Annotated in this window: 103 protein-coding genes and 5 pseudogenes (1 of these 108 cut by a window edge); 56 read left to right on the top strand and 52 right to left on the bottom strand. The window is 68.4% G+C overall.

Translation table 11 applies throughout. The annotated features are described in order from the left end of the window. Positions 1-23 (top strand): annotated as a pseudogene (locus ACPUER_RS01690) (PLP-dependent transferase); its annotated part reaches 139 nt to the left of the window's first position; the annotation flags it as partial. An 18-nt stretch (positions 24-41) separates the two neighbouring features. Here the strand turns inward: ACPUER_RS01690 and ACPUER_RS01685 are convergent. From ACPUER_RS01685 to ACPUER_RS01675, 3 genes are all read right to left on the bottom strand, one after another. Continuing rightward, positions 42-545 (bottom strand): hypothetical protein, encoded by a 504-nt coding sequence (locus ACPUER_RS01685; RefSeq protein ID WP_425130195.1) that lies wholly within the window; start codon positions 543-545, stop codon positions 42-44. 66 nt (positions 546-611) lie between these two features. Continuing rightward, positions 612-887, bottom strand: a complete 276-nt coding sequence (locus tag ACPUER_RS01680) for a DUF4148 domain-containing protein (protein WP_425130194.1) — start codon at positions 885-887, stop codon at positions 612-614. Between the two features lie 433 nt (positions 888-1320). Then, complete coding sequence (locus tag ACPUER_RS01675; RefSeq protein WP_425130193.1) at positions 1321-1755, bottom strand: hypothetical protein; 435 nt, start codon at positions 1753-1755, stop codon at positions 1321-1323. A 102-nt stretch (positions 1756-1857) separates the two neighbouring features. Here ACPUER_RS01675 and ACPUER_RS01670 point away from each other — a divergent pair, with 102 nt between their 5' ends. Continuing rightward, entirely contained in the window at positions 1858-2142 is a 285-nt protein-coding gene (locus ACPUER_RS01670) for a DUF4148 domain-containing protein (RefSeq protein ID WP_175960594.1), read from the top strand. An 82-nt stretch (positions 2143-2224) separates the two neighbouring features. Here the strand turns inward: ACPUER_RS01670 and ACPUER_RS01665 are convergent, their stop codons facing one another. The 5 genes from ACPUER_RS01665 to ACPUER_RS01645 all read right to left on the bottom strand — a co-directional run bounded on the left by ACPUER_RS01665 (position 2225) and on the right by ACPUER_RS01645 (position 10532). Beyond that, a complete protein-coding gene (locus ACPUER_RS01665; protein WP_425130192.1) occupies positions 2225-3649 on the bottom strand; it encodes a heavy metal sensor histidine kinase in 1425 nt (474 codons plus the stop codon). Next, a complete protein-coding gene (gene irlR, locus ACPUER_RS01660; RefSeq protein WP_175960597.1) occupies positions 3646-4329 on the bottom strand; it encodes a heavy metal response regulator transcription factor IrlR in 684 nt (227 codons plus the stop codon). Before irlR ends, ACPUER_RS01665 begins: the two co-directional genes overlap by 4 nt. After that, positions 4329-7553 carry an efflux RND transporter permease subunit gene (locus ACPUER_RS01655; RefSeq protein WP_425130191.1) on the bottom strand — a complete coding sequence of 1075 codons (3225 nt, stop codon included), beginning with the start codon at positions 7551-7553 and terminating at the stop codon, positions 4329-4331. The genes irlR and ACPUER_RS01655 overlap by 1 nt, the downstream gene beginning before the upstream one ends. A 137-nt stretch (positions 7554-7690) precedes the next feature. Beyond that, positions 7691-9166, bottom strand: a complete 1476-nt coding sequence (locus ACPUER_RS01650; RefSeq protein WP_425130190.1) for an efflux RND transporter periplasmic adaptor subunit — start codon at positions 9164-9166, stop codon at positions 7691-7693. A gap of 34 nt (positions 9167-9200) precedes the next feature. After that, positions 9201-10532: a TolC family protein gene (locus ACPUER_RS01645; protein ID WP_425130189.1), complete on the bottom strand. Its 1332-nt coding sequence runs from the start codon at positions 10530-10532 to the stop codon at positions 9201-9203. Positions 10533-10993: 461 nt separating this feature from the next. Between ACPUER_RS01645 and ACPUER_RS01640 the strand changes: the two genes are divergently transcribed. Together ACPUER_RS01640 and ACPUER_RS01635 are read left to right on the top strand one after the other, a co-directional pair. Beyond that, entirely contained in the window at positions 10994-11278 is a 285-nt protein-coding gene (locus ACPUER_RS01640; RefSeq protein WP_425130188.1) for a M35 family metallo-endopeptidase, read from the top strand. A 15-nt stretch (positions 11279-11293) separates the two neighbouring features. Beyond that, complete coding sequence (locus ACPUER_RS01635) at positions 11294-11743, top strand: hypothetical protein (RefSeq protein WP_425130187.1); 450 nt, start codon at positions 11294-11296, stop codon at positions 11741-11743. Between the two features lie 174 nt (positions 11744-11917). Here ACPUER_RS01635 and ACPUER_RS01630 read toward each other — a convergent pair whose 3' ends face one another. The 6 genes from ACPUER_RS01630 to ACPUER_RS01605 all read right to left on the bottom strand — a co-directional run bounded on the left by ACPUER_RS01630 (position 11918) and on the right by ACPUER_RS01605 (position 19763). Then, positions 11918-13108, bottom strand: a complete 1191-nt coding sequence (locus ACPUER_RS01630) for a phosphotransferase enzyme family protein (protein WP_425130186.1) — start codon at positions 13106-13108, stop codon at positions 11918-11920. Between the two features lie 36 nt (positions 13109-13144). After that, positions 13145-13777, bottom strand: coding sequence for a nicotinamide riboside transporter PnuC (pnuC, locus tag ACPUER_RS01625; protein WP_425130185.1), 633 nt, complete (start codon positions 13775-13777; stop codon positions 13145-13147). Positions 13778-13836: 59 nt separating this feature from the next. Next, complete coding sequence (locus ACPUER_RS01620) at positions 13837-16068, bottom strand: TonB-dependent siderophore receptor (RefSeq protein ID WP_425130184.1); 2232 nt, start codon at positions 16066-16068, stop codon at positions 13837-13839. Positions 16069-16670: 602 nt separating this feature from the next. Beyond that, complete coding sequence (locus ACPUER_RS01615) at positions 16671-16874, bottom strand: DUF2970 domain-containing protein (RefSeq protein WP_034182111.1); 204 nt, start codon at positions 16872-16874, stop codon at positions 16671-16673. Positions 16875-16995: 121 nt separating this feature from the next. Next, positions 16996-19068, bottom strand: a complete 2073-nt coding sequence (locus ACPUER_RS01610) for a pyridoxamine 5'-phosphate oxidase family protein (RefSeq protein ID WP_425130183.1) — start codon at positions 19066-19068, stop codon at positions 16996-16998. A 35-nt stretch (positions 19069-19103) separates the two neighbouring features. Then, positions 19104-19763, bottom strand: coding sequence for a glutathione S-transferase family protein (locus ACPUER_RS01605; protein WP_425130182.1), 660 nt, complete (start codon positions 19761-19763; stop codon positions 19104-19106). A gap of 126 nt (positions 19764-19889) precedes the next feature. On the opposite strand from ACPUER_RS01605, the gene ACPUER_RS01600 reads away from it, so the two are divergent. Both ACPUER_RS01600 and ACPUER_RS01595 read left to right on the top strand, forming a co-directional pair. Beyond that, on the top strand, positions 19890-20843 hold the full coding sequence (locus ACPUER_RS01600; protein WP_175960614.1) for a LysR family transcriptional regulator: 954 nt from the start codon (positions 19890-19892) through the stop codon (positions 20841-20843). A gap of 209 nt (positions 20844-21052) precedes the next feature. Continuing rightward, positions 21053-21316 carry a fucose-binding lectin protein gene (locus tag ACPUER_RS01595; RefSeq protein ID WP_175960616.1) on the top strand — a complete coding sequence of 88 codons (264 nt, stop codon included), beginning with the start codon at positions 21053-21055 and terminating at the stop codon, positions 21314-21316. Between the two features lie 314 nt (positions 21317-21630). Here the strand turns inward: ACPUER_RS01595 and ACPUER_RS01590 are convergent, their stop codons facing one another. Beyond that, positions 21631-22287 carry a TetR/AcrR family transcriptional regulator gene (locus ACPUER_RS01590; protein ID WP_175960618.1) on the bottom strand — a complete coding sequence of 219 codons (657 nt, stop codon included), beginning with the start codon at positions 22285-22287 and terminating at the stop codon, positions 21631-21633. Positions 22288-22375: 88 nt separating this feature from the next. Between ACPUER_RS01590 and ACPUER_RS01585 the strand changes: the two are divergent. The 3 genes and pseudogenes from ACPUER_RS01585 to ACPUER_RS01575 all read left to right on the top strand — a co-directional run. After that, positions 22376-22477: pseudogene (locus ACPUER_RS01585) on the top strand (short-chain dehydrogenase); the annotation flags it as partial. 134 nt (positions 22478-22611) lie between these two features. Next, entirely contained in the window at positions 22612-24195 is a 1584-nt protein-coding gene (locus ACPUER_RS01580) for a flavin-containing monooxygenase (RefSeq protein ID WP_425130181.1), read from the top strand. A gap of 7 nt (positions 24196-24202) precedes the next feature. Then, a complete protein-coding gene (locus ACPUER_RS01575; RefSeq protein WP_425130180.1) occupies positions 24203-25189 on the top strand; it encodes an alpha/beta fold hydrolase in 987 nt (328 codons plus the stop codon). 54 nt (positions 25190-25243) lie between these two features. Here ACPUER_RS01575 and ACPUER_RS01570 read toward each other — a convergent pair whose 3' ends face one another. Both ACPUER_RS01570 and ACPUER_RS01565 read right to left on the bottom strand, forming a co-directional pair. Further along, positions 25244-25642, bottom strand: a complete 399-nt coding sequence (locus ACPUER_RS01570; protein WP_175960624.1) for a carboxymuconolactone decarboxylase family protein — start codon at positions 25640-25642, stop codon at positions 25244-25246. 372 nt (positions 25643-26014) lie between these two features. Next, complete coding sequence (locus ACPUER_RS01565) at positions 26015-26821, bottom strand: hypothetical protein (RefSeq protein WP_425130179.1); 807 nt, start codon at positions 26819-26821, stop codon at positions 26015-26017. Between ACPUER_RS01565 and ACPUER_RS01560 the strand changes: the two genes are divergently transcribed. Next, positions 26805-28094, top strand: coding sequence for a collagen-like triple helix repeat-containing protein (locus ACPUER_RS01560; protein ID WP_425130178.1), 1290 nt, complete (start codon positions 26805-26807; stop codon positions 28092-28094). The genes ACPUER_RS01565 and ACPUER_RS01560 overlap by 17 nt on opposite strands. A gap of 127 nt (positions 28095-28221) precedes the next feature. After that, complete coding sequence (locus tag ACPUER_RS01555) at positions 28222-29505, top strand: isoprenylcysteine carboxylmethyltransferase family protein (RefSeq protein ID WP_425130177.1); 1284 nt, start codon at positions 28222-28224, stop codon at positions 29503-29505. Between the two features lie 357 nt (positions 29506-29862). Here the strand turns inward: ACPUER_RS01555 and ACPUER_RS01550 are convergent, their stop codons facing one another. Next, positions 29863-30111: a hypothetical protein gene (locus ACPUER_RS01550; RefSeq protein WP_425130176.1), complete on the bottom strand. Its 249-nt coding sequence runs from the start codon at positions 30109-30111 to the stop codon at positions 29863-29865. Between ACPUER_RS01550 and ACPUER_RS01545 the strand changes: the two are divergent. Then, positions 30110-30735 (top strand): annotated as a pseudogene (locus ACPUER_RS01545) (histone acetyltransferase); the annotation flags it as partial. The gene ACPUER_RS01550 and the pseudogene ACPUER_RS01545 overlap by 2 nt on opposite strands. A gap of 113 nt (positions 30736-30848) precedes the next feature. Further along, complete coding sequence (locus tag ACPUER_RS01540) at positions 30849-31421, top strand: NADPH-dependent FMN reductase (RefSeq protein ID WP_425130175.1); 573 nt, start codon at positions 30849-30851, stop codon at positions 31419-31421. 79 nt (positions 31422-31500) lie between these two features. Here ACPUER_RS01540 and ACPUER_RS01535 read toward each other — a convergent pair whose 3' ends face one another. Then, positions 31501-31806 (bottom strand): DUF4148 domain-containing protein, encoded by a 306-nt coding sequence (locus tag ACPUER_RS01535; protein ID WP_175960639.1) that lies wholly within the window; start codon positions 31804-31806, stop codon positions 31501-31503. Between the two features lie 249 nt (positions 31807-32055). Between ACPUER_RS01535 and ACPUER_RS01530 the strand changes: the two genes are divergently transcribed. Further along, positions 32056-32559 carry a DM13 domain-containing protein gene (locus ACPUER_RS01530; RefSeq protein WP_425130174.1) on the top strand — a complete coding sequence of 168 codons (504 nt, stop codon included), beginning with the start codon at positions 32056-32058 and terminating at the stop codon, positions 32557-32559. A gap of 33 nt (positions 32560-32592) precedes the next feature. On the opposite strand, the gene ACPUER_RS01525 is transcribed toward ACPUER_RS01530, so the two are convergent. The 5 genes from ACPUER_RS01525 to ACPUER_RS01505 all read right to left on the bottom strand — a co-directional run bounded on the left by ACPUER_RS01525 (position 32593) and on the right by ACPUER_RS01505 (position 38654). Continuing rightward, on the bottom strand, positions 32593-33210 hold the full coding sequence (locus tag ACPUER_RS01525; RefSeq protein WP_425130173.1) for a DUF2894 domain-containing protein: 618 nt from the start codon (positions 33208-33210) through the stop codon (positions 32593-32595). Beyond that, a complete protein-coding gene (locus ACPUER_RS01520) occupies positions 33207-33851 on the bottom strand; it encodes an OmpA family protein (RefSeq protein ID WP_174383067.1) in 645 nt (214 codons plus the stop codon). Before ACPUER_RS01520 ends, ACPUER_RS01525 begins: the two co-directional genes overlap by 4 nt. Before the next feature lie 3 nt (positions 33852-33854). After that, positions 33855-36902, bottom strand: a complete 3048-nt coding sequence (locus ACPUER_RS01515) for a DUF802 domain-containing protein (protein ID WP_425130172.1) — start codon at positions 36900-36902, stop codon at positions 33855-33857. Positions 36903-36914: 12 nt separating this feature from the next. Then, positions 36915-37688, bottom strand: coding sequence for a DUF3348 domain-containing protein (locus ACPUER_RS01510; RefSeq protein WP_175960644.1), 774 nt, complete (start codon positions 37686-37688; stop codon positions 36915-36917). 327 nt (positions 37689-38015) lie between these two features. Further along, positions 38016-38654, bottom strand: coding sequence for a LysE family translocator (locus ACPUER_RS01505; protein ID WP_072442127.1), 639 nt, complete (start codon positions 38652-38654; stop codon positions 38016-38018). Between the two features lie 152 nt (positions 38655-38806). Here ACPUER_RS01505 and ACPUER_RS01500 point away from each other — a divergent pair, with 152 nt between their 5' ends. Beyond that, a complete protein-coding gene (locus ACPUER_RS01500) occupies positions 38807-39481 on the top strand; it encodes a hypothetical protein (RefSeq protein ID WP_425130171.1) in 675 nt (224 codons plus the stop codon). Positions 39482-39716: 235 nt separating this feature from the next. Continuing rightward, positions 39717-41096 (top strand): FAD-containing oxidoreductase, encoded by a 1380-nt coding sequence (locus ACPUER_RS01495; RefSeq protein ID WP_425130170.1) that lies wholly within the window; start codon positions 39717-39719, stop codon positions 41094-41096. An 83-nt stretch (positions 41097-41179) separates the two neighbouring features. Here ACPUER_RS01495 and ACPUER_RS01490 read toward each other — a convergent pair whose 3' ends face one another. Next, positions 41180-42073, bottom strand: coding sequence for an SDR family oxidoreductase (locus tag ACPUER_RS01490; protein WP_425130169.1), 894 nt, complete (start codon positions 42071-42073; stop codon positions 41180-41182). Between the two features lie 95 nt (positions 42074-42168). On the opposite strand from ACPUER_RS01490, the gene ACPUER_RS01485 reads away from it, so the two are divergent. The 5 genes from ACPUER_RS01485 to ACPUER_RS01465 all read left to right on the top strand — a co-directional run bounded on the left by ACPUER_RS01485 (position 42169) and on the right by ACPUER_RS01465 (position 45087). Next, positions 42169-43068, top strand: coding sequence for a helix-turn-helix transcriptional regulator (locus ACPUER_RS01485; protein ID WP_425130168.1), 900 nt, complete (start codon positions 42169-42171; stop codon positions 43066-43068). 85 nt (positions 43069-43153) lie between these two features. Next, a complete protein-coding gene (locus ACPUER_RS01480) occupies positions 43154-43534 on the top strand; it encodes a DUF2946 domain-containing protein (protein ID WP_310131275.1) in 381 nt (126 codons plus the stop codon). A gap of 103 nt (positions 43535-43637) precedes the next feature. Beyond that, positions 43638-44573, top strand: a complete 936-nt coding sequence (locus ACPUER_RS01475) for a hypothetical protein (RefSeq protein ID WP_175960649.1) — start codon at positions 43638-43640, stop codon at positions 44571-44573. Between the two features lie 2 nt (positions 44574-44575). Then, positions 44576-44950 (top strand): copper resistance CopC family protein, encoded by a 375-nt coding sequence (locus tag ACPUER_RS01470; RefSeq protein ID WP_425130167.1) that lies wholly within the window; start codon positions 44576-44578, stop codon positions 44948-44950. Beyond that, positions 44950-45087 carry a hypothetical protein gene (locus ACPUER_RS01465; RefSeq protein ID WP_425130166.1) on the top strand — a complete coding sequence of 46 codons (138 nt, stop codon included), beginning with the start codon at positions 44950-44952 and terminating at the stop codon, positions 45085-45087. The genes ACPUER_RS01470 and ACPUER_RS01465 overlap by 1 nt, the downstream gene beginning before the upstream one ends. Positions 45088-45543: 456 nt before the next feature. On the opposite strand, the gene ACPUER_RS01460 is transcribed toward ACPUER_RS01465, so the two are convergent. Next, positions 45544-47805, bottom strand: a complete 2262-nt coding sequence (locus tag ACPUER_RS01460) for an EAL domain-containing protein (RefSeq protein ID WP_425130165.1) — start codon at positions 47803-47805, stop codon at positions 45544-45546. An 880-nt stretch (positions 47806-48685) separates the two neighbouring features. After that, a complete protein-coding gene (locus ACPUER_RS01455) occupies positions 48686-49048 on the bottom strand; it encodes a winged helix-turn-helix transcriptional regulator (RefSeq protein ID WP_279610703.1) in 363 nt (120 codons plus the stop codon). 89 nt (positions 49049-49137) lie between these two features. Between ACPUER_RS01455 and ACPUER_RS01450 the strand changes: the two genes are divergently transcribed. The 3 genes from ACPUER_RS01450 to ACPUER_RS01440 all read left to right on the top strand — a co-directional run bounded on the left by ACPUER_RS01450 (position 49138) and on the right by ACPUER_RS01440 (position 51208). Further along, complete coding sequence (locus ACPUER_RS01450) at positions 49138-49464, top strand: nuclear transport factor 2 family protein (protein ID WP_425130164.1); 327 nt, start codon at positions 49138-49140, stop codon at positions 49462-49464. Continuing rightward, positions 49464-50243, top strand: coding sequence for an SDR family oxidoreductase (locus ACPUER_RS01445; protein ID WP_425130163.1), 780 nt, complete (start codon positions 49464-49466; stop codon positions 50241-50243). Before ACPUER_RS01450 ends, ACPUER_RS01445 begins: the two co-directional genes overlap by 1 nt. A gap of 506 nt (positions 50244-50749) precedes the next feature. Continuing rightward, positions 50750-51208, top strand: a complete 459-nt coding sequence (locus ACPUER_RS01440; RefSeq protein WP_425130162.1) for a hypothetical protein — start codon at positions 50750-50752, stop codon at positions 51206-51208. Positions 51209-51377: 169 nt separating this feature from the next. Here ACPUER_RS01440 and ACPUER_RS01435 read toward each other — a convergent pair whose 3' ends face one another. From ACPUER_RS01435 to ACPUER_RS01425, 3 genes are read right to left on the bottom strand one after another with little or no spacing between them, the layout of a single operon-like run. Next, on the bottom strand, positions 51378-51761 hold the full coding sequence (locus ACPUER_RS01435) for a hypothetical protein (protein WP_175960659.1): 384 nt from the start codon (positions 51759-51761) through the stop codon (positions 51378-51380). Continuing rightward, the gene (locus tag ACPUER_RS01430; protein ID WP_244137288.1) at positions 51736-52074 is read right to left on the bottom strand and encodes an amidohydrolase family protein; all 339 of its coding nucleotides are present in this window, start codon (positions 52072-52074) and stop codon (positions 51736-51738) included. Before ACPUER_RS01430 ends, ACPUER_RS01435 begins: the two co-directional genes overlap by 26 nt. 31 nt (positions 52075-52105) lie before the next feature. Continuing rightward, on the bottom strand, positions 52106-52996 hold the full coding sequence (locus ACPUER_RS01425; RefSeq protein ID WP_425130161.1) for an IclR family transcriptional regulator: 891 nt from the start codon (positions 52994-52996) through the stop codon (positions 52106-52108). A gap of 294 nt (positions 52997-53290) precedes the next feature. Between ACPUER_RS01425 and ACPUER_RS01420 the strand changes: the two genes are divergently transcribed. Genes ACPUER_RS01420 through ACPUER_RS01390 form a run of 7 tightly spaced genes read left to right on the top strand, consistent with a single transcriptional unit; the run spans position 53291 to position 60079 of the window. After that, entirely contained in the window at positions 53291-54373 is a 1083-nt protein-coding gene (locus tag ACPUER_RS01420) for an ABC transporter ATP-binding protein (RefSeq protein ID WP_175960663.1), read from the top strand. Then, positions 54374-55324: an ABC transporter permease gene (locus ACPUER_RS01415; protein ID WP_425130160.1), complete on the top strand. Its 951-nt coding sequence runs from the start codon at positions 54374-54376 to the stop codon at positions 55322-55324. Next, positions 55321-56115, top strand: coding sequence for an ABC transporter permease (locus tag ACPUER_RS01410; RefSeq protein WP_310131251.1), 795 nt, complete (start codon positions 55321-55323; stop codon positions 56113-56115). Before ACPUER_RS01415 ends, ACPUER_RS01410 begins: the two co-directional genes overlap by 4 nt. Next, complete coding sequence (locus ACPUER_RS01405) at positions 56115-56462, top strand: (2Fe-2S)-binding protein (protein ID WP_175960668.1); 348 nt, start codon at positions 56115-56117, stop codon at positions 56460-56462. Before ACPUER_RS01410 ends, ACPUER_RS01405 begins: the two co-directional genes overlap by 1 nt. Further along, positions 56459-57892: an FAD-dependent oxidoreductase gene (locus ACPUER_RS01400; protein ID WP_425130159.1), complete on the top strand. Its 1434-nt coding sequence runs from the start codon at positions 56459-56461 to the stop codon at positions 57890-57892. Before ACPUER_RS01405 ends, ACPUER_RS01400 begins: the two co-directional genes overlap by 4 nt. Continuing rightward, the gene (locus ACPUER_RS01395) at positions 57885-59036 is read left to right on the top strand and encodes an NAD(P)/FAD-dependent oxidoreductase (protein ID WP_425130158.1); all 1152 of its coding nucleotides are present in this window, start codon (positions 57885-57887) and stop codon (positions 59034-59036) included. The genes ACPUER_RS01400 and ACPUER_RS01395 overlap by 8 nt, the downstream gene beginning before the upstream one ends. Continuing rightward, positions 59033-60079 (top strand): ABC transporter substrate-binding protein, encoded by a 1047-nt coding sequence (locus tag ACPUER_RS01390; protein ID WP_425130157.1) that lies wholly within the window; start codon positions 59033-59035, stop codon positions 60077-60079. Before ACPUER_RS01395 ends, ACPUER_RS01390 begins: the two co-directional genes overlap by 4 nt. A gap of 11 nt (positions 60080-60090) precedes the next feature. Here ACPUER_RS01390 and ACPUER_RS01385 read toward each other — a convergent pair whose 3' ends face one another. Further along, entirely contained in the window at positions 60091-61341 is a 1251-nt protein-coding gene (locus ACPUER_RS01385; RefSeq protein WP_425130156.1) for a YbfB/YjiJ family MFS transporter, read from the bottom strand. Between the two features lie 481 nt (positions 61342-61822). Here ACPUER_RS01385 and ACPUER_RS01380 point away from each other — a divergent pair, with 481 nt between their 5' ends. Both ACPUER_RS01380 and ACPUER_RS01375 read left to right on the top strand, forming a co-directional pair. Next, entirely contained in the window at positions 61823-61945 is a 123-nt protein-coding gene (locus tag ACPUER_RS01380; protein WP_006479692.1) for a hypothetical protein, read from the top strand. A gap of 58 nt (positions 61946-62003) precedes the next feature. Continuing rightward, positions 62004-62957 (top strand): leucyl aminopeptidase, encoded by a 954-nt coding sequence (locus ACPUER_RS01375; protein WP_425130155.1) that lies wholly within the window; start codon positions 62004-62006, stop codon positions 62955-62957. A gap of 16 nt (positions 62958-62973) precedes the next feature. Here the strand turns inward: ACPUER_RS01375 and ACPUER_RS01370 are convergent, their stop codons facing one another. Further along, positions 62974-63483: an N-acetyltransferase family protein gene (locus ACPUER_RS01370; RefSeq protein ID WP_425130154.1), complete on the bottom strand. Its 510-nt coding sequence runs from the start codon at positions 63481-63483 to the stop codon at positions 62974-62976. 574 nt (positions 63484-64057) lie between these two features. Between ACPUER_RS01370 and ACPUER_RS01365 the strand changes: the two genes are divergently transcribed. Both ACPUER_RS01365 and ACPUER_RS01360 read left to right on the top strand, forming a co-directional pair. Beyond that, positions 64058-64390, top strand: a complete 333-nt coding sequence (locus tag ACPUER_RS01365; RefSeq protein WP_175960680.1) for a type II toxin-antitoxin system RelE/ParE family toxin — start codon at positions 64058-64060, stop codon at positions 64388-64390. After that, a complete protein-coding gene (locus ACPUER_RS01360; protein WP_175960682.1) occupies positions 64387-64716 on the top strand; it encodes a DNA-binding protein in 330 nt (109 codons plus the stop codon). Before ACPUER_RS01365 ends, ACPUER_RS01360 begins: the two co-directional genes overlap by 4 nt. Before the next feature lie 14 nt (positions 64717-64730). On the opposite strand, the gene ACPUER_RS01355 is transcribed toward ACPUER_RS01360, so the two are convergent. Together ACPUER_RS01355 and ACPUER_RS01350 are read right to left on the bottom strand one after the other, a co-directional pair. Continuing rightward, positions 64731-66749: a VTT domain-containing protein gene (locus ACPUER_RS01355; protein WP_425130153.1), complete on the bottom strand. Its 2019-nt coding sequence runs from the start codon at positions 66747-66749 to the stop codon at positions 64731-64733. A gap of 102 nt (positions 66750-66851) precedes the next feature. Further along, positions 66852-67304 (bottom strand): hypothetical protein, encoded by a 453-nt coding sequence (locus ACPUER_RS01350; RefSeq protein ID WP_175960686.1) that lies wholly within the window; start codon positions 67302-67304, stop codon positions 66852-66854. A 310-nt stretch (positions 67305-67614) separates the two neighbouring features. Here ACPUER_RS01350 and ACPUER_RS01345 point away from each other — a divergent pair, with 310 nt between their 5' ends. Both ACPUER_RS01345 and ACPUER_RS01340 read left to right on the top strand, forming a co-directional pair. Further along, the gene (locus ACPUER_RS01345) at positions 67615-68262 is read left to right on the top strand and encodes a response regulator transcription factor (protein WP_310131219.1); all 648 of its coding nucleotides are present in this window, start codon (positions 67615-67617) and stop codon (positions 68260-68262) included. Next, positions 68259-70046 carry an MASE4 domain-containing protein gene (locus ACPUER_RS01340; protein WP_425130152.1) on the top strand — a complete coding sequence of 596 codons (1788 nt, stop codon included), beginning with the start codon at positions 68259-68261 and terminating at the stop codon, positions 70044-70046. Before ACPUER_RS01345 ends, ACPUER_RS01340 begins: the two co-directional genes overlap by 4 nt. A 120-nt stretch (positions 70047-70166) precedes the next feature. On the opposite strand, the gene ACPUER_RS01335 is transcribed toward ACPUER_RS01340, so the two are convergent. From ACPUER_RS01335 to ACPUER_RS01325, 3 genes are all read right to left on the bottom strand, one after another. After that, positions 70167-70442 (bottom strand): YlcI/YnfO family protein, encoded by a 276-nt coding sequence (locus ACPUER_RS01335; RefSeq protein ID WP_175960692.1) that lies wholly within the window; start codon positions 70440-70442, stop codon positions 70167-70169. Positions 70443-70535: 93 nt separating this feature from the next. After that, entirely contained in the window at positions 70536-71846 is a 1311-nt protein-coding gene (locus ACPUER_RS01330) for an MFS transporter (RefSeq protein WP_425130151.1), read from the bottom strand. A 112-nt stretch (positions 71847-71958) separates the two neighbouring features. Further along, on the bottom strand, positions 71959-72975 hold the full coding sequence (locus ACPUER_RS01325; protein ID WP_425130150.1) for an ABC transporter substrate-binding protein: 1017 nt from the start codon (positions 72973-72975) through the stop codon (positions 71959-71961). A 238-nt stretch (positions 72976-73213) separates the two neighbouring features. On the opposite strand from ACPUER_RS01325, the gene ACPUER_RS01320 reads away from it, so the two are divergent. Continuing rightward, positions 73214-73879 (top strand): response regulator transcription factor, encoded by a 666-nt coding sequence (locus tag ACPUER_RS01320; RefSeq protein WP_072442176.1) that lies wholly within the window; start codon positions 73214-73216, stop codon positions 73877-73879. Next, a complete protein-coding gene (locus ACPUER_RS01315) occupies positions 73866-75287 on the top strand; it encodes a sensor histidine kinase (protein ID WP_425130149.1) in 1422 nt (473 codons plus the stop codon). Before ACPUER_RS01320 ends, ACPUER_RS01315 begins: the two co-directional genes overlap by 14 nt. A gap of 92 nt (positions 75288-75379) precedes the next feature. On the opposite strand, the gene ACPUER_RS01310 is transcribed toward ACPUER_RS01315, so the two are convergent. The 4 genes from ACPUER_RS01310 to ACPUER_RS01295 are packed head-to-tail and all read right to left on the bottom strand — an operon-like array spanning position 75380 to position 80053. Next, complete coding sequence (locus tag ACPUER_RS01310) at positions 75380-76144, bottom strand: ABC transporter ATP-binding protein (protein ID WP_425130148.1); 765 nt, start codon at positions 76142-76144, stop codon at positions 75380-75382. Continuing rightward, positions 76141-76998 (bottom strand): ABC transporter ATP-binding protein, encoded by an 858-nt coding sequence (locus ACPUER_RS01305; protein ID WP_425130147.1) that lies wholly within the window; start codon positions 76996-76998, stop codon positions 76141-76143. Before ACPUER_RS01305 ends, ACPUER_RS01310 begins: the two co-directional genes overlap by 4 nt. An 11-nt stretch (positions 76999-77009) precedes the next feature. Continuing rightward, complete coding sequence (locus ACPUER_RS01300) at positions 77010-78821, bottom strand: ABC transporter permease (protein ID WP_425130261.1); 1812 nt, start codon at positions 78819-78821, stop codon at positions 77010-77012. Positions 78822-78859: 38 nt separating this feature from the next. Next, positions 78860-80053, bottom strand: a complete 1194-nt coding sequence (locus ACPUER_RS01295; protein ID WP_425130146.1) for an ABC transporter substrate-binding protein — start codon at positions 80051-80053, stop codon at positions 78860-78862. Positions 80054-80176: 123 nt separating this feature from the next. Between ACPUER_RS01295 and ACPUER_RS01290 the strand changes: the two genes are divergently transcribed. Genes ACPUER_RS01290 through ACPUER_RS01270 form a run of 5 tightly spaced genes read left to right on the top strand, consistent with a single transcriptional unit; the run spans position 80177 to position 83998 of the window. Further along, a complete protein-coding gene (locus ACPUER_RS01290) occupies positions 80177-80356 on the top strand; it encodes a hypothetical protein (protein ID WP_425130145.1) in 180 nt (59 codons plus the stop codon). 53 nt (positions 80357-80409) lie between these two features. After that, complete coding sequence (locus ACPUER_RS01285; protein ID WP_425130144.1) at positions 80410-81414, top strand: LysR substrate-binding domain-containing protein; 1005 nt, start codon at positions 80410-80412, stop codon at positions 81412-81414. Continuing rightward, positions 81411-82835, top strand: a complete 1425-nt coding sequence (locus ACPUER_RS01280) for an NAD(P)-binding domain-containing protein (RefSeq protein WP_425130143.1) — start codon at positions 81411-81413, stop codon at positions 82833-82835. Before ACPUER_RS01285 ends, ACPUER_RS01280 begins: the two co-directional genes overlap by 4 nt. A gap of 45 nt (positions 82836-82880) precedes the next feature. Continuing rightward, positions 82881-83411, top strand: coding sequence for a CMD domain-containing protein (locus ACPUER_RS01275; protein WP_425130142.1), 531 nt, complete (start codon positions 82881-82883; stop codon positions 83409-83411). Then, complete coding sequence (locus tag ACPUER_RS01270) at positions 83408-83998, top strand: peroxidase-related enzyme (RefSeq protein ID WP_425130141.1); 591 nt, start codon at positions 83408-83410, stop codon at positions 83996-83998. The genes ACPUER_RS01275 and ACPUER_RS01270 overlap by 4 nt, the downstream gene beginning before the upstream one ends. A 161-nt stretch (positions 83999-84159) precedes the next feature. On the opposite strand, the gene ACPUER_RS01265 is transcribed toward ACPUER_RS01270, so the two are convergent. The 6 genes from ACPUER_RS01265 to ACPUER_RS01240 form a co-directional block, all read right to left on the bottom strand. Beyond that, positions 84160-85431, bottom strand: a complete 1272-nt coding sequence (locus ACPUER_RS01265) for an MFS transporter (RefSeq protein WP_310131184.1) — start codon at positions 85429-85431, stop codon at positions 84160-84162. Between the two features lie 11 nt (positions 85432-85442). Next, positions 85443-87578 (bottom strand): TonB-dependent receptor, encoded by a 2136-nt coding sequence (locus ACPUER_RS01260; protein ID WP_425130260.1) that lies wholly within the window; start codon positions 87576-87578, stop codon positions 85443-85445. A gap of 284 nt (positions 87579-87862) precedes the next feature. Further along, on the bottom strand, positions 87863-89653 hold the full coding sequence (locus ACPUER_RS01255) for an ABC transporter ATP-binding protein (protein WP_310131179.1): 1791 nt from the start codon (positions 89651-89653) through the stop codon (positions 87863-87865). Continuing rightward, the gene (locus ACPUER_RS01250; RefSeq protein WP_310131176.1) at positions 89650-91389 is read right to left on the bottom strand and encodes an ABC transporter ATP-binding protein; all 1740 of its coding nucleotides are present in this window, start codon (positions 91387-91389) and stop codon (positions 89650-89652) included. Before ACPUER_RS01250 ends, ACPUER_RS01255 begins: the two co-directional genes overlap by 4 nt. A gap of 74 nt (positions 91390-91463) precedes the next feature. After that, entirely contained in the window at positions 91464-94211 is a 2748-nt protein-coding gene (locus tag ACPUER_RS01245; protein ID WP_425130140.1) for an AMP-binding protein, read from the bottom strand. A gap of 9 nt (positions 94212-94220) precedes the next feature. Then, positions 94221-96143, bottom strand: a complete 1923-nt coding sequence (locus ACPUER_RS01240; RefSeq protein WP_425130139.1) for a CoA transferase — start codon at positions 96141-96143, stop codon at positions 94221-94223. A 310-nt stretch (positions 96144-96453) separates the two neighbouring features. Between ACPUER_RS01240 and ACPUER_RS01235 the strand changes: the two genes are divergently transcribed. The 8 genes from ACPUER_RS01235 to ACPUER_RS01200 are packed head-to-tail and all read left to right on the top strand — an operon-like array spanning position 96454 to position 103660. Next, positions 96454-97440, top strand: a complete 987-nt coding sequence (locus tag ACPUER_RS01235; protein ID WP_425130138.1) for a helix-turn-helix transcriptional regulator — start codon at positions 96454-96456, stop codon at positions 97438-97440. Then, the gene (locus ACPUER_RS01230) at positions 97433-98476 is read left to right on the top strand and encodes an aminotransferase class I/II-fold pyridoxal phosphate-dependent enzyme (protein ID WP_425130137.1); all 1044 of its coding nucleotides are present in this window, start codon (positions 97433-97435) and stop codon (positions 98474-98476) included. The genes ACPUER_RS01235 and ACPUER_RS01230 overlap by 8 nt, the downstream gene beginning before the upstream one ends. Positions 98477-98524: 48 nt before the next feature. Then, the gene (gene moeB, locus ACPUER_RS01225; protein ID WP_425130136.1) at positions 98525-99691 is read left to right on the top strand and encodes a molybdopterin-synthase adenylyltransferase MoeB; all 1167 of its coding nucleotides are present in this window, start codon (positions 98525-98527) and stop codon (positions 99689-99691) included. Between the two features lie 4 nt (positions 99692-99695). Next, on the top strand, positions 99696-100112 hold the full coding sequence (locus ACPUER_RS01220) for a Mov34/MPN/PAD-1 family protein (protein ID WP_425130135.1): 417 nt from the start codon (positions 99696-99698) through the stop codon (positions 100110-100112). A gap of 53 nt (positions 100113-100165) precedes the next feature. Next, entirely contained in the window at positions 100166-100441 is a 276-nt protein-coding gene (locus ACPUER_RS01215) for a MoaD family protein (protein WP_174383697.1), read from the top strand. Between the two features lie 41 nt (positions 100442-100482). Continuing rightward, the gene (locus tag ACPUER_RS01210; protein ID WP_425130134.1) at positions 100483-101322 is read left to right on the top strand and encodes a tryptophan 2,3-dioxygenase; all 840 of its coding nucleotides are present in this window, start codon (positions 100483-100485) and stop codon (positions 101320-101322) included. A gap of 29 nt (positions 101323-101351) precedes the next feature. Further along, complete coding sequence (locus ACPUER_RS01205; RefSeq protein ID WP_425130133.1) at positions 101352-102752, top strand: FAD-dependent oxidoreductase; 1401 nt, start codon at positions 101352-101354, stop codon at positions 102750-102752. Next, the gene (locus tag ACPUER_RS01200) at positions 102749-103660 is read left to right on the top strand and encodes an alpha/beta hydrolase (RefSeq protein ID WP_425130132.1); all 912 of its coding nucleotides are present in this window, start codon (positions 102749-102751) and stop codon (positions 103658-103660) included. The genes ACPUER_RS01205 and ACPUER_RS01200 overlap by 4 nt, the downstream gene beginning before the upstream one ends. Before the next feature lie 27 nt (positions 103661-103687). On the opposite strand, the gene ACPUER_RS01195 is transcribed toward ACPUER_RS01200, so the two are convergent. Next, positions 103688-104089: a GlcG/HbpS family heme-binding protein gene (locus ACPUER_RS01195; protein ID WP_425130131.1), complete on the bottom strand. Its 402-nt coding sequence runs from the start codon at positions 104087-104089 to the stop codon at positions 103688-103690. Positions 104090-104286: 197 nt separating this feature from the next. Continuing rightward, positions 104287-104385 (bottom strand): annotated as a pseudogene (locus ACPUER_RS01190) (Lrp/AsnC family transcriptional regulator); the annotation flags it as partial. On the opposite strand from ACPUER_RS01190, the pseudogene ACPUER_RS01185 reads away from it, so the two are divergent. Beyond that, positions 104384-104891, top strand: a pseudogene (locus ACPUER_RS01185) (peroxidase-related enzyme); the annotation flags it as partial. The pseudogenes ACPUER_RS01190 and ACPUER_RS01185 overlap by 2 nt on opposite strands. Positions 104892-105041: 150 nt before the next feature. Here the strand turns inward: ACPUER_RS01185 and ACPUER_RS01180 are convergent. Then, a complete protein-coding gene (locus ACPUER_RS01180; protein WP_425130130.1) occupies positions 105042-105893 on the bottom strand; it encodes an NmrA family NAD(P)-binding protein in 852 nt (283 codons plus the stop codon). A gap of 255 nt (positions 105894-106148) precedes the next feature. Between ACPUER_RS01180 and ACPUER_RS01175 the strand changes: the two genes are divergently transcribed. Then, the gene (locus tag ACPUER_RS01175) at positions 106149-107072 is read left to right on the top strand and encodes a LysR substrate-binding domain-containing protein (protein WP_425130129.1); all 924 of its coding nucleotides are present in this window, start codon (positions 106149-106151) and stop codon (positions 107070-107072) included. Positions 107073-107145: 73 nt separating this feature from the next. Here ACPUER_RS01175 and ACPUER_RS01170 read toward each other — a convergent pair whose 3' ends face one another. Beyond that, on the bottom strand, positions 107146-107577 hold the full coding sequence (locus tag ACPUER_RS01170) for an Lrp/AsnC family transcriptional regulator (protein ID WP_006753967.1): 432 nt from the start codon (positions 107575-107577) through the stop codon (positions 107146-107148). 387 nt (positions 107578-107964) lie between these two features. Here ACPUER_RS01170 and ACPUER_RS01165 point away from each other — a divergent pair, with 387 nt between their 5' ends. Together ACPUER_RS01165 and ctlX are read left to right on the top strand one after the other, a co-directional pair. Next, complete coding sequence (locus tag ACPUER_RS01165; protein WP_425130128.1) at positions 107965-109044, top strand: ornithine cyclodeaminase; 1080 nt, start codon at positions 107965-107967, stop codon at positions 109042-109044. Between the two features lie 59 nt (positions 109045-109103). After that, positions 109104-110111, top strand: coding sequence for a citrulline utilization hydrolase CtlX (gene ctlX / locus ACPUER_RS01160; RefSeq protein WP_425130127.1), 1008 nt, complete (start codon positions 109104-109106; stop codon positions 110109-110111). 154 nt (positions 110112-110265) lie between these two features. Here the strand turns inward: ctlX and ACPUER_RS01155 are convergent. Beyond that, positions 110266-112846, bottom strand: a 2581-nt coding sequence (locus ACPUER_RS01155) for an Hsp70 family protein (protein ID WP_425130126.1), incomplete at its 5' end; no start/stop codon positions are given.

Genomic DNA, 112846 nt, shown 5'->3' with positions numbered 1-112846 from the left:
ACCAGGCGCTCGCGCAGCTTTGACCGGAACGGGCGCGCCGGCTACCGCGTCGTCGCGCCCGCCGGATACGTGTCGACGATGCGCGTGCCGTTGACGGGCGTGACGCCCTCGTTGCGCAACGCGGTCCACAAGTCGATCGCGTGCTCGCGCGACTTGCGGCTGCCGTCGTCGGTCAGCATGTTCAGCGCGATCACTTCGTCGCGTGTCGTCAGTTGCAGTTGTTCCTTCAACTTGCGCGACTGATGCGACGCGCTACGAACATCGCCCAGCACGATCCGCTTCTCCGCGACATTCGGCTCGCCGCCCGTGTCGGCCGGCACGAACGTCAGCCGGCCGTTGTCGACCTCGCATTGTCCGCGCATGAATGTCGCGCTCCACTCGCCTGACGGCACGGCCGCGAATTCGCAGCGCATCCACTCGCTCGCGCGGCGGCCGGCGTCGTGCTCCGACGCATGCGACAGCGCCCGTTCCGGCCAGCCGGCCGCCATCGCGGCCGTCGACATCAAACAGACAGCCAGCATGATTCCTGTTGCGATAGTGCGCATGGCATGCTCCTTTTCATATGGAAAACCGGCCGAGCAGCGGCGTCGCAGCCGGCCGCGAATGAACGATCAACGCACCGCGAAGCGGTTGTCGTGCGCATCGACCGTCGGTGCGTTCTCGCCGCGGCGAATCGTCGATCGATGGATTTCCTGATTGCGCGCGACGGCGGCCGGGCTCGCCGGGCAGTCGTGATTCGGGCTCGGGATCACGCCGTCGTGCCGCGCGCGCATCAATTCCCGACGCACGTCCTGCCGGGTCTTCGCCTGCGCGGCCACGGTCTGCGAGAAGGCCGCGATCGACAGCGCGGCAACGGTCATCGCGATCATCGGTCGCGGATTGTTCATGTTGTTCGCTCCTTGCCGGGAATCCGTGACAGGAGCCTTCACTTTGATCCGGCGGCGGTGCGGCATCGTGATCCAGGCATGACGGTTTCGTCATGGTTCGTGCATGTACTGCGTCGCAATACGAATGAAATTCGTCTTGAACAACGGCGCAGGCGCCGATCGGCTCCTATGGCTACGGCGGAACGCGCACGCAAGGCATCGTCAATCCCGGGTTGCGCCATCGATTCTGATCGCGGCGGCGGCACGCTCGCGCCTGCGTGACAAAAATTTCATGTTCCGATCAGGGTCACGATGCGTCGTTTCGCTACGATCGGAACGGTAACGGGCCATGCCCGTTCCCATCCACGCAGCGGGTCGCTGTCGCACGGCACGATCACGCGTTAGGCCCGGACTCATCGAGTACCGGGCCTTTTTTTGATCGCGACGCAGACGATCACGGCGCTGGATTGCGTTGCGGAAACAAACACGGATGCGTCTTCACGTACAGGTTCGGATTGCCGCAGCGGTGCCCGGCATAGTCGATCTGCTCGCCGGGCATGAGGTCGGCCGGCACCGGCTTGCGCGCGGCGGCCGGCGCGGTCGTTCCGGTGTCGGAACGTGGCGATGCGCAGCCTGCGAGAAACGGGACGATCAGGACTGCGATCGACGATAGGCGAATGGCGGGACGATGCAATTTCCGGTCCGAAATGAAAGTCTTAACATGACCGCCCGCTTTCGATTCTGCTGTCGCGAACGGCGCGAATGCCGTCGGCCGCGTGGGCAATCGGCAGGCTTCATGTTCCGCTTCCCGCTCATCGCGCTCATGACGCGAACATGACGATTGCGTCACGTCGATCGAGCGCGTACGGCGCGCCACCGCGTCACGCAATCTGACGTTTTTTTCATCTCCCGATCACGGTGGCGCATGGCTGCTTTCGCATACTGGGTCCATGGTTCGCCACCCGGCGACCCCGATCAAGGAGAGAACTCAATGAAAACGGCAAAACTCGCAGCACTGTTCGTCACCGCCACGCTGTCGCTCGGCATGGCCACGCAGGCCGCATTCGCGCAAACGCAAACGCAGGGCAAGACCCGCGCACAAGTCGTCAACGAACTGAAACAGGCGCAGCACGACGGCATCGTGCCGACGAGCAAGACGCAATACCCGCCGACCAGCGAGATCGTCGCGCGCAACAAGGAGCTTCACGGGATTTCGGTGCATGGCCGCGAGAAGAAGCCACAGGCCGACAATCACGACAACCTGGCGACGCGCTGATGCCGCTCGGTCGTGCGACCGCGGGCACCGTGCCGCTCGCAAACGCCTTGCGGCGAACGTGCGGGCGTGCCCGCCCGCGATGTCAGGTGCGAATGACGGCCGGCCGCGTCGGCTCGGCCGGCCGTCGCGGAAAGCGCAGCCAGAACGTCGTGCGCCGGCCGGGATCGCTGTCGACGCCGCATTCGCCGCCGTGGTTGTCCATGATCGACCGGACGATCGCGAGGCCGAGCCCCGTCCCCGACGCCGAATTGTGCCGCGACGGATCGACGCGATAGAAGCGCTCGAAGATCCGCCCGACATGTTCCGCGGTAATGCCGGGCCCCGTATCCGACACGGCGATCGTCGTCGCACCGCCCTGCTCCACGCAGTCGATCGTGACGACGCTGCCGCGCGGCGCGTAGGCGAGCGCATTGGACAGCAGGTTGCTCAACGCGCGCTGGTACAGCGTGAGATCCGCATCGACCCACGCGTGACCGTCGACCTTCACCGACACACCCGCATCCTCCGCGAGCGGCTCGTAGTAGCCGGCGACACGCCCGGCCTCTTCCGCCGCATTCAGGCGCCGCACGTCGATCGACGTGCCGGCCTGTTCCGAGCGCGCGAGAAACAGCATGTCCTCGATCATTCGCGACAGCCGCTGATACTCGTCGATGCTCGACTCGATCACGTTCCGGTATTCATCCGCGCTGCGCGGCTGCGACAGCACGACCTGTGCGGCCGCCTGCAGGTTCGTGAGCGGCGTGCGCATATCGTGCGCGAGATTCGACGAGAATTGGCTCAGCCGCGTGAACGATTCGTTCAGCCGCGCGAGCATCCCGTTGAACGCATGCTCGAGTTCCTTCAGCTCGCCGGACGTATCGAGTTCCGGCAGCGGATGCGCGAGCCGGCTCGACGACATCTGCTCGGCGCGCGCCGCGAAACGCCGCAGCGGACTCAACCCGAGCGCCGCGATGCCGTACGCGATCGCGGCCGCGAGCACCACGCCGAACACCTCGATCACGACGATCGTATAAGCATGCGTGCGCAACAGCAGCACGTCGGCGCTGCGGTCGTACTGCACCGCGACGCGTACCACCGGTGCGCCCGCGCCGGCGAGCGGCACGGTCGTCACCAGATACTGGTGCCGCGCGCCGGGCGGCGCGACGCCGACCGGCACGCGCCCCGCGTCCAGCGACAGCAGCGTCGCGTACGGGCGGAATCCTGGCGTGCCGACGAGGCGCGTGCCCGACGCATCGTAGATCGCGAGATCCATGTTCGGATGGCCGTGCAGCTGGTCGATCCAGATGTCGGTGTTGCGCGCGACGTCGGCCGTCGTGCGCGCTTCGGCCAGATGCGTGCCCAGCGCGGCGGAAATGCCGGCCATCTGTTCGGCCGCCGTCGTTTCGACGCGGTTGCTCAGCGCTTCGTAAAGCGCGACGCCGCTCGACGCGAGGATCACCGACGTCGACAGGACGATCAGCGCGGTCAGGCGGCCGCGCAGCGTGCGCGGCAGCAGGCGCGCGATCATGCGGCCGCGCCGCCGCGCGCTTCGAGCACGTAGCCCATCCCGCGCACGGTGTGGATCAGCTTCGGTTCGTATGCGTCGTCGATCTTCGAACGCAGCCGCCGGATCGCCGAATCGACGACGTTCGTGTCGCTGTTGAAGTTCATGTCCCATACCTGCGATGCGATCGTCGCGCGCGGCAGGATCTCGCCCTCGCGGCGCATCAGCAGCCACAGCAGCGCGAATTCCTTCGCGGTCAGCAGGATCGTGTCGCCCTGCCGCGTGGCCTTGCGGCGCGTCAGGTCGAGTTCGAGGTCGGCCACGCGCAGCGTGTTCGAATCGCGCGGCTGGCCGCGCCGCAGGATCGACTTGATGCGCGCGGTGAGTTCGACGAAGTCGAACGGCTTCGCGAGATAGTCGTCGGCGCCGAGTTCGAGCCCCTTCACACGATCGCCAACGTCGTCGCGCGCAGTAAGGAACAGCACGGGCGTCGACTTGCTGCGCCGCAGGTTCTGCAGCAGCGTCCAGCCGTCCTGCCCCGGCAGCATCACGTCGAGCACGAGCAGGTCGTATTCCTCGGTCTCGGCCTGGTGCTGGCCCGTGATGCCGTCCTCGATCCAGTCGACGACATAACCGGCCTCCGTCAGGCCCTTGCGCAGATAGGCGCCCGTCTTCGGTTCATCCTCGACAATCAGAATTCGCATTACGCATTACCCTTGAAGAAACCCAGCCGGCGCAGCAAACCGGCGCCGACCCCGCCGCCGAAGCTGTCCAAAAGCGCGGCGCGCCACGACACCGCATGGCTGACGCGGTACAGCACAGGCAGCACCAGCAGCGTCAGCGCCGTGGACGACAGGATACCGCCGATCACGACCGTCGCAAGCGGGCGCTGCACCTCGGCGCCGGTGCCGGTCGCGAACGCCATCGGCAGGAAACCGAGCGACGCGACCAGCGCGGTCATCAGCACGGGCCGCAGCCGCGTGAGCGCGCCTTCGCGCACGGCGGCGTCGAGCGGCGCCCCTTCGTCGCGCAGGTTGCGGATGAACGAGATCATCACGAGCCCGTTGAGCACGGCGACGCCGGACAGCGCGATGAAGCCGACCGCCGCCGTGATCGACAGCGGGATCCCGCGCAGCCACAGCGACACGACGCCGCCGCTCAGCGCGAACGGAATGCCGGTGAATACGAGCAGGCCGTCCTTCACGTTGTTGAACATCACGAACAGCAGCACGAACACCATGAACAGCGCGAGCGGCACGACGAGCTTCAGGCGCTCGCTCGCGCTTTGCAGCTGCTCGAACTGGCCGCCCCACGACACCCAGTAGCCGGCCGGCACGCGCACGTCCTGCCGCAACTGCTCGCGCGCATCGGCGACGAACGAGCCGACGTCGCGGCCGCGCACGTTCGCGCTGACGACCACGCGCCGCTTGCCGTCCTCGCGGCTGATCTGGTTCGGGCCCGGCGCGACGTCGATCGTCGCGAGCTCCGCGAGCGGCACGTACGGCGCCGCCGCGAGCGGCGCGCTGGCACCGGCCGCCGGCGCGGGCAGCGCGATCGGCAGCCGCTTGATCGCCTCGATGTCCGAGCGCAGCTCGTCGGGCAGCCGCACGACGATGTCGAAGCGGCGGTCGCCCTGGAACAGCGTGCCGGCCTTCTGCCCGCCGACGGCCGCGGCCACCGTGTCCTGCAGGTCGGCGACGCTCACGCCGTAGCGCGCGAGCTTGTCGCGGTCGAGGTTGACGGTCAGCACGGGCAGGCCCGTCGTCTGCTCGACCTTCACCTCCGATGCGCCCGGTACCTTCTGCAGCGCGGCCGCGATCTGCTCGCCGGTCTGGTTCAGCACGGCCATGTCGTCGCCGAAGATCTTCACGGCCACGTCGCTGCGCACGCCCGAGATCAGCTCGTTGAAGCGCAGCTGGATCGGCTGCGAGAACTCGTACGCGTTGCCCGGCAACTCGGCGAGCGCTTCCTCGATCTCGCGCACGAGCGTGTCGCGCGGCTTCTTCGGGTCGGGCCACCTGTCCGTCGGCTTCAGCATGATGTAACCGTCCGACAGGTTCGGCGGCATCGGGTCGGCCGCGATCTCGGCCGTGCCGGTGCGCGCGAACACGCGCTCGATCTCGGGGAAACGCGCCTTCAGCGTCTTCTCGATCGACTTCTGCATCTCGACCGACTGCGACAGGCTCGTGCCGGGAATCCGCAGCGCGGCGACCGCCAGATCGCCTTCGTCGAGGCTCGGGATGAATTCGCTGCCGAGCCGCGTCGCGAGCCCGAGCGTGACGAGCACGATCGCACCCGCGCCGAGCATCACGCGCACCGGGCGCGTCATGAACGCGGCGAGCACCGGTTCGTACGCGCGCCGCGCCCAGCCCATCAGCCGGTTCTCCTGCTCCTCGACCCGCTCGCCGATGAACAGCGCGACGGCCGCCGGAATGAACGTGACAGTCAGCACCATCGCGGCCGCGAGCGCCATCACGACGGTAATGGCCATCGGGTGGAACATCTTGCCTTCGACGCCGGTCAGCGCAAAGATCGGCAGGTACACGACCATGATGATCAGTTGTCCGAAGATCAGCGCGCGGCGCGCTTCCTGCGACGCGCCGAACACTTCGGCGAAGCGCTCGTCGCGCGTGAGCGGCCGCCCGGCCGCCGCCTGCGCATGCGCGAGCCGCCGCACGCAGTTCTCGACGATCACCACCGCGCCGTCGACGATGATCCCGAAGTCGAGCGCGCCGAGGCTCATCAGGTTCGCGCTCACCTTCGCGTTGACCATGCCGGTGAAGGTCATCAGCATCGACAGCGGAATCACGAGCGCGGTGATCAGCGCCGCGCGGATGTTGCCGAGGAACAGGAACAGCACGGCGATCACGAGGATCGCGCCTTCGAGCAGGTTCTTCTTCACCGTCGCGACGGCCTTCTCGACGAGCACCGTGCGGTCGTACACGGGAATCGCCTTCACGCCGGCAGGCAGCGTGCGGTTCACGTCCTCCATCTTTGCCGCGACGGCCTTCGCGACCGTCCGGCTGTTCTCGCCCATCAGCATGAAGACCGTGCCGAGCACGACCTCCTCGCCGTCCGACGTCGCGGCGCCGGTGCGCAGCTCGCGGCCGATGTCGACCAGCCCGACGTCCTTCATCCGCACCGGCACGCCGCCGACGTTGGTCAGCACGATGTTCGCGATGTCGTCGACGGTGCGCGCCTGGCCCGGCACGCGCACGAGATACTGTTCGCCGCGCTTCTCGATGTAGCCGGCGCCGACGTTGTCGTTGTTGCGTTCGAGCGCGCGCACGACGTCGGCGAGCGTCAGCCCGTACGACATCAGCTTCGCCGGGTTCGGCGCGACACGGTATTCCTTCACGTAGCCGCCGATCGAGTTGACCTCGGTCACGCCGCGCACGTTCCTGAGCTGCGGCCGCACGACCCAGTCCTGCAGTTCGCGCAGGTCGGCCGCCGTATAGCGCGTGCCGTCGGGCTTGCGCGCGGCCGCGTCGGCTTCGACGGTCCACAGGTAGATTTCGCCGAGGCCTGTCGACGTCGGCCCCATCGCGGGCGCGATGCCGGCCGGCAGCTTGTCCTTCGCCTCCTGGATGCGCTCGTTGACGAGCTGCCGCGCGAAATAAATATCGGTGCCGTCCTTGAAGATCACGGTGACCTGCGACAGCCCGTAGCGCGAGATCGAGCGCGTCTGCTCGAGGCCCGGCAGCCCGGCCATCACGGTCTCGATCGGGTAGGTGATGCGCTGCTCGGCCTCGAGCGGCGAATAACCGGGCACGGCCGTGTTGATCTGGACCTGCACGTTCGTGATGTCGGGCACAGCGTCGATCGGCAGCTTCTGGTAGCTGAAGACGCCCAGCGCGGCCACGGCCGCGATCGCCAGCATCACGAGCCAGCGGTGCGCAATCGCAAAGCGGATCAGGCGCTCAAACATGGCGGGATTCCTTGAAACGGGGAACGGTCGCCTTCACCGGACGAGCCGCGCGACCGGTCACTCGACGGGTCGCAAATCGAGCCGCATATCGGGCCGCATAGCGGGTCGAAAATCGTGCAATGGCACGCGCGTGACGCTCATTCATGTTCCGCGCTCCCCTTGCCGAGCTCGGCCTTCAGCACGAAGCTGTTCGACGCCGCGTATTCCTGCCCGGGCTTGAGCCCCTTCAGCACTTCGGTCGCGCGTTCGTCGCGCCGCCCTGTTTCGACCGCCTGCGCGACGAACCCCTTCGGCGAGCGCACGAACACGGAAGGTGCGCCGTCGACATCCTGCAGCGCGTCGCTCGCGACCGCGAGCGGCACGCCCTGCCTGCCCGCGTCGACCGACACGTTCACGAACATGCCCGGCCGCCACACGCCGTCCGGGTTCGGCAGCACGACGCGCGCCGGCGCGGTGCGCGTCTGTTCGCCGAGCAGCGAGCCCACATACGCGATCGGGCCGCTCGAACGCGATTCGAACGCGGTCGCGCTGACGGTCGCATCGCTGCCCACGCGCACATCGTTCAGCCGCTGCGCCGGCACGGCCATCTCGGCCCAGACCGTCGACAGGTCGGAGATCACGAACATGCTCGCATCGGCGGCGATCGCCTCGCCGGGCGTCGCATGCTTCTCGACGATCGTGCCCGCGAACGGTGCGCGCAGCTCGTAGCGGTTCAGCGCGCCCGCGCCCGCCGGCGCGTTCAGCGCGGCGAGTTTCTGCCGCGCGTTCTGCACGGCGATCTCGGCCTCGCGCAACTGCACCTGTGCCTGCTGGTAGTCCTGTTCCGCCGAGATGCGCTCCTGCCACAGCGTGCGTTCGCGCTCGTAGGTTGCGCGCGCACCCGACAGCCGGCGCTCGGCCGTCAGCAGTTCGCTGCGCCGGTCCGCGAGATCGGTGCTCGCGATCACGGCCAGCACCTGCCCCTTCGCGACGTTCTGCCCGAGCGACACCGATACCTGCTCGACGATGCCGGCCACGCGCGGCACGACGTGCGCGGTGCGATCCTCGTTGAACTTGATCTCGCCCGGCAACTGGAACGGCGTCGCGATCTGCGCGGGGCCGGCCTTCGCGAGCGCGATCTTCGAGGTCGCCAGTTGCGCGTCGGTCAGCGCGATCGCGCCGTCGGCGCGCGCGAACGGGAACGACGCCGCGTCGCTGCCCGCCTTGACGTCGATGGTCGCATCGAACACGTGCGGCTTGGCGATCGACTGCGCGGACACGAACTTCTGGCCGGCAGCGTCGAAACGCATCGGTTCGTGGGTGCGGTCGTACCGGACCAGCGTGCCGGACACGGTCACGCCCTTGTCGGCCGGCTTGCCGTCGACGAACGGATAGACGACGAGCCGCGCGTCGCCGGGCTTTTCCGTCATGACGATCTCGACGGACAGCCTGCCGCGCTTCAGCACGACACCGCCGCGCTCGCCGACAGCTTCGGCGGATGAAGCGGTTTCGGCAGCGGCCGACGCGGCCGCGCCGTTGCCGCCGTTGTTGCGCGTGACGCCGAGTGCGCCGATGACGATTCCGGCACTGCCGAGCACGACCGCCGCGATGATCAGGATTCTGCTGCGTGACATGGTGATCCTTCCGGTAAAAGAGGCGTCTGTTGCGCTATTGCGTGACCGGCTCGGGCAGTGCAAGCGGCGCGAGCGGCGTACCGACGAGCCGGCCGATGTCGGCGCGGGCCGTATGGGCATCGGCGAGCGCGCGCACGTATTGCGACTGGCCCTGGAACAGCGTGCGCTGCGCGTCGAGCACGTCGAGGAAGCTGAACTTCCCGAGCTCGTAGCCGCGCGACATCGCATCGAGCGCGAGGCGCGCGGCGGGCAGGATGTCGGCCTTCAACCGCTGCGCTTCCTGCGCAGCGGCTTCGAAACTCGTGTACGCCTGCGTGAGGTCAAGCCGCAAGCGCGTGCGCTCGCGATCGAGATCGGCGTTCGCCCGCTCGGCCTTGTGCGTCGCCTCGAGCAGCGCGCCCTTGTTCGTGTTGAACAGCGGAATCGGGATCGACACGCCGACCACCGCCTGGTTGTCCGGCACGCCGCCCGTGGTCACGTGCTTCACGCCGGCACTGATCGTCACGTCCGGAATGCGCCGCGCGCGTTCGAGCGACACGGCCGCGTTCGAGCGCAGCATCTCGGCGCGCGCGATCCGCGCGAGCGGCGCGTCGTCGAGCTGCGCGGTCAGCGCGGACAGCGGCTCGACCGGCGGCACGGTTTCGAGATCGCCGAGCACCGCAAGCCGGCCGTCGCGCGCTTCGCCCATCACCGCGTTCAGCTTCTCGCGCGCGACCTCGACACGGCCGCGCGCGGTCACGACTTCGATCTGCACGCCGGCCGCCGCCACGTGTGCCTTGGTCGCCTCGACCGGCGACACCTTGCCGGCCTGTGCACGGCGGCTCGCGAGATCCGCGGAGCGCGCGGCGATCGCGGCCGATTCCTCGGTCACCTGAAACTGGCGCTGCGCGGCGAGCAGCCCGTAGAACGCGGCAATCACGTCGGCGCGCACGACGGCGCCCTGCTCGTCGAGCGATGCATTGGCCGCTTCCCTGCCGTACGACGCGACATCGAGCCGCGCGCTTCGCTTGCCGCCGAGTTCGATCGTCTGGTTGATCATCGCGGTCGACGTGCGTTCGGCGCGACGAAACCCCTCCTGCAGGAACGACACTTCGGGATTGGGGCGCGCGCCGGCCTGCATCAGCGCGCCGGCCGACGCATCGACGTCCGCGCGCGCGCCGCGCAGCGCCGGATTGTTCCGGGCCGCGACCGACAGCGCGTCGGAAAGCGTCAACGAGGTGGAAGGGAGGGCGTCGGGTGCCGGTGCGCCGATCGGCGCGGCGCTGCCGGAGGCAGCCGGGGCCGGCCCCGGCGACAGCGACGGCTGCGCATGAGCCGTCGCAGCCATCGCGAAGACGACGGCCACGGCGAGGTTGAGCTTGAGCATGTTCGGTTCTGCGGTAACGGTTCGCGACCGATGCTACGGTCCGGCCGCAGTGCGAACATGAGGCGAAGATGATATTTCCGTCATGTTCGGCGCGTGGTACTCGCGGAATCAACGGGCAAATCTGCCCAGATAGCCACCTGCACACAACGTCTAAACGCTCGCGTGCGATCCGATGATGTCGTCACATTTCATCGGACTCGTCGCGTCGCTTTCGAACATTCAATTCGGTCCCGTCAGAATCACAAAAAATAATTTTTCATTCCAAAATTTCGAACAAGTTCTATGGACATCTTCACTTGAAAAGATGACCGTTCAAGGTTGCGGGAACGCGAACGTAATCATGCCGCTTCATGACCCCAGGTTGGGCGGCACCCTTGAAAATCCACCTGGCGATCATTTAAGGCAATGAACAATTTCACGGATCACAACGCGTACGAATTTGAGTCTGACGAAGACAATGAATGGTTTCTCGTTCACTCCGGGGCCGTCACCAACACGAATCCGGGATCGATGGTTCATGTTTTTGCACCGGTTTGCGCGATCAGAATATGTTCGGAGATTCTCGCCTATCCACGCTCATTCACGAAGTAACACATTTCGTCGACACCTTCGGCAGCAGCGACCCTCGTTACGGGCTCGACCCTACAGCGACCGCATGGGCAAGAGCCAATCCTGACCTCGCATTGAGAAATGCGGATACACTCACCGGATTCGTGATCTACGGTGAAGATTTATTTGCAGAGTAAGGAGCCGAATTCAGCATGAACATCTCGATTTCGGCATCACCGTCTATTTTTGCAGTTCTATTCCTTTTCTCCACAAATTCCATAGCAGAATGCCAGGGGTCACAAAATTTGCCATCTCGACAATTTTTTGTGCCTTTTTCACCCAACAGTCACGAAATCAGTGAATCCGAGAAAATACGAATCGAACAATGGGTGTCGGAAATCAACTCCAAGCACCCAATTCAAAAATGGATCGATGTAATTGGCAGCGCGTCCGAAAATGAGAGCACCCCCGATCAACTTGCAACGAAACGTGCCTCCGTGGTGGCAAAGGCCGTCATAGACGATGGCCTGATAAACGCACCATTTCAGATAAAAACGCAAATTTATCCAGCCAGCAGCACAACCGAATCAACATCGGAAACCCGTGAGGTCACCGTTCAGGTAAGTCCCGGCTGCCTCAACAACTGCTGTACGGGCCGTTGATATGAAGTTGGCTCATTTATCGCCGCCGCGCTTACGTTGAGCTGCCCATCTCCAACGCTCGCGTGCGACGGTCCATCGAATCTATCCGGACGACATTTCGATGTTCGATTCAATAATGATTCGAGCGACATATCAACCGCCGCGCGGGTGAAGCTATCAGGGTGCTCTCAAGACTCAAACGATCCCGTGCTTCGCGCGCCGGCGCTGCACGAGCCAGTCGAGCAATTGCCGCCCGTCGCGTTCGCCGAACCACCGCGCGTGCCCGATCAGGTAGCCGTCGTATGCGATGTCGACGATGGCCGGCGCATCGATGATGCAGCCGAAATACGCGACTTCCGACAGCGCGAACTCCGTATGCACGATCGGCAGCAGCGCGACCAGCGCCGCATAGGCGTCGTCGCTCAGCGGTTCGAGCGATTCGTAGCCGTCGAGCAGCGCGTCGATCTGCGCGTATTCGACGCGCCGCGCGTCGGCCGGCGCCATCCAGTCGACCGTATTGCGCTCGATCGCGAGCGCGAGGTCCATCACCGCGCAGGTGCGATCCGACAGCCCGAAATCGAGCACCGTCCGCACCTGCGCACCGGGCCCCGCATCGGTCCACAGCAGGTTCGACGCATGCCAGTCGCCGTGCGTCCACAGCGGCGGCAACGCGGGCAGCAGCGGCACGAGGCGCGCGTGATACGGGCCGATCGCGTCGGCGACGTCGCCGCGCCAGTCGCGCGCGCCGAGCGCGCGCGCGAGCAGTGGCTGCGCCTCGACCCAGCGTTCGAGCGCGCCCGCCAGATCGGCGGACGACAGCACGCGGAAACTCGACAGCAGCGTGCGGACAGGCCGCGCGGGCGCGTCGTAGCCGGCCGACGCGCGATGCAGTTCGGCCAGCGCGCGGCCGGCCGCGTATGCATGCGACGGATGCGCGAACGGCTGCCACGACATCACGCCGCGATACGGGTCGACGCCGGGCGCGAGCACATGCACCTCGTACGTCCAGTCGCCGGATGCGAACGCGGTCGCGCCGTCGCGACCGGCGAGCACGTCGACCACGGGCATGCCGCGTTCGCGCAGATGCGCGATGAAGCGATGTTCTTCCTCGAGCCCCGCGACATCGCGCAGGCTCGCGTGATGACGCTTGACGAACAGCCCGCGCCCGTCCGCCATTCGCACGAGCACGGCTGCCGCGAACTGGCGCGGGCTGTGCCACGTCAGCCGGGCCGGCTCGCCGGCCCCGTCGATCCGCGCGAGCACCGCCGCCACCTCGTCGTGCGTCATCAGCGGCCAGTCGCGTTCGGCCTGCTCGCCGTCGACGCCGAATTGCGGCGGCGCGATGTCACGCGATACTGGCCCGTCCGGCTCGAGTGGGAATGACATGAACGACGTTGCTCCGTAGTTGAATCGATGCGTGAATCAGCGCGCGCCGCTGCCCGACGCGAGCGCGCCGCCGGCCGCCGCGCGCAGCGCCGCGGCCGTCCGGCTCCAGTCGCGCCAGCCGACGACGGCGAGCCCGATGAACAGCGCATAGAGTCCGGCCGTCAGGTACAGCTCCTTGAACACGAACATCCCGACGTACACGACGTTCACGACGATCCACAGCCCCCACGACGCGATGTAGCGCCGCGCGGTCCAGTATTGCGCGACGAGGCTGAACGCGGTCAGCGACGCATCGACGAACGGCAGCGCCGCATCGGTCCAGCGCGCCATCATGCCGCCGAGCAGCGCGCTGCCGACGACGGCCGCGATCAGGTCGGGCAGCATCTGCCGCGGCCGCACGCCCGTGACGGGCGCCACGTCGCCGGCCGGCGCCGCGCCGCCGTCGGCTTCGCTCGCGCGCTGCGCGAGCCAGCGCTGCCAGCCGTACACCTGCAGCACCGCGAACGCGCCCTGCAGCAGCATGTCCGAGTACAGCTTCGCGTCGAAGAAGATCCAGCCGTACAGCGCGACCGACGCGAGCCCGACCGGCCAGCACAGCATGCGCCGCTTCGCGGTCAGCCAGATCGCGAGCGCGCTGACGATCACGCCGGCGATTTCGAGTGGGGACATCGTCTGTGCTCTCCTGGGTAGCTGCCGGGGCCGCGCGTCACGCGGCCGGTTCCGGACGATCAGAAATCATAGGTCAACGACACGCGCGCGGTGCGCGGCGCACCCGGGAACAGGTACGCATCGCCCTGCTGCTCGCCCGCGTCGCGCCAGTAGAACTTGTTGAACAGATTGTCCACCGATACGCGCAGCACCGTGCGATGACCGCCGATCTTCGTCGTATAGCGTGCGCCGAGATTGAACACGAACCACGACGGCACGCGCGCGGTGCCTTCCTCGTTCGCGTTGCGGGCCGCACTGTACTCGACGCCGCCGAGCACGTTCAGGCCCGCGACGCCCGGCACCGCATAGTCCGCATACAGCGACGCGCGCAGCGCGGGCACGTTGATGATCTGGTGCCCTTCGTAAGCCGGCGAACCCGAATCGACCGCACGGGCGCGGATCGCCGCGACGCTGGCCGTCAGCGCGAGGCGCTCGGTCATGCGCCCGGCCGCGCCGAGCTCGATCCCCTGGTGCCGCTGCGTGCCGCGCTGCACGAACGTGTAGGTCGTGCCCGATGCGTCCGGGTCGGCGAACTGGAACGGCTTGCTGATCGAGAACACGGCGGCCGTGAGGCTCAGCCGGTCGAGCCAGTCGTATTTCGCGCCGACCTCGATCTGGTGCGATTCGACGGGCGGCAGGAACGCATACGCGTTGGTCGCGCGCACCGGCGCCTGGTCGCCTAGCGACAGCGCCTTGCTGTACGACGCGTACAGCGACAGCACGTTCACCGGCTTGTAGACGAGCGCGACCTGCGGCAGGAACACGGAGCGGTCGGTGCGCGTATCCGCGCCGTCGAGGCTGCTCCAGCTGCGCTGGCGCAGCAGCACTTCCTTGCCGCCCGCGAGCACCTGCCAGTGTTCGCCGATGCTGATGCGGTCGAGCCCGAACACGCCGTACTGCCACGCGTCGAGGCGCGGATATGACGGGCCCGGCGAATTCGGCGACGGCGCGAACGCCACGTCGGGCCCGTAGATGTTCTCGCTGCCCACGTAGTCGTACACGGCGTCGGCCATGTGCACGACGCGGCGCTGCACGCTCACGCCGAGCGTCAGCTCGTGCCGCAGCGGCCCCGTCGCGAACTTGCCCGTCGTGACCGCGCGCAGGTCGTCGTTGCGCCGGTATTCGCCGGGGCTGCGGAAATCGTATACGTCGTAGTCGCCGTTCGCGCCGAAGAAGAACGGCGACGTCGCGCCGGCCGCGCAGCTCGCCGCGTACGAACAGCCGTACGCGAACGCGCTGTTGTCGTCGATCATCGTGCGGCTGCGGCCCGCGGCGATGTACGCCTTCCACGCGTCGTTGAACTGGTAGTCGAAGCGCGCGTTCAGGTTCAGCGCGTCGGTCGTCACCGGTTTCGCCCATGGCTGCGTGCCGAGCGCCTTCGACGTCGTCTTGACCGACGGCACGACGGTGCCGCCGAGCAACTGGTAGCCGGGCGCGGAACGCTGGATCCACTGCTGGAATTCGGCGTTGAGCTGCAGGCTCGCACGCGGGCTGATGTCCCAGTCGGCGGCGATCGAGCCGAACATGCGCCGCCCGTTCGTGCCGTCGATATACGAGTGCATGTTCTCCTTCGCGGCATTGATCCGGAAGCCGAACTGATGGTCGGGGCCGAAGCGGCGGCCGAGATCGACGGCCGCCGACGTCGAGCCGCGGCTATCGACGCCGGCCGTCACGCTCGCGACGTTCGCGGAGCGCTTCGTCACGAAGTTAATCACGCCGCCGGGCGCGACGACACCGCTGTCGATGCCGGCAAGCCCCTTCAGGATCTCGACGCGCTCCTTGTTCTCGAGCGGCACGTTCTGCTCGCCGGACACCGTCAGCCCGTCGATCCGGATCGCGCTCGCGAGATCGACCGGAAAACCGCGGATCGCGAAGCCTTCGAAATAGCCGACCGGTGCATAGTCGTTGACGACCGATGCGTCGTTGCGCACGACGTCGCTCAGCCGCTTCGCCTGCTGGTCGTCGAGCTGCGCGCGCGTGACGACGCTCACCGACGCCGGCGTGTCGCGCAGCGGTGTGTCGTCGAGCCCCGCGACCGACGCGTTGCGCACGCGAAACGCATTGCCGCGCTCGCCGCTCACCGTGATCGCCGGCAGCGTCGCGCTGCCGGCCGCATCGGCGTCCGGTGCCGGCGCGTCGCCCTGGGCTGCGGCAGCCTGCGCCGCGAAAAGCGTGATGCCGAGACCGACGCCGAGCCCGACCTTCGCGCGCCGCCGCCGTACGGGCGACGCTGTTGTTTTATTCACCGTCATTGTTCTGGATGGAAAACTCGCCACTCGACCCTGTCGAAACACGTTACGAAGCTGCGAAGCGCACGCTCGCGGACGAATCTTCACCCGCGGCGCATCCGGCCGGCACGACATTCATCGGACGAATCGGACGAGACGGCACGCATGCGTGCCGGTCGATCGATCGGGAAGACGCAGGATGGGACATCGGATTCGGGTGACGCACCGGGAGCCGACGCAGCCGTCGACGGGTTCGTCGGGTGCCTGTCGGGCGGCCGGCGGCCTCGCGCGGTCATGTCATGCGGGGGACGCTTCGAATGCCGCGGTGCGGGCGTCGGGCAGTTGTGCGCGCCGTTCGTCGGAACGGCGGCCAACCCGTCGCACGCGACAGCGCGGCGTGGCGCGCATTTTACCCCGGGCGGGGATCAAGGCCGTGGAATCGGGCGGAACGGGAGGCGGGAAAGAACGGGAATGGGGAAACGCAATTCGTGCCACATGGCAACGGCGGCGATGTGGCAGCGATGCCCGGCGCGCACAGCAACCTCGAAGACCGGCGCGATCATGCGCCGGTCATGCGGCCGGAAACCGAAGCGGGAATGATCTCCCGCTCGCCATTCACGCGCCGCTCAGAACCCCTGCATCGTCACGGTCGGATCGACGACCAGATGCACGACGCCGTAGATGACCGCGCCGACGAGCAGCGCGAGCAGGATCGCCACGAACGGCAGCAGCGTGAAGTTGACGTTCGCGAGATCGGCTGCGTGCGCCTTGCTGTTGCGTACGCCGAAGAAACTCCACAGGACCAGCTTGATCATGCCGAGCAGTTTCATGATGCGCTCCTTTCATCGAATCGGTTGACGCTATCGTCGATCCAACCGGCATCCGAAAAAAGAAGCAGTTGCGCGCGCTTTTCGCGCAGCAGGCCGTCTGCGGCCGCATGTCGCAGGCGCGTCAGCGGTCGAGCACGAGCGATTCCGTGGCGCGTTGCGCGGGCCGCGCGACGCACAGCAGCGCGCAGCCGGGTTCGACCGCCGCATCGGGCGTTTGCTCGTAGTCGACCGCGCCGGACAGCACGCGCGTCGCGCACGTGCCGCACGAACCGGAGCGGCATTCGGACGGCACGGCGACGCGCTGCCCTTCCGCGAATTCGAGCAGCGTGCCGTCGGCGGGCGTCCATGCGGCTTCGCGCCCGGTGCGCCGGAACACGACCGGCACGCTCGCCGCCGGCGCGCCTGCCGTGCCTGCCGCTCGGGTCACGCTGCGCGCCACGCTCGACGGCCCGAACGCCTCGAAGCGGATGCGTTCGTCCGGCACGTTCAGCGCGCGCAGCCCGTCGTACAGATCGCGCATGAACGCCGACGGCCCGCACAGGTAGAAGTCGTAGTCGTCGAACGGCAGGATCCGCTTCAGTTGCGCGATGTCGATGCGGCCGGCCCGCGCTGCCATGTCGCCGTGCGGACGGCTGTCGAACCAGTGCAGCGACAGCCGTGCATCGGCCGCCGCGATGCGCGCCAGTTCCGCCGCGAACGGCCGGTCGGCGGCTTCGCGCGCACCGTGCACGAACACCACGCGGCGCGACGGCGCGGCGTCGGCCAGCGCGCGGCGCAGTATCGCGATCATCGGCGTGATGCCGATGCCGGCCGATACGAGCACGGCCGGGCGCGGGCTCGCGAGATCGAACGTGAAGCGGCCGCGCGGCATCTGCGCGTCGAGCGTCATGCCCGCCCGCGCGTGATCGTGCAGCCATGCCGACACGCGCCCTTCGCGCTTCACCGTGATCCGGTAATGCGCGCCGCCCGGTGCATCGGAAAGCGTGTAGCTGCGAATCAACGGTGCATCGCTGGACGGCAACGCAACACGCAGCGTCAAATGCTGCCCGGCGTCATATGCGGGCAACGCGCCGCCGTCCACCGATTCGAAATGGAACGAACGGATCGAGCGCGCTTCGTCGACGATCTTCGCGATGCGCAGCGATCGCCATGCGGGTGCTAATTGGTGTGCCGATGCGGACGGCACCGGCGCGACCGTCGCTGTCACCGCTCCACCCGCGGCCGCCGCCATCGCAGCGAACTGCGGCGCGCGCTCGACCGCCGACCACCGGAACGGCAGCACCGCGCGCATGCGCCGCACCTCCCGCACATGGAACCGCACGACACGCTGCGCGCCGTCGAACGACGCGACGAGCGGCCCGTCCCACACGATCTCGGCGCGCGCGGCGACATACAGCAGGTCTCCGCTGTCGAAATCGACGAACAGCAGCCCCGCGCGCGGATCGTGCTGCAGGTTGCCGAGCGTGTTGAAGAAACGGTTGCCGCTGAAATCCGGCGTCGTCAGCGTGTGCGCATCGTCGACGCGCACGAAGCCAGGCATCCCGCCGCGATGCGACACGTCCGCGCCGCGCGCGGCGCCCGCGTCCGCCGACGTGTTCGCGCTCGCGACGAAGAACGTATCGGCCTGCGCGAGCAGCGCGCGATCCGCATCGCTCAGCCGGTCCGATACGTCGGGCTCGACCGGTGCATCGCCGTCGCGCGCGACGAACGTCGGCGTGCGGCCCTGGATGTACTTCGCGCAGTTGCCGAAGCTCTGCTCGACCGCGATCGTCAGCGCATCGCCGTCGACCGCGCGCACGATGCCATTGACGCGATTGCGCCGGCGCGTATCGAATTCAATCCCGAGCCCGCCGAGCGGCGCGCCCGGCTGCCACGCGCCGTCCAGCGGATCGCCAGGCAGCGCGGGCGCCGCGATGCGCAGCGTGCGCGCATCCGGCGACGTGACGAACCCCGGTGCGCCGGCCCGCAGCGTCGCCCACGGCTGGCCGTGCGCATCGACGCCGCCGAGCACGAAGAACGGCAGCTGCGCGAAAAACGTCCGGTGCTGGTCCGGCATGAAGCGCCGGATTCCGCGCCGGCCGGCCGCGCCCGCGGCTTCCGTTACGCCCGCGCGCTGCTGCACGGCGAGTTCGCCCGCGTGAAACGGCGCGGCGTCGAGTTCCCAGCCCGGTACGGCGGCGGTCGGAGCATTCATCGCGTTCTCCTGAACAGGCGCGGCTTCGGTTGGCGTTATGCGGCGAGCAGGCCCGCGCGCGTCGTCGGCATGCCGACGAAACCCGGCAGCGCCTCGACGCGTGCCAGCCATGCGCGCACGTGCGGATACGGTTCGAGCGATACGCCGCCTTCCGGCGCGTGCGCGATGTACGTGTATGCGGCGATGTCCGCGATCGTCGGCTCGGCGCCGGCGGCGAACGGCTTGCCGGCCAGTTCGCGGTCGATCACGTCGAGCAGCTTCGCGGCCGTGCGCTTGGCCGCTTCCTGGTCGAGCGGCGCGCCGAACACGGTCACGAGCCGTGCCGCGGCAGGCCCCGTCGCGATCGGCCCGGCCGCGTACGACAGCCAGCGCTGCACGACCGCCGCGCCGGCCGGATCGTCGGGCAGCCAGTGCGCGTCGCCGTAGCGCTTAGCGAGATACACGAGGATCGCGTTCGAATCGGCGAGCACGGTGCCGCCGTCGTCGATCACCGGCACCTGCCCGAGCGGATTGAGCGCGAGGAACGCCGGTTCGCGCTGCGCGCCGGCCGCGAGGTCGACGTCGATGGTCTCGGACGGCAGGCCGAGCAGCGACAGGAACAACCGGACGCGATGCGCGTGCCCGGACAACGGGAACGAATAGACGCGAATCGGGGCGACGGGCCTACCGGTGACGGGCTTGATGGCGACGGACATGAAAACACTCCGGAATCTCGCGTCGCCGGGAATCGGCGACGAACGGCACCAGGGTAGCGCTCGCGGTTCGCAGCCAGAAGACGGATAATCGCTGAAACATTATCCGCTTTCATAGGACAATCGACGATGGCCGATCTGCGCGACGTGAACCTGAACCGGCTGGCGATCTTCGTCGCGGTGGTCGATGCCGGCTCGCTGACGGCCGCGGCCGAGCGGCTCGGCCTCGCGAAGACGGTCGTCAGCACGCACATGCAGCGCCTGGAATCCGAGGTCGGCGCGAACCTGCTGGTGCGCACGACGCGGCGGCTGAGCGTGACCGACGCCGGGCGTACGTTCTACGACGCGTGCCGCGCCATCGTGCACGCCACCGAAGCCGCGCTCGATGCGGTGTCGTCCGACGCGGGGCCGCTGCGCGGCACGCTGCGCGTGAGCGTGCCGATCGACTACGGCGCGCAGGTCGTCGCGCCGGCCGTCGTCGCGTTGCGCGACGCGCATCCGGGGCTCGACGTCGAGCTGGTCGCGAACGACCGCGTCGTCGATCTCGTCGCGGACAACCTCGACGTCGCGATCCGCATCGGCCGCCTCGCCGATTCGAACTATCGCGCGGTGCAGCTCGGCACGTACGAGAAATGGCTGGTCGCGAGCCCCGCGTTCGTCGCGCGCTACGGGCTGCCGCGCGACACGGATGCGCTTGCCGCGCTGCCGTTCGTGATGCTGTCGACGCTGCCGCGCCCGCACACGTTCGAACTCGACAACGCGCGCGGCAGCAGCATGTCGGTGCGCTGCGTCGCGCCGGTCGTGTCGAACACCGCAACGGCATGCCGTGCGATCGTGCTCGCAGGCGGCGGCTTCGGGCTGCTGACGGATTTCTCGACCGCCGACGACGTCGCGGCCGGCAGGCTCGTGCGGCTGCTGCCCGCGTGGCGCTCGGCGCCGGCCGGGATTCATGCGGTGTATCCGTCGACGCGGCTGCCTTCGCCGAAGGTGCGGGCGTTCATCGATGCGATGAAGCAAAGGATCGGCGAGACGCCGCCGGCGGCGCCGGTACGCTCGACACGATCGAAACGAGCCGCAGGCTGAATCCGGATCGCCGCGCGTTTTTGCCCCGCCTCCAATCCCCTTTCCCCGCGGCTTTCCCGCCCCGAACAAATACGCCCTTTTATTCCCCCAAAAAAATAGCGTATTGCTTTGCAAATTTTCTACTAACCTTATTCCCGGTAATACGCCAATTCGCGTTTACCGAAACGTTTCAATTCTCCGCTTTATTCAATCAAACAAGGAGTCTGGAAATGCAAACCGCCGCAATTTCATGGGGAACCACGCCGTCGATTCGTGTCTACACGGCCAACGGCAACAAGATCACCGAACGCTGCTACGACGGGTCGAACTGGTACACGGGCGCGTTCAACCAGGCGGGCGACAACGTGTCCGCCACGTGCTGGCTGGTCGGGAGCGCCGTTCACATCCGCGTGTACGCGACGAGCGGCGGCACGACGACCGAGTATTGCTGGGATGGTGACGGCTGGACCCGGGGCGGATACACGGGTTCCTGATCAATCGTGCCTGGGGCGCGAAGGATTTCGCGCCACGATCGGCGCAATGTGAGCTGTTTTTTGCGTTGCGCCGCTTTTTTATTCGCTCCACATTGCTTTCATCAATTCATCGCCGCACGAATACGGAATCAAAAACAATGACGATTTTTTGACAATCAGTAACCACCCGAAAACCGATCGCCTTTTAATTATTAAAAAGACGATTAAATCGCGAAAATCAGCACGACGCCCGGTGCGCCGTGTGATTGCCGAGTTCGTTTCATTTTCAGCCTGCAATTTGCCGGGGGTAACAGGAACGGTGCGATGCCATCCGGTTAGCCAATCTCCCGCAATGTCCCCAGCAACACCTTCCTGCAGCTCGCGACCATCTGCGCTTCCGGATCGCGATAGTCGGTGAGCAGCCACGCCGCGCCGACGTTCGTCATCGCGCCGACGAGCGCGAGCCCGATCAGCCGCTGCTCGGTGCGCTCCGCGGGCGTCGCCGCTTCGCGCGGCGCGCCGATCGCCATGATCAGCTTGCCGAAGTCGATCAGCATGCGCTGATACGTCATGTCGGTATCCGCGCTCACGCCCATCACCTCGAGCAGCAGCACGCGCGCCGCGCATGGATCGCGCAGGAACGCGAAGAACGCGGCGAGCCCCGCGTCGACGCTCTCGCGCAGATCGCCGCCGCGCGCGGCGACCGCCTGCGCGACCGCGTCATGCAGCTGCTCCGCGTGATGCAGGTAGGTGCAGCGCAGCAAATCGTCGGTGCTGTCGAACGCCGCATAGAAATAGCGATCGTTCAGCTTCGCTTCCTGGCAGATCGACCGCACGGTCGCCTTGCGGAACCCGACCGTGCCGAACACGCGCGTCGCCGCGCGGATCAGCGCGTCGCGCCGCTCGGCGGCACGCACCTCGGGCGCCACGCCGCCGTACGACCGGCCCCGTTTTTTCGTTTCGAGTGCTTTCTCCATTCCGCTATTTGACATCAGGACACCCTAAAACTAAAGTGGTGACGAACAACACCACAATAGACGCACCGCCGGCGCAGTACGAGCGGAGCGGGAGGAGCAACGGATGAACGGGTTTTCCGGCAAGGTCGCCGCGATCACGGGCGCCGGTTCGGGCATGGGTCGCAGCCTCGCGGTCGAGCTCGCGCGGCGCGGCTGCGAGGTCGCGCGGCAGATCCTCGCGGGCGTCGAGCGCCATGTGCGCCGCGCCCGTGCACGCAACCTTCGCCCGAAGCAAGCCCCCGTGGGAGAACGCGCCCACGCCCCGGCCGCATGCCCGACCACGCCGACCAAGGACCCCGCATGACCTCGACGACGACCGCCCGGCGCGACGCGCCGCCCGCCCCCGGCGCCCGCCACGACCGTGGCGACGGCAACGACCTCGACGTGCTGATCGTCGGCGCCGGCCTGTCCGGCATCGGCGCCGCGTATCACCTGAAGCAGCGCTGCCCGCATGCGAGCGTCGCGATCGTCGAGGCGCGCGACGCGATCGGCGGCACCTGGGATCTGTTCCGCTATCCGGGCGTCCGTTCGGATTCCGACATGTTCACGCTCGGCTACAGCTTCCGCCCGTGGCACAGCGACAAGGCGATCTCCGACGGCCAGACGATCCTCGACTACATCCGCGACACCGCGCGCACGTACGGGATCGACAAGACGATCCGCTACGGCCAGAAGGTCGTCGCGGCCGACTGGGACTCGAACCGCGCGCGCTGGACGGTGCGCATCGAGCGCACGCGCGACGGCGCGACCGACACGCTCGTCTACACCTGCCGCTTCCTGTTCATGTGCAGCGGCTATTACGACTACGACGCCGGCTACCTGCCCGACTGGCCCGGCATGGACACGTTCGAGGGCAAACTCGTGCATCCGCAGCACTGGCCGAAGGATCTTTCGTACGCGAACCGGCGCGTCGTCGTGATCGGCAGCGGCGCGACGGCCGTCACGCTCGTGCCGTCGATGGCGGCCGACGCGCGGCACGTGACGATGCTGCAGCGCTCGCCGACCTACATCGTGTCGCTGCCCGCGCGCGACAGGATCGCGAACGCGCTGCGCCGCGTGCTGCCGTCGCGGCTCGCGCACCGGCTCGTGCGCGTGAAGAACGTGCTGCTGACGATGTACCTGTACAACGTGTCGCGCCGCAAGCCCGACCAGACCAAAAAGTTCATCATCCGCGCGGCCAGCAGGCAGCTCGGCCCCGGCTTCGACGTCGCGAAGCACCTGACGCCGCGCTACATGCCGTGGGACCAGCGCGTGTGCCTCGTGCCGAACGGCGACCTGTTCAAGTCGATCCGCGCGGGCCGCGCGTCGATCGTCACCGACGAGATCGAGCGCTTCACGCCGACCGGCCTCCAGCTGAAGAGCGGCCAGCAGCTCGACGCGGACGTGATCGTCACCGCGACCGGGCTGAAGGTGAAGCTGCTCGGCGGCGCGCGCGTCACGGTCGACGGCCGCGCGGTCGACCTGCCGGAGACCGTGTCGTACAAGGGAATGATGTACAGCGACGTGCCGAACCTCGCGTCGTCGTTCGGCTACACGAATGCATCGTGGACGCTGAAGGCGGAGCTGATCGCGCGCTACGTGTGCCGGCTGCTCAACCACATGCGCGCGAACGGCTACGACACGTGCGTGCCGCGGCTCGGCGCCGGCGATCTCGGCGACGTGCCGGCCGTCAACCTGAGCTCGGGCTACATCCAGCGCGCGGCCGGCATCCTGCCGAAGCAGGGCCATCGCAAACCGTGGAAATTCCATCAGAACTACGTGCTCGATCTCGCATCGCTGAAGTTCAGCGCACTCGCCGATTCGGCGATGCATTTCGAACGCCGCGCGAAAACCGGCCCGGCTGCGACAGCGCCGGTTGCCGAACCCGCACTCGAAACCCGCTGAGGCCGACATGACCCCTACGCTCCATCTGATCCAGAACGTGCTGCTCGGCGTCGTCGCGGTGCTCGCCGCGCTCGCGCTGTTTTCCGGCTACGTCGCCAGCCGCGTGACGCGCGCGTTCCCGCCCGAAGGCCGCTTCGTCGACATCGGCGGCGACCGCATCCACTACGTCGAATACGGCAACGGCCCGCCGATCGTGTTCGTTCACGGGCTCGCGGGGCAACTGCGCAACTTCGCGTACCTGCCGCTCGCGCGGCTCGCGCAGCGGCATCGCGTGATCCTCATCGACCGGCCCGGCGCCGGCCGCTCGACCCGCGGCGCGGGCTCGCAGGCGAACGTGTTCGCGCAGGCGCGCACGGTCGCCGCGTTCATCGACGCGCTGCGGCTCGACAAGCCCGTGCTGGTCGGCCATTCGCTCGGCGGAGCGATCGCGCTCGCGGTCGGCCTCAACCATCCGGACCGCGTGAGCCGGCTCGCGCTGATCGCGCCGCTGTCGCACGAGCAATCCGAGCCGCCGGCGCCGTTCCGGCCGCTGATGCTGCCGTCGCCGCTGGTGCGCCGCTTCGTGTCGTGGACCTTCGCAATCCCGCTGACGATCCTGACCGGCCGCAACGCCGTGCGCCACGTGTTCGCGCCGGAAGACGTGCCGCGCGACTTCCCCACCAAGGGCGGCGGGCTGCTCGGGATGCGGCCGCATGTGTTCTACGCGACCGCGACCGACCTGCTGTCGGCGCCCGTCGACCTGCCCGCGATGGTGCGCCGCTACGCGGAGCTCGCGCTGCCGGTCGACGTGCTGTACGGCCGCGCCGATCCGATCCTGAACTGGCGCGAGCACGGCGACGCGCTCGCGAAGAAATCGGCGCGCGTGCGGCTGAAGGTCGTCGAGGGCGGACACATGCTGCCGGTCACGATTCCGGATGCGACGGCCGACTGGCTGCTCGAAGTCGCCGCCGCGCCGGCCGACGCCGTCGCACGAGCTGCGCGTATCGAGTCCTGAACGGGAACGACGCGGGGCCTGATTCAGTGCCGTGCAGCCGGTGCTGCGATGGAATCAGGCTTCGTCGTCGGGCACCGACAGCCCGAGCTCCGCGATCACCTCGCGCGCGTTGCGGAATGCCTCGACCGCGGCCGGCGCGCCCGCGTACAGCGCGCTGTGCAGCAGTACCTCGCGGATCTCGACGAGGCTCGCGCCGTTATTGAGCGCGCCGCGAATGTGACCCTTCAGTTCCGTGCCGCGGCCGAGCGCCGCCAGCATCGCGCAGGTGCACAGGCTGCGCGTCTTCAGGTCGATCCCGCCCCGGTGCCACGTGCTGCCCCAAGCGTGTTCGTTCAGCCAGTCCTGCAACGGCCGCGAAAATCCGTCGAGGTCGCGCATCGCGCGCTCGACGAACGCCTCGCCCATCACGTCGATCCGCCGCGCCTTGCCGTATTCCCTGTCCTGTTCGCTCATGTCGGTGTCCTGGGTGAAGTCGTGGTCGTGGCCGCGGCGGCGTCGCCGGCGGCCGGGAGATTTCGCGCCATGTTCACGGGGCCGGCGCGTTTCGTCAAAGATGCGGCCCTCGGTTCGCGGCTGTTCGAGGCTGTTCGCGTGACGGGCGGTCGAACGCTACGTAACATCCGGCCGCGCGTTACGGCTGCTTACGGGAACATCGCCACCGCCGCATCCATGCACGGTGCGTGCCCGTCGCGCGAAACCGCCATTCCTCCGTTTAAATCGCGTTGATATTCCCGATTCCTGCAACAAAGCGCGACGCCGTTTCGACAAATCCGTCATGGCGCGGAATTTGCAGTGGAGGCTTGGACACACTTCCAATGTCGAGGCCTACATGCACAATATCTTCAAGAAGACGACGGTAACGATGGCCGTCTCGTCGCTGCTCGCGCTGTACGGTTGTGGCTCGGTCGATGGACCGACGACCCCGCCGACGATCAAGACGAGCACGTCGGGGACGGGCGGCACTTCGGGGACATCCGGTACGTCGGGCGGCGGTTCGTCGGGGACGTCGGGTGGCGGGAGTTCGGGTACGTCCGGTAGCTCGGGCACTTCCGGTACTTCCGGTACTTCCGGGACTTCCGGCACGTCGGGCACCTCGGGCACCTCGGGCACCTCCGGCACGTCGGGCACTTCCGGTACCTCGGGCACTTCCGGTACCTCGGGGACCTCGGGCACGTCGGGCACCTCGGGCACGTCGGGCACCTCGGGCACCTCCGGCACCTCGGGTACTTCCGGTACGTCGGGTACCTCCGGCACCTCGGGCACTTCCGGCACCTCGGGCACTTCCGGCACCTCGGGTACTTCCGGTACGTCGGGTACTTCCGGTACGTCGGGCACCTCCGGCACGTCGGGTACTTCCGGTACATCGGGCACCTCCGGCACCTCGGGTACTTCCGGTACGTCGGGCACTTCCGGCACCTCGGGCACTTCGGGCACTTCGGGCACTTCGGGCACTTCGGGCACTTCGGGCACTTCGGGCACTTCGGGCACTTCGGGCACTTCGGGCACTTCCGGCACCTCGGGTACTTCGGGCACCTCGGGTACTTCCGGCACCTCGGGCACTTCCGGCACCAGCGTCACCCCGCTCGGCAATGTCCTCCAGCAATCCGGCAACCTCGTGACGGCACTCGGCACGACGGTCGCGAACGGCGGCGCTCAGATCGGCGGCGTGCAGATCCCCGGCACGAACCCGACGACGGCCACCAGCGTCGGCAACGCGGTCACGAGCCTCGGCAACGGCGTGCAGTCGCTCGGCAACGGTGTCGCTGCCGGCCTCGGCTCGATCGGCGTGTCGCCGAACCCGCTCGGCCCGACGCTCACGTCGACTACCGGCCTGCTGACCGGCGCCGGCGGCGCGGTCAACAACCTCGGCAACGCAGTGACGAGCCTCGGCACCGGTCCGCTGTCGCCGCTCGCGCCGGCGACGACCCTGGTCGGCAATCTCGTCAACACGGTCGGCACTGCGGTCAACTCGACCGCATCGGCGCTGAATACCGCGCTGAACAGCGCACCGGTCCAACAGCTCGAAACACAGCTCGGCAGCGTGATCAACCCGATCACGAACACGCTGACCGGCGGCGTCACGACGCCCGGCGCCACGCAGACGCTCGGCGGCGCAACCATGCTCGGCGCCCCGCTCAGCGGACTGCTGAGCACGCTCGGCAGCGGCCTCGGCCTCGCCGGTTCGCAGGTCGGCAGCGCGACCGGCAACCCGGTCGGCACGAGCGCCGGCAACAGCGTGTCCCAGCTCGGCAACACGGTGGCGTCGGCGGGCGGCCTGCTGTCCAGCGGCAGCTCGAGCAGCGGCACCAACCCGCTCGCCCCGATTACCGGTCTGCTCGGTACGCTGACGGGCGGGCTCGGCGGCGGCAGCAGCTCCAGCGGTACGGGTGGTACCGGCGGCACCAGCGGCACCAGCGGCGGCCCGCTTGCACCGGTCACCGGCCTGCTCGGCACCGTGACCGGCGCGCTCGGCGGCCTCGGTTCGAGCGGCACGAGCGGCACGAGCGGTACCGGCGGCACGAGCGGCACCGGTGGCTCGGGCGTCGGCGGCCTGCTGGCGCCGGTCACCAACCTCGTCAACGCGCTGACGCCGCTGGGCGCAAGCCTCACCGGCACGGTCACGACGCCGGGGGGCAACGTGACGGGCGCCGTCGGCGGCCTGCTGACGAGCGGCCCGGTCGGCACGCTGACGGGCGCGCTGACGACGCCGGCCGGCTCGGCGGGCGCCAACGGTACGGCGAGCCCCGGCGTCGCAACCGGCACGGCGACGACACCGGCCGGCAGCGGCACCGTGGCGGCCCTGACCGGCAGCTCGAACGGCGGTACCGCGGGCGGTGCAGCCAACCTGCTGTCGCCGGTCACGAACCTGCTCGGCGGTCTGCTGGGCGGCGGCACCAAGAAGTAAGCAGTAACGCTTCACGCATCAGAACCACAGGCCAATGGCCGGGCGCGCATCGATACAAAGCCCGGCCGACGGCCGGCGTCACCCGCCAAGCGGGGGCGCCGGCCGTCATCCCGACGAGGATCCGATCATGAATTCCACGCTCGACGGCATCGCCGCGGTCCAGGACCGCCCGCCCCGTTCCGCCACGCCCTTCCGCGCCGGCCTGCTCGGCATCGCGGCCGGGCTCCTCGCGCTGTGGTTCACGCGCGACCAGCCGGCCCTCGACGCCGCGACGCGCGCAATCATCGCAAGCCTCGCGATCATCGGCACGATCGCGCTGCACGAAATCCTCATCTCGCGCGTCTACCTGCGCCCGAGCGCCGGGCTGTCACGCCAGGCCGTGCGGCCGCTCGGCCTCGCGCGCGTCGCGACGCGGCTCGGCGCGCTCACGTCGATCTATGCGGGCATCGGGATGCTGTACTGGCTGCTGCCCGAATATCACGGCGATTTCTACCGGCCGTTCTGGTCGCTGCTGCGCGCGCTCGCCCCGTACGTGATCGTCGCCGCGCCGTTCTATTTCATGTGGATGGACCGCCATCAGCGCGAAACCGACGACGCGTACCTGCTGTGGGGCCGCTTCCTGTTCCGCCGCGAGCGGCCCGCAAGCTGGCAGCCGGTGCGCGAGATGCTCGCCGGCTGGGGCGTGAAGACGTTCTTCCTGCCGCTGATGACCGTCTACCTGTCGAAGGACGCCGATCATCTGACCGCGTCGCTCGCGCACGCGATGAACGCGCCGATGTCGCTCGCGACGTTCTCGTTCCTGTACGACCTGTCGTTCACGATGGACCTGATGTTCGGCACCGTCGGCTACCTGTGCACGTTCCGCATCCTCGACAGTCACGTGCGCACAGTCGAGCCGACGGCGCTCGGCTGGGGTGCCGCGCTGATCTGCTATCAACCGTTCTGGTCGCTGATCTCGAGCCACTACATCCGCTACGAAGGCTCGCTGTTCTGGGACAACTGGCTGCTGTCCGCGCCGACGCTGCGCGTGATCTGGGGCGCCGTGATCATCCTGCTGCTGATGACCTACGCGCTGTCGACGATCTCGTTCGGGCTGCGCTTCTCGAACCTCACCAACCGCGGGATCATCACGTCGGGCCCGTACCGCTTCACGAAGCATCCGGCGTACATCACGAAGAACCTGTCGTACTGGATGGTGTCGGTGCCGTTCGTCGAGCCGCTCGGCTGGCAGGTCGGGCTCATGCACTGCGCCGCGCTCGTCGCGGTCAACCTGATCTATTACCTGCGCGCTAAAACGGAAGAACGCCACCTGATGCGCGATCCGGACTATCGTGCGTACGCCGAATGGATCGCGCAGCACGGGTTGTTTGCGCGGATCAGGCGGGCGTTCGGGGTGCAGCAGCCGGCGTGACGGAGCGGCCGGCGCGACGCGTCGGCCGGCGGCCGGGGAGGCGCTGCGTTGCCGCGCCGGTCATCGAATGGACGTCGGCGTTTCACCGGTTCCGGATATACAAAGACAGTCGCCACGCACTTTCCCCAATCGCCATGCGATCCGTGTTCGCACGCATCGTTCGGCGCGAAGGCGCGCGGCCGCTTGCGGCCAATTGTCGCGAAACGCCGCGATTCCCCGCTTTTTGTCGCGTTTCTCCGCCGGTCCGATTGCCCGCCCCCGGCACCTCGCGTATGGTGCTGGCCGTGCGCGCTCGAACCGTCGCCCGGACACCCGACCGTCGTCCCGCACGACGGCCGTGCGGGCCGTGCCCGCCGCTCACCGTCTCCGCGATGCCGCCCGCCGGCACCGCGCATTGATGAGGAAAGAGGCGTGATCCACAAAGTCCTGATCCTGTTCGCACTCTGCATCGCGGGCCTCGCCGCGATCGCCGCCGGTTTCCAGCACATCCCCAGCTGATTCGCGGCCCCGGCTCGTTTCGCCGAGCCCGGGGGCCGCCCCCATTCCCTTTCCCTTGTTGCGACGAACCTCTTTCTCGAACCGCCCGGGACGGGCGACCTTTGCCATGCACATCGACGTACAGCATTCCCAGCACGACATCGACGATGAACTCGACACGCTCCACGCACGCCTCCACCAGCCGGGCCATCGCCTGCACGGCCTGCCGGCCGTGGCGCTCGGCCGCTCGGCCGCTCGGGCCTGATCGTCCGCCACCGCGAAGCGGACGGCGAATACTTCCTGTATGTCGAAGATCCGGCCGCGCGCCAGCTCGCCGGCTACACGGTGTTCAACCGCCTTCCCGAAATCCCGCGCCGCGCCGACCGCTACCTGCGCGCACCGCATACGCGGCTGCGCGGCTCGGCGCAACGCAAGGGCCTTGCGACGACGCTGTATCGCTGGGGGCTCGACGCGGGACTGTGCCTGATCAGCGGCGCGCGCCAGTCGGTCGGCGCCGCGCAGCTGTGGACGGCGCTCGCGCAGCATTACCGGCATGGCTTCGTCGATGTCGAAGGCCGCGCGCTGCGTTATCTCGGCGACACCGTTCCTGACGACGTGCACGGCGCGCTGCATACGCGGCGGCTGTTGCTCGGCAACGGGTGGGCGATGACGGGATTCGCGCGGGCGGCCGGGATGAGCGACGCCGAACCGGTTCGCTGCGATTCCGCGACCATGTTCAACGCATCGGCGCGGACCGCGTAGCGTCGGCGACACGCACCGCGCGCCACGCCGCCCGAACACCGATGCGATAATCCGTCCGGTCCGCGCAACGCGGCAGCGCACCACGCCAACCGAAACGCTCATCGATGACCACCGATCCCCGAACCGACGCCGACCGCCGCATCGACATCGTCGCCCTGTGCGGCAGCCTCCGGTCGCAGTCGTACAACGCCGCGCTGCTCGATGCAGCCGCGCTCGTCGCGCCGCGCGGCATGCGCATCGCGCGCTTCGATCGCCTCGGCGAATTCCCGCTGTTCAATCCCGATACCGAATACCCGTCGCCGGCCGCCGTGCGCGACCTGATCGATCGCCTGAACGCGGCCGACGGCGTGCTGATCGCGAGCCCGGAATACGCGCACGGCGTGACCGGCGTGATGAAGAACGCGCTGGACTGGGTCGTCGGGTGCGAGGCGGTCGTCTACATGCCGGTCGCGGTGCTGAATGCGTCGCCGCGCGCGACGCACGCGGACGCGGCGCTGCGGGAAACGCTATCGGTGATGTCGGCACGCATCGTCGAGCGCGCATCGATCGCGCTGCCGATTCTCGGAAGCCAGCTCGATGCGGCGGGCATCGCCGCGCATCCGCCGTTCGCGTCGGCGCTGGCCGATGCATTGCACGCGCTCGGCGCGGCAATTGCCGAAGGCGCGCCGCCGGGCTGACGTTGCGCATCCGCAAACGCATCGCAGTCCAGACGAATCGGACATTGCGCCCGTCGACAGGCGCAATGTCCTGCCCGGATCATCGTCCGCGATAGATCGGCCTGTCGGCGGCAATCGAGCCCGATTCGCTCGCGGTCGGCGACATCGTCCCGTATCCGCTCGTATCGGCAGCCGACGTACCCGTCGAACCGATCTTCGTCAGCGCTTCCGCCAGTTTCGCCGGATAGTGCGGGTCTTCGCCGGTCTGACGGTAGCCGGCCGCGTGCAGTGCGGCCAGTTCGGCCGTGACCTCCGCGCGCGTCACGGTGGACTGCGGCGCGGCCCAGGCGGAAACGGAAGCGGTCGCGGCAACGGTCGCGAGAACATACAGAGCAAGCTTGTTCATGTGAACTCTCCTTGGCATCGACGACGTTGTCGACAGAGAGTGAGTCGATCCGCGAGCGCAAAGATGACACCCGCCGACGGAATTTATTCGACGTCGGCCGCCATGCCGTGCCGTGCCACGACCAGGCGTCGTGCCCGATGTGAACGGCATGATCGGATGAAAACCGATCGGCTGTCAGATTTCGCCGGCTCGCGCGACTACACGCATGTGGCCATGCGCCACCGCCTGTTCTCGTTCAAAGGGTCCGACATGAAAACCAGAATCTGGATACCGATCGCGTCGCATCTCGCGACGGGTCTCGTTGCATTCGCCGCGGGCATCTACGTGCTTCCAATCCTGACGGCATCGGAGGGCGCAAACGCCGTCGAACTGCAAGTGGCCGCCGAAAACACGCGACATACCGGTCGCTTCGAACGCGATCTGCCGGGAAGCGATCCGCTGCACTGGGCAGACGGCAAGCTGACGATCACCGATTCGTCGATTGCCTTCGAAGGCGACGTCGCACCGGGGCCCGACTACAAGATCTATCTCGTGCCGGAATTCGTCGACACCAAGGCGTCGTTCCTCGCGATCAACGCGCGTGCCGCGCGCGTGGGCGACCTGAAGACATTCGGCAATTTCGTCGTGCCGCTTCCCGCCGACGTGAATCCCGCGCAATACACGTCGGTCGTGATCTGGTGCGAACGCTTTTCGAAATTCATCAGCGCGGCCCGGTATCAAAGCGCAGCGACGTCGGGCCAGGTGTCGATGTAACCGGCTCCGGCTGCAACGCTGCGTGGCCGCGTGCTACCGGCTCTTGCCGCGCGCGCCCTTCTTCACCGCCTTCGCGCGCGGCGCTTCCTTCTCGGGCTGCGCGCCGCCGCCGGCGAGATCCTCGAGCCACGCGAGCGCATCGACGTACGACAGGAACTGCTGCAGATATTCCGGCGACAGCTCGCGCATCGTCGACAGCGACCGGTGCACGAGGCTGTTCGAATTGAGCGGCCCCGCATTGCGCGGCACCTGGTCGAGCGACTGGCGGTACTGCTGTTCCGTGCGGACTTTCGACCACATCGTGCGGAAGTAGTCGACCAGCTCGGGATCGAGCCCGAGCCGGTCGGCCTGCGCATCGCGCGCGAGCCGTTCGACGAGTTCCGCAATCGCGCCGCGTACGGGCGCACCGGCCGTGGCTTGCGCATTGTCGCGCGCGGCCTTCGCTTCATCGGCCCGAGCGACGACCTCCGCGAAGCCGTCGATCAACGCTGCCAGCCGCGCGTCGAGCAGCCCGCGAGCGTCGCCGTCGAGCACGGCCGCGCGCCGTTCGAGCGCGTCGATCCGGTGAAAGCGCACGGGATCGAGCCGGTCGGCGCCCTGCTCGCGCCATGCGTCGAGCGTCGCGCGGGCGGGCGTCGCGTCGTCCGTCACTTCGCCTTCCCTCCGTTCGATGCGCTCTTGCGCGGCACTGGCGCAATCTCCACGCGGCGGTTCTTCGCGCGGCCTTCATCGTCCGCATTCGAGCTGACCGGCTGTTCGGAGCCGAACGCGGCCGCGAACACCGATGCCGCCGGCACGCCGGCGTCGATCATCGCACGCGTGACCGTCAGCGCGCGCTTGGCCGACAGTTCCCAGTTGTCCGCGAACTGACGATTGCCGGCATGCACCTGCTGGTCGTCGGCAAAGCCGCTGATCATCAGGATCTCGTCGCGTGTCTTCAGATAGGTGGCCAGCGGCGCGGCCAGCGTCTTCAGCAGGTCGCGGCCCGCGGGCTGCAACTGGTCGGAGTTCAGCGCGAACAGCACGTTGCCGCTGATGCCGATGCGCCCGTTCACGAGCGTCACGCGGCCGGCCGCGAGCGGCCCGGCGAGCGCCTGTTCGAGCGACTTGCGCTGCTGCGCTTCGAGCTGGCGCGCACGCACGGCTTCCTCGAGCTTCGACGTGAGCTGAAGCTGCATGCCGATCACGCCGACGAGGATCAGCACGAACGCGCCGAGCAGCACCGACATCAGGTCGGCGAACGCGGGCCACACCGGCGCGGATGGCGCGCCGCCGTCGATTTCGTCGTGCATGCGTTACGCTCCGACAGGCGCCCGCCGGCCGGCGAGCTGCTGCAAGTCTTCGACGATCTGCTTCTGCGACATCATGCTCAGGTCGATCACCTCGCGCGCCTGCGCGACGTAGTACTCGAGCTGCTCGTCGCTGCGCGCGAGCGATTTCTCGAGCGCGACCTCGATGCGCTGCAGATGGGTCAGCAGCTTGTCGTTCGACTCGCCGAACACCTGCACGGCCATCCCGAACGCATCGCCGAGGCTCGCGACCTCGACTGCGCCCGCGGTGACCTGCGCGGCCACCGAATCGAGCTTGCGCGTTTCGGCATCGACGGTGTCGTTGAAGCGCGCGCCGACGCGGTCGAGCAGGTCGGCCGACGTGCTGACGAGCGCATCGATCGCGGCGCGCTGTTCGGTCGACGCGTGATTGACCGCGCCGAGCAGCGTTTCGAGCGTCGCGAGCAGGCGGCTGCGTTCCTCGAGCGTCGCGGTATCGCGCACCATGCTGTCGGACAGGCGCTGGCGCAGCTCGGCGACGACGTCGGCCGCGGCCTTCGGCGCTTCCGATGCGGCCTGCACGAGGCGCGCGATCTCGTTGATCGTGTCGCTCGCATGCACCTGCGCCTGCGCGGTGATGTCGTTCGCGGCGCGGGCCAGCGTGTCGCAGATGTCCTGCTGGCGCGTCGCGGCCTGCGCGCTCGTCTGCGCCCATTCGTCGCGCAGCGCGGCCGCCATCGCGGCGAGCGAATCGTTCCATGCGGCGAGGCGCTGTTCGTCGCGTGCGGCGAGTTGCGCTTGCAGGCCTGTGTGCGAATCGCGGATCGTCGTCAGCAGTTCGTTCGAGCGTTGTTCGAACGTGGCGGCCTGCGTGGTGAGGTCGCGCGTCGTTTGTGCGAGCGCATCGCAGATTTCCTGCTGACGGCCTGCGCTGTGTACGCCTGCGCGTTGCCATTCGTCGCCGAGCTTCGTCGCCATCGCGGCCAGCGAGTCGTTCCAGGCAGACAGGCGTGCTTCGTCGCGTGCGGCGAGTTGCGATTGCAGGCCCGTGTGCGAATCGCGGATCGTCGACAGCAGTTCGTTCGAGCGTTGTTCGAACGTGGCGGCCTGCACGGTGAGATCGCGTGTCGTTTGAGCAAGCGCGTCGCAGATTTCCTGCTGACGGCCTGCGCTGTGCACGCCTGCGCGCTGCCATTCGTCGCCGAGCTTCGTCGCCATCGCGGCCAGCGAGTCGTTCCAGGCAGACAGGCGTTCTTCGTCGCGTGCGGCGAGTTGCGTTTGCAGGCCCGTGTGCGAATCGCGAATCGTCGACAACAGTTCGTTCGAGCGTTGTTCGAAGGTCGAAGCCTGCACGGTGAGATCGCGTGTCGTTTGCGCGAGCGCATCGCAGATTTCCTGCTGACGGCCTGCGCTGTGCACGCCTGCGCGCTGCCATTCGTCGCCAAGCTTCGTCGCCATCGCGGCCAGCGAGTCGTTCCACGCGGACAGGCGTTCTTCGTCGCGTGCGGCGAGTTGCGATTGCAGGCCCGTGTGCGAATCACGGATCGTCGTCAGCAGTTCGTTCGAGCGTTGTTCGAAGGTCGAAGCCTGCGTGGTGAGATCGCGCGTCGTTTGCGCAAGCGCATCGCAGATTTCCTGCTGACGGCCTGCGCTATGCACGCCCGCGCGCTGCCATTCGTCGCCGAGCTTCGCGGCCATCGCGGCCAGCGAGTCTTTCCACGCGGCGAGGCGCTGTTCGTCGCGCGCGGCCAGTTCGGTCTGCAGCCCCGCGTGCGACTCGCGCATCGCGGCGAGCGTCGCGCCCGAATGCCGCTCGAACGTCGCGGCCGCTTCGCCCAGCGCGCGCGCGTGCTGGCCGGCCAGCGTCTCGCCGACCTGCTCCTGGTGCGACAGCGCTTCGCGCCACGCGTCCGACAGGCGGCCTTCGGTCGATTCGAGGCGCGTCGCGACGCCGTCGAGCAGGTCCGTCGAACGCTGCGCGAACGTGTCGGTGAACTGGCCGAGCGTCGTCTGCAGTTGCTGCGCGACGGCGTCGCCCGCGCGGCGCTGTTCGTCGAGCGCGCGGTTCCAGACGGCCGTCACGTTGCCGGTGGTCTTCTCGAAGCCGTCGGTCAGCCCGTCGAGCTGGCGCTGCACGGCGCCCGTCACGGTGTCGCGCAGCGCGGCCATCTCCTGCGCGAGCCCCGTCATCGTCGCGGCGACGACCGGCTGCAGCGCGGCGCCGGCCACGCGCGCGCTCTCAGCGGCGCTTTCCTTCAGCGCGTCGCCGACGTTCGACGCGAGGCCCGCATACGCGCGCTCGGTCCGGTCGAAAAACGCCTGCTGGCTTTCGAGCTGGCGATCGTGCAGCGCGACGCTGCGCGCCTCGAGCGTCGTCATCATCGTCTGCAGCCGGTCGACCAGCGCCGGCATCACGTCGGCCTGGCGCTGCAGCAGCCGGAACGATTCGTCGCGCTGGTGCGCGGACGAATGCACGCGCAGCGTCGTCGCGATCTTCGCGTCGAGCTGCTGCGCTACGTCGATCCGCTCGCGGCGCACGAGCGCGGACAGCAGCCCGAGCATCGCGGACGTCGCGACACCGGCGATCGACGTGCCGAACGCGAAGCCGAGGCCCTTCACCGGCGCGATCAGCGATGCACGGATCGCGTCGAGATCGGTCGCGCTTTCGAGCGCGGCGCCCGTGCCCTTCAGCGTCACGACCATCCCGAGCAGCGTGCCGAGCATGCCGAGCAGCACCAGCAGGCCGACGAGGTAAGGCGTGAGCGCCGGGCCCGGCAGCGCGACGCGCGCGCCTTCGACACGTGCCCGCACCGCGCCGCGCAGGCCCGGGGGCAGCGTGTCGAGCCACGCGTCGAGCTTCGCCGGCGGCTCGGCCAGGCCCGCGACCGCGCGCGACAGCGTGGCGGTCGCCTGCCGGTAGCGCAGCAGTTCCCATGCGCCGGCGACGTAGCACGCGCCGATCAGCAGCGTGACGGCCGTCGCCAGCGGGTTCGACGCGACATAGCCGACGCCGATCCAGCCCACTGCGAGCAGACCGGCGACGAAGACAACGAGATCAATGCGAATTCTGGACATAGAGCGTGTTGATTAGCAGGTGCGAAGGGCCGCGAGCAGCCCGTCTACCGTTTGAAACCGGACTTCGAGTTCGGCGAGCAGGATGCTCTGCATTTCGTCTCGAAACGTGTCGAGCCATGCGCCGGGCACGATCGCCGCGACGGCCGTGCCGTCGGCAACCGCGCCGTCATCGGCCGCTTCGGCCGGGTCGGCTGCAGCAGCGGATTCGGCATCGGCCAGCGCCTGCCGTTCCGCGTCGCGCAGCCGCCCGAAGCGCGTGCCGAGCAGCGCGGGCACGGCCGACAGCAGGCTGCGCTCGCGCACGCCGAGCACGCGCTCCATGATCGTGTCGAGCGTCGCGAGCCGCGCCATCCCGGGCGAGCGCGCGGCGAGCGCGACCCGCAGGCGGCCGCGCAACTGGCCGATCGCCGTTTCCATCTCCTGCTGCAGGGACAGATAACGCTGGCGGAAGTCCGCGAAATCGGCCGTGTCGGCGGCCGGCGGCGGCATGTCGCCGGGCCGGCGCCGCGTACGCGGACGGTTGGTGGCCGTGATCGCCTGCGCGAGATCGTGGCGCACGCGCGCGCAGTCGCGCTCCGCGTCGTAGCCGCGCACGCCTGCCGCGACGCCGGGCGGGCTCGTGCTCAACGCGGACGACAGCGTGATCGCGTCGGTCCAGCCGAGCCACTGGCTCAGCCGGTCGGACAGCGTCTGCCGGGATTCCGCGACGTCGGCATCGGCCAGGCGCGCGAGCAGCCGGACGAGGGTCGGACCGCTCAATGCCGGGCGCGGAGGAGCTTGCACCATGCTGCAAACCGTCAAAAAAGGCAGCAGTTTACACGTCGTCGGGAGGTCGACCGTCAGAATCGGGGAAGCGGCGCCGGCCGGCGCACCGGGCGACACACGCTGACGCCCGTCGCGCAAGGCTCCGCGGGCGATGGCGGGTAGCGGGGACCACCGTCGTCGGCGGCTCGGCGAGCCGCTGGGATCGGGGCACCGGGCGCATCGCCCGGTGTGTCATGAGGAAGAAGAACGCGTTTCCGGAAGCGTGCCGCGCGGTTCGAGCAGTTCGCGCCGGCGGCCGACCATGGGAATGGCCGGCCGCCATGCGATGCAGAGCGGGGACGGAAGCCGTCAGATCCCCGCTTTCGGTGCATTCAGGATCAGCCGCAGCCCGAGCAGCGTGATCGCGCCGGCCGCGATGCGGTCGACCCACTTCTTCGCGCGCAGGTAGAGCTCGCGCGGCCGGCGCGTGGAAAAGCACAGCGCGACGATCGTGTACCAGCCGAATTCGACGCCGAACACGAGCGGCGGCAGCGCGAGGTAGCACCACAGCGGCGGATGCTGCGGGAGCAGCGCCGCGAAGATGCTGCCGTACCAGATCGCCGTCTTCGGGTTGCTGAGCTGGGTCGTGAGGCCCGTCCAGAACGACTTGCGCGCGCTGCCGCCGGCCACAGCCTGCGGATCGTCCATCGCGATCGGCCGGTCGGCGCCGCGCCAGATCTTCGACGCCATGTAGATCAGGTACGCGCCGCCCGCGATCTTCAGGCCCACATACAGCCATTCGACGGCCTGCAGCAGCGTATAGAGCCCGGCCAGCGCGACGCCGCCGAACACGATGCCGCCCATGCCCATGCCGAGCGCGGTGGCGAGCCCGTCGCGGCGCGACAGTCCGATCGAATTGCGGGCAACCAGCACGAAGCTCGGGCCCGGAATCATCGCGCCTAGCCACAGCGCGGCCAGGATGGCGAGTACGGCAGCCGATGCGGTCATCGAAGTCTCCTTGGTCAGCGACGCCGATGCGCCGGCGCCTGCGTGTCGTTTCCGACGGTCGAGCTGCCGATTCTGGCACGCTTCGCGCGTGACCGAAAGCGGCCGCGCGCTGCTATGCTGGCCCTCTTTCCCGTCATCCCGCGCCGACGCCCATGATCGAGATCCGTGCCGCCCGTTATCCCGACGATGCCCGTGTCGCCCTTCGCCTTCAATCCAGTGCCGGACACCGGGTTTTCCGGGCGGGATCCGCGATCGGCACGACAACACGCCGGGCCCTCGTCCCGCTGCTCGCCGCACTCTCGTTCAACGCATGGGCCGGCGACCTGCCGAAGTCGATCGCCACGCAACTGCCGCCCGGCTACCAGCCGTTCATCGCACAAGCCGGCCCGGACCTCGACAACGGGCGGCACAGCTTTCTGGTCGTCGTGCATCGCGCGGTCGATACGCGCGAGCAGCCGTCGCCGCGCCCGCTGCTGATCTACGAGGAACAGCCCGACCACGCGTTCCGGCTCGCCGCGCGCAACGACCAGGTCGTCCTGCGCGCGAACGAAGGCGGCCAGTGCGATCCGTTCGATCCCGAAGACGCCGCCGACAACGGCCTGTCGGTGAAAGGCCGCTATTTCACCGTGCAGAACTTTGTCGCGTGCGGACAGCACTGGAGCGACTACGTGACGTTCCGCTACGACTCGCGCACGCACGGCTGGGTATTTTCGAACCGGATCGTCACCGAATCGTTTCCGCTCGACGACAAGCCCGACCACGTCACCGTCACGCGCGCCGACTCGCACCGGCCGATCACGTTCGGTCAATGGAAGCGCAAGGACTGAAACTGAAGCGACCGGCGCAACGCGCTGCGACCGGTTGCGCCGCGCGCCGGCCGCCTCGTACCCGCACCGGCGCGTGGCCTGTCTGTCGCGCTCCTTGCGTCGCCCGCTCTTCCGGTTCTCGCGAGCGCACGCCAACAGGACTACCATAAGCGCTCGCCGTCGCGCGACCGTGCGCCGCCGCCGCATGCGGCTCGCCCGCACGCCTTCCCTCGTTGCACCCACGCAGGAGGACGTCATGACGCAACACTTCGATGCAATCGTCATCGGCACCGGGCAAGCCGGCCCGCCGCTCGCCGCGCGGCTGTCCGCCGCCGGGATGAAAGTCGCGATCGTCGAACGCGGCCGCTTCGGCGGCACCTGCGTGAACACCGGCTGCATTCCGACCAAGACGCTGATCGCGAGCGCATACGCCGCGCAACTCGCGCGGCGCGCCGCCGAATACGGCGTGTCGGTCGGCGGCGCCGTCACCGTCGACATGAAAGCCGTGAAGGCGCGCAAGGACCAGATCTCCGGCCGCTCGAACCATGGCGTCGAACAATGGGTGCGCGGCCTCTCGAACACGACCGTGTTTCAGGGTCATGCCCGATTCGAGCGCGCCGACGCGGTGCGCGTGGGCGACGAACTGCTCGAAGCGGAACGCATCTTCATCAACGTCGGCGGACGCGCGCAGGTGCCGGCGATGCCGGGCCTCGACTCGGTGCCATACCTCACCAACTCGACGATGATGGACGTCGACTTCCTGCCCGAGCATCTCGTGATCGTCGGCGGCAGCTACGTCGGGCTCGAATTCGGCCAGATGTACCGCCGCTTCGGGTCGAAGGTCACGATCGTCGAGAAGGGCTCGCGCCTGATCCGCCGCGAGGACGACGACGTGTCTCAAGCCGTGCGCGAGATCCTCGAAAACGAAGGCATCGACGTGCAGCTCGACGCGAACTGCCTGAGCGCGCGGCGCGACGGCGACGGCATCGCGGTCGGCCTCGACTGCGCGGGCGGCAGCCGCGAGGTCGAGGGCTCGCACCTGCTGCTCGCGGTCGGCCGCGTGCCGAACACCGACGATCTCGGGCTCGATCGCGCGGGTGTCGCGACCGACGCGCGCGGCTATATCGACGTCGACGAGCAGTTGCGCACGAACGTGCCCGGCATCTGGGCGCTCGGCGATTGCAACGGGCGCGGCGCGTTCACGCACACGGCGTACAACGACTACGAGATCGTCGCGGCCAACCTGCTCGACGGCGATCCGCGCAAGGTGTCCGACCGCATCGCGGCTTACGCGATGTATATCGATCCGCCGCTCGGCCGCGTCGGCATGACGCTCGCGGAAGCGAAGCAGACGGGCCGCAGGCTGCTCGTCGGCACGCGCCCGATGACGCGCGTCGGCCGCGCGGTCGAAAAAGGCGAAAGCCAGGGTTTCATGAAAGTGATCGTCGACGCGGACAGCCACGCGATCCTCGGCGCGTCGATCCTCGGCGTGACGGGCGACGAGGTCGTGCACGAGATGCTCGACGTGATGGCCGCGGGCGCGCCGTATACGACGATCAGCCGCGCGATGCACATCCACCCGACCGTGTCGGAACTCGTGCCGACGCTGCTGCAGGATCTGCATCCGGTCGAATGACGCGCGACCGGCGGCCGGCGGTGGGCGGCCGGCGGCGGACAGCCTCCGCGAATCGCCCGCCCACAACGGCGCGCGTCGCCCGCTCAGCTTTCGAAATACCGCGGCCGGTCGATATCGGCAAGCAGCCCCGGCTGCGTCGGCGCCCAGTCGAGCGATGCACGCGTACGCTCGCTGGTTGCGGGCGCATCCATCCCCGCGAACATCGCAAACCAGCCGAAGTGCTCGCCCGCTTCCGCCGCCGATTTCGCGACGACCGGCACGTTCAGCCGCCGGCCGATCACCGCCGCGATGTCGCGGAACGGCACCCCCGTATCGTCGACCGCGTGATAACGCGCGCCGGCCGCGCCGCGTTCGATCGCGAGCCGATAAACGCGTGCCGCGTCGAGCCGGTGCACGGCAGGCCAGCGATTGCCGCCATCGCCGAGATAGGCCGATGCGCCCTTCTCTCTCGCGATCGCGATCAGGCGCGGCACGAACGCGTGATCGCCGTCGCCGTGCACGGACGGCGGCAAGCGCACGACCGACGCATGCACGCCGCGCGCTTCGAGCGCGGCCGCAGTGGCTTCTGACATACGCGGATAGGTCGGCGACGCCGGCACGTGCGGATCGTCCTCGGTCGCCGCGCGGCCGGGCGCGACGAGCGCGAGGCCCGACGTGACGACGAGCGGTCGCGCCGAGCCCGCGAGCACCGCACCGATTGTCTCGATCGCACGTCGGTCGAGTTCGCAGTTCTGCGCGAAGCGCGAGAAGTCGTGATTGAATCCCGTGTGGATCACCGCATCGGCGACATCGGCACCGCGCGTCAGGCTGTCGAGATCCTCCAGCGACCCGCGATGGACATCGGCGCCTGCGGCCGCAACCGACGCGGCGGCCGCATCGGATCGTGCAAGCCCGAGCACCGAATGGCCGGCGGCAACGAGTTCGGCAACGACGGCGGAGCCGACGAATCCCGATGCTCCAGTGACAAAGACACGCATGTTCAGCACCTCCGGATGGAATGGAGGATTACTATCTGTCGACGGCCGCTCGCGGTGAAGACGTGACGGTTTACCGGTAAACGAACTAACAGGCTATGGCAGACGCACCCGACAACCTGCTCGGCGCGTACCTTCGGGATCGCCGCGAGAAACTCGACCCGGCCGCGCTCGGCCTGCCGGTCGCGCGCCGCCGCACACCGGGCCTGCGGCGCGAGGAAGTCGCGCAGCGCGCGCACGTGAGCGCCGCGTGGTACACGTGGCTCGAACAGGGGCGTGGCGGTGCGCCGTCGGTCGACGTGCTGGACCGGCTCGCGAATGCGCTGCTGCTGAACGACGCCGAACGCGAGCACCTGTTCCTGATCGGCGTCGGCCATCCGCCCGAAGTGCGCTACCACGCGACCGACAGCGTGACGCCGCGCCTGCAGCACGTGCTCGATTCGCTCGAAGCGAGCCCCGCGATCGTGCGTTCGGCGACATGGGACGTCGTTGCATGGAACGACGCGGCGGCCGCGACGCTGACCGACTATGCAACGCTGCCGCCGGAGCGGCGCAACATCCTGCGGCTGATCTTCGTCGACCAGCGCGTGCGCGATGCGCAGTCGAACTGGCAACAGGTCGCGCGGTTCGCGGTGGGTGCGTTTCGCGCCGATGTCGCGCGCGGCGGCGCGACACAAACCGTGCAGGCCTTCGTCGACGAGATGCGCGCGACGAGTGCCGAGTTCGACGCACTGTGGCGCGACCACGATATCCGCGCGCATGAAGAAGGCACCAAGGAGATCCGCCATCCGGCCGTCGGGCGGATCGCGCTCGAATACTCGGCGTTCGCGGTAAACGGCCGGCCCGACCTGACGCTCGTGATTTTCACGCCGGAGACGGCCACCGATCGCGCGCGCATCCGGACGCTGGTCGCGGCGCGCGAAAAAGCCGGCATGAAAAGGCAGACGCCGGGGACTAGTCCGAACAGGCGCGAAGCACCTCCCGATGCCCACACATAAGTAGGGAACTTCCCCATCTGGACCGTCCGGCAGCTATGCCATACTCCGCGCAACGTGCCGACGAGTGTGCGATTCCACCAAAATCATGTCAGCCCTGTTTCGCAGGAGGATAGGCAGCATCCTGGGATTGCTTGCAATCCTGATGGCGACGCTCGCGCCAACGATATCGCAAAGCCTTTCGTCCGAGCGGCAGTTCGACGCTGTCTCCGGGGCGTTCTGTACCGCGCAGAACGGCGCGGACGTTGCGGGTCCCGACCACGCATCGTTGCCCGAGAAGGCGGGCCACTGGCAGGCATGCGCGTATTGCGGCCTGCTTGCCGACATGCCCGCGTTGCTGGGCGGGACCTCGGGATTCGTGCCGATGGATTGGCCGATTCTTCGCACGTCGGCACCAGCGTTCCAGACACCCCATAACGTTTTCCACTTCGCTGCGGCCCAGCCGCGTGCGCCCCCGGTTTCATCCTGATCGAGTCAGCCCCGCGGCGATGCAGGTGTCATTGCATCGCCAGTCCTCGCGCGTCTTTTGACAGGCTCGCGAGCACATCAGCGCCTCTTACACGGATCGAACCATGCGCACCATCATTCCTGCACGCGGCAGCATGCCGATGCTTGCCGCCCTCATTGCTCCGGCGACTATCGCCATCCCGCTTCTGTTTCCATCGCTCGCATCGGCGCACGCGATTGCCGGCAACCGGGTTTTCCCGGCGACGATGGCGGTCGACGACCCCGGTGTCGGCGACGAAGTCAATCTCGAATTCGGCCACGTCAAATCGCTGACCGACGATGGCGACGAGCAGAACACCAACACGACGTCGCTCGAGTGGGACAAACTGATCACGCCCAGTTTCGCGCTTTCGGTGGTGGCAACCTACGTCAACGTCAACGCGCCGAATGGCGGGTCGGCCCGCGGATTCGACAACTTCGCGATCGGTGCCAAATATCGCTTCTACGTCAACGAAAAACACGAGTTCATGGCCTCCGTTGGTGCGGTCGCGGAACTGGGCGGCACCGGAGCGAGGTCGATCGCCGATCCGCACTCGGCGATCACGCCGACGCTATACGTCGGCAAGGGATTCGGCGATTTGCCGGATAGCCTGAAGTATCTGAAGCCGCTCGCGATCACCGGGACCATCGGTCCGCGCCTGACGATGAACAGCGCCGACCCGAATTCGTTGAGCTGGGGCGTCACCGTGCAATACAGCCTGCCGTATCTGCAGAATTTCGTGCAGGACGTGGGGCTCAAGGCACCGCTCAGCAACCTGATCCCGGTCGTCGAGTTCCCGATGAGCACCTGTACAGGCGGCCCCTGTTCGGGACATACGACCGGCAGCATCAATCCCGGCCTGCTCTGGCTCAACCGATGGGGCCAGTTTGGCGCCGAAGCGGTCATTCCTGTCAACCATGCAAGCGGAAAGGGCGTTGGCGTCCTGTTTCAGGCACACCTGTTTCTGGACGACGTGATGCCCCACTCGCTTGGCAAGCCATTTTTCGGCAAAGGGGAATAGCCATGCCGACACTCAAGCGACTTCGTCACGGCTTGCGCGCAGCAGCCATCGCTACAGGTATCTTGATCGCGTCGATGGCATGCGCCCATGTGTTTCCGCAAAATCAGTCACCGTCGGCGGGAGCCGAAGTAGCGGCGCCTGCACGCGTGGCGATCGCGTTCGACGGGCCGCTCGAACCCGCGTTCAGTTCGCTGAACGTCAGCAATTCGAATGGTAAACAAGTGAATACTGCAAAGGCCGAAGTCGATTCGAACGACAGGAAGTCGATACATGTCGCGCTGCCAACGTTGCCGCCCGACACATACACGGTGCATTGGGTCGCAGTCGCGTCGGACGGACATCGCACACACGGCGACTATTCGTTCAAGGTGAAGTAATGGACCTGGCGGTAAACGACCGGCCCGACCTGACGCTCGTGATTTTCACGCCGGAGACGACTGCCGATCGCGCGCGCATCCGGACGCTGGTCGCGGCGCGCGAACAAGCCGGCACGGAACGGGCGTCGGCCGCGTAACGATGCCCCCGCCACGCCCCATCGCAATCCGCACTTGCGGTGGCCGGTAGCGGCCGGCGGAAAACGGGAAGGGGGGGGGGGGCGCCCCCCCCCCCCCCCCCCCCTCCTTTTAGGCCCAACCCCCCCCCCACCAGCCAAAAAATAATCGCATACCTCCGGGGTCTCATTAAAAACCCCCAAACCCCCACCCCAAAGCCCCAGTGGGGGGGGCGGGTGGGGGCCGGGGAAAACGGGGAGGGGGCGCCGCCAACCACCGCGCGCCGCCCCTTCTTCGTTTCCGGCAATCGCGACGTCGATGCAGGAAATTCTTCGCGGATTGCCTCGGGTATCGCTTGACGACCCGAATCGGCCGAACCAGCCAGTCGGCTCCGGAACCATCGATGCGCTATGCGTGTCGGTTTTCGGTTTTCGTCAACGGGTACCCGTGCGGAACGTGCAGCCGCGACAATCGAACGCCTACCCTTCCGGACAAGGCGCCGCGCATGGCGCGATGTGGCCTTGGCGCAGGAGTTCGCTGGCGCGAGCGGCCCCCACCGCTTCGCTGAAACGGAAGCCTTGCGCACTCGTCGCCCGATTCGTCGCAGCCAGAAGCGCACGCTGTTGCTCGGTCTCCACACCTTGGGCAATGACGCCGATCCCGATACTGTGCGCAAAGGTGACGATGGCACGTATCGTCGCCGCACTCTCGGGATCGCTGGTAGACCGGTGGATGAGGGATCGCGCGATCTTGAGATGGTTCACGCGATAAGCCTTGACATACTCAAATGACGCGTAATTGCTACCGAAATCGTCAATGGCAAGCTTCGCGCCGAGCGCATGCAGCTGCGGGAGTATGTCGCTTTGTGCCCACGACAGCCTGGCCAGAGTCGCCTCGGTCACGTCGAATTCCAGATCGGAGGGAGCGAGGCGCCACTTCGCGGCCGCTTCAGCGACATCGCGCACGAACGTTTGAGCACTCCAGAGCTCGAACAGAGACAGATTGATCGCGATCATCAGCGGGGCCACCCCCTCGTCGCGCCACGCTCTCATTTGCCGGCACGCCTGATCCAGCACCCAGCGCCCAAGCGCTGCCATGGTGCCGTCCCTCTCGGCGATCGGAATGAACACACCGGGAGCAATGAGGCCCCGCGTCGGGTGATGCCAGCGAACCAGCCCTTCCATTCCGAGAATGTTTCCGGAGGACAACTCGACCTCGGGTTGGTACTGGAGTTCCAGCTCGCCGCGATCCATCGCGCCTCTCAAGTCGTCGGCGAGTGCGACACGTTCGCGTACTTCCTGGTCGAGTTCGTCAGAATGAAAGCGGTACCGGTTGCCGCCCTGATGCTTCGCGCGTTGGAGCGCCAAATCGGTCTGCATCAGCATGGCGTCTGCTCCACTGTCGCCCGGGACGTACGCACGGATGCCGATGCTCGCCGTAATCCGCACATCGTTGCCATCAAGCAGATAGGGAGCCGCCAGCGCCGCCTGGAGCTTCGCAGCCAGTGCCCCGGCGTCCACCGGCTCGACCATCTCGCCCTGCAGCACGGCAAACGCATCGCCGCCCATCCGGGCAACCAGGTCGCTTTCCTGAGCGCAATTCCCGAGCCGCTCCGCCACCTCCCGAAGCAACCGGTCGCCGATCGGATAACCCAGTCTGTCGTTGACCAGCCTGAAGCGGTCGAGCGCGACAAACAAGATCGCAAACGGCATGGTGCCATGTCGGGCTGCGGCGAAAGCCTGGCGCACCCGCGCGAGGAAGCCGGCCCGATTCGCCAATCCCGTGAGCGCATCGGTGTGAGCGAGCCGCGCGATCTTTTCCTCCGCTGCCTTGCGCTCGGCAATGTCGATGATGATCCCTTCGACTTCGATTAGCCGTCCATCCTTGTCGCGGACCGGAACATAGCGATTCTCGACACAACGGTAAGCGCCGTCGCCAGTGCGCAAGCGGAACTCGATCGAGACCCCTTCGGTGTCCTTGTCCAATACTCGCGCCAGTGCCGCATCGACTTTGGCCTGGTCGTCCGGGGCGACAAGCTCGTTGGCCCAGACTGGCGAAGCGAGCAAGGCAGCGCGGTCGTGGCCGAACCTGGCGATGTCATGCGATATGTAGATGAGCGGAAACGACGGCACGCCGCGCAGACGGTAAAGGATGACCGGACTGTTCTGGACGATGATGTTGGCTTCGGCAAGCGCATCGATTCTTTCCTCGACGACCTCTTCCAGGTCGCCCGTCTTGAAGGCCGCCTCTTTCGTCATCTGCCACTTCGTGGTCAGCACGCTGGCCGTCTGACGGACCTCGATGTTGTTCAATGGCTTCTTGAGAATGAGCAGCCGGTCGTCTGCGCCCAGGCGCCTGGCCAGGGTGCCCCAAGGGGGATCGGAATGCGGGCTGCACAGGGCAAACTGCAGCTTCGGATCCACTTGCCAGAGTCGCTCGATGGTCTGAAAGCAGTCCCAACCGTGCAGCATGTGCGTGTCGACAAAGGCCATCGCATAGGGTTTGTTCTCCGCCAGCGCACGCACGACCCGCTCCAGCGCTTCCCGGCCCTGATAGGCGGAATCGATCTGAAACGCCGCGCGACCGGCTGGAACCTCGCCGAACAACGGCGCCTGGGTTGCGGCCAGCGCAGTTTCGCCGTCCAGTGGGCGAGCGAGAATCTTGCGGAAATTCTGGTGCGCCGCAACGTTGTCGTTGATCACGAGGACGCGACGATTGACCGGATCGCTCTGCGCGCTCACGCAGGACCCTTGACGGTGCCAGTGGTGGATCCAGGGCAACGATCCCGCCTTTGCAGGCGTCGTCGCACCGTGTCTGCCGGAGCGCACGCCCCTGGGCAGCCAGTGCGGTTCCATGTAAGCCCCGGCGTGAGGCCCAGACCGTGCCTCCCCCTGTCCGTGGTGAAGCCTAGATTGAAAACGCATGCCAGGTTCTCCCCGCAATCCCGCCAACGGTTGCCGCTGAATCGAACCGATCTCGAGTTGCGCCGACAAAAAGCGCCCGAGCACGTATAGGGACGCATCGATCCCGCCCAGCGCGATCGCATTCGCATCGAACCGATCGGCGGCGTGGGGTCGGTCGAAGCCTCCACGGTGACGGGTCGGGCCGCAGATACACGATTGCTTAGGACAGTTGGACGATTCCGGCCGCTCCACGCTTGCAGCAACTTTGGTTCAATGCGTCAACGTCGACTCACCGCGGTACCCTGTATGTCGGGCCGCGTATGTGTTGGGTCAAACTCAGCCCCAAAGATTGGCCCAATTTCGTCAGACGATCGAAGTATAGTCGCGCGCATCGATCTGACAAACTTCAGTGACCGGGAATCTCATTCGCGCTTGACGGCGAATCGAGGGTCGGACGCGGCATGGTCGGACAAGATTTACCACCGTCCGCTCCGGGAGCGACATGAGACGACCGCGGATAACGCGTCGGCCCTTATCTCGTCGGCCATTACGGAAAGTGGCGGATCGCTGACGCGGTCCGACCATACCGCGACCCGGCGGTGTGACCCCGAACACGTTGGGAGAGCACCCCAAACCGATGCAGACGCGTCCGTTGACTTGGCAGGCACCTCGTCGACGACCCACAGAATTCGAATTCAGGAAAACAGGTCAGTCAGCCTTAGACACGCACGCTCGACGCAGCCGATGGAAAATCTTCACGGCGCTCCGCCCATTTCAGGATCGCGTCCAGTGCCGGGCACAGCGCCTGCCCCCAATCGGTCAGGCGGTAATCCACCTTCGGCGGCACCTGGTGATAGACCGTGCGCGTCACGATGCCGTCCTCTTCGAGGCGGCGCAGCTGCTGGGCAAGCATCTTTTGCGTGATGCCTGGGATCAGCCTCTCGAGGTCCGAAAAGCGTCGCACCTGACCACCAAAAAGGTGAAACAGGATGACCAGCTTCCAGCGTCCTTCCAGCAGCTTGAATGCGGCTTCGACGTCGATCGCAGCGGTCGTGGGAGTGTAGGCTTTTCGGTTGGGCACGGCTTACTTACTTTTTAGTGCGTTCTTGCGATGTGGTAACTATAGCGCCATCATTGGGACACACAAGCGTGACGTTCAGGAAAAGTCCGATGAACATGACCCTGCCCCCGCCACTGGATGTCTATCTGAACGCGGAAGCGACCAGTGACACCGCTCCTCTCGCGAACTGCTTCGCTGCCGATGCCGTCGTGCGCGACGAGGGCCGCACTATCGAGGGGCTCGAAGCCATCCAGGCCTGGAAGAAGGACGCCAAAGCCAGGTACCAATACAACGTCGAGCCGTTGGACGTGTCCCAGGATGGCGCCGCCGTGACGATGCGCGCCAGACTCACCGGCGCCTTCCCCGGTAGCCCGGTCGAGCTGACCTACACGTTTGTTCTGGCCGGCGGCAAGATCGTGTCTCTGGAGATTCACTGATGAGCGCCGCACTCGAACTTCAGGGCCTGCGAGCGCTTGTCACAGGCGGGACCAAAGGAGTCGGTAAAGCCGTTGTCGCGCACCTTTGCGAGGCCGGCGCGAATGTCCTTGCGACGGCACGTTCGCGTCCCGATGACCTTTCCGAAGAAAGGTTCATCGGTGCGGACATCACGACGGCCGAGGGCTGTAAAACCATTGTCGACGCCGTGCTCGAACGGCTCGGCGGCGTCGATATCATCGTGCACGTGGCGGGTGGCTCATCTGCGCCGGCGGGTGGCTTCAGGGTGCTCGACGACGACGAATGGAACAAGGCATTGAGCCTGAACCTGTTCCCGGCAGTGCGCATCGATCGCGCGCTGCTACCCTCGATGGTCGAGCAACGCTCGGGCGTCATCATCCACGTCACGTCAATCCAGCGGCAATTGCCGTTGCCGGAAGCCACGATTGCCTATGCCGCCGCCAAGGCTGCCCTGTCGAACTACAGCAAAGCCTTGTCCAAGGAAGTCGGTCCGAAAGGCGTTCGGGTCGTACGTGTCTCCCCGGGCTGGGTCGCAACGGATGCCGCCGAGAATCTCGTCGCCAGAATTGCCAAGCGGAACGGCATCGATACGGACGGCGCCCGGAAAGTCATCATGGATTCGCTCGGCGGCATTCCTCTTGGCCGGCCATGCTCTCCCCGGGAAGTGGCAGAACTCATCGGTTTCCTTGTCTCGGCACGCGCCAGCGCCATCACCGGCACCGAGTACGTCATCGACGGCGGAACCGTTCCGACTGCGTGATCTGAGCCGCTTGTCGGTGGACGTCGACGTGCTTGGCGTACGCGAAGCGCGTTTCGCAGGTAGCTGTTCGCGGTTCCCGTTCAGGCGCTGATGTGCCCGCCCAACGAACCTCTGCTTTTCTGCAGCACGGCCACCCGTGATCGGCCGGGCATTATTCACCGGCGGCGTCGCACCTGGACGTCAGGTCACACAGCAGGTCACGCTTCGTCGGCCATTCGCGATGCCCTGGAATGGCGGACGGCAAGCTCAGAGCGCGATCAGCGAGCGTCTCATGTCGAGTCGGGAGCGGTGAGCCCCGCCAACGTTGTGTATGAGCGGTCCAATACACATTGATCACCACAACGACCCGGCGAAAAAAGCAGCCCGACCGCGATACCGGTTTCCCACGACAAGCAAATGCCACGCAAGACGCAAGTGCGTGTAGATTAGAACGTCGCTGCGACCCGCCACCGTGTCTTCCAATCGGTCGCCATCCGAGTCAGTCCTGAAGTTGCACAGGAGCCGGCATGAACACGAAGCACAGCAAGAAAGGGCATCTCGAAGCCGCGGCGTCACACCACGAGCAGGCCGCGCGATATCACCGCGAGGCGTCGCGGCATTTCGAGGACGGCAAGGACTTTGCCCACGCCGCACATCAGGCGATGATGGCCCATGGTCACACGTTGCATGCGATCGATCAGGCGCACGACGCCGGCGCGCACGGCGCCAATACGCCACCCACAACGCCATCATCGATCGGCTCGGGCGCAAGTGCCGCGGACGTGGCAAAACTTCATGCCGCGGCCGTCGAGCTTCACACGCAAGCGGCGCAACACATGCGCCACGCCGTCAAACTCTTCGAGCAGGATCGGAGCGCGGCCACCCACGACGCACAGCTGGCGCTCGCCCTCGCACTGCGTGCGTTGTCCCACGGCAACGAAGCAGCCAGGCTATTCGTCAAGCTCGCTGTCAGTGCCGCTGCGTGAAACGAGGTTGGTTACCTCTTGTTCGGGTTTCGCGGGGTATTCAGCGTGACTCGCTACCCGTTTGCGCACGCCGCCCGGCACCAGGTTGCCGCGCGGACCCACGGTCGTGGGCCTCCCGTACCGATCCGCGCATGGCCGGGTATCGCGCAATCGAGCGTGCCGCTCGCGACTAGGCCGTTCGTTCCAGCAGATCCGTTGCGAACGACTTCGCATGCGCTACGGCCTCTTGCGGGTTCGGGAACACACCGAGCTGCTCCCAGTGCTCTTCGGCCGCGTACGTTCCTTTCACGCCGAGTGCCCGCTGAACGCGCAATTGCGCGGCGTATCTGCCGTCCTCCAGTGGTCGGGCCGTCGCAATGACCTTGTGCGGAAGATCGGATCTTTCAGGTTGTACCAACTCGACAGGACCGCCAGCAACGCCAATATCCTTCAACTCGTTCCTGGCGTTGCAGTCCGGGCAGTAGAAGCACCACCCTTCGTCCTCGTGTTTGGACCTGACCTGCCCGCGAGCCAGTACGGCACGACATTCAACGTTTTCGCAGATGAACGGCATAGCAGTCTCCGGAGTTGTTTGAGAGAAATCCTAGCATGTCCGCCGACGGCCAACCATCGGCATTGTTGCGTTGCCCGACGCGGACGAAACCCTCACGTGCGAGCCCGCGAGGCCGCCCCTTCCACCGACCATCGTCATGCACGCATCGGCCGCATTCGCGAAGCACGTCACGCGATACGCCGGCATGTTCATCGGCATCATGTGCGATGCGGAACAGGTCGACGAGGATGACGTCGGCGAGCTTGCCGGCTTCGAGCGGACCGACTTCGCGATCGATCGACAGCGCCTTCGCCGCATCGATCAGCCCGGGCACCGGGCAGCGCCCGATGATCGACGTGACGCCGCTATACGGTTTTCCCGGATAGCCCGTGCATCGGCCGCCGCAACGCGGCATCGAACGGGTTGGTGCGCGGCCCGATCGCGTCGGCCTGGCGCCGCAGCAGTTCGACGACCATCGGCATCCGGTCGTCGCCGAGCCGCGACGCGAGCGTGCCGACGCTCAGCGCGCCGACCGGATAACCGGTGCGATCGAGGATCGGCACCGCGACGCCGGCCATCCCGTCGAGCACGCCGCTGTTGCGGCCCGCGTAGCCGAGCTGCCGCACGCGTTCGATCTCGGTGCGCAGGTACACCTCGTCGAGCACGCCGTAGCCGCGAATGCGCGGCACGTTGAAGCGGATCACTTCCTCGCGTTCGGCTTCGGGCAGGAACGCGAGGATCGCGAGGCTGCCCTGCCCGACGCCGAGCGCAATGCGCCCGCCGATGTCGCCGGTAAACGAGCGGATCGGGAACGGCCCTTCGCACAGGTCGAGACACACCGCGTCGAAGCCGCTCTTCACGAGCAGGAAGATCGTCTCGCCGAGGCTCGCGCACAGCCGCAGCAGCGCGGGACGGCACAGCGTGCGCATGCTGCTCGGGTTGCCGGCCAGCGCGGCGAGCGCGAAGAAATCGACGCTCAGCCGGTACAGCTTCGACTGCTCGTCCTGCTCGACCATCCCTTCGGCGATCAGCGATTGCAGGATCCGGTGCGCGGTGCCCTGCGTGAGGCCGACGGCCTTCGCGAGATGCGTGACGCGCACGCCGTCCTGCTGCATGCCGGCCAGCGCACGCAGGATCGCGAACGCGCGCTGCAGCATGCCGGTGCCCGGCGCGCCGGCCGGATCGGCTTCGTCGTCGGCGCCGGGCGCGCGCGCGGCGGGCGTGCCGGGCATTCCGGACGAAAGGGGTTCCTGCATGCCGGCTCTCCTCGACGATTTCATTGAACGGAATACGGTAGCCGCCATTGTCGTCCGGCCGAAATTCCACGGGCATCCGGGTGTGCACGGGATTGACGCGCGCGTTTCGCGGCCCGGCCACCCTTCATCCATCGGAACGATTTGCGCGCGATACGTCGATCCGTTCCGTTCACCGGAATTTTTTCGAAATTCATCCCGTTCAGCAGAATTCGAAATTGACGCTCCGAAATATGGCTGGCTAGAGTCCGCGTCATCGGCGCACCGGCTACGCGGTGTGCGAACCCGGAGCTCCCCATGTCGTTTCTCACGCTTACGGATCTGACGAAAACCTTCGGCGAACTCACCGCCGTCGCCGACGTCAACCTGTCGGTCGAACAAGGCGAGTTCGTGTCGCTGCTCGGGCCGTCGGGCTGCGGCAAGACCACCACGCTGCAGATGATCGCCGGCTTCGTCGACGTCACGCGCGGCCGCATCGCGCTCGACGGGCAGGACATCACGCACCTGAAGCCGAACCGCCGCGGGCTCGGCATCGTGTTCCAGAGCTATGCGCTGTTTCCGCACATGAGCGTCGCGGAGAACGTCGGCTTCGGCCTCGACATGCGCGGCGTCGACAAGGCCGAGCGCGCGGAGCGCATCCGCGCGGCGCTCGCGCTCGTGCGCCTCGATACGCTCGCGCACCGCTTTCCGCGCGAGCTGTCGGGCGGCCAGCGGCAGCGCGTCGCGATCGCGCGCGCGGTCGTGATCGAGCCGCCGGTGCTGCTGCTCGACGAACCGATGTCGAACCTCGACGCGAAGCTGCGCGAGGACATGCAGTTCGAACTGCGCGCGATCCAGCGCAAGATCGGCACGACGACGATCATGGTCACGCACGATCAATCGGAAGCACTGTCGATCAGCGATCGCGTGGTCGTGATGGAAGCCGGCCGCGTCACGCAGATCGACACGCCGTACCAGGCCTACGAGCGCCCGGAGAACCGCTTCGTTTCGCAGTTCATCGGCAAGGCGAACCTGCTGCCCGGCACCGTCGTCGCGCACGACGGCGACGCGATCCGCATCGACCTCGGGCACGACCTCGCCGAAACCGGGCGCACCGCGCACCTGCCGCCGCGCGAGCGCGACATGCGCGTCGGCGATGCGGTGTCGGTCTGCATCCGTCCCGAGAAGCTGCGGCTGTGCGCGCCCGATGCGGGCCGCTTCGCCGCGACCGTCACGAGCCGCTTCTTCCTCGGCAGCCAGTGGCTGTACCGCGTCGACAGCGCGCTCGGCGAAGTGCTCGTGTGCTGCCAGAACGAAGGCGTGGAGCCGCTCGCGGAAGGCGCGCCGGTCGGCATCGACTGGCACAGCGACGCGGTGCGCGTGATGCGCCGGGAGGCCTGAATGCGACAGCCCTCCCGCCCGCTGCCCGCCGACGGCGCGCCGGCCCTCGCCGTCGCCCGCCGTGCGCCGCGTACGTCGGTGCGCGCAACGTGGCGCGCGCATGCGCCGCTGTGGCTGATGTGCGCGCCCGCGTTCGTGCTGTTCGCCGCGCTCGTGCTCGTGCCGCTCGCGATGACGTTCGTGCTGACGTTCTACCGCTACGACCCGGCCACCGGGCCGATCGCCGCGCTCCAGTTCGGCAACTACGCGGAAGTGCTCGGCTCGCCGTACTTCCACACGATCTTCGCGCGCACGTTCGGCATCGCCGCGCTGACGACCGCGATCTGCGTCGCGATCGGCACGCCGGAAGCGTACGTGCTGTCGAAAATGCGCGACCCGTGGCGCTCGCTGTTCCTGCTCGCCATCCTCGCGCCGCTGCTCGTGTCGGTGGTCGTGCGCGCGTTCGGCTGGAGCATGCTGCTGAACACGAGCGGGCTCGTGAACCAGGCGCTCGGGCTCGCCGGCCTCGGGCCGTACAAGCTCGAATACACGACCTTCGCGATCGTGATCGCGCTGGTGCACGTGATGCTGCCGTTCATGGTGATTCCGGTGTGGACCGCACTGCAGCGGCTCGATCCGCAGACCGAGCACGCGGCGCTGTCGCTCGGCGCGTCGCCGTTCACGACGCTGCGCCGCATCGTGCTGCCGCAGCTGATGCCGGGCGTGCTGTCGGGCAGCCTGATGGTGTTCGGACTATCGGCGAGCGCGTTCGCGATTCCGGGCCTGCTCGGCGGACGCCGGCTGAAGGTCGCGGCCACGGCCGTCTACGACGAATTCCTCGGCTCGCTGAACTGGCCGCTCGGCGCGACGATCGCGGTGCTGCTGCTGGTCGCGAACCTCGTCGTGATGCTCACCTACTACCGCGTGCTCGAACGCCGCTACGCACGCAGCCTCGGAGGCGCATCCCGATGAGAAAGAACGGCCCCTTCGCCCTCGCGTTCCACACGCTCGTGATGCTGTTCGTGCTCGCACCGCTCGCGATCGTCGTGCTGGTCGCGTTCACGCCCGACGAAACGCTGACGCTGCCGACCCACGGGCTGTCGCTGCGCTGGTTCCGCGCGATCCTCGACTATCCCGACTTCGTCACCGCGTTCTTCAACAGCCTGAAGCTCGCGTTCGCGTCGGCGACGCTGTCGCTCGCGATCGGTTTGCCGGCGGGCCTTGCGATCGGCCGCGCGGCGTTTCCCGGCCGCGCGTTCCTGAACGGGCTGCTGCTGTCGCCGCTGGTGATCCCCGGCCTCGTGCTCGGCATCGCGCTGCTGCGCTTCTTCGCGCTGATCGGCGCGACCGGCTCGTTCGCGTGGCTCGTGCTCGCGCACATGATCGTCATCACGCCGTTCGTGATGCGGCTCGTGCTCGCGTCCGTCGCGGGCCTCGACCGCAGCATCGAGCAGGCCGCGTGCTCGCTCGGCGCGGACCCGTGGACGACGTTGCGCCGCATCACGCTGCCGATGATCGTGCCCGGCATCACGGGCGGCTGGCTGCTCGCGTTCATCAACAGCTTCGACGAGCTGACGATGTCGATCTTCGTCACGTCGCCGCAGACGGTCACGCTGCCCGTGCGCATGTACATGTACGCGACCGAATCGATCGACCCGATGATGGCGTCGGTGTCGGCGCTCGTCATCTTCATCACCGCCGGCGCGATGCTGCTGCTCGATCGCGTGTACGGCCTGAACCGCATCCTGATCGGTCAACACTGATGTCGACTCCCGTTTCCCGCTCCAAAAACGATCCGGCCGACGGCGCACAGTTCGTGCGCGTCGCCGAACGCGAGCGCGCCGCCGTTGCGTTCACGCTCGACGGCCGCCCCGCGCACGCGCTCGCCGGCGACACCGTGCTCACCGCGATCCTCGTCGCGCAGCGCCGCGTGCGCGTCAGCGAATTCAGCGGCCAGCCGCGCGCGGGTTTCTGCCTGATCGGCGCATGCCAGGACTGCTGGGTGCGCACCGAGGCCGGCGCGCGCGTGCGCGCATGCTCGACGCCGATCGTCGAAGGCATGCGAATCCTCACCGCCGTTCAACCGGCCGCGACCGGAGACACGCAATGAGCGACGCACTGCAACCGGTCATTGTCGGCGCGGGGCCGGCCGGCGTGCGCGCGGCCGAGGCGCTGGTCGACGCGGGGCTGCGCCCGGTCGTGATCGACGAGAACGCACGCTGGGGCGGGCAGATCTATCGTCAACCGCCGGCCGACGGCGGCTTCTCGCGCGGCAAGCGCACGCTGTACGGATTCGAAGCCGCGAAGGCCGACGCCGTGCACCGGACGATGGCCGCGCTGCTGCCGCACGTCGACTACCGGCCGAACACGCTCGCGTGGGCATGCGGCGCGGGCCGCGTCGATACGCTGCAGGACGGGCGGGAAATTACCGTGCCGTACTCGCACCTGATCGTCGCGAGCGGCGCGACCGACCGCATGCTGCCCGTGCCGGGCTGGACGCTCGCGGGTGTCTATACGCTCGGCGGCGCGCAGGTCGCGCTGAAGGCGCAGGGCTGCGCGATCGGCCGGCGCATCGTGTTCGCGGGCACGGGGCCGTTGCTTTATCTTGTCGCGTACCAGTATGCGAAAGCCGGCGCGCAGGTCGCGGCCGTGCTCGACACGAGCCCGCTGCGCCGCCAGGCCGCCGCCGCGCCCGCGCTGCTGCGCATGCCGTCGACCTTCGCGAAAGGGCTCTATTACATTGGCTGGCTGCGCGCGCATGGCGTCGCGATCGAAACGGGTATCACGCTCGAACGCGTGCTCGGCGAACAACATGTAACGGGGCTCGCGTGGCGCGCGGCCGGTGACGATGCGCAGCCGCGCGTGCTCGATTGCGACGCGCTCGGCCTCGGCTTCGGCCTGCGTTCGGAAACGCAGCTCGCCGATCTCGCCGGCTGCCGGTTCGGGTTCGATCCGGTCAACCGCGCATGGCTGCCCGAGCGCGACGCGGCCGGCCGCACGTCGGTGCGCGGCATTTACGTCGCGGGCGACGGTGCGGGCATCGCCGGCGCCGACGCGGCCGAAGCGTCGGGCCGGCGCGCGGCGCTTGCGTTGCTCGACGATGCCGACATTGCGTTGCCATCGCCGTCCGGCAAGCCTGACGCGGCGACACTCGAACGCACGCTCGCCCGCATTGGCGCATTCCGCGCGGGCCTCGAAGCGGCATTCGCGCCGCCCGTCGAGCAGGCCGCGCACTGCCCCGACGACACGATCGTGTGCCGCTGCGAGGAGATCGACGCGGGCACGCTGCGCCGCTGCATCCGCGGCGGCGCAGCAACCGAACTCAACCGGCTGAAAGCGTTGACGCGCGTCGGGATGGGCCGCTGCCAGGGGCGCATGTGCGGCGACGCGGCCGCACTCGTGCTGGCCGCCGAAACCGGCCGGCCGCTCGCCGACGTCGGCCGGTTGCGCGCGCAACCACCCGTGAAGCCGTTCCCGATCTCGGCCGCGCTCGCCGGTGACGACGTCGCGGCGATTCCCGACGAGGCGCGCGATGAGTGAGAACCGGCATTACGACGTCGCGATCGTCGGCGGCGGCCTCGTCGGCGCATCGGCCGCGCTTGCGCTGACGCAGCGCGGCCTGCGCGTCGGGCTGTTCGAGCGGCGCGACTGCGGCGCGCAGGCGAGCGGCGTGAACTACGGCGGCGTGCGCTGCCAGGGCCGCCCCGCCGAGCAATTGCCGCTCGCGCTGCGCGCGCGGCGCATCTGGGATCGCTTGCCCGAGCTGATCGGCATCGACGGCGAATTCGTCGTGTCGGGCCACTTGCGGCTCGCGCGCAGCGACGCCGATCTCGACGCGCTCGATGCGTATGCCGCGCTTGCCGGCGAGCACGGCCTGCCGCTGCAGGTGATGCGCGGCGACGCGTTCCGCCGTCGTTATCCGTGGCTCGGCCGCGCGGCGCTCGGCGGCTCGCTGTGCGAAACCGACGGCCATGCGAACCCGCGCCTCGTGTCGCCCGCGTTCGCACGCGCGGCCCGCGCGGCGGGCGCGGACGTGTTCGAGCACACGCCGGTCGGCGACGTCCGGCACGACGGCACGCGCTTCCACATTCACGCGGGTGGCCGCGCATGCACCGCGACGTGGCTGATCAATTCGGCCGGCGCATGGGCGAACACGATCGCCGAGCGCTTCGGCGAAGCCGTGCCGATGGAGCCGATCTACCCGAACATGTGGGTGACCGAACCGCTGCCGCCGTTCATCGCGCACAACCTCGGCGTGTACGGCGGCGGCGTGTACGCGCGGCAGGTCGCGCGCGGCAATTGCGTGATCGGCGGCGGGCGCGGCCGCGGCGACGGCGAATTCGGCCAGCCTTCGGTCGATACGACGCGCGCGGTGATGCGCGACGCGTGCGCGCTGCTGCCCGCGCTGCGCGACGCGCTGCTGATCCGCACGTGGAGCGGCGTCGAAGGCTGCACGCCCGACCACAACCCGATCATCGGCGCGAGCCGCACGACGCCGAACCTGCTGCATGCTTTCGGTTTTTCCGGCGGCGGATTCCTGCTCGCGCCCGGTGTCGGCGACGTGCTCGCCGATCTCGTGACGATCGGCGAAACCGCCACGCCACTCGATGCATTCTCGATCGGCCGCTTCTTCCGCCAAGCCGCGCCGACCGCCCCTTTCCCCCAAGAGGAGACCTCTCGATGAAACTGCTCGGTACGATCGCGGCTGCAGCCGCACTCTGCATCGCGGGCGCCAGCGCGCCCGCGTTCGCGCAAACGAAGACGATCTACATCGGCATGAACGGCGGGCCGATGGAAAAGGCCTATACGAGCCAGGTGCTGCCCGAGTTCGAGAAGGCGAACAACGTGAAGGTCGTCGTCGTGCCCGGCACGTCGTCGGACGTGCTCGCGAAGCTGCTTGCGAACCGCAACAAGCCGCAGATCCACGTCGCGTTCCTCGACGACGGCGTAATGGCGCGTGCAGTCAGTCTCGGCGTGTGCCAGAAGCTCGACGATTCGCCGGTGCTGAAGGAGCTGTACCCGTTCGCGCGGATGAAGGACGACGTCGGCGCGGGCGTGCAGCTCGGCATGACCGGCATCGCGTACAACAAGAAGCTGTTCGCGGAGAAAGGCTGGGCGCCGCCGACGTCGTGGATGGATTTCGCCGATCCGAAATTCAAGGGCAAGGTCGTGTTCCAGTCGGCGTCGAGCAGTACGTTCGGGCTGCACGGTTTCCTCGCGATCAACCGGCTGCTCGGCGGCAGCGAGCAGAACGTGGAGCCCGGCTTCAGCAAGTGGGCGAGCACGGTCGGGCCGAACGTCGTCGAGTACATCCCGAACTCGGCGAAGATCTCCGAGATGGTGCAGACCGGCGAGGCCGGCCTGTTCCCGCTCACGCCGACGGGCGTCGGCGACCTGCAGGACAAGGGCATTCCGGTCGCATATGCAACCCCGAAGGAAGGCCCGGTGCTGCTGCTCGTCGACCTGTGCGTGGTGGCGAACAATCCCGATCCGCAGCTTGCGCAGAAGCTCGCGCAGTTCCTGCTGTCCGCGCCCGCGCAGACGAAGGCCGCCGAGGCCGGCAAGCAGATCCCGACCAACCGTCTCGCGAAGATGCCCGCCGCGATGCAGCAGAGCCTCGGCAATGTCGACGACCTGGTGCGCAAGGTGACGGTGGTCGACTGGACCGCGATCAACGCGCGCCGCGCGCAGTGGGATACGCGCTGGAACCGGCAGATCGAGCGGTGACCTTCGCCTGACTACGCGGCAGCCCGCAACGCGCGCTGCCCGGCCGCGAGCGCGGCGCCCGCGAACAGCGTCAGCGCCGAATAGACGAGCCCGCGCGCGAGCCCCGCGCTGTCCGACACCCAGCCGATCGCGACGGGCCCGGCGATCTGACCGAACGCGAAGACCGTCGTGAACGCGCTGATCCCTTTCGCCCAACCGTCGGGCGGCAGGTTGTGCCGCACGAACGCGGTCGTCGATGCGACGGCCGACAGGAACGTCGCGCCGAACAGCACGCCCGACGCGAACGCGGCGGCCGGATGCACGAACATCGCGGGCATCAGCGTCGCGATGCCGAGCAGCGCGTTGAGCACGGCCAGCGCCTGGCCGCCGCGCATCCGGTCGAGCAAGCGCGACCACAATCGCGCCGAGACGACGGTCGCGACGCCGAGCATCACGTAGAACGCCGATACCACCGTGCCGCTCATCCCCGCGCCGCGCAGCAGCGCGACGATGAACGTCATGTAGCCGATGTAGCCGACGCCGAACAGGCCGTAGCCGGCCAGCGCGAGCGCGAAGCGGGCGGGGCTCGCGGTGACGGCCTCCAGCGCGCTGGCGCGCGGCGCGGCGTGTACCGCATGCTCGCGCTCGATACGACGCGCGGCCGACACGGCCACCGCCGAGAACAGCACGCACGCGAACGCGAGCGCAAACCATGCGGGCTGCCAGCCGTGCACGCCATGCGTAAGCGTGGCCGGTACGAGCAGCGACGACGCGACAATGCCCCACCCCGTGCCACCGTAATAGAGGCCGAGCAGCAACCCCGCATCGCGCGGCGACGCCGACGCGAGCCGCGCGGCCAGCACGCCGCCGCTGATGAAGATCAGCGCGCTGCCGACGCCCGTCGCGAGCCGCTGCACGAGCAGCGCGTGCATGTTCGACGTGAACCCGCACGCGGCCATCAGCAACGCGGTCAGCGCGCAGCCGGCCGCGAGCAGCGTGCCCGCGCGCCAGCGCCGCGACAGCAACGGAAACGCGAGCGCGCCGATCAGGTAGCCGGCCGCGTTTGCCGTATTCAGCGCGCCGGCCTGCGCGAACGTCCAGCCGAGATCGGCCTTCATCGGCGGCAGCAGCAACGCATACGAAAAGCGCGCGAGGCCGAGCGCGATCGCGCTGCCGAGCGACAGGCAGATCGCGAGCCGCCACGCGGCCATGCGGTCGGGGTCGGTCGCGCCGGCATCCGGCCGCGACGGGCCGGCACGCTCCGGTTGCAGCGCTGTGGGCATCGGGTTTGCCTCCATCGTTGTTTGAGTCGTGCCGCCGGGGCAGCGGCGCGCGCGGCCGCGGCCGTCGCGCAAGATCGCCAGATGGTGCCAGAAAACCGGCGGCGCCGTCGCGCCCGGCCAGGCGCGCGGTTGCCGTGCGCGATCGTCTTTCATTAATGACGCAATTCGAAATGATCGGCGCTATTGCATTTCCGATTTAAAAAATTGCCGAAATCATTTAACCGGCCGCGATCCCGATAATTGGGAAATCAGGTCGATCCCATTATTCGACTTATCTGTCTTTTTCCCGCATCGCCTGCCGGAATTTCCGGTGTTTAGCAGGCTTTTGCTAAAAATCCTGCTACGCATTGCATTCGCAAATTCGTCAGACTAATATCGACGCCACTCGCCCGGCATTCACGAAATACCGGACGGGGAACGGCAATCTTTTAGCCGTGCGCTTTCATGTTGAATCACTCATGTTCACCACAGGAGAATTGACATGCAGGAAACCCAGCAGATTGAATTGCTCGACTGGATGCAGGAAGACACGCACCCCGAGGCCGTCGACATGATGGTCGAGGACGCCGTGGTGCCGTTCGGCACCGCGCTCTGGCCGGTCTGAGCGGGCCCCCCGTTCTCGCGGAAGGGCCGCGGCCCTTCCGCCGTTTCCGGAGACACGCATGCTGAACCTGCACCGCGCACTCGGCTTTCACCCCGCGCTGCGCGACAAGCTTGCGCGCGGCGAGTCGGGAAAACTGCTGGTCGGCCACGACACCCGCAACCGCGACATCGCGTTGCGCGCGTTTTCCGCCCTGCCCGATTCGCTCGACGCGACCACCCTCTGCCTCGAAACCACCCCGCCCGCCGACATCGCCGCCGCGCTCGATCGCGCCGACCTGTTCGTGCTGCTGTACGACTCGTCGTGCCTGCCGACGCCGTCGCCGAGCGGGCCGCCGTTCCTCGCGGCGATCCGCCCCGCGATCGTCGAGCACTGGGGCAAGTCGGTACTGTTCAAGGATTACGGCCCGCATCTCGACGAAGCATTCGCCGAATCGCTCGACGACATCGCGGCACGCAACGGCCGGCTGATCGACGCGGCCGCGCGCGCATCGCAGATCCGCTTCATCGACGAAGCCGGCAACACGCTGACCGGCTCGCTCGCGCCGGATCAGAAATGGACGAGCGTGGACGGAATGGGCAATCTCGACGTCGTGCCCGGCGAGATCGCGACGCACGTCACCGACCTGAACGGCTCGGTCGTGTTCAGCGGCACGTTTCTCGGCACCGTGCCGTTCGCGATCAAGTACAAGGTGGTCGAGCGGCTCGCGACGCTGCATGTCGAAGGCAGCACGATCGTCGATTTCGACAGCGACGACGCGGGCTTCCGGCGCGACTTCTCGACCTATCTCGACCGGCACGCGAATCACCGGCGGATCGAGGAATTCGGCATCGGCACGAACCTCGGGATCCGCGGGCTGTACGGCCGCAATGCAGGATTCGAGGAACGCCATCCGGGCCTGCATCTCGGGCTCGGCGGCGGCGAAAACGGCAGCCACCACCTCGACCTGATCTTCGCGCGCGGCACGCTCGCGCTCGACGAGCGGATCGTGTTCGACGGCGCATTCGCCGTCTGACGAAGCGGCTGCGTGTTCAGGCTTCGGCGGCCGCCGCGTCGCCGAGCCACTTGAACATCACGAAGCAATCGACGAACCCGAGCCGCGCGTGACGGTACGCGCGCGGCAGGCGGCCGACGATCTCGAATCCCAGCTTCTGCCACAGCGCGACCGCAACCTCGTTCGTCGCGACCACCGAGTTGAACTGCATCGCGAGAAAACCGAGCTCGCGCGCGACCTGCTGCGAGTGCTCGCACATCAGGCGCGCGACGCCGCGGCCGCGCGCCGCGTCGCTCACCATGTAACCGCAGTTGCACACGTGATTGCCGGGCCCGGCCGCATTCGCCTTCAGGTAGTACGAACCGAGCAGCACGCCGTCCTCTTCGGCGATCCATGTGCAGAGCGGCGCGTCGAGCCATAGTGCGCGCGCTGCCTCGGGCGTCGGCGCGGGATCGAATGCATAGGTTTCCTGAGCGGCGACGATGGCGCGGTAGGTCGGCCAGAAGCGCGGAAAATCGTCCTCGGTCATCGGGCGAAGCGTGATCATGCGGGTTCTCTCGTGAAGTGATGGTCGACTGGAATGCAATCGATCGTACCGCGAATCATCGACGACCGCCGTCCCGCAGCACGCCGCTGCGATACGCGCGCGGCGGCATGCCGTACCGGCGCCTGAATGCCCGCGGGAAACCCGACAGGCCGCCGAGGCCGGGCCGCTCGGCCGCTTCCGCGCGACAGGAGCGCCGGCGCCGGCCGTCGCGCGCGGCGGATCTGTCGGCGCGCAGGTCACGCGATGCGCCTGCGTCGGTGGCTTTGCCGTTCGCGTCATTGCGTCCCGACACTCCGCGCGCGACGCGCCGTCATCACGCCATCGACACCGACCATTCGGCCGAATCGCCGCCGTACGCAGCGGATGAAAGAATGACCGTCGTCCGGGAAGCAGGCTTCGCTGCCTGAAACCCCGAACCATGCGCTTCGGCCGCAACGCCGGGGCTTGGCCAGCCGTCTCGAACCGGCGATCCGCAGCGTGCATCGCCCCCGTTCAGGCCGCCTGTGCTCACCACCCGTGGCAGCCCGCGCGACCGCCTCGTTTCCAATACCCTTTTTGTAGCTTATAAGTTACAATGCTATCCAAGTTCGAACTGCTTCGCTATCAGCGCGACGACGGTCGCGAGCCTTTCACCGAATGGCTGAACGCCGTGCGCGACAAGCTCGCCCAGGCGCGGATTCGCGAACGCCTGCGCCGCGTGCAGACGGGCAACTTCGGCGATTGCGAGCCTGTCGGCGAAGGCGTGATCGAACTGCGCATCCATGTCGGTGCCGGCTATCGCGTGTACTTCGGCCGGCACGGCGGTGCACTGGTGCTGCTGCTGTCCGGCGGCGACAAGGGCAGTCAGCCCGACGACATCAGGCGCGCAAAGGAACACTGGTCGAACTGGAAACGGAGGCAAATATGAACAAGCTCAAAGGCGTGGTATCGCACCACGACGCGGAAGTCGCCGAACTCGGCGCCGATCGCGAACTCGCGGTGGCCTATCTGCGCGTCGCAATGGAATCGCTCGACGATCCCGACAACCGCGCGGCCGGCCTGCTCGCGCTGCGCACGGTCGCGGAAGCGTACGGCGGGCTCGGCGCCGTCGCGGCCGAAGCCGGCATCAGCCGCGAATCGCTGTATCGCACGCTGTCCCCCAACGGCAACCCGACGCTGAAAACCCTGCTCGCGGTGCTCAAGACGGTCGGCCTGCGCCTGTCCGTCGTCCCCGCGCAGCCGGCGCACGCGTAAGCGGCGCACGGCCCTCACGGCCTGACCATCCACACCAGCAGCATCCCGGCCGGCGCGGCATTCATCCCCGCCGGCGGATGCTCGATCGTCGGCTCGACCGCCAGCGCCTGCGCGATCGCCGCCGCATTGTCGATCGGCGTCGTCCGCACGATCGTCATCAGCCGCGCCGGCCGGTGCAGCGTCTCGCGATACAGTGCGCCGTACCACAGCGGCCGCGTGCCGAGCGCATCCTGCAGCACGTACGGATAACGCCACAGCCGCAGCACGACACGGCTTTCCGGGTGGCCCGGATCGACGCGGACGAACACGCGGCGCGTGCTCTCGCCGTGCGTGTAGCGCGGCAGCACCGGCAGCGTGTCGGCCGGCGCCTGCGGCAACAGCCAGCGCAGCGCGGTGGCGGGCGACCACGGCGTCGCGCGCTGCCAGCCGGCCTGCGCGAGATGGCGATCGAGCGTGTCCGACGTCGCGCTCCATTGCAGCGGCAGATATTCCTCGCGATCGCCACCGATCTCGGTGCGCCGCGTCGGCACGCGCTGCCACCCGCCGCGCATCCACTGATCGACGGTCATCGCAACCACGTCGCCGACATGCGGGCGCGCCGCGCGGTCGAGCTGCCATTGCGCGGGAACCGTCCATACGCCGGCCGTCGCGAGCACCACGACCACCGCGACGAGCGCGCCCCTCGGCTGCACATGCTCGTGCACGCGCCAGTAAGCATAAGCGCCGGCGAGCACCGCGAACCACGCCAGCCCGAGGCTCCAGCCGCCGAGCAGACCCGACAGCCATGTGTCGCCGACATACAACCGCGCGAAGCCGCCGAGCACGATCCACAGCACGACGGCCGTCACGACCGGGATGCGCCGCCGCGCGGGCCCGTCGCGCGCCAGCACCCAGCCGAGGCCGCTGCTCGCGAGAATCGCGAACGCGGCATCGGCATCGGGCAGCGGCACGTGCAGTGCGCCGGGCGGCAGGCTCGCGGGCGTCGCGCCGGGCATGCCCGAGCCGAACACCGGCACGAGCACGACGGCGATGCCGATCGTCGCGAGCCACCACGCGGACGTCAGCCAGCAGCGATGAATCATCAGCCAGACGAGAAACGCGGCCGCGACGATCAGCCCCGTATCGTGCCCGTGCAGCACCGCGAGCGCGCTCATCGCGGCATCGACGGGCGGCGTGCGCAGGTTCTGCAGGAACGCGTACAGCGCGATGTCCGCCTGCATCAGCGGATCGTTCGCGACGACATCCTGCACGAGCCCCGCGAACAGCCACACGCAGCCGACGAACAGCAGCGCGAGCACGGGCACCGCGCCCGGCAGGCGGCGCACGCGCGCGATCGTGTCGTGCAGCCGCGCGCCGAACCGCGGCCAGCGGCGCGCACCGGCGTGCACGACTTCGACGAGCGCACGACGCAGCAGCGGCCAGCCGCGCCGCAACGCGACGCGCACGCCGATCCACACCAGCGCGACCAGCGCGGCGACGACCGCCAGGATCGCGGCGACCCGCACGCTGATCGCCGCGGCCAGGACGGCCGATGCGCCGAACAGGATGCCCGGCGCCACATGCACGGGCGCCCACACGAGTGCCGAGATCACGTTGACCGGATAGAACGACCGGCGCGGCAGCGTCGCGCAGCCGACGACGACCGGCACGACCGCGCGCACCGGCGCGAGGAAGCGCGCGAGCACGATGCTCTTGATGCCGTGACGCAGCACGAACTCCTCGCCGCGCGCGTAAGCGGCCGCGTAGCCGAAGCGCGCCCATGCGTTGCGGATCACCCCGCCATAGTGCCGCCCGAGCTCGTAGCTGATCCCGTCGCCGACCACGGCGCCGACGGCCGCGACGCCGATCGTCGTCCACCCGTCGAGCGCGCCCGCGCCGATCAGCGCGCCGGCCGCGAACATCACGGCACCGGCCGGCACGACCGTGCCGACCAGCGCGATCGCCTCGGCGCAGGCGGTCAAGAACACGATCGCCAGCACGAGCAGCGGATGGGCGCCGATCGCGCCGATCCACGCGTGGATCGTGCCGCTCATCGCGCGCTCCCGAACGGTGCGGCCCGGTGTGCGAACATCGGGCCGGCAGTGGCGTGGGGAACGTTCATCGCGAGGTGCGCGCGGTCGCGCCGGCGTCGGAGGTCAATCGAACTCGTACTGCCGCGCATCGGCCTCGAGCGGCGCGTCGTGGTATCCGACCGTCGCGATCTCGTGCAGATAGCGCGCGAGAAACGCGCCGATCGACCCGGCGGCCTCGAATTGATGCACGTGACGGAATTCGTGGGTCAGCAGGCGGCGCGTGTCTTGCCCGCGCAGCACGTACACCGCATGGCCGAGCGTGAGCCCGATCGTCCCCGGCGACAGCAGCCCCGTGTCGCGTGCGATCGCGGCCAGCGAAGGCGTGTCGGGGAACGGCATGCGGTCGACGATCACGACGCGGATCCGCTCCGGCTGCGCAACGCCCACGGTGCGCGCGTCGTCGGCCTGCGCCGGCGTCAGCGGCGCGCCCTGCGCGATCCCGCGCGCCGCCTCCGCTTCGGCCCATGCGACGGCGGCAGGCAGTGCGGACGGAAGGATATCGGCAAGGTCGATCATCGCGGCGCTCCTCGGTTGGCGCAGTGGCATCGGGCACCAGTTTAGTCCCGAATCGGGGCCGTTCGCGTGACGCCGCGCAGGTCCGCCCCGGGCGCATCAGCCATCAGGGAATACCCTATTCCACAAGCGGTCCACGCCGCTCCCTTTCCGTCGATTACTTCGGTTCAGTACACATTCCGGGGTCGGATATCTCGAAAGTTTCCCGGATGTGTACCGTTTTGGGATTCGGCGGAATATATTGATCGGAAGAACAGTCGCGGCGGCAACCGGACGGCAGGGTCCGCGGCGTCATCCCGAAGAGGGTCGCTCGATGATCAGGGTAATTCTGGCTGACGATCACGCAGTCATGCGGGACGGACTGCGTCATATCCTGGAGATGGCCGGCGGTTTCGAAATCGTCGGCGAGGCGAGCGACGGCCCGGCCACGCTCGCGCTGGCCGAGCGCAGCACCGCCGACGTGTTGCTGCTCGACCTGTCGATGCCCGCGCCGACCGGCATCGAGCTGATCCGGCTGGTCAAGAGCCACGCGCCGTCGCTGCGCACGCTCGTGCTGACGATGCATGCCGAGGCGCAGTACGCGGCGCGCGCGTTCAAGGCCGGCGCAGTCGGTTACCTGACCAAGGACAGCGCGACCGCCGAGCTCGTCGAGGCCGTCGGCAAGGTCGCGGCGGGCGGCGTCTACGTGAGCCCGTCGGCGGCCGAAAGCCTCGCGCACACGCTGCGCACGCCGGCCCAAACGCTGCCGCACGAACGGCTGTCCGCGCGCGAGCTCGACGTGATGCGCCGCATCGTCGCGGGCCAGACCGTCACGCAGATCGCATCCGAACTCGCGCTGAGTGCGAAGACGGTCAGCACGTACAAGACGCGGATCCTCGAGAAGATGGAACTGCCGCACGAAGCCGCGCTGGTCCGCTACGCGATGCGCCACGATCTCGACCCCGGCGTCGACGACGCATGACGACCACCCTCCACTTACCGCCTGCCCCCGCGGACGACGCCGATCCGGACGCGTCGCGCCTGTTCATGTCGTCGCTGCCGCCCGGCCGGCGCGAGCGGCGGCTCGCGATCGCGACCGTGCTCGTGTCGGCCGTGATCTTCGCCACGCTCGCGCCGTTCGCGGGCATGCCGCTCGCGCCGGGCCGGGCGTTCATCCCCGTGTACCAGTCGGCGATCGTCGTCAACGACATGGTGACGGCCGGCCTCCTGCTCGGCCAGTACGCGATCCTGCGCGAGAAATCGCTGCTCGCGCTCGCGGGCGGCTACCTGTTCACGGGCTTCATGGCCGGCACGCACATGCTGACCTTCCCGGGGCTGTTCGCGCCGACGGGCCTGCTCGGCGCCGGCGAACAGACCACGGCCTGGCTGTACCTGTTCTGGCACGGCGGCTTTCCGCTCGCGGTGGCCGCCTATGCGCTGCTGCGCGCGGCGGCGCGCACGCGCCCGATCCCGGCCCCGCAGCGCCGCGCGGCGATTCCGGTGGTGCTCTGCATCGCCGCGGCGGTCGCCGCGACGGCCGCGCTCGCGGTGCTCGCGACCGCCGGCCACGACCTGCTGCCGCGCATCATGCACGGCAACCGGATGGCCGCGACGATGACGAACGCGATCACGGTCGTCTGGGGGCTGAACCTGGTTGCGCTGATGCTGATGTGGCGGCAGCGGCGCCATCATTCCGTGCTCGACCTGTGGGTGATGACCGTGCTCGTTGCCTGGCTGTTCGACATCGCGCTGTCGTCGATGCTCAATCACGGGCGCTTCGATCTCGGCTTCTACGCGGGCCGCGCGTACGGCCTCGTCGCGTCCGGCGTCGTGCTGTTCGCGATGCTGTTCGAGAACGGCCGGCTGCATGCGCAGACGGTGCGCGCGCTGGCCGGCGCGCGCTACCAGCATCTGCTCGTCGCGCAGAAGAGCGCGCAGTTGAACGAGGCGAACGAACAGCTCGAACAGCGCGTCGCCGCGCGCACCGCGCAACTGAGCGTATCGAACCGCGACCTGCGGCGCGAAGTCGAGGAGCGCGTGCGCGCGGAGCGGGCGCTGCAGGCGTCACGCGAGGAACTGCGCGAGATCGCCGCGATCAGCGCGACCGCGCGCGAGGCCGAGCAGCGCCGCATCGCCCGCGAACTGCACGACGAACTCGCGCAGACGCTCGCGGCGCTGAAGAACGATCTCGAATGGCTGATCGACCGCGTGCCGCAGGACGACGCGACGCTGGCGCGCAAGATCGCGGCGATGCACACGATGGCACGCGGCGCGGTGGCCGCGACGCGGCGCATCGCGTCGGACCTGCGCCCGCTGATGCTCGACGATCTCGGCTTCGCGGCGGCGATGCAATGGCTCGTGGAGGATTTCCGGCACCGTCACGGGATCGCGTGCGCGCTGCATGTCGATCCGCCCGAGTTGCAGCTCGACGAGCCGTATGCGACGGCCGTGTTCCGCATCGCGCAGGAAGCGCTCGCGAACGTCGCGCGGCACGCGGCCGCGTCGCATGCGGATGTCGAGCTCGTGCACGGCGACGATGCGATCGCGCTGACGATTCGCGACGACGGCGCGGGGTTCGATCCCGGCGCGCCGCGCAAGTCGAGCTCGTTCGGGCTGGTCGGCTTGCGCGAGCGTGCGTACCTCGTCGGCGGCACGCTGCAGATTACGACGACGCTCGGCGAAGGTACGACGGTCGAGGTGGAGATTCCGCTGTCGCATCCGCAGGCGGCGGTTGCGCATGGGGGAGATGAGGCTTCGCGCGGGTAGGCGGTCGAATGCGGTGGCGCCGCGACGCTGACGCGGTCAGTGGTAATCGTCTTCTCGTTGATGGCGGACGGCGAGGATCGTGACTTGCGTCCGCGATGCATGGATCGCCATCCCAATGGCTTACCCGAGCGCTCTTGTCGCCCGTGCCGCTTTCAGCATGCGCTCGAGTTCAGCCTGGACGTTTGCAGCATCGATGTATTCGCCGGTCCGCCGCGCCTCGTCGCGTGATGCGAGACCACGCGCGACAAACTCGCGCTGCACGCGTCGGCGCGCAACGCGAGCGCGCAACGCCGATTCGATGAACGCGGAGAGCGTCTCGTTTTTCGCCAGAACGGATTCAGCGGCTTCAAGCAATTGCGGATCGATCCGGAACGCGGACTTCGTCGCAGAATTCATTGCATTCCCCACGTGTGTCAATGGATCGCACGGTAGCACACCGGCACGCTCCAGGAGCGTGAACCGGTTGGGGCAGCCACGAATCCATGCGCGTCACACCCGCGCCGCCACCATCCCCCGCTCCGAGCGCGTCCACGCGACCAGCGCGCCGATCCCGAGCAGCGCGAGGCACACGATCGGCACGATCATCGGCCCGAACGCGGTGCCCGTCACCTTGCCCGCGAACGGCATCAGGTTCTGGCTGAAGAAACCGCCGAGGTTGCCAATCGAGTTGATCGCCGCGACGCTCGCCGCCGCTCGTGCACCGGTGAAATAACGCGGCGGCATCGACCAGAAGCACGGATACAGCAGCGGGATGCATGCGCCGCCGAGCACGAGCGCGATGAAGCGCAGCGGCGTCGACGGCAGCACGAGGCTCAGCAGGAAGCCGAGCGCGCCGAGCGCCGCGACGATCGCGATCGTGCGCAGGATGCTCTTCGCGCGGCGCAGCTTCGCCGGCAGCCACAGCAGCAGCAGCACCGCGAGCGCCCACGGCAGCATGCTCAGGAAACCGTTCGCGCTGCTCGACACGCCGAACGATTTCACGAGCGTCGGCAGCCAGTACGTGACGCCGTACAACGACGTCGACATCAGCATGTAGGTCGCCGCGAACAGCATCACGCGCGGATCGAGCAGCGCCTTCCACGGCTGCCCGTGCTCGGCCTGCGCGGGCTTCTCGCGCTCCAGCGCGGCCGCGACGATCTGCTTCTCGCGCTCGTCGAGGAACGGCGCCTCGCGAAACGACGCGGGCAGCACGCGGAACACGACGATCGCGACGATCACGGCCGGGATGCCCGTTGCAATGAACACCCACTGCCAGCCCGCCAGCCCCCACACGCCGTTCAGGCTCAGCAGCACGCCGCCGACCAGCGAGCCGAGCATGTTCGCGAGCGCGCTGCCGAGCGTGAAGATGCCGAGCACCTTCGCGCGGTAGCTCTGCGGAAACCACAGCGTCAGGTAGTAGATCACGCCCGGATAGAAGCCGGCCTCGGCGATGCCGAGCAGAAAGCGCAGCGAGCAGAACGCGGGCATCGACGTCGTGAAGCCCATCAGCACGGTGATGAGGCCCCACGTCAGCATGATCCGCGCGAGCCATACGCGTGCGCCATAGCGATGCAGCGCGAGCGTGCTCGGCACCTCGAACAGCAGATAGCCGATGAAGAACAGCGACGACGCGAGCCCGAACGCGACCTCCGTCATCCCGAGGCTGTGCACCATCTGCAGCTTCGCGAAGCCGACGTTCTGCCGGTCGATGAACGCGATCAGGAACATCACGACGAGGATGGGCAGCAGGCGCCGCGCCACCTTCGACATGATGCGCTGTTCTTCGGCGGACGCGGGGTCCAGGGTTTCGGTAGCGTTCACTACGGGCTCCTTACGTGAATCGGTTGCGTGTCGGTTGAGTCGGCGCCGCGCGCAACGAAGGCGCGGGCGCGCAATGTTTCGATGAATATCGTTTGTGAGCGGCCGGCGGCGCTCAGCCCGACCGGTAGTCGTCGAGCATCGGCGCGAACATCTCGTGCCATGCGCGCGGCTTTGCCTTGATCGTGCCGGCCAGGTACAGGAATTCGACGTAGTCCATCAGCTGGTTCGGCCGCACCGAAAAGCGCGTGTCGGGTGCGGCGAGCATCCGCATCACGTCGTCGTGCGACACGCCGACGCCCGACGACGACGCATAAAGCGCGGCCGCCGCGCGCGGATCCTGCGCGATCAGGCGGTTCGCTTCGTCGAGCGCGCCGAGAAACGCGGCGGCCAGCGCGGGCTCCGTATCGACGAGCCGCTTCGGCGCGAACACGACGTCGAGCGTCAGCGGGCCGAGCACGTCGACCGAGTTCACGACGCGGTGGATGCCCGGCTGCCGCAACTCGAGCGTCGAGAACGGCGGCGACGTGAAGTGCGCGGTGACGCCGTTCTCGCGGCGGATCAGCGCCTGCATCGCCTGCGGATGCGGCAGGTTCACGGTGATCGAGTCGAGCTGCGCGAAATGCTGCGGACCGAGCTGCCGGCTCGCGACCATCTGCAGCACGACGGCCGACAACGACGTGCGGATGCCAGGCACCGCGATCCGGTCGGACGGCGTGAAGTCGCGTAGCGACATGAGGCCCGGACGGTTCGCGTTCAGCGACAGCGACGTGGTCGACAGCCCGCTGATGCCGATCACCTCGACATTCGGAATGCCGCGCGCCCGCGCCCACAGCTCGATGAAGCCCGGCGCGCCGGCGCCCGCGAAATCGAGCGTGCCGGCCATCATCGCGTCGTTGACGGAATTGCCGCCGTCGAGCAGCACCCAGTCGACCGCGACGTCGCGCACGCCATGCCGTGCCGCGTGCCGCTCGAACAGCCGCTGCTTCTCCATCACGAGCAGCGGCAGGTACAGCACGCCATAGCCTTTCGAGATCCGCACGGTGCGCGGCTTCGCGCGCACGAGCGACGGTGCGGCGAGCGCGCCGAGCCCGGCGGCGATCAATGCGCGGCGGCGCGGCGACGTCGTCATACGCGTGCCGCCGTGCGACGGGCGGCAAACGGCCACGCGAGGGCCGGCAGCGCGCTGCGGTGCGCGTGCGTCGTGCCCGTGACTTGCTGCATGTTGCCGTCTCCTTGAATATTTCTGGTATTAATGCCGTCCTTGCGTGCTGCTTCCGGCTCGACACAGGTTATCGACCGAGTCTGAGAAAATGCTGACATCCCGGCCCCGGGAAAACCCCTAACCCACCCACCTGCAAAACGGCACCATGCGCATTCTCGTCGTGGAGGACGATGCCGAAATCGGCGCGGCGATCCGCAGCCGCCTGGCGCGGCTCGGCCACGCGGTCGATCTCGAAACCGACGGCGCGACCGCGAACGGGCTGCTGCGCGTCGAGCGCTTCGACCTCGTCGTGCTCGACGCGAACCTGCCCGGCATGGACGGGTTCGCGGTGCTGCGCAACCTGCGCGCGTCGGGCGGCACGACGCCCGTGCTGCTCGTCACCGCGCGCTCGGCGATCGACGACCGCGTGAGCGGCCTCGGCCTCGGCGCCGACGACTATCTGGTGAAGCCGTTCGACTACCGCGAGCTCGATGCGCGCGTGCAGGCGCTCCTGCGCCGCAACAGCGGCCATGCGAACGACGTGCTGACGCTCGGCGGCCTCGTGATCGACCGCAGCAGCCGCCTCGCCGAGCTCGACGGCCAGCCGCTGTCGCTGTCGCGCCAGGAATTCGCGCTGCTCGAAATCCTCGCGAGCCGACCGCAGCGCATCTTCTCGAAGGAAGAGCTGCTGAACCAGTTGTTCAGCTTCGGCAACGAGCCGACCGCGAACGCGGTCGAGCAGTACGTGACGCGCGTGCGCAGAAAGCTGCAGGGCAGCTCGGTCGAGATCCGCACCGCGCGCGGGATGGGGTATCAGATTGCCGCGCATTGACTGGTTCCCGAAGACGCTGTTCGGACGCACTCTGCTCTTCATCGCGCTCGTCGTCGCGACCGGCGCGCTCGCGCTCGCGGCGATCGCGCGCTACTACGCGGGCGTCGCGGCCGAACGCGCGTACGACCAGCTGCTCGCCGGCGCGTCGATCCAGGTCGCGGAAAACCTCTACGTGCAAGGCGGCGTGCTCGCACTGAATCCGCCGGTGGCCGCGCTGTCGACGCTGTCGCGCTACGACCTCGTCTACTACAAGGTCGTCGATTCGCGCGGCATCGTCGTGGCCGGCTACAACGATCTCGCGAGCCCCGCGACGCTCGCCGCCGCGAAACAGGGCCCCGCGTTCGCGAACGCCGTCTACCAGGGGCACCGCATCCGCACCGCGACCATCGCGCGCTACATGCCCGAGGAAAGCACGCCGGGCTGGGCGCTCGTGACCGTTGCGCAAACAACCAACGCGCGCCAGCAGCTCACGAACGACATGAGCATCAAGGTGTGGACGCTGATCCTGCTGATGAGCGTGCTCGCGATCGGCGCGAGCGGCCTCGCGATCCGGCGCGGCCTGCGCCCGCTCGCGCAGATCGGCACCATCATCGCCGCACGCGACCCGGCCGACCTGCGGCCGGTGGCCGTCGACACGCCGAGCGAGATCGACGCGATCATCGGGTCGATCAACGGGTTGATACACCGCCTGGCCGAACGCATCAACGCGATGCAGCGCTTCATCGCCGACGCCGCGCATCAGATGCGCACGCCGCTCGCGCGGCTCGACGCGCAGATCGAACTGCTCGACGGCGAATCCGATCCCGCGCGCCATGCGGCACGCCTCGACGCGCTGCGCGCGACCTGCTCGGACGTCGGCCGCCTCACCGGCCAGCTGCTCAATCATGCGATGGTGATCCATCGCATCGAGGCCGTTCCGCTGCAGCCGGTCGAACTCGTCGCGCTCGCGAAGGATGTGCTCGGTCGCACGATTCCGCTCGCGGACGAGCGCGACGTCGCCGTCGCGTTCGCGAGCGACGCGCCGCTTGCGTGGATCGACGGCGATGCGATCAGCTTGCAGGAAGCGCTGTCGAACGTGCTGCACAACGCGCTGCTGCACGGTCATGCCGACGACATCGTCGTATCGGTCGCGACCGCGGGCAACGCAGACGGCGCGGTGACGCTGACCGTCACCGACAACGGCCGCGGGATTCCGCGCGAGCACTGGGACGCCGCATTGCAGCCATTCGTGCGGCTCGCGCCGGACGGCAGCGAACGGCGCACGGGGTCGGGCCTCGGGCTCGCGATCGTGCAGGAAGTGATGAAGGCGCACGGCGGGCGCGTCGGGTTTGCGTTTCCGGAAGCGGGTGGGTTCGCGGTGGTGATGACGTTTCCGCGGGCGGCGGGGATGGGTGCCCGGCAGGCATAGGCCGGTGAAACCCGGCTCACGGTCGATCGGGCACTTGCTTCGACTCATGAGCCGCGGGTCATCATGTTTCGGCCACCGATGAGCCACGCCAACTACGCCGCTACCGCCTCCCCGCCCAGATACGCATCGCGCACGCGCGCATCGTCGAGCAGCGCCTTCGCGGGCCCTTCGAGCACGACGCGCCCCGTCTGCAGCACATACCCGTAGTGCGCGATCTCCAGCGCGAGGCTCGCATTCTGCTCGACCATGAACACCGTCACGCCCTGCTTGTTGATCGCATCGATCAGTTCGAGCACCTTGTCGACGTAGAGCGGCGACAACCCCATCGTCGGCTCGTCCATGCAGATCAGCTTCGGCCGCGCCATCAGCGCGCGCGCCATCGCGAGCATCTGCTGCTCGCCGCCCGACAGCGTGCCCGCGCGCTGCGCGAGCCGCTCCCTCACGCGCGGAAACAGGTCGAGCACGCGTTCGTAATCTTCCGCCACTGCCGTGCGGTCGCTGCGCGTATACGCACCCATCAGCAGATTCTCCCGCACGCTCATGTCGCCGAACAGCCGCCGCGCCTCGGGCACGGCCGCGATTCCGCGCCGCACGCGCTGCGGCGTCGCGAGCGCCGTCACGTCGTCGCCGTCGAAACGCACGACGCCGCGGCGCGGCCGCATCAGCCCGAGAATCAGCTTCATCGTCGTCGACTTGCCGCTCGCGTTGCCGCCGAGCAGGCTGACGATCTGCCCGCGGCCCACTTCGAAGTTCACGTCGAAGTGCACCTGCACCGGCCCGTAGAACGTATCGAGGTGTTCCAGTTTCAGCAGCGCGTCGGTCACGGTCGTGTCGGGTCCGGAGGAAAGCGTGTTCATGCGGCCGCCTGCGTCGTGCGCTCCGCGGCGGCACCGCCCGCATGGCGCCGGCCGAGGTACGCCTCGATCACGCGCGGATCGTGCCGCACGTCGCGCGGCGCGCCTTCGGCGATCTTCGCGCCGTTGTCGAGCACCATCACGTGGTCGGACACGCGCATCACGAGTTCGAGCTTGTGCTCGATCAGCAGGATCGTCAGGCCGCGCGCCTTCAGCGACTGGATCAGTTGCAGCATCTCGGCCGTCTCCGTCTCGTTCATCCCGGCCGTCGGTTCGTCGAGCAGCAGCAGGCGCGGATGCAGCGCGAGCGCGCGGCCGATCTCCACGCGCCGCCGGTTCGCGTACGACAGGCTGTGCGCCGGATGATCGATGCGCGGCGTGAGCCGTTCGCCGAACCCGGCGACGATCGCGCGCGCCTCGTCGCGCAGCGCCGCTTCCTCGCGCCGCACCGACGCGGGCCGCACGAGCGCGCGCAGCACCTCGGCCGCCGCACCGAGCGCGGGCCAGCCGGGCCGTGCCGCACGCAGCCGCGCATGCGCGCCGATCAGCACGTTGTCGAGCACGCTCAGGTTGCCGAACACGCGGCCGTGCTGGAACGTGCGCGCGATGCCGAGCGCCGCGAGCCGTTCGGGCGCCGTGCCCGTGATGTCGCGGCCGTCGAACGTCACGCGGCCGGCATCGGGCCGGTCGGCGCCCGCGATCAGGTTGAACAGCGTCGACTTGCCGGCGCCGTTCGGCCCGATCACGCTCAGCAGTTCGCCGTCGGCCAGCGTCAGGCTCGCGCCGTCGAGCGCGGTCACGCCGTCGAAGCGGCGCGTCAGGTCCTGCACGTCGAGCAAGGGTCGGGGGGTGGTCATCGCATTCCTCCTCACACCGTGCCGAGCAGGCCCTGCGGCCGGAACCGGACAAGCAGCAGCAGCACGACGCCGTAGATCAGCATCCGGTAGTCGGCCGCCCAGCGGAACAGCTCGGGCAGCCCGATCAGTGCGACCGCGCCGGCGATGCCGCCGAGCACGTTGCCGAGCCCGCCGAGGATCACCATCGTCAGCGCGAGGATCGACACCTGCGAATCGAAGGTCTGGTGATTGATGTAGCTGTACAGGTGTGCGGCGATGCCGCCGCTCACGCCGGCCGCGACGCCGCCGACCGCGAACGCGATCGCCTTGTAGCGGTTCGGCGCGATGCCGTGCGCGCGTGCGGCGACATCGTCCTCGCGCACCGCGCGCAGCGTGCGGCCGAGATGCGAGCGCAGCAGCCGCACCTGCACGAGCGCGAAAACGACGAGCACCGCGAACGTGAACCAGTACGCGGCGCGCGCGGTCGTCGCCCACGGCAGCGGCGCGATGCCGGCGATGCCGAGCGGGCCGCGCGTGAGGCCGTCCCAGTTCAGGATCACGAGGCTCACCACTTCGCCGATGCCGAGCGTCGCAATCGACACGTAGTGCCCGCGCAGCCGGAACGCCGGATAGACGAGCAGCGTGCCGAGCACGGCCGCGATCGCGCCCGCGCACGGAATCGTCACGGCTGGCGACCAGCCGAGATCCGACGACAGCAGCGCCGACGCGTACGCGCCGATCACAAGCAGCGCCGCAGCCCCAAGCGAGATCTGCCCGACCGTGCCCGCGACGAGCGTGAGGCTCAGCGCGAGCAGGCCGTACAGCCAGGCGTTGGTCAGCGTCTGCAGCACGTACGGCGACGCGCCGAGCCACGGCAGCACGGCCGCGAGCGCGATCAGTACGACGAGCGCCGGGCGCGGCACGCGCACGGCTTTCGCGGCCGCGAGGAAGGTGCCCGTCATCGGCTCGGGCGGCAGCGCGCGGTTCGCGCTGAACAAGCCGTTCGGGCGCCAGACGAGGAACACGATCAGCAGCCCGAACGCGAACAGGTCGCGATAGCTCGTGCCGAACAGCGCGACGCCGTAGCTTTCGACAAGGCCGAGCAGCAGGCTGCCCGCGATCGCGCCCGGCACGTTGCCGAGCCCGCCGATCAGCAGCGCGACGACGCCCTTCAGCGTCGCCTGGAAGCCCATCGCCGGATCGATGCTGTTGTAGTACATGCCGACCAGCAGCCCGCTCACGCCGCCGAGCGCGCACGCGATCGCGAACACGGTCTGGTTCACGCGATCGACGTCGACGCCCATCTGCAGCGCCGCGTCGCGATCCTGCGCGGTCGCGCGCACGGCCCAGCCGAGCCGCGTGAAGCGCAGGAAGCCGTACAGCAGCGCGGCCGCCGCGATGCCGATGCCCGCGATCAGCAGGTCGAGCGAGCCGAGCGTCGCGCCGGCGATCCGCAGGTGCCAGTCGGACAGCGGCGTCGGCACCGCGCGCGGGTCCGCGCCGAATGCGAGCTGCGCGAGCTGGTCGAGGATGAAGCTGATGCCGATCGTCGCGAGCAGCGGCGCGATCCGCGCCGCATGGCGCAGCGGCCGCAGCCCGATCCGCTCGATCGCAATGCCGAGCGCGCCGCAGCCGACGACGACCGCCGCGAGCGCGACCGGCAGCGGCAGCCCGAAGCGTGTCAGGCACAGCCAGCCGATGAACGCGCCGACCATGTAGACCGAGCCGTGCGCGAAGTTGATCAGGTGCGACACGCCGAAGATCAGCGCGAGCCCGACCGCGAGCAGCGCGTAGATGTTGCCGACGATGAGGCCGTTGAGCGTGTAGTCGAGCCAGGAAGCCATCACGATGCGTCCGTCACTTGCATGCGGTTCATTCGGAATCAGCGCGCGGCGAGCTGCGGCTTCGCGCCGTCCCACAGCGCCCACTGTCCCTGCTTCACGACCAGATACACGGTGCGCGCGCCCGCGACGCGGCGCGTCTGCGGATCGAAGCGCACCTTGCCGAAGATCACGCTCGGCACGTCGCTCACTTTCGCGAAACCGTCGTGCGCGGCCTGGCGCGTCGTGCCGTAGCGGCGCAGCACCTCGGCCGACAGGATCAGCGCGTCGTATGCGCGCGCAACGAACGAATCGGGATCGGCGTGGAATTTCGCGCGATAGCGCTGCACGAACGCCTGCACCTCGGGGCGCGGCTCGGCCGGGAAGAAGTTCGATTCCGTATAGACGCCGTCGACGGCCGCGCCGCCCAGTTCGAGGAATTTCGGCGAATACACGGAGCCGACCGCCGCGATCGGCAGCGCGACGCCCGACGTGCGCGCCTGGCGCACGATCTGCGCGCCGTCCGCGTAGTACGAGATCAGCACGATCGAATCGGGCTTCGACGCGCCGATCCGCACGAGCGTCGAGCGGAAATCCTTCTCCGCCGGCTGATAGCCTTCGGCCGCGACGACCTGCGCACCGAGCCCGGCCGCCGCCTTCGCGAAGATGTCCTTGCTGGTGCGGCCCCAGTCGGTGTTCAGGTACAGCACCGCGATCCGCTTGAAGCCAAGTTCCTTCACCGCGTAGCGCGCGAGCAGCGGCTGCTCCTCGGCCTGGCTCAGCGCGGTGCTCCACAGGTAATCGCCGCCCTTCGTGAAATCCGGGTGCGAGTTCGTGAAGCCGAACTGGATCAGTTGCCCGCGCTGGTAGATCGGCGACGCGGCCATCGACGTCGCGCTGGAGAAATCGCCGAGCTCGATCGCAATGCGCGGATCGGCGACGAACTTCTGCGCGATCGCCACGGCCTGGCGCGGATCGCTGCGGCTGTCCTGGAAATCGATCGCGAGCGGCCGGCCGTGAATGCCGCCGCTGCCGTTGATCTCGTCGAGCGCGAGATCGAAGCCGCGCTTCCATTGCTCGCCGTATTGCGCGTCCTGGCCCGTCAGCGGCCCGCTTACGCCGACCACCACCGGTTCGCCCGACACGCCCGCCGCGAGCGCGCCGCCCGCCGACAAGCCCCATGCGGCAGCGAGCGCCGCCACCGTGCCCAGCACGCGCCGCCATGCGCCGCGTGCGTCGTTCCCCGAAACGTTCATGCCGCCCCCCACCTTCAGTCAGTCGAAAAGAGTGAGGGCATGTAACCATCCGGTTCAGGGCGATCCAACGAAGTTTTGCGCATATCGATATCGCGCGCGGCGCGAAGCGGATGACGCGCGCGGATGGCCATCCGCATGCGGCGCATCGTGCAGTGCGTCTGCGTGCATCGCATCGCGTTGATTCGATTGCGGTTTCCCGCGCGGCTCTCCTCTCAGCCGAGGCGCACGTACGCGCCGCCGGCCATCGTGAAGATCGCGCGCTTCGCAGTTTTCGCGCTGTCGATAGCAAAAATCATTATATGAATCGCGCATGCTCGCACTCCTACAATGCGCAAATCGCATCATCGGAACGCGTCATGGAGCTGCATCAACTCGAAGCCTTTTCCGCGGTCATGTCGGCCGGCAGCGTGACCGGCGCGGGCGAACTGCTCGGCCGCTCGCAGCCGGCCGTCACGCGGCAGATCCAGGAGCTCGAAGCCGATCTCGGCTACGCGCTGTTCGACCGGCACGGCCCGCGCGTCACGCCGACGCGGCGCGCGTTCCTGCTGTACGAGGAAGTCGAGCGCTCGCTGGTCGGCCTGCGCGCGATCGAGGCGCGGGCACGCGCGCTCGGAAACGAAACGGCCGAACCCGTGCGCATCGCGGCGACGCCGTCGCTCGCGGCCACGCTCGTGCCGGCCGCGCTCGCCGCGCTGCCCGACGGCGCACACGCCCCGCACTACCAGTTGCGCAGCGAATCGGCCGAGCATGTCGTGCATGAAGTGCTGGCCGGCACGGCGGATATCGGCGTCGTCACGCTGCCGATGGCGCACGCGGGGCTCGACGTGCACTGGATCGCGCAGACGCCATGCGTCGCCGTGCTGCCCGCCGGCGACCCGCTCGCGGCGAAGCCGCGCATCGCGCTGCGCGATCTCGCGCGCCGCCGCATCGTCACGGTCGCGAACCGGCACCGGCTGCGCCAGCGGATCGACGCGGCATTCGCGGCCGCGCGCGTCGATGCACGCGTGTTCATCGAAACCAATGCGTCGCTGAATGCGGTGATGGCCGCGCGCGCGGGCATCGGGATCGGCATCGTCGATCCGGCGACGGGCGTCGCGCTGCCGGTGGACGGCGTCGTCGCGCGCCCGCTCGACGTCGACATCCCGTTCGCGTTCGGCGTCGCGACGCCGGCCGGCAAGGTGCGCACCGCGGCCGTCGATGCGCTGCTCGACGCGCTGCACCGCACGACGCGCGCGCTGCTCGACGACGTGATCTTTCACGATGCCGCCGCGCACGACGCGCTGCTGCGCGGCGACCGACTGCGCAGCGAACGCGCACCGCGTCCGACACGTACACGCCGCACCCGCCCGGAGGCCGCATGACGACGCTGCTCGACGCACTCGAAGCGCGGCTCGCGCAGGATCTACGCTGGCTCGACCTGCCCGCGCCGTCGTGGGTGCCGCCGCGCGAGGCCGACGGCGCGCGCGTGCTCGACGTCGCGATCGTCGGCGGCGGCATGGCGGGGCTCGCGGCATCCGCCGAACTGCGCCTGCTCGGCATCGACAACCAGTGCGTGATCGACCGCGCGCCGGCCGGCTACGAAGGGCCGTGGGTCACGTTCGCGCGGATGGACACGCTGCGCTCGCCGAAGCAGCTCGCGGGCCCCGCGCTCGGCCTGCCCGCGCTGACATTCCGTGCGTGGTTCGAAGTGCAATACGGCCGCGACGCGTGGGACGCGCTCTACAAGATTCCGCGTACGCAATGGATGGATTACCTGCGCTGGTATCGGCGCGTACTCGACCTGCAGGTGCGCAACGACACGACGCTCGTCGCGCTGCGCCCGCGCGACGACGGGCTGCTCGCGCTCGACGTGCGCGGCAACGGCGAAGCGCAGACGCTGCTCGCGCGGCACGTCGTGCTCGCGACCGGCCGCGACGGCCTCGGCGGCCCGTACGTGCCGCCCGTCGCGCAACGCACACCTCGCACGCGCTGGGCCCACTCGTCCGAGCCGATCGACTTCGCGGCGCTCGCGGGCAAGCGCGTCGGCGTGGTCGGCGCGGGCGCATCCGCGTTCGACAACGCGGGCACCGCGCTCGAAGCCGGCGCCGCGCGCGTCGATCTGTTCTTCCGCCGCGCGGACATTCCGCGCATCAACAAGCTGACCGGCATCGGCAGCCCTGGCCTCGTGCACGGCTACGCCGATCTCGACGATGCGACGAAGTGGCGCTTCATGCACTACGCGTTGACGTCGCAAACGCCACCGCCGCGCGACAGCGTGCTGCGCGTGTCGCGCCACGAGCACGCGCATTTTCATGCGGGCAGCCCGATCGAGACGCTCGCCGAACGTACGAACGGCCTCGACGTGACGACGCCGCGCGGGCGCTACACCGTCGACTTCCTGATCTTCGCGACGGGCTTTCATTCGGACTGGACGACGCGCGCGGAATTCGCGTCGTTCGGGCAGCACGTGCGGCGCTGGAAGGACCGCTATCGACCCGAACCGGGTGCATGGCTCGACGAGCTCGCCGAATCGCCCGATCTCGGCCCCGCGTTTGCGTTCCAGGAACGCGAGCGCGGTGCGTGCCCTGCCGTCACGCGGATTCATTGCTTCAATCATGCGGCGAGCCTGAGCCACGGCAAGCTGTCCGGCGATATCCCGGCCATCAGCGCGGGCGCCCAACGGCTCGCGCGCGGCATCGCGAGCCGGCTGTTCGACGCCGACCGCGACCGGCACTACGACGCACTCGTCGCGTATGCGAACGCCGAGCTGCAAGGCGACGAATGGCGCGACGCCGACGCATGAGCGTGCGTTCATCGATCACATAAACGACGAAGGGAAACCAAAACGATGACTGAATCCATCACGTCGGCCGCCGCGCCGGACACGATCGACGCGGTAGCCGGCCTGCGCGACGGCGATGCCGTGACCGCACTGCGCCGCGCGCGCGACAAGGTGCTGCTCCATACGCGGCTGAGCGAAGCCGCGCTGTTCGATCCGGCGTTGCCCGATCTTTCGTTGGTCGAAAGACTGCATGCCGCAAGATACGTCGCGCAACGATCGAACGCGCACGCACTGGCCTCGACGTATCGCACGCGGCTGCTCGACGCGGGCGGCATCGCCGAGGACATCGCGCTCGCCGACGCCGATGCGTTCGACGCGCTCGCCCCGCGCGTTGGCGCGATCCTCGCTCATGCGCGGCTTTTGACACACGCGCCCGCCGATGCACGCGCCGCCGACCTCGATGCGCTGAGGTCGGCCGGACTCACGACGCCCGCGATCGTCGCGCTGTCGCAGCTCGTTGCGTTCGTCGCGTATCAGTTGCGCGTCGCGGCTGCCGCGCAAGCGCTTCAGGCACGCGCCGCAAAGGAGGCCGCATGACGACAGCCGTCCACGGCTTCACGTCCGACACGCTCGGCTGGCGCGCCTGGCTCGACACGGTATCGCTCGATGCCGCGACGCCCGATCAGCTTGCGGTGCTCGAAGCAAGCCACCCGCATGCGAAAACATCCGACTACTACCTGCTGCTCGTTCACCTGCCCGAAATCCTGCGGCAGCGCTCGGGCGTGTTCAACGCGATCATGTACGGCCCCGGCGGGCTGTCGCGTGCGGAGCGCGAACTGGCCAGCACGGCCGTGTCGCGCGTGAATGGGTGCGTGTATTGCGCGTCGGTGCATGCGCAGCGCTTCGCACAGCTTGCGAAACGCACCGATGCGATCGAGCAGGTGTTCGACGATCCGGCGACGGCCGGCACGACGGCACGCGAACGCGCGATCGTGCGTTATGCGATCGCGCTGACCGAACGGCCAGATACGGTAGATGCGGACGACATCGCGGCGCTTGAAGCCGAAGGGCTGACACATGAGGAGATTCTCGACCTGTCGCACGCGGTCGCGATCTTCGCGTGGGCGAACCGGTTGATGCTGACGCTGGGGGAGCCGGTGTTTCCGGAGCCGGCCGGCCAGTGAACGCGGGCAAGACCTCGCACGCGGCCTGCGTATCGTCTTCCGTTTACAGATCGAAGCGGCGGTAACCCGGCACGCGACGGCGAGGCGCACGCGTGCCCCCCCAGGGGAGGGCTCGTCGCACAACCATCGCGTGTCGCCGCCGCCGCGCACCTCGACCACACTCACGCGGCCCCGCGCCGCCCGAACTCCATCGGCGCCGCGCCGCGTCTCGGCAACATCACGACGAACACGGCCGCCACCACCGCGAACACGGTTCCCGCGCCCGCATAGAACGCCGGCCACCCCGTCGCCGCAATCAGGCCCGGCACGCCCATCAGGCCGAACGTGCCGACGAGCCGCCCGCCGCTGTAGAACAGCGCATAGACGGTCGCCGGCTGCTTCCCCGCAGCCCAGCCGAGAATCGCGCCACCCATGCCGATGAAGGTCCACGCGCTGGCCGCGCCAACCAGCACCGCGCCCGTCGCGGCCAGCGTCGCATCGCCGCGCGACGCCGCGACCGCCAGCACGGCGACGCTCGCGAGGCACGCGGCCGTGCCCGTTGCGCAGATCGTCGCCGGCCGCCAGCGGCGCGCGGCCCAGCCGGCCGCCACCGACGCCACGAGGTTCGCGGCCGGCACAAGCGTGCCGAGCAATGCGCCGATGTGCTGCAGCGGCATGCCGAGGTCGACGAGCAGCAGCCGGTTGAAGTTGAACAGCATCATCAGCATCACGGTCAGTGCGATCGTCGCGAGCAAGCGGGCGCGCATCGCGCCGTCGCGCAACGCGTCGCACCAGCCAGACAGCGGCTGGCCCGGGCTGCGCGCCGCCGCGCGGTCGGCGTCGACCAGCAACGCGACCGACAGCGCCGAAACCGCGAGTATCGCCGCCAGCAGCACGAACACGAGTCGCCAGCCGAGCGACGGGTACAGCCACACCAGCACGCCGCCGCCGAGCAGCAGCCCGACCGCCATCCCGCCCATTTTCGCGGCTGCGACCAGCGTGCGGCCCGATGGCAGCGTCTGTTCGACGCTCAACGCGTCGAGCGACAGGTCCATCGTCGCGACGGCCGCCGTGGCCACGAAACCAAGCGCGAACAACCACGCGACGGGCGCGTCCGGCTGCATCGCGATGCCGAGCGTTGCCGCGACCGCGACGAGTTGCGCCGCGACGATCCAGCCGGTGCGATGCCCGAGCCAGCGCAGCCTTCGCGCATCCAGCCACGGCGCCCACAGGAACGCGACGCCGAACGGCAGGTACAGCGCATAGACCCACTGCAGCGACGCAAGCGTCACGCCCTGCGTGCGCAGGATCGGCGCGAGGCCGCCCTGCACGAAGCCGAGCACGCAGCCGATCGCCACATAGAGGATCGCGACGACCGTCAGCACGCGCGCAATGCCCGGCGACGGCGCGACGGCCGGCGGTCGATCGCCGGCAAGACGAAGTGGTTCGCTCATCGGTGCCCCCTTCAAAGCTGCGTGGTAAGGCCGATGCCGACGACGCGCGGCTGGCCCACGCGCACCGAGCCGACGCCCGGCGCCCAGCTCTGCCCCGCGACGACATAGCGGCGGTCGAACAGGTTCTCCGCGAACCCGTACAGCGTCCAGTTCCGGTACGTCCAGCCAACGCGCAGGTTGACCACGCTATACGCGGCAAGATTGAAGCTGTTGCGCACATCGACCGTGCGCCAGCCGACGTATTGCCACGACGCGTCCGCATTGAAGCGCCCCGGCAGGCCGACCATCCCGCCCGGCAACTCGCCGTGCGCACCGAGATTGCCCGTCATGCGCGGCACGTTCGGCAGCCGGTTGCCCGATTGCGCGCCCGTGACGTCGCCGGCCGGCACGGACCGCAATTCCCCCTGTGTATAGCCGAGTCCAGCGGTCAGCCGCAGGTAGCGCAACACCTTCGCGCCGAGTTCGAGTTCCGCGCCATAGGTCCGGTAGTCGAGCGACGCGGGCATGAACAGCCCGCTCGACGGGAAGAACGCGACGAGATGGCCGTTCTTCACGTCGTTGTAGAACAGCGAGCCGTCGACGCTGAGCCGCCGGTCGAGCCACAGCGACTTGAAGCCGAGTTCGTAGGTCCAGCTCGTCGACGCCGGAAACGACGACTCGCGCCGGCCCTGCGGCCCGTTCACCGTGACGGCCGGATAGCCGGCCGACGCTTCACCGCGCGACACGGTCGCATAGGTCATCAGCGTGTCGGTCCAGTCGAACGTCAGGCCCGTGCGCCCGGTGACGAACGTGTCGCTCAGGCTGTCGTCCTGGCGGAACCGGCTCACGACCCTCGGGTTGCCGTTGCCGTCGAACGCGTAGCGCGCGTCCTTGCGCTCGTAGGTCGCGCGCAACCCCGTGATCGCCTTCAGCCGCGTCGTCAACAGCCAGCTCGCCTCGCCGAACAGCGACACGCTGTCGGTATCGATGCGGTTGTGCTGCTGGCCGTTCTGCGTCGTCACGAAGTTGAACGCGACAGGCGAGGCAACGGCCGTCGTGTCGTTCGTGAAGCGCGAATGGAAATAGTTGAGCCCGGCCGTCCACATCACCAGGCTGTCGTCGCGCGAATTCAGCCGCACTTCCTGCTGGAACGTCGATTCGCCGAAGCGCATCTCGGTACGGTCCGCGCCCGGCACGTTGAACATGCTCGCGGGACGCTTCGACAGCGCCGAGTATATGAGCCCGTCGGTCAGGTCGAACTGCTGCACGTTGCGCGAATCCTGGTAGCTCGTCAGCGACATCAGCCTGAAACGGTCGAAATCGCGGTCTACCCGCACGCTGCCGCCCGCGTCGCGCCAGCGGCCGTACGTGGACGGGTTCAGTTCGACCTGCGGGAAATCCGGGTTCTGCATCAGCACGAAGCGCGGCGCGGTCGTTTCGGTCTGGTCGACGAACCCCGATACCGTGACCGACGTGCGGTCGTCCGGCACCCACAGCACGGTGCCGCGCGCGGCGCCGACCTTCACGCGGCCATCGGTGCCGCCCGTCGCGAGGTTCGGAACGTTGCCGTTGAGGTTCGACATCCGCACCGCGACACGTGCGGCGACGTCGTCCGACACGGGCCCGTTGCCGATCACCTCGCCGAGCCAGCGACCGTGCGTGCCGGCTTCCGCCGTGGCCGAGAACGCGCGCCTGAAGGTCGGCGGCTTCGTTATCACGTTGATCGCGCCGCCCTGCGTGTTGCGGCCGAACAGCGTGCCCTGCGGACCGCGCAGCACTTCGACGCGATCGACGTCCATGAAGGTCGGCGGCGCGCCCGTCGTCGCGCGCGGCACGTCGTTGACGTACATCACGACCGATTCGTCGTCGGCCGCGAGCGGCATGAACGAACCGACGCCGCGGATGCTGAACACGTTCGCATAGGTCGCGCCGATATCGGCGAACGCGAGGTTCGGCACCGAGCGCGCGAGGCCCGCGTTGCCGGCCGACGGCGCGGCATCGACCGCGAGATCGGCGCCGCTCACGGCCGTCACGCTGACCGGCACTTTCTGCTGCGACTCGCTGTGGCGCCGCGCGGTGACGGTCACGGCTTCGAGCTGCGTGCCGGCAGCCGGATCGGCCGGCGCAGCGGGCGCCGACGCCGCATCGCCGGCCGCATGGGCAAGCATCGGCCACGCCAAAGCAGCGGCCAGCGCGAGCGACAGCGGCGCGATCGACCGGCCCGGGTGACAGGCGCGGGCATGCACGACGTCCCACGACGCAACGATGGATTGAACGGTGAACCGATTCGATCGCGCAGCACGCGATGCCGCCCGGTTCTCCGTGGCGGTACGACGGTAACGATGTCTCATGCAGCCTTCCTCTGCTGGTGCTCCGATCGCGACGGGCCGTTGGCGGCCTCGTCGCGGGCCTCGTGAAGCGTGGTGATGGTGGTTGGAGTGAACGGCTGCGGTCATGCATGCCCCGCATCGCGCGCGATCAGGCGCGCGTAGCGCCCGCCGCGCGCGACGAGTTCGGCATGCGGGCCCTGCTCGACCACGCGCCCCTCGTCGAGCACGACGATACGGTCGGCCTGCCGGATCGTCGACGGGCGGTGCGCGATCATCAGCACCGTGCGCTGCCGGCGCAGCCGGGCAAGCGCCTCGTGGAACGCGCGCTCGCTTTCGGTGTCGAGACTCGACGACGCCTCGTCGAGCACGAGCACCGGGCTGTCGCGCAACAACGCGCGCGCGATCGCGATCCGCTGCCGCTGGCCGCCCGACAGCCGTGCGCCGCGCTCGCCGCAGCGCGTGCCATAGCCGTCCGGCAGCGCAGCGATGAAGTCGTGCGCCTGCGCATCGCGCGCGGCCTGCTCCACCGCCGCGTCGCTCGCATCGGGCCGGCCGAGCCGGATGTTGTTGGCGATCGTGTCGTCGAACAGATAGACGTCCTGCGGCACCACCGACACGCATTGCCGCAGCCGCGCGACCGGCATGTCGCGCACGTCGACGCCGCCGACCGTCACGCGCCCAGACTGCACGTCCCTGAAGCGCAGCAGCAAGCTCACGCACGTGCTCTTGCCCGCGCCCGACGCGCCGACGAGCGCGACGGTCTCGGCCGGCTTCACGTCGAAATCGACGCCGCGCAATGCCGGCACGCGCGTGTCGTCGTATGCGAAGCCTGCCTGCTCGAAGCGCACCGTTGCATCGGCCGGCTCCGCGGTACCGTCGTCGGCGATCTGCGCGGGCTGCCGCTGGATCGCGAGAATCCGCTCGGCGCCCGCCTTCAGTTCGCCGAGCTTGCGCGCGGCCTGCGCGACTTCGGCGAGCGGAATCAGCGCGGCACCGACCAGCACGACTGCGCACGGCAACCATGCGACCGCCAGCAGGCCGTGCTGCACGAGCACGGCCCCCGTCAGCAACGCGGCGAGCAGCGCACCGGCCTGCAGCAGCTCGATGGCTGTCTGCTCGAGCCCGGCACGCGTGCCGTACCGGCGCTGCTCGTCCTCCATCGCGCGCACGCGCGCCGCGATGCGGTCGAGCCATGCGCGCGCCTGGCCGAACAACGCGATCTCCTTTCTGCCCTGGATGCCTTCGATCACGTCCGCGTCGAGCTTCGCGGCAGCCTCCGCAAGCCTGCGGCCCTGCCGGTGCGCGCGATCTCCGAGCCAGAACGGCACCGACGCGAGCAGCGGCAGGAACGGCAGCAGCGCGAGCATCAGCCATGGCTGCACGAATGCGAGCGCGACGAGCGCCAGCAGCGGGACGATGCCGGCCGCGATCGCGTCGGCGAGCGTGTGCGCGAAGAAATGCTCCATCGCGTGCGCGTCGCGCGTCGCGACCGCCGCGAGCTCGCCGGTGCGGCGCCCGGCCACGTAGCCGGGCGCCGCGCGTTCGAGGCCGTCGTAGATGCCGATCTGCATCGTCTCGATCAGCGCGAACGCGAATTCGTGCGACACGTGCGCCTGCCACCAGCGCCCGCCCGCGCCGGCGGCCACCGCCGCGGCGAGCGCCCATGCGCCGGGCAGCCATTGCGCGGCGCTTGCGCCGGTGATCGCCATGCCGATCAGCCACGCGCAGATCGTGAACGTCGCGACCATCCCGCCCTGCGCGAGCACGGTCGCGACGATCGTCAGCATCATCAGCCGCTCCTGGCCGCGCGCGAGCTGCATCAGTCCCGCCCAGCCGCTGCGCACGGGCGGCGCGCCGTCACGCGGGCGTGTTGCGCCATCGCGGTCCGGCGCGGTCGTCGTGGTTATGCTCATGCGATTTCCTCCTGCGACGCACCGGCGTGCGCATGCTGCGCGGCCAACAGGCGCGCATACAATCCGCCGCGCGCCATCAACGTGTCATGATCGCCCTCCTCGGCGATTCGCCCGCCGTCGACGACGACGATCCGGTCCGCGTGCCGCACCGTCGCGAGACGATGTGCGATCACGACGAGCGCCCGCTGTCCTGCGAACGCTTCGATCGCCCCCTGGATCGCGTGCTCGCTCGACGGATCGACGTTCGACGTCGCTTCGTCGAGCAGCAGGATCGGCGCGCCCTTCAGCCATGCACGGGCAATCGCGAGCCGCTGGCGCTGGCCGCCCGATAGTTGTGCGCCGCGCTCGCCGACAGGTGTCGCATAGCCGTGCGGCAATCCTTCGATGAAATCGTGGACATGCGCGACGCGCGCCGCGTCGCGAATCGCGTCCGCATCGGCGTCGGGCCGCGCGAACCGCAGGTTGTCCTCGATGCTGCCGTCGAACAGCACGATGTCCTGGAACACCGCGCTGACCTTCGCTCGTATCGCCGCGAGCGGCAGGTCGCGCAGGTCGACGCCGCCGATCCGCACGGCGCCGTGCTGCGGATCGGCCATCCGCATCAGCAGCGCGCCCAGCGTCGACTTGCCCGCGCCGGACGGACCGACGACCCCGACGAACTCACGTTCGCCGATCGCGAGCGACACGTGCTCGAGCGCGGGCCGGTCGCTGTCCGGCCAGGCGAACGTCACATCGTCGAACGCGACATCGGCGTGCTTGCCCGGCGCGCGCGGGGATACAGGCTCGCGCACCGGCGGCTCGGCGTCGAGCAACGCGGCAATCGGCCCGGCCGCGCTCGCGGCGCCCCACGCGATGTGGAACGTCTTGTCGAGCCGGTCGACCGGCCGGAACGCCTCACGCGCAAGAAACAGCGTGATCAGCGCGGACGTCGCGGGCAGCACGCCAGACGCCGCGCGCGACGCGTTGAGCGCCGCGACGACCGCGACGCAGCCGAGCCCGAACAGGCCCGTCACGCCGTTGCGCATCAGCGTCGCGTACAGGATGCCCATCGCCTCGCGCCGCAACCCTGCCGCCGCCGCGACGAGCGACGCGCGACGGGAGCCGGCCGCATCGAACGCCTTCAGCGTCGCGATGCCCTGCAGGCTGTCGAGCATCGTCGCGCCGAAGCGCCCCATCGACGCCATCAGCCCCGACGCCTTCGGTCGGCGCAGCCGCAGCCATACGCGATCGATCACAGGCACGGCCAGCACGCAGGCCGAGAGCACGCCCGCCGACAGCGGATCGATCCACGCGACCAGGCCGATCACGCCCGTACAACCGACGAGAGCGATACAGACGGCCGGAATGTAGCGCCCGTAGTACGTTTCGAGCGCCTCGACGCCGCCGACTATCGCGTGCTGCAGTTCGGCGGTGCGCGCCGCGCCGCCTGCCGCGCCAAGCGCGAGCGCCTGCGGGAGCAGTTGCGCGCGCAGCCGCGCCTTGGTGCGGCTCGCGGTGCGCAGCGCGGCGACCTCGCCGGCCCACATCAGCGCGATTCGCGCCAGCGCGAGCGCCGTGAAGCCGAACGCCCATCCGAATACGCCGGACGGCGGCGCGCCCGACAACACGGCCGCGATCCCGAGCGCCACGCATAACGCCTGTCCCGCGTAGCACGCGGTCACGACGAGCCCGATCGCGACGCTAGTGGCGATATCGGTATAGACGACTCCGGCGAGCCGCCACAGCTGACGTTGCATCTGATTTTCTCCTTTCATCCGGACACCTGATCGATGCGACAGCGCCGCACCACATTTCCGTCCGCGCGTTGCGTTTAACGCGCGGACGCGCGATCGCCCGTCACGCAGTGCACGGGCACGCCCTTCAGCGGTGTCGCGACGATGTCGACGAGCCCCTGTTCCGCAAGCATCGCGTTGACCGTCCTGACCGGGTAGCAGTCGCCGGCCTGCGTGAGCCCGAGCATCTGCGCGGCGAACAGGCGCGGCACGGGTTCGCTCGCGGCCGGCGCGTCCGAGATCATGAAATCGCAGACCGCGATCCGCCCGCCCGGCGCGAGACGGTCGCAGGCGCGCCCGAGCAGGCGACGGCACGCGTCCTCGTCGAAGTGATGAAGGATCTGGCTCAGGATCACGAGGTCGTACTGGCCGGGAATCTCCACGTCGAACAGATTCCCGCCGATGAATCGCGCGCGGGCATCGACACCGAACTCGCGCGCGGTATCCGCACATGTGTCGCGAATCGACGGCCAGTCGACGCCGCAGACGGTCGATTTCGGCTGTGACTGTGCGAACGTGAAGCCGTAGATGCCGTTGCTGCAGCCAAGATCGAGCACAGCGATCGACGAACGCGACGCCGCCCACGGCGCAAGCAGATCCGCGACGCGCCGCGCAGTGCGGCGGCTCGTGTTCGCGATGCCGACCGCGAACGACTGCCAGTACGGATGGTCGGCCGCCTCGAGACTCGACGGCAGCACGCTGCCACCCGCAATGACCGCGTCCTTGAAATGCCGGAACGTGTCCCACATCAGGTCGGCCGTATAGACGCCCGACAGGCCACCGACGTAATACGGCGACGCGGACACGAGAAAGCGCTGCGACGTCGGGTTCAGCCGGTAGCGGGCGTGCGCGGCGTCATGCTCGACGAGCGCAAGCCCCGCGAGCGCGTCGAGCAGGATGCGCATCCCGCGCGCACTCGCCCCCACCGCGCAGGCCAGTTCGCCCGCGCCGCGCGGCCCGTCGGCAAGCCGGTCGAACACGCGCAGCTCGATCGCCGCGCGCAGCACGCCAGCGCGCTCGACACCCATCAGCAGATCGAGGATCGGTGCGGCCGACAGCGTGGAGGGCGCGCCAGGCAGGCACGTCGCGAGCGCGGCCTGCGCAGTCGCGGCCTCGCGCGCGAGCGTCGCACGATCGACCTTGCCCGACGGCGCGAGCGGCAGCCGCAGACACGGCACCACCGAGTCGACTAGCTTGCAGCGCTCGACTCCGGCCACGTCGAGGAGATGACGGTTGATCGCGTCGAGCGTCGGCGCCTGCCGCTCCGCGCGCGGCACCACGCACGCGCACAGCCGTGCCGCGCAGCCATCGGTCGTTGCCTGCACGACGGCCACGTCAGCGACATCGGGGTGCCCGTGCAGCAGCATCTCGATCTCGACGAGATTGATCTTCACGCCGTTACGCAGCACGGTGTCCGCGCGACGGCCGATGATATGCAGGTAGCCGGCCGCATCGAGCCGCCCGCGATCGCCCAGGCGCACCCAGCCGCCCGGCGCGAGATTCCGTTCGTTCAGCTCGGGCGCACCGAAGTAGCCGAGCGGCGTCATCGGTCCGCGCGCCCAGATCTCGCCATCCGCGCCAATCTCGACGTCGTTGCCTGCATCGTCGACGATCCGCACCGTGACAACCGCCGGATCGGGCCGGCCGACCGTGGCGACGATCGTGTCGAAATCGTCGTCGAGCGCGGTATGGCAAGCGACGCCGTCGGCCGAGCCGTACGACTGGATCAGCGCGCAGCCGATCACGTCGCGCACGCGCTGTGCGGTCTGCGCGCTGAGTGCCGAGCCGCCGCTGACGATCGCCTTCAGCGACGACAGGTCGGGCGCGTTGCCTGCGTCGTCGGCGAGCAACGGACTCTCGAGCAGCATGTCGACCATGTTCGGCCCTGCGAACAGATGCGTGACGCGCAGCGCCGCGATCGCGAGTAGCACGGCGGTCGGCTCGAACCGCTCGAGATTGACCAGCGCGCCCCCCAGCGCCGCCAGCGCGCACGACGTGCTGAGCGACCCGAATGGCGACGCGAGCGATACGCAGAACATCGCGCGCATCATCGATACATCGGCGCCGAGACTCTTCAGGTACGACGCCTGCCCGCCGATCAGCCCGTTGTGCGAATACGCGACGAGCTTCGGCTCCGCTTCCGAACCCGACGACGCGATCAGCCGCACTGGGCCGTCCGGATCGAGCATGCCGGCGCGATACGGATACGGATCGCGTTCCCAGCAGCGGTCGAGGTCCGGCCAGTCGAGATAGCGCGCGCCGAGCACGAACACACGCTCGAGCATCGGCAGTTCGTCATGCAGCCCGTCGATCAGCGCCGCATAGTCGATGTCGCCCACCCGCCGCTGGCAGATCAGCACCTTCGCGCCGGATTTCGCGAGCAGCGCGCGGCTCTCGTGCCGCTTGCGGCCGACCGGATAGGGCAACACGATCGCACCGAGCGCGGCGGCGGCCAGATCGGCCGCGCATGCGCGCCAGCCGTTCGGCAAATTCACGGCGACGACATCGCCCGTGCGCACGCCGCACTCGTGCAGCGCGGCCGCGAGCCCGAGGCTTCTCACGCGCAGTTGCGCGTAGGTAAGCGCAATCCCGCCGTCGGAGACTGCGAGCGAGAGCGGATGCGCGTCGGCAAAGCCCGAGAACGACATGAACAGGTCGCGCCCCTCGTAGATGCCGGCGTCGGCCCAGACGCGCCGCAACGCGGCCGGAACGTGATCGAGGATGCCGCCGGCATCCTCGTGTGCGCCGAGCGTCCGGGAGGCAGAAAGCGTTAGGTCGAATGTCATCGATGCGTCTCAGTGGGTGAAGGTGAAGGGACAGGCGACGGACAGGCGGTCGGCGTCGCGCCGCACGCTGTCCGCCAGGAGCGGATGAGCCGCCACGCCGGCCGCGTCGCATGCGATCGCGACGGCCGGCACGCCGTGCGCGACCAGCTCGAGCTGCCAGTAAGCGGCGTCGTGCGAGGCAAGCGCGGCAACGAGGCGGGCACGCGCGTCGGGCGGCAGCTCGGCGCCGGCGGTTGCGCCGCACAGCGTCGCGAGCCGGGTCGCGCCGCGCTCGCCCGACGGCGCGTCAAGCATCACGCGGCCGTCGCGCGCCGGATACGCGGCCGGCAGGCCGAGCGCGGAGATCAGCAGGTCGGTGCATGCGGGTCGGGAGACCGGATCATTCGCGTCCGCGACGAGCAGTGCCGCCGCGCCCGTCATCGCGGAATCGAGAGAGCGCGCGCGACCGTCGACAGCGCGCGCGTACAGGGCGGCGGCCACTCCCTCGGCCGCCGCGACGCCGCCCAGCACGTCGACGAGTGTCAGCAGCGCGCCGCCGCGCCCGTGCCGGCCGCCGATCAGCGATGCGAGCCCGCTATGCGCCTGCACCATGAAGTCGGTACCGACCGGATCGTCGGGGCCCGGCACGCGGCCCGCGCCCGACGCGGACGCATGGACGAGCTCCGGCGCGACGCGCGCGAAATCGGCGGCCGTCAATGCGAGACGTTCGGCGCGGCCGGGCGCCCAGTTATGCAGGAACACATCCGCGTCGCGCGCGAGGTCAAGCACGCGGTCGCGTCCGGCGCGCGTGCGCAGGTCGAGCTCGATGCATTCCTTGTCGCGATTGATGGCGTCGAAGTGCGCGGACACGCCGCCTGCGAGTGGCGGCATCGCACGCATCGGATCGCCGCCGGGCTGCTCGATCTTGATCACGCGCGCGCCCAGCATGCGCAGCACATGACCCGCGAGCGGCCCCTGGATCAGCCGGCATGCTTCGAGCACGGTGACGCCAGCCAGCGGCCGCGCAGGATCGACGCGCCCCGCGCCGGGCACGGCGCCCCCGTTCCCGGCCGGATCGAACCGCCACGGCCCGCCCGCGCACCAGCGTGCATCGTCGCGCGACGCGACGGCCGCAGCGCGTACCGCGCTCACATATGCGCCCGTCTCGCGCGCGATCGCCCGCAACGTCGTGAAGCCCAGTCCACCGGCCGCGCGAAACAGCCCGGCCGGCAACGGTGCGCGTGCCTGCGTGTAGCGCAGCATGAACGGACGCCAGCCGGCCGCGATGTCGTCGGCCGCGGCCGACGTGCGCTGCCAGAAGCGCTCCCATGCGTCGGGGTCGAGCGCCTCGAGTTCGAAACGCACGCCGTCGCCGCTCTCGAACGGCGGTGGACGGTCGCCCGGATCGCGCGGAGCCTGCACAGGCTGTCCTGCGTGATCCATGGCCAGGTATTGCGCCATCGCGAACAGCGCGGCGTCGGCGAGGCACAGCGTCAGCGCGGCGTGACCCGCGCCGTTGTCGCGACGCTGACCGGCCAGCGCTGCAAGCGCCGCGGCCGACACCAGCGACGCACCGAGCGTCGATACATAGTCGATGCCGAGCGGCCGCCACGCGTTTTCGGCGCGCGCATGCCAGCCCGTGATCCCGGTCGCCGCCTGCAGCAGCGCATCCGACACCGGATGGTCGGCCGACGGCCAGCCGCACAAAGTCACATCGACACGCGCGCCCGCTCCATCGCCGAGCCGCGCATGAATCGCGTCGTGGTCGCCCGGGTCGCGCGACCACGACGATGGCAGCGGCGCCGCCCGGACGCCGAGGGCCGTCATCCGACGATGCAGCGCGCGCAATGCTGGCGTGAAACCGGGCGGCGCGGACCGCAGGTCCAGCCGTAAGCCGTCCAGCGGCGTCGGCGCGATCTGCACGGGTTTTCTATCGACTTCGGTCATGGGCATGGCGGTGATCCCGGCCCCAAAGGCCGCGAAAGCGCCCCGCCGCTCATCGCATCGGTCACTGGCGGCCTTCCCTGTCGGGGCACGCGTCAGAACCGCTCTCGAGCCGCCGGGCACGGTTGCTGGTCATCAGCCACAATGATATTGTGACTAATAATGCGAATCATTCTCATTTCATATGGATATCGGCGAATTTCATATGCGGGCCGGGTGAAGCCGTTCCATCCCAAAACCTTTGTGGCTAGTCTTTCGATGCGTGGGACACGTCCGAGCCGCCCGGTCTGCCGTGAAGAACCTGAGAGGAGTTGTTCGTATGCACGCACTGACAGTACCCGGCGCGTCCGCAATAGACGTCGCCCCGAGTCATACCTGGACCGTCTCACGCGGTAATGCGGAAGGCGGCAACTACGCGGTCGAGCGCCTGAATTGCGAGCCCGGCTTCTCGGTCGTGCGCTCGAGCGTGCTGTCCGAACGTGCGCTGACCGAGGCATGCAGCCACGACGGCGTCGAGCGCCAGCTCGTCGTTGCGATCGGGCTCGACGGCGAATCGGAGTTTCGCGACTGGCGCGGCGAGCGCCTGACGTTCTCGGCCGGCCATACGACAGTGTCGGTCTTCCGCAGCGGCGGCGGCGAGCGCCGCTATGCGGCAAGCCGGCTCGTGCGCCAGCTTCGGCTCGTCGTATCGGAAAGTACGCTGACGAACTTCGTCGGCGAGGAGCGCAGCCGCGAACTGCTCGGCCCGGCGCTCGGGCACTTCGAAGGATTCCGGCAGGTCGCCTTCGCGGCAAACGGCACTAGCCCGCACCTGCGCTTCTTCCGGAGCACGGACCTGCAGCAGCAGGACGGCCTCAGCCTACGCATCCACGCGCTGAGCCTGTTGGCCGACCAGTTGCGCACTATCGCGCCGGAGCCGGTGCGCGGCGGCCGACTCGGCGCGCGCGACCTCGACAAGCTCGCACATGTCGAGGCGTTCATGCGCGCGCACCTCGACAAGCCGCTCAACAACGCATACCTGTCGGCCGCGCTCGGCATCAGCGAATACAAGCTGAAGGAGTGCTTCCGGCAGGCCTACGGCACGAGCCCCGCGCAACACTTGCTGGAACTGCGGATGCAGCGCGCGCAGGAATTGCTCGAGGCCGGCCACCAGGTCGCGGAAACGGCCTACCGCGTCGGCTACCAGCACCCGAGCAACCTGAGCGCCGCATTCACGCGCTTTTTCGGGCGCACGCCGAAATCCGTACTCGGCAATCGATCCTGCCGAGCCCTTACCCGATCCGCCGAATGTGCCAGCCATGACTGAACCGCACGCCACGTCTGCCCGCGCCGCCGGCCGGCGCGAGATCTTCCTGAACCTCAACGAGTCGCCGTTCGGTCCGTTCGACGAAGCCGAAGCCGCCGCCGCACACGCGCTCGCCCAGGCAGGACGCTACCAGTTTCCGCTCGTCGAGCGGCTGCGCGACGCGATCGCCGGCGCGCACGATGTGCCGGCCGGCTGGGTGTCGCTGTATCCGGGCTCGAACCGCGCATTGCATTACGCGACGCTCGCGTTCACCACGCCCGATGCGCCGCTCGTGCTCGCCAGCCCCGGCTATCCGGTGTGCGAACAGGCCGCGCGGCTCGCGAACCGCCCTGTGCACCGCGTGCCGCTCCGCGCGGACGGTGCGCACGACATCGCCGCAATGTGCGAAGCCGCACCGTGCGGGCTGATCTACGTCGCCAACCCGAACAACCCGACCGGCACTGTGACGCCGCACCATGCGCTGCGACGCCTGCTGAGCGATCGATGGCCCGGCACGACGGTGCTTGTCGACGAGGCCTACGTCGAATACAGCGACGAGCCGTCGATGATCGACGCGGTGCGCACCGACCCGGGACTGATCGTCGCGCGCACGTTCTCGAAGATCTACGGGATGGCCGGCCTGAGGCTCGGCTATGCGATCGCACAACCCGATGCGATCGCGCACATCCATACGATGCCCCCGCACGACGTGCCCGTGCCCGCCGCCGCCGCGGCACTTGCCAGTCTCGCGCTGCGCGACCGGCTCGGCGCGCGCAAGGCGCACACGGCGGCCGGCCGCGACGACCTGATCGGCTGGTTCGCCGAACGCGGGCTGGCATGTCTGCCATCGCGCTCGAACTGCGTAATGGTCGATCTCGGTCGAGCGGGGTCGCCCGTGATCGCGGCACTCGCCAAGCGCGGCATCCATGTCGGCCGCAGTTGGCCCGACATGCCGAACTGGATGCGCATCACGATCGGCGCGTGCGACGAAATGGACGCGCTGAAGGATGCACTCGCACACGTGCTCGCCGAACCGGTCACCCGCGACGCCGCCTGAGCGCGCCGCCTCAACGTTTTCCGTTCAACTGCCCTACGCCGATCCGTCATGAAACTACCGCCTCTCATCACGACGCTTGCGCCGCTCTCCAGCGACGAGCTGACCCGTTACAGCCGGCACATCCTGCTGCCGGAAATCGGCCTGACCGGCCAGCAACGCCTGAAGGCCGCCCGCGTGCTCGTGGTCGGCGCGGGCGGGCTCGGTTCGCCTGCACTGCTCTATCTCGCCGCCGCCGGCGTCGGCACGCTCGGTGTGATCGACTTCGACCGCGTCGACGTATCGAACCTGCAGCGGCAGGTGATCCACCAGATGTCGACGGTCGGCATGCCGAAGACGACAAGCGCGCGCAACGCGATCGTCGCGCTCAATCCACACGTGGAAGTGCGGCTGCACGACGAACGGCTCGACAACGACAACGCGATCGCGCTGTTCTCGCAGTACGACCTGATTGTCGACGGTACCGACAATTTCGCGACGCGCTACCTCGTCAACGACGCCTGCGTGCTGGCCGGCAAACCGTACGCATGGGGTTCGATCTACCGGTTCGAAGGCCAGGCGTCGGTGTTCTGGGAGGACGCGCCGGATGGCGCGGGCCTCAACTACCGCGACCTCTATCCGGAACCCCCGCCGCCGCATCTCGCGCCGTCTTGCTCCGAAGGCGGCGTGCTCGGCGTGCTGTGCGCATCGATCGCGTCGATCATGGCGACCGAGGCCGTAAAGCTGATCACGGGCGCCGGCGATTCGCTGCTCGGACGCCTCGCCGTCTATGACGCGCTCGACATGCGCTACCGGTTCCTGCCGTTGCGGCGTGCGCCGCAGCGCCACCCCATCGTCGCACTCGACGACTACCCGCACTTCTGCGGGCTCGCAACGCAGGCGGAACCCGTGCGCGTGCCGGCCATCGACGCGACCGCGCTCAAGCGGCTCCTCGATGCGGGCCAGCCAGTCGAGCTCGTCGACGTGCGCGAACCGAACGAATGGGAACTCGTGCGCATTCCGGGCGCGAAGCTGATGCCGAAACGGCAATTGCTGGACGAAAACGGGCTGGCCGCACTCGACCATACGCGCCGCACCGTCGTGTACTGCAAGGGCGGCGCGCGATCGCGCGACGTCGTGCAGGCGATGTGCGATGCGGGCTTCGCGGACGTCAGCAACCTCGACGGCGGGATCCTGTCGTGGATTCGCACCGTCGATCCTTCGTTGCCGCAATACTGACGCGATGCGGACGCTGATCCTGTCGACCGACATCGCCGAGGCGATCGTTCGCCACGCGCGCGACGCGCATCCGCTCGAATGCTGCGGCATCGTCGCGGGCGGGCCCGGCGACGCAGCGCCGTCTCGCGTGATTCCGATGCGCAATGCCGCGCAGTCGGCCACGTTCTTCGCGTTCGACGCAACCGAACAACTGCGCGTGTGGCGCGACCTCGACGCCCGTGACGAAACGCCCGCCGTGATCTATCACTCGCACACGGCATCGGCCGCGCACCCGAGCCGCACCGACATCGCGTATGCGGCCGCACATCCGGACGCCTATCACCTGATCGTGTCGACCGACCCGCGCTTCGCGCCGGTGCTGCGCTGCTACCGGATCCTCGAAGGCGTTGCAAGCGAAGTACCCGTTCGCATCGACGGATAGCGTCCGTCGCACTTCATCTCGACTTCAACCATGAACAATATTAAGGATTACATATGGCTATCGTAAACATCCCGACGATCATGCGTTCGCTAACTGGCGCCCTGAAGGTTGTCGAAGCACACGGCAGCACGCTCGACGACGTGATCGATTCGCTCGAGTCGACTTATCCGGGCCTGCGGCAGCGACTCGTCCAGGACGGCCGGCTGCACCGCTTCGTCAATGTCTACGTAAACGACGACGACATCCGCTTCAAGGGCGGGCTGTCGGCCGCCGTCGCGGACGGCGACACCATCACGATCCTGCCGGCCGTCGCCGGCGGCCGGTCCTGAACCCTGCCGACGCGACGTCCCGCCCCGCCAAGGAGCCGACCATGCAGCAATGTCCTTTCATGAGCACGCTCGATGCGGCGGCCGCGAAGCCGCTTCCCGGGCTGCGCTACAGCGGCTATCTGCAACTGGATAGCCTGCTCGACAGCCAGGCGCCGCTGTCCGGCACGCACGACGAGATGCTGTTCATCATCCAGCATCAGACGTCGGAACTGTGGATGAAGCTGCTGCTGCACGAGCTGACGCACGCGTGCGACCAGCTTCGCGCATCGCAGTTGCCTCAGGCATCGAAGACCGTTGCACGTGCGCAGCGGACGATGGAGCATCTCGTGCACGGCTGGAACGTGCTCGCGACGCTCACGCCTGTCGAGTTTCTCGCAATGCGACCGGCGCTCGGTTCGGCGTCGGGTCATCAATCGTTCCAGTTTCGCGAGATCGAATTCCTGCTCGGCAACAAGAATGCGGCGCTGATCGGCGATCACGACGCGCATCCGGTCGCACGCGACGCATTGCTCACGCGGCTGCACGCGCCGTCGCTCTATGACGAGGTCGTCGGCGCGCTCGCACGCGCAGGGTTCGCGATTTCCCGCGCGCGGCTCGACACAGATCCGGCCGCGCCGATCCGCTACGACCCGTCGGTCGAGGCCGCGTGGTGCGCGGTCTATCGCGATGCCGATGCGCACTGGCCGCTGTACGACCTTGGCGAACGCCTGATCGATCTCGAGGAAGGCGTCCGCCAGTGGCGCTTCCGGCATATCGGCACCGTCGAGCGCACGATCGGCCTGCGACGCGGCACGGGTGGCAGCGATGGCACAAGCTATCTGCGCAGGACGCTCGACGTCGTACTGTTTCCCGAGCTGTGGCAGATGCGCACGGCGCTCTGACTCCCCGTTCCTCATCCGACGCAATCGACATGTACGATACCGATACCCTTTCTTCCGGCCGGCCCGCTTCGCGCGGCCGTATCGCGATCGCGGGCGCGGGCCTCGCCGGCACGCTCGCCGCCTGTCTGCTCGCAGCGCGCGGCTGGCGCGTCGACATATTCGAACGTCGGCCGGACCCGCGACGCCATGGCGATTCGGGCGGCCGATCGATCAATCTCGCACTCGCGGCGCGCGGCATCCATGCACTGCACGCCGCGCGGCTCGACGTCGAAGCGATGCGCCATACGGTCGCGATGCGCGGCCGCATGGTGCACGTGGCCGGCGCGTTCCCGCATCTGCATCCGTACGGCCGCGACCCGCAGGACGTGATCTGGTCGATCCAGCGCGGCCGCCTGAACCGGCTGCTGCTCGACGCGGCCGAACGCGCCGGTGCGTGCGTACATCACGGCGCGGCGGTCGAGCACGTCGATTGCCGATCGCACGAGCTGATCCTGACCGACGGGCGGCAGGCGCGCTTCGACCTGCTGATCGGTGCCGACGGCGCGGACTCGCGCGTGCGCGCCGCGCTCGCGCGTACCGTCGATCTCGGCATCGACTGCGAGCGGCAGCCGCACGGCTACAAGGAACTAGAGATTCCTGCCGCGTCCGGCGGCGGTTTCCGTCTCGAGCCGCATGCACTGCATCTGTGGCCGCGCGGCGGCTACATGTGCATTGCGCTGCCGAACATCGAAGGCAGCTTCACGACGACGCTGTTCCTGCCGGTCGACGGCAGCCATCGTGGCGACGGCGACATGCCGAGCTTCGCGAGCCTGCCCGACGGCCGCGCCGCGCGCCGACTGTTCGAGCGCGTGTTCCCCGACCTGTCGCCGCATCTACCAGCGCTCGAAGCCGATTTCGACGCGCATCCGGTCGGCACGCTCGGTACGCTGCGCCTGCAGCGCTGGCATGCGCACGGGTACGCCGTTCTGCTCGGCGATGCCGCGCACGCGATGGTGCCGTTCCACGGCCAGGGCATGAACTGCGCGCTGGAAGACGCCGTCTCGCTCGCGCGCCATCTCGACGCACATCCGCACGACCGCGCCACGGCACTCGCGGCGTTCGAAGCCGAACGGCGTCCGAACGCGCTGGCGATCCAGGCCATGGCGCTCGAGAACTACGTCGAAATGCGCGCGCGCGTCGCGACGCCCGGCTACGCGCTCGAACGCGAACTGTCGGCGTGGCTCGCCGAACGCCATCCGGAACGCTTCGTGCCGCGCTATAGCATGGTGACGTTCCAGCACGTGCCGTATGCGCTGGCATATGAGCGAGGCAAGATCCAGGCCGACATCCTGCGCGCCGGCACGGCCGGATGCGACACGTTCCAGCAGATCGACCTGCGCGCCGTCGAACGCGATCTGCACGATCGCCTGTCAGTGCTGTCCGCCGCATGACCGCCGCCGCCACGCCGCTGCCCGACGGCATTCGTCCCGCATGGCGCCGGCTCGACGCGGCCGAGCGCGCACGCGAATACTCGCCGAGCTCGAAAGCGCCGGATTTCCGCGCGATCCTATCCGACTATCGCGTGCGCAGTCATGCCGCAACGCGCTGCCTCGCGCCCCCGATCATCCTGCGCTACGGTGCAGACGCCGCGCAGCGCATCGTGCTGTTCGAACCGGCCGACTGCGCGGCCGACGTGCTGGTCGTCTACTTTCATGGCGGGTACTGGCAGGAACTGTCGCCCGACGATTCGTTGTTTCCGGCGACCGATTTCGTCGGCCGGCACGTCGCGTATGCGGCGGTCGGCTACACGCTCGCGCCACGCGCAACGCTGCGGCATATCGTCGAACAGGCCGCCGACGCCGCGGTCACTCTGCGGCGTTTCACGGCCGTCCCGCCCGCCCCGCGAATGGCCGCCCCGCGAATCATCATCGCCGGCAGTTCGGCGGGCGCGCATCTCGCCGCGATGCTGCTGACGCTCGACTGGTGCGCGCGCCCGCTCGGCGCGCCGCCATTCGATGGCGCGATCCTGCTATCGGGCATCTACGACGTGCGCCCGCTCGTAGGCACCTACATCAACGATGCGCTGCAGCTCGACGAGCGCGACGCGTTCGAACTAAGCCCGCAATACAGGCCGCTCCGCGCACCAGTGCCTGTGACGGTTTGCTGGGGAGAACATGAAACCGACGAATTCCGGCGGCAAAGCCGCAACCTGGTCGGACGGCTCGCGCGCGGTGGACTGCTGTGCGCGGCCGGCGAGATTCCTGAGCGCAATCACTTCGACCTCGTATTCGATCTCGGCGCGGCCGGCACGTCGCTTGACCGCCGGATCGCGCCGTTGCTCAGCTGCGGCAAACGCTGACGCCCGCCGTGGCGAGCAGGCCGCGCACTACCCGAGCGCCGCGATGCCCGCTCGGGCCACCTCGGCGTCCTCGGGCGATTTGACGCCCGACACGCTGACCGCGCCGACCGTCTCGCCGTCGACGACGATCGGCACGCCGCCCTCGAGAAAGCCCGCCATCGGCGCACTGAGGAACGACACGCGGCCCTGCATCACGATGTCCTCGTAGACCTTGCTTTCGCGCCGCCCGAGCGAAGCCGTTCGCCCTTTCGCGATCGCCATCTCGACCGAGCTCGGCGCCGCGCCGTCGAGTCGTTGCAGATGCAGCAGATGACCGCCGTCGTCGAGGATCGCGATCGTCACTGGCCATTGACGGGCGAGCGCATACGCTTCGGATGCGGCGGCGATTTTTTTCACGTCGTCAGTTGTCAGGACGGGTTTCATCTTCATGGTTTATCGGCTTCCTTCTTTCGGTTCGGTTCGGTTCGGTTCGGTTCGGTTCGGTTCGGTTCGGTTCGGTTTGATGAATCGTTATCCGAATCAAAATATAACGCAAACGATTATCTAGCTCGACTACCGAGATTCTCATGGAAATATCCTGACGACATGTGACATGTGACACGCGACGCGTAGCGCGTATCGATCGATCACGCCTTGCGCGTCGACAACAAAATACTCGTCTCGGTACTCGCAATGCCATCGATCAACCGGATCGCGCCGAGCACGCGATCGAAATGCTCGAGCGATCAGCTTGCGGTGCTCGAAGCAAGCCACCCGCATGCGAAAACATCCGACTACTACCTGCTGCTCGTCCACCTGCCTGAAATCCTGCGACAGCGCTCCGGGGGTGTTCAACGCGATCATGTACGGCCCCGGCGGACTGTCGCGTGCGGAACGCGAACTCGCCAGCACGGCCGTGTCGCGCGTGAATGGGTGCGTGTATTGCGCGTCGGTGCATGCGCAGCGCTTCGCACAGCTTGCGAAACGCACCGATGCGATCGAGCAGGTGTTCGACGATCCGGCGACGGCCGGCACGACGGCACGCGAACGCGCGATCGTGCGTTATGCGATCGCGCTGACCGAACGGCCAGATACGGTAGATGCGGACGACATCGCCGCGCTTGAAGCCGAAGGGCTGACGCAGGAGGACATTCTCGACCTGTCGCACGCGGTCGCGATCTTCGCGTGGGCGAACCGGTTGATGCTGACGCTTGGGGAGCCGGTGTTTCCGGAGCCGGCAATCGACGCCTGATTCGGCGACGCGCACCCGACGGCATACGCTGCCCGGGTGTCGCCCGACACATCGATCATGCGATGCGTCGCCGACGCCGAACGCGCGCCCCCGACGCGCATCGCGCGTGACGCCGCGCAGGCCGCCGCACCTGCGCGGCGTCGCCTCCGCTCAGCGCCAGCTATCGACGTAATCCGCAACGAACCGCTCGAACGCGATCGGCGCCCGCCCGAGCAGCGCCTGCACGTCGGCGCTGACGGCCGCCGCCTGGCCGGCCGCGATCATCCGGTTCAGGCTCATCAGCACATCGATCGACCACGCGTCGGCACCCGCGGCGCGCATGGATTCGATCGCTGCATCGTCCGTCACCGGCACGTACTCGACCTTGCGACCGCGCGCCGTGCCGATCCGTGCGGCCACATCGGCGTTCGACAGTGCTTCGCCGCCCGTCAGTTCGTAGATACGGCCGGCATGGTCGGCCGGGTGCCGCAGGATCGTCGCATTGACGGCGGCGATGTCGCGCACGTCGACGAACGACACCTTCCCGTCGCCCTGCGGCAGATACAGTGCGCCGTCGCGAATCATGCCCGCGTAGTACGTCACGAAGTTCTGCATGAAGCAGTTGGGCCGCGTGATCGTGTATGAGATGCCCGACTCCGTCACGAGCCGGTCGATCTCGCCTTGCACGCGCCCGATCGCGACCGGCGACGCGGCGTCAGCACCCGCGCCCGACGAGCGGACGATATGCGTGACGCCGGCTGCCCTGGCCGCCGCAACCGCATTGCCGGCCAGCGTCACCATGTCGGCCTGCAGCGGCAGCAGCAGGAACAGCGTGTCGATGCCCTGGAACGCACGCGCGAGGCTCGCGGCGTCGGCGAGATCCGCGCGACGCGTTTCGACGCCTTCGACCGCCCTGCCGCTGTTCGAGCTGGCGATCACATGCGCGCCGGCCGCCTTCAGTTGCGCGACGAGTTCGCGCCCGATGTTCCCGGTCGCGCCGGTCACGAGAATGGTGTGGGACATGATGTGCCTCCTGATCGCAAATGGAATTCGCGCCGTATTGCCGGGCCGCGACGACCGCCTCGACATACGAAGCCGCCATCGCTGCCGTGCCGGCGCGCAAGCAGCTCCGCGCCCGTTCGCGTTCGTCACGGATAGCTGATGATGCGCCGCCTTTCCGTGGAACACGACACGACGGACCTCATCCTAGTCGCGCTCATTCATGCCGAATAGTCCATAATGTGTCGAATTAATTTCAACGATTTCGATCGAATCGTCATGAACGATCTGCGTGTGCTGGAAAGCTTTCTCCGGACCGTGGAAGCCGGCAGCTTCTCCGCGGCGGCCAACCGGCTGGGCGTCACGCCTGCGGCCGTCAGCAAGCATGTCGCGAAACTGGAGCGCAGCCTCGGCACGCGGCTGTTCCGCCGCACGACGCGCAGCCTCACGCTGACGGAGGCCGGCGAACGGCTGTACGCCGAAACGTCGGCGGCGGCCAACGCGCTGAGCCAGGCGATGGCGACGCTGACCGAGCGCGACGCGCGTCCCGCCGGCACGCTGCGCATCAGCATCGCGCCGGGGTTCGGGCGCCAGTACGTGTTGCCGCTGATGCCGGCGTTTCTCGAACGCTTTCCGGACCTCCGGCTCGACTGGAGCCTCGAGAACCGCCACGTCGATCTGGTGAAGGAAGGCTTCGACGCCGCGATCGGCTCGGGCGTCGAGGACGACGCAAACGTCGTCGCGCGCGAGCTGGTGCCGATCCGGTTGCTGACGGTCGCATCCCCCGCGTATCTGGCGAAGCACGGAGAACCGGCGACGCTCGCCGAGCTGTCGCGCCACGACTGCATCCGGTTGCGCTCCGCGACGACGGGCCGCGTGCGCGACTGGGCGTTCACGGTGAATGGCGAAACGGTGACGGTCCCGATCGACGGACGCGTCGTGCTGACCGACCTGGATGCCATCTGCGATGCGGCCGTGGCAGGCATGGGGCTCGCGCGGCTCGGCGCGCATCATGTGCTGCCGTATCTCGACGAAGGCCGGCTCGTGCGCGTGCTCACGCGCTATCCGGCGACGGCCGGCACGATCTACGTGTACTACGCGCACGCGCGCCTCACGCCGCCGAAGGTGCGCGCGTTCGTCGAGTTTCTGACGGAGTCGTTTTCGCGAAGCGACTGGCGGGCGCGCGTCGACACGTTCGGTTGACGGGAATCGACAGGCGCCGGCTTGTCACGCGCGGTCGATTCATGCCGACCTCCCGACGCGGGCCCGGCCCGCGTCACGCCTTGTGCGTCGACAACAAAATACTCGTCTCGGTACTCGCGATCCCGTCGATCAACCGGATCGCGCCGAGCACGCGATCGAAATGCTCGAGCGAATCGGCATGCAATTCGGCGACGAGATCCCAGCGCCCGTTGGTACTGTGGATCGACGCGACGTTCGGATGCCCGCGCAGCACCTTCACCACTTCCGCGCCGCGATTGCCCTGCACCGCGATCGACATCAGCGCGCGGATCCGGTGCCGTTCGGCCGCCGGCTTGAGCCGCACCGTATAACCGACGATCACGCCGTTTTTCTCCAGCCGCGTCAGCCGGTTCTGCACGGTCGCACGCGCGACGCGCAATTCCTTCGCCAGCGCGACGACGGGCAGTCGCGCGTTGTCGCGCAGCAGCGCGATGAGCTGCCGGTCGACGTCGTCGAGCGTGATCATGGACGGGCCTTCCTGTTGAGCGTGAACCGGCCGCCAGCGTGCCGGAGGCTGCGCATTCCGACCAGCGTGAGCTTGTCAAAGTGCCGGAATCGGCTGGCATTTTGCCCAGTCTATCGATAAATCTGCCACTTTTGCCGTCTTTTTGTTGGCTCGACTCCCGGAAATAATGACTCCATCGACCGGCCGAATACGCCGCGCCGCCGCTTTTCAGCAAGCCCGCGCCGAAGCATCGCCCGGTCGACCGGAATGCCAGGACACCCGTACCGGCAAAGACATTGCAAAGCATGGGACCCGATGCAAAGCATAGGGTCCGAGTAAGTGCTGAAGCATTAACTCGATCCGACGTAAGCGCTGAAGCGCCAACTCGGGTCGACAGGAGACAGACCGATGACTCGCTTCCTCGACGTTCCCGCCACCGCTCACCTGGTCGCCAAAACCGGCGTCACGACGTTCCTGCGAGAACTCGTCGACACGCTGCGCGCCGATTACCTGCACTGGGCCGATTTCGACAAGTCGCCGCGCGTCGCGTGCCACTCTCGCGACGGCGTGATCGAGCTGATGCCCGTCGCGAATGCGTCGCTGTTCGCGTTCAAGTACGTGAACGGCCACCCCGTCAACGCCGCACGCGGGATGCACACGGTGATGGCATTCGGCGCGCTCGCCGAAGTCGATACCGGCTACCCGCTGCTGCTCGCGGAACTCACGCTGACGACCGCGCTGCGCACGGCCGCCACGTCGGTGCTCGCCGCGCAGGTGCTCGCGCGGCCCGACTCGCGCACGATGGCGCTGATCGGCAACGGCGCGCAAAGCGAATTCCAGGCGATCGCATTCCACACGCTGCTCGGCATCGACGAAATCCGCGTGTTCGACGTCGATCCGCTCGCGACCGACAAGCTCGTGCAAAACCTCGCCGCGTATCCGACGTTGCGCGTCGTGCGCGCCGCTTCGACCGCCGACGCCGTGCGCGGCGCCGATATCGTAACGACCGTCACCGCCGACAAGGCATACGCGACGATCGTCACGGCCGACATGATCGAGCCCGGCATGCACCTGAACGCGGTCGGCGGCGATTGCCCCGGCAAGACCGAGCTCGAAGCGGGCGTGCTGCACGCGGGCCGCGTGTTCGTCGAATTCGAGCCGCAGTCGCGCATCGAGGGCGAGATCCAGCAGATGCCGGCCGACTTCCCCGTCACCGAGCTGTGGCGCGTGCTGCAGGGCGAAACGACCGGCCGCGAACGCGCGGACGAAGTCACGGCGTTCGACTCGGTCGGCTTCGCGCTCGAGGATTATTCGGCGCTGCGCTACCTGTATGCGCTCGCGCAGCAGCACAACGCGGGCGTCGAGATCGCGCTGATTCCGCCGGCCGTCGACCCGAAGAACCTGTTCGCGCTGATCGACGACCCGGCCGCGATCGCGCAGGGTCACGCGGCATTCGTCACCGAAGCCGTCGCCGCATTCGCGCGCTGACCGTCATCGCCGGGTGGCCTATGCGCCGCCCGGTTCCCTGCCTTTCGCTCCTGCCTTCCTTGAATCTCGTATCGATCCAAGCGCCGGCCGCTGTCGTGATGATCCGGCCGCATCGTTTCCTGCCGAACCCGCAGACCGCGGCCGACAACGCGTTCCAGCGCATGGCCGCCGGCAGCGCGGGCGACCCGACGTCCGTGTCGGTGTCCGCCGCCGCGCGCGACGAAGTCACGGCCGCCGCGCAAACACTCGCCGACGCAGGCGTGCACGTGCACGTGTTCGACGACCACGGCGAGCGCGACACGCCCGATTCCGTGTTCCCGAACAACTGGTTCTCGACGCATCCGGGCGGCCACGTCGCGCTGTATCCGATGCACAGCCCGAACCGCCGCCGCGAGCGGCGTGCGGACATTGTCGAGATGCTGAAGGCCGAGTATCGCGTGCAGGACGTGATCGACTATTCGGGTCTCGAATACGACAACGTATTCCTGGAAGGCACGGGCGCGATGGTGCTCGACCACGTCGCGCGGATCGCATACACCGCGCGTTCGCGCCGCGCCGATCCGGTCGCGCTCGAACGCTTCTGCACGCACTTCAATTTCGAGCCGATCTGCTTCGATACGGCCGATGCCGACGGGCGCCCGATCTATCACACGAACGTGATGATGAGCGTCGCAACCGAGTTCGCGATGGTCGGCCTCGACCTGATCGCCGATGGTCGGCGCCGCACCGAAATCGCGCAACGCCTGACTGAAACGGGACGCGCGGTGATCGCGCTCGATCAGTCGCAGATCGCGAACTTCGCGGGCAATACGCTGGAATTGTCGGGAAGAAACGGGCGCGTGCTCGCGCTGTCGCGGCGTGCGTTCGATTGCCTCACACCCGACCAGCGCGCGACGATCGAGCGCTCCGCGCGGCTGCTGCCGCTCGACGTGCCGACGATCGAACTGGCCGGCGGGTCGGTGCGCTGCATGCTCGCGGGGATTCATCTCGCGCGGCGGGCAACCGCGCCGGATGCGATCGCCGGAGAATCGGCCGCATCGCCACGCGAGACGACGCCGCAGATCTGACCGACAAGCTGGCAAAGCGCAAACGGCTGCCGATGCGATGCAACGGCAGCCGTTTTCTTGTTCGACGGGGCATTGAATCGGCGGGCGTCGGCCCGCATCGGCAACGCCGCGGAATGCTCCGGCATCCGAACGATACCGGAGCCCGCCGCGCTGCTCACCCGGCCAGCAGCTTCAACCCGGCCGGCAGCGTCTCGCCGAACACGCGCACCGTGTCGGCTTCGTCGAATGCGATCGCTTCGCGCACCATGTCGATCCATGCCGTCGACGCATTCGCGGCCGACAGACGCTTGATCACCGCCTCGCGCGTATCGTCCGGCAGGTCGCGCGAACGGTCGCCCGTCATCCGGGCAATCTGCGCAGCCGCGAATGCGGCCGGCTCGACCTGCTTCCAGTCGAGCGCGAACAGCGCGTCGAGCCAGCCATTGGCGACTTCCGCAGGCACGACACTGTGCGCGCTGCCGTAGAACGGCCGGCGCGCACCGATGCGCCCGAGCGCCCACGCACACAGCGCACGCTCGGCCGGCTTCCGCAATTGCGCGATCAGGCGCTCGGCCAGCTCGATCTTGCGCTCGACGGGCAGCCGTTCGAGCGATGCGGACAGCCGCGTCATGTCGGCCGGGCCGACCTTGCCCGGATCGAACGGCAGCTTGCGCCGCTTGTCGTCGGACGGTTCGAGGAATGCGATCGCGTCGCGCACCTGCGTCTGCGCATCGTCGTCGAGGCCGCCGGCCACGCGCCGCCACAGCGTCCACCACTCGGACCACACCTGAGCGTCGTTCACGTATTGAATCCCGTCGTCGAACAGCGGCCACAGCTGCTCGATGCGCCACGCGTCGAGCGGATGGCCGAAGCCCGGACGCAGGCAATAACCGGCGAGATTCAGCCACGCGCGTTCGTGATCAGCGGAGCGCCGGCGACGCCGCGCCCGCGCAAGCAACGCGTCGAACAGTTCGCGCGCGAGCGCGACGTCCCACTCGTCGCGCGGGCCGAGCACTTGCTCAAGTTGCGCGCGCAACCGGCGCGTATCCTTCGGCGTAACGTCGGCGGCCTTGCTGCCGAACGAGCGCTCGATCAGCTCGATGGCCTGGTCGAGACGCGGATGCCGCGCGGGCGCATCGTCGCCGCCTTGCGCCGGCGCATCGCCGCGCAACTGGAATTCGAGCCGCCAGCGGCGTGCCGCGTCGTCGGTCGCGATGCAATGCATTTCGAGCGTGCCGACCTCGGTCAGCGATGCGGTGAGCTTCACCGGCGTTTCGCGCGCATCGCTGCCCGCCTGCCGCTCGACGACCGTCGCGATCGGCGGCAGCCGCACGAAATCGCCGCCGTCGAGTTCGACCAGATCGCCGGGCCGGTACGCGGTCTCGGCCACCGTCGATACGAGGTGGAAACGCACCGGCTGCCCGAGCTGCAGCGCGAAGGTGCGATCCTCGAGCCGGATCTCGCGGCCCTCTTCCGTGCCGCGCGGCAGCAGGCAGACGCCGCGCGCGGCTGCGTCGCCGGCGCCGTCGTCGAGCACGAGGAAATAGCTGCGCGCGGAACCGCCGCCGATGCGCGGCGCATGCCCGGCGCGCGCGAGCCCGTAGGCCACCGCGCCGCGCGCGACGGCCACGTCCGGATGCGCGTTGTGCAGCACGTCGAGCGGCGCGCCGCGCCACGCGCCGAGCGTCTGCGCGAGACGGCCGGCGAGCGCGCCCGCACGGAACACGCCGCCGTTGAGCAGCAGCGTGTCGGGCAGCGGGCCTTCCGCATGACGGTTCAGGAACGCGGCGACGTGCCGCGTGACGGCCGGGTCGCTCGCATACGGCAACCCGAATTCGACGATCGCCGCCCGCGCGCGGCGCGGCAGTTCGCCGGCCTCGACCTGCGGAAAGAAACCGTCGACGACGATCTGTTCGACTTCCTGCCGTGTCAGTTCTGCCGAACGCGCGCCGCCGACGAGCTTGCTGCCCGCGCCGAGCAGCGTGACGGTGACGGACGCCGGTGCGTCGTCGCCGAGCAGCCGCTCCTTCGCCGCACGGCAGCGCTCGACGAGCTGCGACAGGCTCGCGGCCGACAGCCGCGTGCCGGGCTCGGTCAGCCGCGTCTCGACCAGGCGCGCGAGCGCGAGGTCCATGTTGTCGCCGCCGAGCATCAGGTGGTTGCCGACGCCGACGCGCGTAAAGGTCGGCTCGCCGTCGTCGCCCGGTGCGACATCGACGAGCGTGAGGTCGGTCGTGCCGCCGCCGACGTCGCAGATCAGCACGCGCCGCGCGTCGGCGAACGTGTCGCGCAACGTCGCGCGCTGGCCGTACAGCCAGTCGTAGAACGCGGCCTGCGGCTCTTCCAGCAGCCGCAGCGCCGGCAGCTTCGCGCGCCGCGCGGCCTCGACCGTCAACGCGCGCGCGCCGTCGTCGAACGACGCGGGCACCGTCAGGATCACGTCCTGCTTCGCGAGCGGCGCATCGGGAAAACGTGCGTCCCACGCGTTGCGCACATGCGCGAGATAACTCGCGCTCGCGTCGACCGGCGATACCTTGTCGACGCCGTCGGCCGCGCCCCACGGCAGGATCGCCGCGAGCCGGTCGACCGATGCGTGCGACAGCCAGCTCTTCGCGCTCGTCACGAGCCGGCCCGGCACCTGCGCGCCGAGCGTGCGTGCATAGCGGCCGATCACGGGCGGCAGCGCGTCACCAGCGCCGCTGTCACGACCGGCTGACCCGCCGTCACGGCCGCCGCCCGAACGGGCGGCCGCGTCG

The organism is Burkholderia sp. DN3021 (genome assembly GCF_049805555.1).
Classification (GTDB): Bacteria; Pseudomonadota; Gammaproteobacteria; order Burkholderiales; family Burkholderiaceae; genus Burkholderia; species Burkholderia pyrrocinia_C.
This window is presented reverse-complemented; position numbering and strand designations above follow the sequence as displayed.

Coding starts and splice junctions, on each gene's coding strand:
- ACPUER_RS01685 (WP_425130195.1), bottom strand. CDS start 545: ATGCGCACTATCGCAACAGGAATCATGCTGGCTGTCTGTTTGATGTCG.
- ACPUER_RS01680 (WP_425130194.1), bottom strand. CDS start 887: ATGAACAATCCGCGACCGATGATCGCGATGACCGTTGCCGCGCTGTCG.
- ACPUER_RS01670 (WP_175960594.1), top strand. CDS start 1,858: ATGAAAACGGCAAAACTCGCAGCACTGTTCGTCACCGCCACGCTGTCG.
- ACPUER_RS01665 (WP_425130192.1), bottom strand. CDS start 3,649: ATGATCGCGCGCCTGCTGCCGCGCACGCTGCGCGGCCGCCTGACCGCG.
- irlR (WP_175960597.1), bottom strand. CDS start 4,329: ATGCGAATTCTGATTGTCGAGGATGAACCGAAGACGGGCGCCTATCTG.
- ACPUER_RS01655 (WP_425130191.1), bottom strand. CDS start 7,553: ATGTTTGAGCGCCTGATCCGCTTTGCGATTGCGCACCGCTGGCTCGTG.
- ACPUER_RS01650 (WP_425130190.1), bottom strand. CDS start 9,166: ATGTCACGCAGCAGAATCCTGATCATCGCGGCGGTCGTGCTCGGCAGT.
- ACPUER_RS01645 (WP_425130189.1), bottom strand. CDS start 10,532: ATGCTCAAGCTCAACCTCGCCGTGGCCGTCGTCTTCGCGATGGCTGCG.
- ACPUER_RS01640 (WP_425130188.1), top strand. CDS start 10,994: ATGGTTTCTCGTTCACTCCGGGGCCGTCACCAACACGAATCCGGGATC.
- ACPUER_RS01635 (WP_425130187.1), top strand. CDS start 11,294: ATGAACATCTCGATTTCGGCATCACCGTCTATTTTTGCAGTTCTATTC.
- ACPUER_RS01630 (WP_425130186.1), bottom strand. CDS start 13,108: ATGTCATTCCCACTCGAGCCGGACGGGCCAGTATCGCGTGACATCGCG.
- pnuC (WP_425130185.1), bottom strand. CDS start 13,777: ATGTCCCCACTCGAAATCGCCGGCGTGATCGTCAGCGCGCTCGCGATC.
- ACPUER_RS01620 (WP_425130184.1), bottom strand. CDS start 16,068: ATGACGGTGAATAAAACAACAGCGTCGCCCGTACGGCGGCGGCGCGCG.
- ACPUER_RS01615 (WP_034182111.1), bottom strand. CDS start 16,874: ATGAAACTGCTCGGCATGATCAAGCTGGTCCTGTGGAGTTTCTTCGGC.
- ACPUER_RS01610 (WP_425130183.1), bottom strand. CDS start 19,068: ATGAATGCTCCGACCGCCGCCGTACCGGGCTGGGAACTCGACGCCGCG.
- ACPUER_RS01605 (WP_425130182.1), bottom strand. CDS start 19,763: ATGTCCGTCGCCATCAAGCCCGTCACCGGTAGGCCCGTCGCCCCGATT.
- ACPUER_RS01600 (WP_175960614.1), top strand. CDS start 19,890: ATGGCCGATCTGCGCGACGTGAACCTGAACCGGCTGGCGATCTTCGTC.
- ACPUER_RS01595 (WP_175960616.1), top strand. CDS start 21,053: ATGCAAACCGCCGCAATTTCATGGGGAACCACGCCGTCGATTCGTGTC.
- ACPUER_RS01590 (WP_175960618.1), bottom strand. CDS start 22,287: ATGTCAAATAGCGGAATGGAGAAAGCACTCGAAACGAAAAAACGGGGC.
- ACPUER_RS01580 (WP_425130181.1), top strand. CDS start 22,612: ATGACCTCGACGACGACCGCCCGGCGCGACGCGCCGCCCGCCCCCGGC.
- ACPUER_RS01575 (WP_425130180.1), top strand. CDS start 24,203: ATGACCCCTACGCTCCATCTGATCCAGAACGTGCTGCTCGGCGTCGTC.
- ACPUER_RS01570 (WP_175960624.1), bottom strand. CDS start 25,642: ATGAGCGAACAGGACAGGGAATACGGCAAGGCGCGGCGGATCGACGTG.
- ACPUER_RS01555 (WP_425130177.1), top strand. CDS start 28,222: ATGAATTCCACGCTCGACGGCATCGCCGCGGTCCAGGACCGCCCGCCC.
- ACPUER_RS01550 (WP_425130176.1), bottom strand. CDS start 30,111: ATGGCAAAGGTCGCCCGTCCCGGGCGGTTCGAGAAAGAGGTTCGTCGC.
- ACPUER_RS01540 (WP_425130175.1), top strand. CDS start 30,849: ATGACCACCGATCCCCGAACCGACGCCGACCGCCGCATCGACATCGTC.
- ACPUER_RS01535 (WP_175960639.1), bottom strand. CDS start 31,806: ATGAACAAGCTTGCTCTGTATGTTCTCGCGACCGTTGCCGCGACCGCT.
- ACPUER_RS01530 (WP_425130174.1), top strand. CDS start 32,056: ATGAAAACCAGAATCTGGATACCGATCGCGTCGCATCTCGCGACGGGT.
- ACPUER_RS01520 (WP_174383067.1), bottom strand. CDS start 33,851: ATGCACGACGAAATCGACGGCGGCGCGCCATCCGCGCCGGTGTGGCCC.
- ACPUER_RS01515 (WP_425130172.1), bottom strand. CDS start 36,902: ATGTCCAGAATTCGCATTGATCTCGTTGTCTTCGTCGCCGGTCTGCTC.
- ACPUER_RS01510 (WP_175960644.1), bottom strand. CDS start 37,688: ATGGTGCAAGCTCCTCCGCGCCCGGCATTGAGCGGTCCGACCCTCGTC.
- ACPUER_RS01505 (WP_072442127.1), bottom strand. CDS start 38,654: ATGACCGCATCGGCTGCCGTACTCGCCATCCTGGCCGCGCTGTGGCTA.
- ACPUER_RS01500 (WP_425130171.1), top strand. CDS start 38,807: ATGATCGAGATCCGTGCCGCCCGTTATCCCGACGATGCCCGTGTCGCC.
- ACPUER_RS01495 (WP_425130170.1), top strand. CDS start 39,717: ATGACGCAACACTTCGATGCAATCGTCATCGGCACCGGGCAAGCCGGC.
- ACPUER_RS01490 (WP_425130169.1), bottom strand. CDS start 42,073: ATGCGTGTCTTTGTCACTGGAGCATCGGGATTCGTCGGCTCCGCCGTC.
- ACPUER_RS01485 (WP_425130168.1), top strand. CDS start 42,169: ATGGCAGACGCACCCGACAACCTGCTCGGCGCGTACCTTCGGGATCGC.
- ACPUER_RS01480 (WP_310131275.1), top strand. CDS start 43,154: ATGTCAGCCCTGTTTCGCAGGAGGATAGGCAGCATCCTGGGATTGCTT.
- ACPUER_RS01475 (WP_175960649.1), top strand. CDS start 43,638: ATGCGCACCATCATTCCTGCACGCGGCAGCATGCCGATGCTTGCCGCC.
- ACPUER_RS01470 (WP_425130167.1), top strand. CDS start 44,576: ATGCCGACACTCAAGCGACTTCGTCACGGCTTGCGCGCAGCAGCCATC.
- ACPUER_RS01465 (WP_425130166.1), top strand. CDS start 44,950: ATGGACCTGGCGGTAAACGACCGGCCCGACCTGACGCTCGTGATTTTC.
- ACPUER_RS01450 (WP_425130164.1), top strand. CDS start 49,138: ATGAACATGACCCTGCCCCCGCCACTGGATGTCTATCTGAACGCGGAA.
- ACPUER_RS01445 (WP_425130163.1), top strand. CDS start 49,464: ATGAGCGCCGCACTCGAACTTCAGGGCCTGCGAGCGCTTGTCACAGGC.
- ACPUER_RS01440 (WP_425130162.1), top strand. CDS start 50,750: ATGAACACGAAGCACAGCAAGAAAGGGCATCTCGAAGCCGCGGCGTCA.
- ACPUER_RS01435 (WP_175960659.1), bottom strand. CDS start 51,761: ATGCCGTTCATCTGCGAAAACGTTGAATGTCGTGCCGTACTGGCTCGC.
- ACPUER_RS01425 (WP_425130161.1), bottom strand. CDS start 52,996: ATGCAGGAACCCCTTTCGTCCGGAATGCCCGGCACGCCCGCCGCGCGC.
- ACPUER_RS01420 (WP_175960663.1), top strand. CDS start 53,291: ATGTCGTTTCTCACGCTTACGGATCTGACGAAAACCTTCGGCGAACTC.
- ACPUER_RS01415 (WP_425130160.1), top strand. CDS start 54,374: ATGCGACAGCCCTCCCGCCCGCTGCCCGCCGACGGCGCGCCGGCCCTC.
- ACPUER_RS01410 (WP_310131251.1), top strand. CDS start 55,321: ATGAGAAAGAACGGCCCCTTCGCCCTCGCGTTCCACACGCTCGTGATG.
- ACPUER_RS01405 (WP_175960668.1), top strand. CDS start 56,115: ATGTCGACTCCCGTTTCCCGCTCCAAAAACGATCCGGCCGACGGCGCA.
- ACPUER_RS01400 (WP_425130159.1), top strand. CDS start 56,459: ATGAGCGACGCACTGCAACCGGTCATTGTCGGCGCGGGGCCGGCCGGC.
- ACPUER_RS01395 (WP_425130158.1), top strand. CDS start 57,885: ATGAGTGAGAACCGGCATTACGACGTCGCGATCGTCGGCGGCGGCCTC.
- ACPUER_RS01390 (WP_425130157.1), top strand. CDS start 59,033: ATGAAACTGCTCGGTACGATCGCGGCTGCAGCCGCACTCTGCATCGCG.
- ACPUER_RS01385 (WP_425130156.1), bottom strand. CDS start 61,341: ATGCCCACAGCGCTGCAACCGGAGCGTGCCGGCCCGTCGCGGCCGGAT.
- ACPUER_RS01380 (WP_006479692.1), top strand. CDS start 61,823: ATGCAGGAAACCCAGCAGATTGAATTGCTCGACTGGATGCAGGAAGAC.
- ACPUER_RS01375 (WP_425130155.1), top strand. CDS start 62,004: ATGCTGAACCTGCACCGCGCACTCGGCTTTCACCCCGCGCTGCGCGAC.
- ACPUER_RS01370 (WP_425130154.1), bottom strand. CDS start 63,483: ATGATCACGCTTCGCCCGATGACCGAGGACGATTTTCCGCGCTTCTGG.
- ACPUER_RS01365 (WP_175960680.1), top strand. CDS start 64,058: ATGCTATCCAAGTTCGAACTGCTTCGCTATCAGCGCGACGACGGTCGC.
- ACPUER_RS01360 (WP_175960682.1), top strand. CDS start 64,387: ATGAACAAGCTCAAAGGCGTGGTATCGCACCACGACGCGGAAGTCGCC.
- ACPUER_RS01355 (WP_425130153.1), bottom strand. CDS start 66,749: ATGAGCGGCACGATCCACGCGTGGATCGGCGCGATCGGCGCCCATCCG.
- ACPUER_RS01350 (WP_175960686.1), bottom strand. CDS start 67,304: ATGATCGACCTTGCCGATATCCTTCCGTCCGCACTGCCTGCCGCCGTC.
- ACPUER_RS01345 (WP_310131219.1), top strand. CDS start 67,615: ATGATCAGGGTAATTCTGGCTGACGATCACGCAGTCATGCGGGACGGA.
- ACPUER_RS01340 (WP_425130152.1), top strand. CDS start 68,259: ATGACGACCACCCTCCACTTACCGCCTGCCCCCGCGGACGACGCCGAT.
- ACPUER_RS01335 (WP_175960692.1), bottom strand. CDS start 70,442: ATGAATTCTGCGACGAAGTCCGCGTTCCGGATCGATCCGCAATTGCTT.
- ACPUER_RS01325 (WP_425130150.1), bottom strand. CDS start 72,975: ATGACGACGTCGCCGCGCCGCCGCGCATTGATCGCCGCCGGGCTCGGC.
- ACPUER_RS01320 (WP_072442176.1), top strand. CDS start 73,214: ATGCGCATTCTCGTCGTGGAGGACGATGCCGAAATCGGCGCGGCGATC.
- ACPUER_RS01310 (WP_425130148.1), bottom strand. CDS start 76,144: ATGAACACGCTTTCCTCCGGACCCGACACGACCGTGACCGACGCGCTG.
- ACPUER_RS01305 (WP_425130147.1), bottom strand. CDS start 76,998: ATGACCACCCCCCGACCCTTGCTCGACGTGCAGGACCTGACGCGCCGC.
- ACPUER_RS01300 (WP_425130261.1), bottom strand. CDS start 78,821: ATGGCTTCCTGGCTCGACTACACGCTCAACGGCCTCATCGTCGGCAAC.
- ACPUER_RS01295 (WP_425130146.1), bottom strand. CDS start 80,053: ATGAACGTTTCGGGGAACGACGCACGCGGCGCATGGCGGCGCGTGCTG.
- ACPUER_RS01290 (WP_425130145.1), top strand. CDS start 80,177: ATGGCCATCCGCATGCGGCGCATCGTGCAGTGCGTCTGCGTGCATCGC.
- ACPUER_RS01285 (WP_425130144.1), top strand. CDS start 80,410: ATGGAGCTGCATCAACTCGAAGCCTTTTCCGCGGTCATGTCGGCCGGC.
- ACPUER_RS01280 (WP_425130143.1), top strand. CDS start 81,411: ATGACGACGCTGCTCGACGCACTCGAAGCGCGGCTCGCGCAGGATCTA.
- ACPUER_RS01275 (WP_425130142.1), top strand. CDS start 82,881: ATGACTGAATCCATCACGTCGGCCGCCGCGCCGGACACGATCGACGCG.
- ACPUER_RS01270 (WP_425130141.1), top strand. CDS start 83,408: ATGACGACAGCCGTCCACGGCTTCACGTCCGACACGCTCGGCTGGCGC.
- ACPUER_RS01265 (WP_310131184.1), bottom strand. CDS start 85,431: ATGAGCGAACCACTTCGTCTTGCCGGCGATCGACCGCCGGCCGTCGCG.
- ACPUER_RS01260 (WP_425130260.1), bottom strand. CDS start 87,578: ATGCTTGCCCATGCGGCCGGCGATGCGGCGTCGGCGCCCGCTGCGCCG.
- ACPUER_RS01255 (WP_310131179.1), bottom strand. CDS start 89,653: ATGAGCATAACCACGACGACCGCGCCGGACCGCGATGGCGCAACACGC.
- ACPUER_RS01250 (WP_310131176.1), bottom strand. CDS start 91,389: ATGCAACGTCAGCTGTGGCGGCTCGCCGGAGTCGTCTATACCGATATC.
- ACPUER_RS01245 (WP_425130140.1), bottom strand. CDS start 94,211: ATGACATTCGACCTAACGCTTTCTGCCTCCCGGACGCTCGGCGCACAC.
- ACPUER_RS01240 (WP_425130139.1), bottom strand. CDS start 96,143: ATGCCCATGACCGAAGTCGATAGAAAACCCGTGCAGATCGCGCCGACG.
- ACPUER_RS01235 (WP_425130138.1), top strand. CDS start 96,454: ATGCACGCACTGACAGTACCCGGCGCGTCCGCAATAGACGTCGCCCCG.
- ACPUER_RS01230 (WP_425130137.1), top strand. CDS start 97,433: ATGACTGAACCGCACGCCACGTCTGCCCGCGCCGCCGGCCGGCGCGAG.
- moeB (WP_425130136.1), top strand. CDS start 98,525: ATGAAACTACCGCCTCTCATCACGACGCTTGCGCCGCTCTCCAGCGAC.
- ACPUER_RS01220 (WP_425130135.1), top strand. CDS start 99,696: ATGCGGACGCTGATCCTGTCGACCGACATCGCCGAGGCGATCGTTCGC.
- ACPUER_RS01215 (WP_174383697.1), top strand. CDS start 100,166: ATGGCTATCGTAAACATCCCGACGATCATGCGTTCGCTAACTGGCGCC.
- ACPUER_RS01210 (WP_425130134.1), top strand. CDS start 100,483: ATGCAGCAATGTCCTTTCATGAGCACGCTCGATGCGGCGGCCGCGAAG.
- ACPUER_RS01205 (WP_425130133.1), top strand. CDS start 101,352: ATGTACGATACCGATACCCTTTCTTCCGGCCGGCCCGCTTCGCGCGGC.
- ACPUER_RS01200 (WP_425130132.1), top strand. CDS start 102,749: ATGACCGCCGCCGCCACGCCGCTGCCCGACGGCATTCGTCCCGCATGG.
- ACPUER_RS01195 (WP_425130131.1), bottom strand. CDS start 104,089: ATGAAGATGAAACCCGTCCTGACAACTGACGACGTGAAAAAAATCGCC.
- ACPUER_RS01180 (WP_425130130.1), bottom strand. CDS start 105,893: ATGTCCCACACCATTCTCGTGACCGGCGCGACCGGGAACATCGGGCGC.
- ACPUER_RS01175 (WP_425130129.1), top strand. CDS start 106,149: ATGAACGATCTGCGTGTGCTGGAAAGCTTTCTCCGGACCGTGGAAGCC.
- ACPUER_RS01170 (WP_006753967.1), bottom strand. CDS start 107,577: ATGATCACGCTCGACGACGTCGACCGGCAGCTCATCGCGCTGCTGCGC.
- ACPUER_RS01165 (WP_425130128.1), top strand. CDS start 107,965: ATGACTCGCTTCCTCGACGTTCCCGCCACCGCTCACCTGGTCGCCAAA.